The organism is Phycicoccus sp. Root101, from assembly GCF_001426245.1.
Taxonomy (GTDB): Bacteria; Actinomycetota; Actinomycetes; order Actinomycetales; family Dermatophilaceae; genus Pedococcus.
The window spans coordinates 343,012-457,107 of record NZ_LMCM01000009.1 but is presented as its reverse complement, the minus strand read 5'-3'; the positions used below and the strand labels follow the sequence as shown (position 1 = coordinate 457,107).

Annotated in this window: 106 protein-coding genes, 6 tRNA genes and 2 pseudogenes (2 of these 114 cut by a window edge); 64 read left to right on the top strand and 50 right to left on the bottom strand. The window is 71.2% G+C overall.

Annotated elements, in window-relative coordinates; genetic code table 11:
* The 7 genes from nirB to ASC58_RS16795 all read right to left on the bottom strand — a co-directional run.
* Window positions 1-2,142, bottom strand: the 5' portion of a protein-coding gene (gene nirB / locus ASC58_RS16825) for a nitrite reductase large subunit NirB (protein ID WP_056920098.1). The gene continues 438 nt to the left of window position 1, outside the view; only the first 2,142 of its 2,580 coding nucleotides appear in the window; its start codon is at window positions 2,140-2,142; the stop codon falls past the left edge of the window.
* Between the two features lie 10 nt (window positions 2,143-2,152).
* The gene (locus tag ASC58_RS16820) at window positions 2,153-3,736 is read right to left on the bottom strand and encodes an FAD-dependent oxidoreductase (RefSeq protein WP_056920097.1); all 1,584 of its coding nucleotides are present in this window, start codon (window positions 3,734-3,736) and stop codon (window positions 2,153-2,155) included.
* Window positions 3,733-6,039, bottom strand: a complete 2,307-nt coding sequence (locus ASC58_RS16815) for a molybdopterin oxidoreductase family protein (protein ID WP_082553395.1) — start codon at window positions 6,037-6,039, stop codon at window positions 3,733-3,735. The genes ASC58_RS16820 and ASC58_RS16815 overlap by 4 nt, the downstream gene beginning before the upstream one ends.
* Window positions 5,990-7,384, bottom strand: coding sequence for an MFS transporter (locus ASC58_RS16810; RefSeq protein WP_056920096.1), 1,395 nt, complete (start codon window positions 7,382-7,384; stop codon window positions 5,990-5,992). Before ASC58_RS16810 ends, ASC58_RS16815 begins: the two co-directional genes overlap by 50 nt.
* Window positions 7,385-7,537: 153 nt before the next feature.
* Complete coding sequence (locus tag ASC58_RS16805; protein ID WP_056920095.1) at window positions 7,538-8,128, bottom strand: isochorismatase family protein; 591 nt, start codon at window positions 8,126-8,128, stop codon at window positions 7,538-7,540.
* Window positions 8,129-8,137: 9 nt separating this feature from the next.
* Window positions 8,138-9,385, bottom strand: a complete 1,248-nt coding sequence (locus ASC58_RS16800) for a kynureninase (protein ID WP_056920094.1) — start codon at window positions 9,383-9,385, stop codon at window positions 8,138-8,140.
* 33 nt (window positions 9,386-9,418) lie between these two features.
* A complete protein-coding gene (locus tag ASC58_RS16795; RefSeq protein WP_235529297.1) occupies window positions 9,419-10,693 on the bottom strand; it encodes a nicotinate phosphoribosyltransferase in 1,275 nt (424 codons plus the stop codon).
* Between the two features lie 76 nt (window positions 10,694-10,769).
* Between ASC58_RS16795 and clpS the strand changes: the two genes are divergently transcribed.
* From clpS to ASC58_RS16770, 6 genes and pseudogenes are all read left to right on the top strand, one after another.
* The gene (gene clpS / locus ASC58_RS16790; RefSeq protein WP_056917840.1) at window positions 10,770-11,060 is read left to right on the top strand and encodes an ATP-dependent Clp protease adapter ClpS; all 291 of its coding nucleotides are present in this window, start codon (window positions 10,770-10,772) and stop codon (window positions 11,058-11,060) included.
* On the top strand, window positions 11,061-11,687 hold the full coding sequence (locus tag ASC58_RS16785) for a DUF2017 domain-containing protein (protein WP_056920092.1): 627 nt from the start codon (window positions 11,061-11,063) through the stop codon (window positions 11,685-11,687). It abuts the gene before it with no gap.
* A 109-nt stretch (window positions 11,688-11,796) separates the two neighbouring features.
* Window positions 11,797-12,657: a glutamate racemase gene (gene murI / locus ASC58_RS16780; protein WP_056917838.1), complete on the top strand. Its 861-nt coding sequence runs from the start codon at window positions 11,797-11,799 to the stop codon at window positions 12,655-12,657.
* A pseudogene (locus tag ASC58_RS21445) lies at window positions 12,654-13,418 on the top strand (MBL fold metallo-hydrolase); the annotation flags it as partial. The gene murI and the pseudogene ASC58_RS21445, both read left to right, overlap by 4 nt.
* Before the next feature lie 108 nt (window positions 13,419-13,526).
* The gene (locus ASC58_RS21440) at window positions 13,527-13,979 is read left to right on the top strand and encodes an ASCH domain-containing protein (protein WP_200947857.1); all 453 of its coding nucleotides are present in this window, start codon (window positions 13,527-13,529) and stop codon (window positions 13,977-13,979) included.
* A gap of 18 nt (window positions 13,980-13,997) precedes the next feature.
* Complete coding sequence (locus tag ASC58_RS16770) at window positions 13,998-14,714, top strand: MBL fold metallo-hydrolase (protein WP_056920091.1); 717 nt, start codon at window positions 13,998-14,000, stop codon at window positions 14,712-14,714.
* A gap of 9 nt (window positions 14,715-14,723) precedes the next feature.
* On the opposite strand, the gene ASC58_RS16765 is transcribed toward ASC58_RS16770, so the two are convergent.
* Window positions 14,724-15,524, bottom strand: coding sequence for a deoxyribonuclease IV (locus tag ASC58_RS16765; RefSeq protein WP_056920090.1), 801 nt, complete (start codon window positions 15,522-15,524; stop codon window positions 14,724-14,726).
* A 46-nt stretch (window positions 15,525-15,570) separates the two neighbouring features.
* Here ASC58_RS16765 and rph point away from each other — a divergent pair, with 46 nt between their 5' ends.
* The 5 genes from rph to ASC58_RS16740 all read left to right on the top strand — a co-directional run bounded on the left by rph (window position 15,571) and on the right by ASC58_RS16740 (window position 18,096).
* The gene (rph, locus tag ASC58_RS16760) at window positions 15,571-16,344 is read left to right on the top strand and encodes a ribonuclease PH (RefSeq protein WP_056920089.1); all 774 of its coding nucleotides are present in this window, start codon (window positions 15,571-15,573) and stop codon (window positions 16,342-16,344) included.
* The gene (gene rdgB, locus ASC58_RS16755) at window positions 16,341-16,949 is read left to right on the top strand and encodes an RdgB/HAM1 family non-canonical purine NTP pyrophosphatase (protein WP_056917834.1); all 609 of its coding nucleotides are present in this window, start codon (window positions 16,341-16,343) and stop codon (window positions 16,947-16,949) included. The genes rph and rdgB overlap by 4 nt, the downstream gene beginning before the upstream one ends.
* Before the next feature lie 19 nt (window positions 16,950-16,968).
* Window positions 16,969-17,053: transfer RNA gene (locus tag ASC58_RS16750), tRNA-Leu, on the top strand.
* Window positions 17,054-17,182: 129 nt separating this feature from the next.
* Complete coding sequence (locus ASC58_RS16745; protein ID WP_235529287.1) at window positions 17,183-17,815, top strand: DUF1684 domain-containing protein; 633 nt, start codon at window positions 17,183-17,185, stop codon at window positions 17,813-17,815.
* Window positions 17,812-18,096, top strand: coding sequence for an Ada metal-binding domain-containing protein (locus tag ASC58_RS16740; protein ID WP_056920088.1), 285 nt, complete (start codon window positions 17,812-17,814; stop codon window positions 18,094-18,096). Before ASC58_RS16745 ends, ASC58_RS16740 begins: the two co-directional genes overlap by 4 nt.
* Before the next feature lie 106 nt (window positions 18,097-18,202).
* On the opposite strand, the gene ASC58_RS16735 is transcribed toward ASC58_RS16740, so the two are convergent.
* Window positions 18,203-19,756 carry a S53 family peptidase gene (locus tag ASC58_RS16735; RefSeq protein WP_157581649.1) on the bottom strand — a complete coding sequence of 518 codons (1,554 nt, stop codon included), beginning with the start codon at window positions 19,754-19,756 and terminating at the stop codon, window positions 18,203-18,205.
* 142 nt (window positions 19,757-19,898) lie between these two features.
* On the opposite strand from ASC58_RS16735, the gene ASC58_RS16730 reads away from it, so the two are divergent.
* Window positions 19,899-21,248 carry a CoA transferase gene (locus ASC58_RS16730; protein ID WP_157598558.1) on the top strand — a complete coding sequence of 450 codons (1,350 nt, stop codon included), beginning with the start codon at window positions 19,899-19,901 and terminating at the stop codon, window positions 21,246-21,248.
* Here ASC58_RS16730 and ASC58_RS16725 read toward each other — a convergent pair.
* From ASC58_RS16725 to ASC58_RS16710, 4 genes are read right to left on the bottom strand one after another with little or no spacing between them, the layout of a single operon-like run.
* Entirely contained in the window at window positions 21,245-21,994 is a 750-nt protein-coding gene (locus ASC58_RS16725) for an energy-coupling factor ABC transporter ATP-binding protein (protein ID WP_056920087.1), read from the bottom strand. The genes ASC58_RS16730 and ASC58_RS16725 overlap by 4 nt on opposite strands.
* Window positions 21,991-22,752, bottom strand: a complete 762-nt coding sequence (gene cbiQ / locus ASC58_RS16720; RefSeq protein WP_056920086.1) for a cobalt ECF transporter T component CbiQ — start codon at window positions 22,750-22,752, stop codon at window positions 21,991-21,993. Before cbiQ ends, ASC58_RS16725 begins: the two co-directional genes overlap by 4 nt.
* Window position 22,753: 1 nt before the next feature.
* The gene (locus ASC58_RS21435) at window positions 22,754-23,092 is read right to left on the bottom strand and encodes a PDGLE domain-containing protein (protein WP_056920085.1); all 339 of its coding nucleotides are present in this window, start codon (window positions 23,090-23,092) and stop codon (window positions 22,754-22,756) included.
* A complete protein-coding gene (locus tag ASC58_RS16710) occupies window positions 23,089-23,778 on the bottom strand; it encodes an energy-coupling factor ABC transporter permease (protein WP_056920084.1) in 690 nt (229 codons plus the stop codon). Before ASC58_RS16710 ends, ASC58_RS21435 begins: the two co-directional genes overlap by 4 nt.
* A 163-nt stretch (window positions 23,779-23,941) precedes the next feature.
* On the opposite strand from ASC58_RS16710, the gene bcp reads away from it, so the two are divergent.
* From bcp to ASC58_RS16695, 3 genes are all read left to right on the top strand, one after another.
* Window positions 23,942-24,412 carry a thioredoxin-dependent thiol peroxidase gene (bcp, locus tag ASC58_RS16705; RefSeq protein WP_056920083.1) on the top strand — a complete coding sequence of 157 codons (471 nt, stop codon included), beginning with the start codon at window positions 23,942-23,944 and terminating at the stop codon, window positions 24,410-24,412.
* An 84-nt stretch (window positions 24,413-24,496) separates the two neighbouring features.
* Window positions 24,497-24,766 carry a DUF3618 domain-containing protein gene (locus tag ASC58_RS16700; protein ID WP_056920082.1) on the top strand — a complete coding sequence of 90 codons (270 nt, stop codon included), beginning with the start codon at window positions 24,497-24,499 and terminating at the stop codon, window positions 24,764-24,766.
* Window positions 24,767-24,830: 64 nt separating this feature from the next.
* Window positions 24,831-25,130 (top strand): co-chaperone GroES, encoded by a 300-nt coding sequence (locus ASC58_RS16695; RefSeq protein WP_200947851.1) that lies wholly within the window; start codon window positions 24,831-24,833, stop codon window positions 25,128-25,130.
* Here the strand turns inward: ASC58_RS16695 and ASC58_RS16690 are convergent.
* From ASC58_RS16690 to ASC58_RS22000, 3 genes are all read right to left on the bottom strand, one after another.
* On the bottom strand, window positions 25,121-25,621 hold the full coding sequence (locus ASC58_RS16690; RefSeq protein ID WP_235529286.1) for a rhodanese-like domain-containing protein: 501 nt from the start codon (window positions 25,619-25,621) through the stop codon (window positions 25,121-25,123). The genes ASC58_RS16695 and ASC58_RS16690 overlap by 10 nt on opposite strands.
* Window positions 25,618-26,103, bottom strand: coding sequence for a hypothetical protein (locus ASC58_RS16685; RefSeq protein WP_056917825.1), 486 nt, complete (start codon window positions 26,101-26,103; stop codon window positions 25,618-25,620). The genes ASC58_RS16690 and ASC58_RS16685 overlap by 4 nt, the downstream gene beginning before the upstream one ends.
* A gap of 454 nt (window positions 26,104-26,557) precedes the next feature.
* Window positions 26,558-26,731 (bottom strand): TraR/DksA family transcriptional regulator, encoded by a 174-nt coding sequence (locus ASC58_RS22000; protein WP_369796252.1) that lies wholly within the window; start codon window positions 26,729-26,731, stop codon window positions 26,558-26,560.
* Between the two features lie 377 nt (window positions 26,732-27,108).
* On the opposite strand from ASC58_RS22000, the gene ASC58_RS16680 reads away from it, so the two are divergent.
* The 20 genes and pseudogenes from ASC58_RS16680 (at window position 27,109) to ASC58_RS21290 (ending at window position 47,437) form a co-directional block, all read left to right on the top strand.
* Window positions 27,109-28,140 (top strand): AraC family transcriptional regulator, encoded by a 1,032-nt coding sequence (locus ASC58_RS16680; protein ID WP_162246870.1) that lies wholly within the window; start codon window positions 27,109-27,111, stop codon window positions 28,138-28,140.
* Between the two features lie 351 nt (window positions 28,141-28,491).
* Window positions 28,492-29,490 carry a sensor histidine kinase gene (locus ASC58_RS16675; protein ID WP_162246869.1) on the top strand — a complete coding sequence of 333 codons (999 nt, stop codon included), beginning with the start codon at window positions 28,492-28,494 and terminating at the stop codon, window positions 29,488-29,490.
* A gap of 585 nt (window positions 29,491-30,075) precedes the next feature.
* Window positions 30,076-30,609: a hypothetical protein gene (locus tag ASC58_RS16670; protein WP_157598557.1), complete on the top strand. Its 534-nt coding sequence runs from the start codon at window positions 30,076-30,078 to the stop codon at window positions 30,607-30,609.
* Window positions 30,610-30,727: 118 nt separating this feature from the next.
* Window positions 30,728-31,747: a helix-turn-helix domain-containing protein gene (locus ASC58_RS16665; protein ID WP_056920079.1), complete on the top strand. Its 1,020-nt coding sequence runs from the start codon at window positions 30,728-30,730 to the stop codon at window positions 31,745-31,747.
* Between the two features lie 183 nt (window positions 31,748-31,930).
* Entirely contained in the window at window positions 31,931-32,509 is a 579-nt protein-coding gene (locus ASC58_RS16660; RefSeq protein WP_056920078.1) for an alternate-type signal peptide domain-containing protein, read from the top strand.
* Between the two features lie 18 nt (window positions 32,510-32,527).
* Window positions 32,528-33,049: pseudogene (locus tag ASC58_RS21995) on the top strand (signal peptidase I); the annotation flags it as partial.
* A gap of 390 nt (window positions 33,050-33,439) precedes the next feature.
* A complete protein-coding gene (locus ASC58_RS21730; protein ID WP_235529285.1) occupies window positions 33,440-34,156 on the top strand; it encodes a hypothetical protein in 717 nt (238 codons plus the stop codon).
* 224 nt (window positions 34,157-34,380) lie between these two features.
* The gene (locus tag ASC58_RS21295; RefSeq protein WP_162246867.1) at window positions 34,381-35,235 is read left to right on the top strand and encodes an MEDS domain-containing protein; all 855 of its coding nucleotides are present in this window, start codon (window positions 34,381-34,383) and stop codon (window positions 35,233-35,235) included.
* A 97-nt stretch (window positions 35,236-35,332) separates the two neighbouring features.
* Window positions 35,333-37,231, top strand: coding sequence for a molecular chaperone DnaK (gene dnaK / locus ASC58_RS16645; protein ID WP_056920076.1), 1,899 nt, complete (start codon window positions 35,333-35,335; stop codon window positions 37,229-37,231).
* An 11-nt stretch (window positions 37,232-37,242) separates the two neighbouring features.
* Window positions 37,243-37,746 carry a nucleotide exchange factor GrpE gene (locus tag ASC58_RS16640; RefSeq protein WP_200947849.1) on the top strand — a complete coding sequence of 168 codons (504 nt, stop codon included), beginning with the start codon at window positions 37,243-37,245 and terminating at the stop codon, window positions 37,744-37,746.
* 16 nt (window positions 37,747-37,762) lie between these two features.
* A complete protein-coding gene (locus ASC58_RS16635; RefSeq protein WP_056920075.1) occupies window positions 37,763-38,722 on the top strand; it encodes a DnaJ C-terminal domain-containing protein in 960 nt (319 codons plus the stop codon).
* Complete coding sequence (locus ASC58_RS16630) at window positions 38,719-39,060, top strand: chaperone modulator CbpM (protein ID WP_056920074.1); 342 nt, start codon at window positions 38,719-38,721, stop codon at window positions 39,058-39,060. The genes ASC58_RS16635 and ASC58_RS16630 overlap by 4 nt, the downstream gene beginning before the upstream one ends.
* Window positions 39,051-41,687 (top strand): ATP-dependent chaperone ClpB, encoded by a 2,637-nt coding sequence (clpB, locus tag ASC58_RS16625; protein WP_056920073.1) that lies wholly within the window; start codon window positions 39,051-39,053, stop codon window positions 41,685-41,687. Before ASC58_RS16630 ends, clpB begins: the two co-directional genes overlap by 10 nt.
* Window positions 41,688-41,809: 122 nt before the next feature.
* A complete protein-coding gene (gene trxA / locus ASC58_RS16620; RefSeq protein ID WP_369796251.1) occupies window positions 41,810-42,184 on the top strand; it encodes a thioredoxin in 375 nt (124 codons plus the stop codon).
* Window positions 42,181-42,459 (top strand): UBP-type zinc finger domain-containing protein, encoded by a 279-nt coding sequence (locus tag ASC58_RS16615; RefSeq protein WP_056920071.1) that lies wholly within the window; start codon window positions 42,181-42,183, stop codon window positions 42,457-42,459. Before trxA ends, ASC58_RS16615 begins: the two co-directional genes overlap by 4 nt.
* Window positions 42,437-44,104, top strand: coding sequence for an FAD-dependent oxidoreductase (locus tag ASC58_RS16610; protein ID WP_056920070.1), 1,668 nt, complete (start codon window positions 42,437-42,439; stop codon window positions 44,102-44,104). The genes ASC58_RS16615 and ASC58_RS16610 overlap by 23 nt, the downstream gene beginning before the upstream one ends.
* An 89-nt stretch (window positions 44,105-44,193) precedes the next feature.
* The gene (locus ASC58_RS16605) at window positions 44,194-44,763 is read left to right on the top strand and encodes an NADPH-dependent FMN reductase (RefSeq protein WP_056920069.1); all 570 of its coding nucleotides are present in this window, start codon (window positions 44,194-44,196) and stop codon (window positions 44,761-44,763) included.
* Window positions 44,764-44,930: 167 nt separating this feature from the next.
* Window positions 44,931-45,230 carry a putative quinol monooxygenase gene (locus ASC58_RS16600; protein WP_056920068.1) on the top strand — a complete coding sequence of 100 codons (300 nt, stop codon included), beginning with the start codon at window positions 44,931-44,933 and terminating at the stop codon, window positions 45,228-45,230.
* A gap of 188 nt (window positions 45,231-45,418) precedes the next feature.
* The gene (locus ASC58_RS16595) at window positions 45,419-46,393 is read left to right on the top strand and encodes a hypothetical protein (RefSeq protein ID WP_235529284.1); all 975 of its coding nucleotides are present in this window, start codon (window positions 45,419-45,421) and stop codon (window positions 46,391-46,393) included.
* A 174-nt stretch (window positions 46,394-46,567) separates the two neighbouring features.
* Window positions 46,568-47,437, top strand: coding sequence for an MEDS domain-containing protein (locus tag ASC58_RS21290; protein WP_162246866.1), 870 nt, complete (start codon window positions 46,568-46,570; stop codon window positions 47,435-47,437).
* 392 nt (window positions 47,438-47,829) lie between these two features.
* Here the strand turns inward: ASC58_RS21290 and ASC58_RS16585 are convergent.
* The 9 genes from ASC58_RS16585 to orn all read right to left on the bottom strand — a co-directional run bounded on the left by ASC58_RS16585 (window position 47,830) and on the right by orn (window position 56,686).
* Window positions 47,830-47,905, bottom strand: a tRNA-Lys gene (locus ASC58_RS16585).
* A 57-nt stretch (window positions 47,906-47,962) separates the two neighbouring features.
* Window positions 47,963-48,601: a copper resistance CopC family protein gene (locus tag ASC58_RS16580; RefSeq protein WP_056920066.1), complete on the bottom strand. Its 639-nt coding sequence runs from the start codon at window positions 48,599-48,601 to the stop codon at window positions 47,963-47,965.
* A gap of 126 nt (window positions 48,602-48,727) precedes the next feature.
* On the bottom strand, window positions 48,728-50,827 hold the full coding sequence (locus ASC58_RS16575) for a hypothetical protein (RefSeq protein WP_157598556.1): 2,100 nt from the start codon (window positions 50,825-50,827) through the stop codon (window positions 48,728-48,730).
* A 52-nt stretch (window positions 50,828-50,879) separates the two neighbouring features.
* Complete coding sequence (lepB, locus tag ASC58_RS16570) at window positions 50,880-51,452, bottom strand: signal peptidase I (protein ID WP_056920064.1); 573 nt, start codon at window positions 51,450-51,452, stop codon at window positions 50,880-50,882.
* On the bottom strand, window positions 51,452-52,051 hold the full coding sequence (locus ASC58_RS16565) for a hypothetical protein (RefSeq protein ID WP_056920063.1): 600 nt from the start codon (window positions 52,049-52,051) through the stop codon (window positions 51,452-51,454). The genes lepB and ASC58_RS16565 overlap by 1 nt, the downstream gene beginning before the upstream one ends.
* Window positions 52,051-53,658: a multicopper oxidase family protein gene (locus tag ASC58_RS16560; protein WP_056920062.1), complete on the bottom strand. Its 1,608-nt coding sequence runs from the start codon at window positions 53,656-53,658 to the stop codon at window positions 52,051-52,053. The genes ASC58_RS16565 and ASC58_RS16560 overlap by 1 nt, the downstream gene beginning before the upstream one ends.
* Before the next feature lie 177 nt (window positions 53,659-53,835).
* Window positions 53,836-55,635, bottom strand: a complete 1,800-nt coding sequence (locus tag ASC58_RS16555; RefSeq protein WP_056920061.1) for an alpha/beta hydrolase — start codon at window positions 55,633-55,635, stop codon at window positions 53,836-53,838.
* Window positions 55,636-55,811: 176 nt separating this feature from the next.
* Window positions 55,812-55,887, bottom strand: a tRNA-His gene (locus ASC58_RS16550).
* Between the two features lie 133 nt (window positions 55,888-56,020).
* Complete coding sequence (orn, locus tag ASC58_RS16545; RefSeq protein ID WP_255353308.1) at window positions 56,021-56,686, bottom strand: oligoribonuclease; 666 nt, start codon at window positions 56,684-56,686, stop codon at window positions 56,021-56,023.
* Between the two features lie 70 nt (window positions 56,687-56,756).
* On the opposite strand from orn, the gene ASC58_RS16540 reads away from it, so the two are divergent.
* The 3 genes from ASC58_RS16540 (at window position 56,757) to ASC58_RS16530 (ending at window position 59,340) form a co-directional block, all read left to right on the top strand.
* Entirely contained in the window at window positions 56,757-57,932 is a 1,176-nt protein-coding gene (locus ASC58_RS16540) for a PrsW family intramembrane metalloprotease (RefSeq protein WP_056917808.1), read from the top strand.
* A gap of 10 nt (window positions 57,933-57,942) precedes the next feature.
* Window positions 57,943-59,187, top strand: a complete 1,245-nt coding sequence (locus ASC58_RS16535) for a M20 family metallopeptidase (protein ID WP_056920132.1) — start codon at window positions 57,943-57,945, stop codon at window positions 59,185-59,187.
* 77 nt (window positions 59,188-59,264) lie between these two features.
* Window positions 59,265-59,340: transfer RNA gene (locus ASC58_RS16530), tRNA-Arg, on the top strand.
* Between the two features lie 54 nt (window positions 59,341-59,394).
* Here ASC58_RS16530 and ASC58_RS16525 read toward each other — a convergent pair.
* Complete coding sequence (locus ASC58_RS16525; RefSeq protein WP_082553388.1) at window positions 59,395-60,282, bottom strand: DNA-3-methyladenine glycosylase; 888 nt, start codon at window positions 60,280-60,282, stop codon at window positions 59,395-59,397.
* On the bottom strand, window positions 60,279-60,851 hold the full coding sequence (thpR, locus tag ASC58_RS16520; protein ID WP_056917807.1) for an RNA 2',3'-cyclic phosphodiesterase: 573 nt from the start codon (window positions 60,849-60,851) through the stop codon (window positions 60,279-60,281). Before thpR ends, ASC58_RS16525 begins: the two co-directional genes overlap by 4 nt.
* Window positions 60,852-60,910: 59 nt before the next feature.
* Between thpR and ASC58_RS16515 the strand changes: the two genes are divergently transcribed.
* The 7 genes from ASC58_RS16515 to ASC58_RS16485 all read left to right on the top strand — a co-directional run bounded on the left by ASC58_RS16515 (window position 60,911) and on the right by ASC58_RS16485 (window position 69,541).
* Window positions 60,911-61,801, top strand: a complete 891-nt coding sequence (locus ASC58_RS16515) for a hypothetical protein (protein WP_157598555.1) — start codon at window positions 60,911-60,913, stop codon at window positions 61,799-61,801.
* 207 nt (window positions 61,802-62,008) lie between these two features.
* Window positions 62,009-63,679, top strand: coding sequence for a dynamin family protein (locus ASC58_RS16510; RefSeq protein WP_369796250.1), 1,671 nt, complete (start codon window positions 62,009-62,011; stop codon window positions 63,677-63,679).
* Window positions 63,676-65,388: a GTPase gene (locus ASC58_RS16505; RefSeq protein WP_056920058.1), complete on the top strand. Its 1,713-nt coding sequence runs from the start codon at window positions 63,676-63,678 to the stop codon at window positions 65,386-65,388. Before ASC58_RS16510 ends, ASC58_RS16505 begins: the two co-directional genes overlap by 4 nt.
* Before the next feature lie 150 nt (window positions 65,389-65,538).
* Complete coding sequence (locus ASC58_RS16500) at window positions 65,539-66,099, top strand: single-stranded DNA-binding protein (protein WP_162246865.1); 561 nt, start codon at window positions 65,539-65,541, stop codon at window positions 66,097-66,099.
* A gap of 53 nt (window positions 66,100-66,152) precedes the next feature.
* Window positions 66,153-67,835 carry an energy-dependent translational throttle protein EttA gene (gene ettA / locus ASC58_RS16495; RefSeq protein ID WP_056920056.1) on the top strand — a complete coding sequence of 561 codons (1,683 nt, stop codon included), beginning with the start codon at window positions 66,153-66,155 and terminating at the stop codon, window positions 67,833-67,835.
* A gap of 148 nt (window positions 67,836-67,983) precedes the next feature.
* On the top strand, window positions 67,984-68,904 hold the full coding sequence (locus ASC58_RS16490; RefSeq protein WP_056920055.1) for an LLM class F420-dependent oxidoreductase: 921 nt from the start codon (window positions 67,984-67,986) through the stop codon (window positions 68,902-68,904).
* 70 nt (window positions 68,905-68,974) lie between these two features.
* Window positions 68,975-69,541 (top strand): GNAT family N-acetyltransferase, encoded by a 567-nt coding sequence (locus ASC58_RS16485; RefSeq protein WP_056917800.1) that lies wholly within the window; start codon window positions 68,975-68,977, stop codon window positions 69,539-69,541.
* A 48-nt stretch (window positions 69,542-69,589) separates the two neighbouring features.
* Here ASC58_RS16485 and ASC58_RS16480 read toward each other — a convergent pair whose 3' ends face one another.
* Together ASC58_RS16480 and ASC58_RS16475 are read right to left on the bottom strand one after the other, a co-directional pair.
* On the bottom strand, window positions 69,590-70,264 hold the full coding sequence (locus ASC58_RS16480) for a response regulator transcription factor (protein ID WP_056920054.1): 675 nt from the start codon (window positions 70,262-70,264) through the stop codon (window positions 69,590-69,592).
* A complete protein-coding gene (locus tag ASC58_RS16475; protein WP_235529283.1) occupies window positions 70,261-71,457 on the bottom strand; it encodes a sensor histidine kinase in 1,197 nt (398 codons plus the stop codon). The genes ASC58_RS16480 and ASC58_RS16475 overlap by 4 nt, the downstream gene beginning before the upstream one ends.
* 128 nt (window positions 71,458-71,585) lie before the next feature.
* Between ASC58_RS16475 and ASC58_RS16470 the strand changes: the two genes are divergently transcribed.
* Window positions 71,586-72,485, top strand: a complete 900-nt coding sequence (locus tag ASC58_RS16470) for an ABC transporter ATP-binding protein (RefSeq protein WP_082553413.1) — start codon at window positions 71,586-71,588, stop codon at window positions 72,483-72,485.
* Complete coding sequence (locus tag ASC58_RS16465) at window positions 72,482-73,348, top strand: ABC transporter permease (protein WP_056920051.1); 867 nt, start codon at window positions 72,482-72,484, stop codon at window positions 73,346-73,348. The genes ASC58_RS16470 and ASC58_RS16465 overlap by 4 nt, the downstream gene beginning before the upstream one ends.
* 69 nt (window positions 73,349-73,417) lie before the next feature.
* Here the strand turns inward: ASC58_RS16465 and ASC58_RS16460 are convergent, their stop codons facing one another.
* Window positions 73,418-74,026 carry a TetR/AcrR family transcriptional regulator gene (locus ASC58_RS16460; RefSeq protein WP_235529282.1) on the bottom strand — a complete coding sequence of 203 codons (609 nt, stop codon included), beginning with the start codon at window positions 74,024-74,026 and terminating at the stop codon, window positions 73,418-73,420.
* Window positions 74,027-74,088: 62 nt separating this feature from the next.
* Between ASC58_RS16460 and ASC58_RS16455 the strand changes: the two genes are divergently transcribed.
* The 4 genes from ASC58_RS16455 to ASC58_RS16440 are packed head-to-tail and all read left to right on the top strand — an operon-like array spanning window position 74,089 to window position 77,842.
* Window positions 74,089-75,234: an acyl-CoA dehydrogenase family protein gene (locus tag ASC58_RS16455; protein ID WP_056917794.1), complete on the top strand. Its 1,146-nt coding sequence runs from the start codon at window positions 74,089-74,091 to the stop codon at window positions 75,232-75,234.
* A gap of 5 nt (window positions 75,235-75,239) precedes the next feature.
* On the top strand, window positions 75,240-76,007 hold the full coding sequence (locus tag ASC58_RS16450; RefSeq protein WP_056920049.1) for an SDR family oxidoreductase: 768 nt from the start codon (window positions 75,240-75,242) through the stop codon (window positions 76,005-76,007).
* Window positions 76,004-76,801 (top strand): SDR family oxidoreductase, encoded by a 798-nt coding sequence (locus ASC58_RS16445; protein ID WP_056917792.1) that lies wholly within the window; start codon window positions 76,004-76,006, stop codon window positions 76,799-76,801. Before ASC58_RS16450 ends, ASC58_RS16445 begins: the two co-directional genes overlap by 4 nt.
* Window positions 76,802-76,837: 36 nt before the next feature.
* Window positions 76,838-77,842: an NADPH:quinone oxidoreductase family protein gene (locus ASC58_RS16440; RefSeq protein ID WP_056917791.1), complete on the top strand. Its 1,005-nt coding sequence runs from the start codon at window positions 76,838-76,840 to the stop codon at window positions 77,840-77,842.
* A 30-nt stretch (window positions 77,843-77,872) separates the two neighbouring features.
* On the opposite strand, the gene ASC58_RS16435 is transcribed toward ASC58_RS16440, so the two are convergent.
* The 4 genes from ASC58_RS16435 to fabG all read right to left on the bottom strand — a co-directional run bounded on the left by ASC58_RS16435 (window position 77,873) and on the right by fabG (window position 81,237).
* A complete protein-coding gene (locus tag ASC58_RS16435; RefSeq protein ID WP_056920048.1) occupies window positions 77,873-78,199 on the bottom strand; it encodes a cell wall-binding repeat-containing protein in 327 nt (108 codons plus the stop codon).
* Window positions 78,200-78,290: 91 nt separating this feature from the next.
* Entirely contained in the window at window positions 78,291-79,325 is a 1,035-nt protein-coding gene (locus ASC58_RS16430) for a hypothetical protein (protein ID WP_157598554.1), read from the bottom strand.
* Between the two features lie 173 nt (window positions 79,326-79,498).
* On the bottom strand, window positions 79,499-80,482 hold the full coding sequence (locus ASC58_RS16425) for a hypothetical protein (protein ID WP_056917788.1): 984 nt from the start codon (window positions 80,480-80,482) through the stop codon (window positions 79,499-79,501).
* On the bottom strand, window positions 80,482-81,237 hold the full coding sequence (gene fabG, locus ASC58_RS16420; protein WP_056917787.1) for a 3-oxoacyl-ACP reductase FabG: 756 nt from the start codon (window positions 81,235-81,237) through the stop codon (window positions 80,482-80,484). The genes ASC58_RS16425 and fabG overlap by 1 nt, the downstream gene beginning before the upstream one ends.
* Before the next feature lie 274 nt (window positions 81,238-81,511).
* Here fabG and glgX point away from each other — a divergent pair, with 274 nt between their 5' ends.
* From glgX to treZ, 3 genes are all read left to right on the top strand, one after another.
* Entirely contained in the window at window positions 81,512-83,677 is a 2,166-nt protein-coding gene (gene glgX / locus ASC58_RS16415) for a glycogen debranching protein GlgX (RefSeq protein ID WP_056917786.1), read from the top strand.
* 120 nt (window positions 83,678-83,797) lie between these two features.
* Window positions 83,798-86,248: a malto-oligosyltrehalose synthase gene (gene treY / locus ASC58_RS16410; protein ID WP_235529281.1), complete on the top strand. Its 2,451-nt coding sequence runs from the start codon at window positions 83,798-83,800 to the stop codon at window positions 86,246-86,248.
* Between the two features lie 21 nt (window positions 86,249-86,269).
* A complete protein-coding gene (treZ, locus tag ASC58_RS16405; RefSeq protein WP_056920046.1) occupies window positions 86,270-88,144 on the top strand; it encodes a malto-oligosyltrehalose trehalohydrolase in 1,875 nt (624 codons plus the stop codon).
* A 21-nt stretch (window positions 88,145-88,165) separates the two neighbouring features.
* On the opposite strand, the gene ASC58_RS16400 is transcribed toward treZ, so the two are convergent.
* From ASC58_RS16400 to ASC58_RS16390, 3 genes are all read right to left on the bottom strand, one after another.
* On the bottom strand, window positions 88,166-88,633 hold the full coding sequence (locus ASC58_RS16400) for a GNAT family N-acetyltransferase (protein WP_082553385.1): 468 nt from the start codon (window positions 88,631-88,633) through the stop codon (window positions 88,166-88,168).
* A complete protein-coding gene (locus tag ASC58_RS16395) occupies window positions 88,633-89,586 on the bottom strand; it encodes an acyl-CoA thioesterase II (RefSeq protein ID WP_056917784.1) in 954 nt (317 codons plus the stop codon). Before ASC58_RS16395 ends, ASC58_RS16400 begins: the two co-directional genes overlap by 1 nt.
* Before the next feature lie 62 nt (window positions 89,587-89,648).
* Window positions 89,649-91,100 carry a PLP-dependent aminotransferase family protein gene (locus ASC58_RS16390; protein ID WP_056917898.1) on the bottom strand — a complete coding sequence of 484 codons (1,452 nt, stop codon included), beginning with the start codon at window positions 91,098-91,100 and terminating at the stop codon, window positions 89,649-89,651.
* Between the two features lie 62 nt (window positions 91,101-91,162).
* Between ASC58_RS16390 and ASC58_RS16385 the strand changes: the two genes are divergently transcribed.
* The gene (locus ASC58_RS16385) at window positions 91,163-91,891 is read left to right on the top strand and encodes a hypothetical protein (RefSeq protein ID WP_235529280.1); all 729 of its coding nucleotides are present in this window, start codon (window positions 91,163-91,165) and stop codon (window positions 91,889-91,891) included.
* Here the strand turns inward: ASC58_RS16385 and ASC58_RS16380 are convergent.
* Window positions 91,880-94,000 (bottom strand): ATP-dependent DNA helicase RecQ, encoded by a 2,121-nt coding sequence (locus ASC58_RS16380; RefSeq protein WP_056920045.1) that lies wholly within the window; start codon window positions 93,998-94,000, stop codon window positions 91,880-91,882. The genes ASC58_RS16385 and ASC58_RS16380 overlap by 12 nt on opposite strands.
* A 48-nt stretch (window positions 94,001-94,048) precedes the next feature.
* Between ASC58_RS16380 and ASC58_RS16375 the strand changes: the two genes are divergently transcribed.
* Window positions 94,049-94,540, top strand: coding sequence for a thioesterase family protein (locus ASC58_RS16375; RefSeq protein ID WP_082553384.1), 492 nt, complete (start codon window positions 94,049-94,051; stop codon window positions 94,538-94,540).
* On the top strand, window positions 94,540-95,178 hold the full coding sequence (locus ASC58_RS16370; RefSeq protein WP_056920044.1) for a hypothetical protein: 639 nt from the start codon (window positions 94,540-94,542) through the stop codon (window positions 95,176-95,178). Before ASC58_RS16375 ends, ASC58_RS16370 begins: the two co-directional genes overlap by 1 nt.
* 24 nt (window positions 95,179-95,202) lie before the next feature.
* Here ASC58_RS16370 and ASC58_RS16365 read toward each other — a convergent pair whose 3' ends face one another.
* The 7 genes from ASC58_RS16365 to pepN form a co-directional block, all read right to left on the bottom strand.
* Window positions 95,203-95,481, bottom strand: coding sequence for a hypothetical protein (locus tag ASC58_RS16365; protein ID WP_157598552.1), 279 nt, complete (start codon window positions 95,479-95,481; stop codon window positions 95,203-95,205).
* A gap of 117 nt (window positions 95,482-95,598) precedes the next feature.
* The gene (locus ASC58_RS16360) at window positions 95,599-97,041 is read right to left on the bottom strand and encodes an MFS transporter (protein ID WP_082553383.1); all 1,443 of its coding nucleotides are present in this window, start codon (window positions 97,039-97,041) and stop codon (window positions 95,599-95,601) included.
* Window positions 97,038-97,832: a glycerophosphodiester phosphodiesterase family protein gene (locus tag ASC58_RS16355; RefSeq protein ID WP_056920042.1), complete on the bottom strand. Its 795-nt coding sequence runs from the start codon at window positions 97,830-97,832 to the stop codon at window positions 97,038-97,040. The genes ASC58_RS16360 and ASC58_RS16355 overlap by 4 nt, the downstream gene beginning before the upstream one ends.
* 33 nt (window positions 97,833-97,865) lie before the next feature.
* Window positions 97,866-99,605 (bottom strand): glycoside hydrolase family 13 protein, encoded by a 1,740-nt coding sequence (locus ASC58_RS16350; RefSeq protein WP_056920041.1) that lies wholly within the window; start codon window positions 99,603-99,605, stop codon window positions 97,866-97,868.
* A 119-nt stretch (window positions 99,606-99,724) separates the two neighbouring features.
* Window positions 99,725-100,123 (bottom strand): globin, encoded by a 399-nt coding sequence (locus tag ASC58_RS16345; RefSeq protein ID WP_056917778.1) that lies wholly within the window; start codon window positions 100,121-100,123, stop codon window positions 99,725-99,727.
* On the bottom strand, window positions 100,120-101,058 hold the full coding sequence (locus ASC58_RS16340) for a mechanosensitive ion channel family protein (protein ID WP_056917777.1): 939 nt from the start codon (window positions 101,056-101,058) through the stop codon (window positions 100,120-100,122). The genes ASC58_RS16345 and ASC58_RS16340 overlap by 4 nt, the downstream gene beginning before the upstream one ends.
* Window positions 101,051-103,612 carry an aminopeptidase N gene (gene pepN, locus ASC58_RS16335; protein ID WP_056920040.1) on the bottom strand — a complete coding sequence of 854 codons (2,562 nt, stop codon included), beginning with the start codon at window positions 103,610-103,612 and terminating at the stop codon, window positions 101,051-101,053. Before pepN ends, ASC58_RS16340 begins: the two co-directional genes overlap by 8 nt.
* Window positions 103,613-103,823: 211 nt before the next feature.
* On the opposite strand from pepN, the gene ASC58_RS16330 reads away from it, so the two are divergent.
* From ASC58_RS16330 to ASC58_RS16320, 3 genes are all read left to right on the top strand, one after another.
* Window positions 103,824-104,450 carry a DsbA family protein gene (locus ASC58_RS16330; RefSeq protein ID WP_056917775.1) on the top strand — a complete coding sequence of 209 codons (627 nt, stop codon included), beginning with the start codon at window positions 103,824-103,826 and terminating at the stop codon, window positions 104,448-104,450.
* Window positions 104,451-104,460: 10 nt separating this feature from the next.
* A complete protein-coding gene (locus tag ASC58_RS16325; RefSeq protein ID WP_056920039.1) occupies window positions 104,461-104,928 on the top strand; it encodes a ribose-5-phosphate isomerase in 468 nt (155 codons plus the stop codon).
* Window positions 104,929-105,061: 133 nt separating this feature from the next.
* Complete coding sequence (locus ASC58_RS16320) at window positions 105,062-106,156, top strand: PP2C family protein-serine/threonine phosphatase (RefSeq protein WP_157598551.1); 1,095 nt, start codon at window positions 105,062-105,064, stop codon at window positions 106,154-106,156.
* Window positions 106,157-106,187: 31 nt separating this feature from the next.
* Here the strand turns inward: ASC58_RS16320 and ASC58_RS16315 are convergent, their stop codons facing one another.
* Window positions 106,188-106,691: a DUF4395 domain-containing protein gene (locus ASC58_RS16315; protein WP_056920038.1), complete on the bottom strand. Its 504-nt coding sequence runs from the start codon at window positions 106,689-106,691 to the stop codon at window positions 106,188-106,190.
* A gap of 102 nt (window positions 106,692-106,793) precedes the next feature.
* Between ASC58_RS16315 and ASC58_RS16310 the strand changes: the two genes are divergently transcribed.
* Window positions 106,794-107,462, top strand: coding sequence for a tRNA (guanosine(46)-N(7))-methyltransferase TrmB (locus ASC58_RS16310; RefSeq protein ID WP_056920037.1), 669 nt, complete (start codon window positions 106,794-106,796; stop codon window positions 107,460-107,462).
* 192 nt (window positions 107,463-107,654) lie between these two features.
* Here the strand turns inward: ASC58_RS16310 and ASC58_RS16305 are convergent.
* A tRNA-Pro gene (locus tag ASC58_RS16305) sits at window positions 107,655-107,728 on the bottom strand.
* Window positions 107,729-107,819: 91 nt separating this feature from the next.
* Here ASC58_RS16305 and ASC58_RS16300 point away from each other — a divergent pair.
* A tRNA-Gly gene (locus ASC58_RS16300) sits at window positions 107,820-107,890 on the top strand.
* 54 nt (window positions 107,891-107,944) lie between these two features.
* Here ASC58_RS16300 and ASC58_RS16295 read toward each other — a convergent pair.
* The 3 genes from ASC58_RS16295 to ASC58_RS16285 form a co-directional block, all read right to left on the bottom strand.
* The gene (locus ASC58_RS16295; RefSeq protein WP_056920036.1) at window positions 107,945-108,898 is read right to left on the bottom strand and encodes a zinc metalloprotease; all 954 of its coding nucleotides are present in this window, start codon (window positions 108,896-108,898) and stop codon (window positions 107,945-107,947) included.
* Between the two features lie 164 nt (window positions 108,899-109,062).
* Window positions 109,063-110,484 (bottom strand): NAD(P)/FAD-dependent oxidoreductase, encoded by a 1,422-nt coding sequence (locus ASC58_RS16290; RefSeq protein WP_056920035.1) that lies wholly within the window; start codon window positions 110,482-110,484, stop codon window positions 109,063-109,065.
* 95 nt (window positions 110,485-110,579) lie between these two features.
* Window positions 110,580-111,776 (bottom strand): S53 family peptidase, encoded by a 1,197-nt coding sequence (locus ASC58_RS16285; protein WP_056917770.1) that lies wholly within the window; start codon window positions 111,774-111,776, stop codon window positions 110,580-110,582.
* A 393-nt stretch (window positions 111,777-112,169) separates the two neighbouring features.
* On the opposite strand from ASC58_RS16285, the gene tig reads away from it, so the two are divergent.
* Entirely contained in the window at window positions 112,170-113,531 is a 1,362-nt protein-coding gene (gene tig, locus ASC58_RS16280; protein WP_056917769.1) for a trigger factor, read from the top strand.
* 120 nt (window positions 113,532-113,651) lie between these two features.
* Window positions 113,652-114,096, top strand: the 5' portion of a protein-coding gene (locus tag ASC58_RS16275) for a hypothetical protein (protein WP_056920034.1). 14 nt of this gene lie beyond the right edge of the window; the window shows 445 of its 459 coding nt (coding positions 1-445); its start codon is at window positions 113,652-113,654; its stop codon lies beyond the right edge, outside the window.

The window sequence follows — 114,096 nt, the reverse complement described above, 5'->3', positions numbered from 1 at the left end:
GTTGCCTCCGACGTAGACGTTCCAACCGTTGTCGGTGGCGATGACACCGACGTCCTTGCCGCGTGCCTCGGCGCACTCGCGCGCGCACCCTGACACGCCCAGCTTGATCTTGTGCGGCGACCGCAACCCCCGGTACCGCAGCTCCAGCGCGATGGCCAGGCCGACCGAGTCCTGCACGCCGTAGCGGCACCAGGTCGAGCCGACGCAGGACTTCACCGTGCGCAGCGACTTGCCGTACGCGTGCCCGGACTCGAAGCCGGCGTCGACGAGCCGCTTCCAGATCCTGGGGAGCTGCTCGATCCGCGCGCCGAACAGGTCGATGCGCTGGCCGCCCGTGATCTTCGTGTAGAGCCCGAAGTCCTTGGCTACCTCGCCGATGACGATGAGCCCCTCGGGGGTGATCTCACCGCCCGGGATGCGGGGGACGACGGAGTAGGAGCCGTCCTTCTGGAGGTTCGCCATGACGTGGTCGTTGGTGTCCTGCAACGTCGCCCGCTCACCCTCGAGGATGTGGCCGGTGCCGAGCGAGGCGAGGACGGACCCGATGACGGGCTTGCAGATGTCGCAGCCGCGGCCGAGTCCGTGGCGGGCGATGATCTCGCTGAACGTCGTGAGTCCCTGCACCCGCACCACGTCGAACAACTGGGCCCGCGAGAGCTCGAAGTGCTCGCACAAGGCGTTGCTCACCGTGACGCCGGACTTCTCCAGCTCGGTGGTGACCAGGCGCTTGACGAGGGGCAGGCAGGAGCCGCAGCTGGTGCCTGCCCTGGTGCAGGCCTTGACCCCGGTGAGGTCCGTGCACCCACGGTCGGTGACCGAGCAGCGGATCGCGCCGGCCGTGACGTTGTTGCACGAGCACACGGTGGCGTCCTCGGGCAGGTCAGCAGTGGGGGCGGGCGCAGCCCCCTCGGGCAGGAGGTATGCCGCCGGGTCGCCACCCAGCTCGCGGCCCACCATCGGTCGCAACGCGGCATACGCACTCGCGTCCCCGACGAGGATGCCACCGCGCAGAGTCCGGGCGTCATCGGACATGACGAGCTTCTTGTAGACCCCGGCGACCGGGTCGGAGATGACCACCTCGAGGCTGCCCGGCTCGGTGGCGAACGCGTCGCCGAAGGACGCGACGTCGACACCGAGGAGCTTGAGCTTGGTCGACAGGTCGGCGCCGGGGAACGTGCCCTCGCCACCCAGGAGCCGGTCGGCGACGATCTCGGCCATGGTGTAGCCGGGCGCAACCAGCCCAAGCGTCCGACCGCCGATGCAGGCGACCTCGCCGACGGCCCACACGGCCGGGTCGGCGGTCGCGCACGTGTCGTCGACCACGACCCCGCCACGTTCCCCGACAGCCAGGCCCGACTCGCGGGCGAGCTCGTCTCGGGGCCGGACGCCGACCGCGAAGACGACCACGTCGACGTCCAGCCGGTCGCCGTCGGCGAACTCCATCGACGACACCCGGCCGAGTCGGCCGGCGATCTTCGAGGTCGCCGTACCGGTGCGCACGGTGACCCCGAGGGCCTCGATGAGGCGTCGGAGCGCCTCGCCGCCGCCGTCGTCGACCTGCAGCGGCATGAGCCGGGAGGCGAACTCGACGACGGTCGTCCCGACCTCGAGCGCGGTCAGGGCGCCGGCCGCCTCGAGGCCGAGCAGGCCGCCGCCGACGACAGCACCCCGCAGGGGGCGGCCGAGCTCGGTGCGCAGCTGCTCGACGTAGGTGCGCAGGTCCGCGACGTCGTCGATGGTGCGGTAGACGAAGGCGCCGCGGAGCTCCTTGCCCGGGACGGGAAGCACCGCGGCATACGACCCGGTGGCCAGGACCAGGGAGTCGTAGGGGAGCGTCCGTCCGTCGGAGGTGGTGACGGTCTGCTCCGTGCGGTCGACGGCGGTGGCGGCGACCCCGCGACGCAGGGTGACCAGCGGGTCGTCCCACAGCTCCTGGCCGCCCAGGGCCAGGTCCTCCGGGTCGCGACCGGTGAAGTAGGAGGTGAGGGCCACGCGGTCGTACGGAGCCCGCGGCTCCTCGCACAGCAGCGTCACCGCCCACCGGCCGTCGGTGTCGCGGGACCGCAGCGCATCGACGAGGCGTCGCGCGACCATGCCGCCGCCCACGACGACGAGCTGTCGCGGGGTCGGGTCCGTGGCCATGGCGCCCACGTTAGGAGCCTGCCGTTTCAGCGCTGTGGATCATGTGTTTCCCCTTCGTTACGTCGTCCTCACGCGGACGGCTGGTGGTGGGAGAGTCGGTGGGTTCGCCGGGGGCGGGCGTCGAGACAGCGGCCAGGAGGGCGCAAACGTCGTCGACGCAGCCCCCGCACCCCGTCGTGGCACGGGTGCCGGCGGCCACCTGGTCGACCGTCGCGGCCCCGTCGTGGACGCAGGACACGATGGCGGCCTTGCTCACGCCGTTGCAGCGGCAGACGGTGGCGTCATCGGGGAGGTCGGCGACGGAACCTGTGGCTCCGCGTGGCTGCGGGGTGAGGGCCGAGATGAGCAGGTGTGCCGGGTCGGACGGGACCGGGGTGCGCCGGGTGTACGTCGTGACCAGCTCGGCAGCCACCGGCCCCGCCCCCACACAGGTGGCGCCGACGAGCAGGCCGCCGGAGACGACCACCTCGACGTGCCGACCGAGGTCCGGGTCGCTGAGGTGCAGCGTGCGCTGGGCCGGGTCGTCGGTGCGCTGCGACCCGCAGACACCCATGGTGACGACGTCGAGCCCGTGCGCCTTGAGCCGCACGACGTCGCTGACGTTCGACGTCGGGTCGCGGTCGGGCACGGCCTTCGCGGACCCGGACGCGAACGTCGCGGACAGCGCCGGGGAGCAGAGCCGCGCAGCGAGCCGGCGGGACTGTTCCCAGCCCTGGGCCACGAGACCGCTGCCACCCTCCGGCGGCTGCGCGCAGTCGCCGAGGGCTGCCACCCGGTGGTCGGTGGGGGAGGAGAGGTCGTCCCCGACGACGACCCCGCGGTCGACCGCGAGCCCGGCGTCCGCGGCCAGCGCGGTGCTGGGCACCGTGCCGGTCGCGAGCACGAGCAGCTCGGCAGGGACGACCTCCCCGTCGTCGAGGAGCAGGCCGGTCAGTCGTCCGTGAGCGACGAGGGCCTCGACGGCTCCGCGACCGACACGCTGGTCGATGCCGAGACCGGTCATGGCCGACTCGACGACCCGGCTGGCGTCCTCGTCGAGCTGGCGCTCCATGAGGGCCGCGGCCGGGTGGACGACCGTGACCGCGACCCCGCGCCGCGCGAGACCGCAGGCCGCCTCCATGCCGAGCACCCCGGCGCCGAGCACCACGGCGCGTCGGGCGTTCAGGGTTGCCGCCACGATCTCGCGGGCGTCGTCGATGGTCCGCAGGGCGTGCACCCCCGAGGTCAGTCCCTCACGGTTGCGCAGGCCCGTCAGTCCGGGGACCCGGGCATCGGAGCCGGTCGCGAGCACCAGCCGGTCGTAGCGCACCCGGGCGCCGTCGGCGGTCTCGACGTGGCGGTCCTCCCGATCGAGGCGCACTGCGTGCGTGCCACGCAGCACGGTGAGTCGTGGGCTGTCGGGGGTGGGCAGGGTGAGCGCCGAGAAGTCGTGCTTCCCCGCCACCACCTCGCTGAGCAGCACCCGGTTGTACGGCTCGCAACCCTCTGACCCGATGACGGTGACGTCGTAGCGGCCAGCCGTGTCCGCGGAGAGGACGTCCTCGACGAAGCGCGCACCGACCATGCCGTTGCCGATGACCACGAGCCGCGTCATGCCTTGACCTCCAACGGGTTTCGAGGCGCGGACGAGCCGTCGGGTCGGCTCCCGACCAGGTGGGGCGCGGGGGAGTGGCGGCTGGCTGCGGTCACGTCGACCGCACAGACCTTGAACTCGGGCATGCCCGACAACGGGTCGGTGGCGTCGGTGGTGAGGCGGTTGATGCTGTCCGTGCCACCCCAGTGGAACGGGACGAACACCGTGTCGGGTCGGATGGTGTCGGTGACCCGGGCGGGCACCGACACCGCCCCGCGGGAGGTGGCAAGTCGCACGCGCTGTCCTTCGACGACCCCCAGGCGGGCGGCGAGGAGGGGGTGCAGCTCCGCGTACGGGCCGCGGAAGGCCGAGGCGAGGGGGTCGACGCGGCGGGTCTGCGCCCCGGACTGGTAGTGCTGCAGCACCCGGCCGGTGACGAGGTAGAGCGGCGCCTCGGGACGCAGGTCGTCGGCGGGGCCGAGGTGGTCGGTCGCCACCATGCGCGCGCGACCGCTGGGCGTGGGGAACCGGTCGAGGAACAGCCGTGGCGTGCCCGGGTGCTCGGACTCGCCGGGCGCAGGTGCCGGACAGGGCCACCAGACGGCTGCGCTGTCGTCCTCGCGGTCGAGACGGGCGTGGCTGACCCCGCTGTAGTCCGCCCGACCACCCCGGCTGGCGCGGGCGAGCTCGTCGAAGACGAGGCCGGGGTCGGTGTCCCACACCCCCTGGGCGCCGAGGCGGGCCGCGAGCTGCGCCCACACCCACAGCTCGCTGCGCACGCCTGCAGGTGGGTCGATCGCCTTGCGGCGGCGCAGGATCCGTCCTTCCAGCGAGGTCATCGTGCCCTCCTCCTCGGCCCACTGCGTGACCGGCAGGACGACGTCCGCGAGCAGGGCCGTCTCCGACGGCACGAAGTCGCAGACGACGAGGAGGTCCAACGCGTCCAGCCGAGCGGCGACGTGGTGGCCGTTTGGGGCGCTGACCCGCAGGTTGGAGCCGTGCACGAACAGGGCCCGGGGACCGCCCTCGGTGCCGAGCGAGTCCAGCAGCTCGACGGCGGGCCGACCCCTGCCCGGCAGCGACGCCGGGTCGACGCCCCACACCCCAGCAACGTGCTCGCGGGCGGCCGGGTCGTCGATCATGCGGTACCCCGGCAATTGGTCGGACTTCTGGCCGTGCTCTCGCCCGCCCTGGCCGTTGCCCTGCCCGGTGATGGCGCCGTAGCCGCTGCCGACCCGACCCGGCAGCCCGAGGACCAGCGCCAGGTTGATGGCGGCCGACACGGTGGCCGTGCCCTGTCGCGACTGCTCGACTCCCCGGCCGGTGAGGACGAACGCACCACGTCCGCCGCGGGACGGGCTCGCCGCGGCGAGGAGCCGGGCGGCAGCCCGCAGGTCGTCGGCGGGGACGCCGCACACCTGCTCGGCCCGCTCGGGCCACCACAGGGCGCACCGGCGGCGCACCTCCTCCAGTCCCTCGGTCCGCTCGTCGAGGTATGCCGCGTCGACGAGGTGCTCGGTGAGCAGGACGTGGACGAGGGCCAGGAGGACGACCAGGTCGGTGCCGGGCACGGGCTGGAGGTGCAGCCCTCGTCCGTCCTCCGTCAGGTCTGCGGTCGCGCTGCGACGGGGATCCACGACGACGAGCCCACCGCGCTCCCGGACCCCGGACAGGTGGGCGACGGATGGCGGCATGGTCTCGGCGAGGTTGCTGCCGAGGAGGAGGACGGCGTCGGCCGCCGCCAGATCGGTGAGGGGGAAGGGCAGGCCCCGATCGACGCCGAGGGACCGGTTGGCGGCAGCGGCGGCGCTGCTCATGCAGAACCGTCCGTTGTAGTCGATGTTGGCCGTGCCGAGCGCCACGCGGGCGAACTTGCCCAGCTGGTAGGCCTTTTCGTTCGTCAGTCCACCGCCGCCGAAGACTGCCACGGCGTCGGGGCCGTCCTCGGCGCGGATGCGCAGGAGCTGTCCCGCGACGAGGTCGAGTGCCGCGTCCCAGCTCGTCTCGACCAGCCGCCCCCCGGGATCCCGGACCAACGGCGTCGTGAGCCGTTCGGGGGACTCGAGCACCGCGGCGCTCGTCCACCCCTTCTGGCAGAGGCCTCCCCGGTTGGTGGGGAAGTCACGGCCGTGGACCTCGACCGTGGTCGGACCGGTGCCGTTGTCGGCGGCCACACCGGCGGGGCGCAGGGACTGGGCGCACTGCAGGGCGCAGTACGGACAGTGGGTCGGGACGCTGGTCGCGCCGACGGGACGGGTCACGGGTGCTCCGACCTCAGATCGTCTCGGCGGCGAGGGACGAACCACGCCGCGCGTACACGGCATACGTGGTCGCGGCCATGAGGACGTAGGCGGCGACGAACACCCAGAGGGCGGGCACGAGCGTCCCGTAGTGCGCCTTGGCCATGGCGAAGCCGCGGGGGATGAAGAAGCCGCCGTAGGCACCGACCGCGCCCGCGATCCCGATGCAGCCGGCCGCGGTCTTCCTGGCGACGGGCAGCCGGTCGGCGCTGACGCCGGCGCGGAAGACAGCGGGGATCATGCGGTACGTGGCGCCGTTGCCGATGCCCGCGCCGAGGAAGAGCACGAGGAAGGAGCAGAAGAAGACGGCGAAGCTGTGCGACTTCAGGCCCTCGATGGCGCCGACGGCGCCCAGGGTCAGGGTGGCGAAGGCGCCGATGGTGACCCTGGCCCCGCCGAAGCGGTCGGCGACCATGCCACCGAGCGGTCGCGAGAGCGCGCCGATCAGGGCGCCGAGGAAGGCGATCGTCGTCGGCGTCTCGGGGAACTGCGTCTTGAGCAGCGTCGGGAACGCCCCCGAGTACCCGATGAAGGACCCGAAGGTGCCGATGTAGAGGAAGGAGATGATCCAGGTGTGGCGGTTGCGGGTGGCCCGGGCGAAGCTGCCGTAGTCGGACCGCACACCGGACAGGTTGTCCATCCCGCGCCACGCGAACACGGCGGCTAGCAGGGCCAGCGGGATGAACATCAGGCCGGCTCGCTCGAGGTGTGTCCCAGCGCCCACGACGATGACGGCCGGGACGACCAGCTGGACGATCCCGGTGCCGAGGTTGCCACCAGCGGCATTGAGCCCCAACGCCTTTCCCTTCTCGGCCTCGGGGAAGAAGAACGAGATGTTCGTCATCGACGAGGCGAAGTTGCCGCCGCCGAACCCGGCCAGGGCGGCGCAGGCGAGGAGCAGGCCGAACGACGACGAGGGCTGCGTGACCACCCAGGCCAGGGCCGACGCCGGGACGAGCAGGAGCAGCGCCGAGATGATCGTCCAGTTGCGCCCACCGAAGAGCGGCACGGCGAAGGTGTAGGGGATGCGCACCGTGGCGCCGACGAGGCTCGGCAGCGCGATCAGCCAGAACTGCTGGTCGAGGGTCAGGCTGAACCCGGCGGCGGGCAGCAGCGGGACGACGACGCTCCACAGCGCCCAGACGCAGAACCCCAGGAACTCGGCGTAGACGGAGAAGGTGAGGTTGCGCCGGGCGATGGCTCGGCCACCGCCGCGCCAGAACGTGCTGTCCTCGGGGTCCCAGTGGTCGATCCAGCGGCCGGAGCGACGAACCGGGGTGGCCGGGACGGGGGAGGTGCGGGTCGAGTCCTGGGAGGTGGTGAGGGGTGCTGCGGGGGCCGGAGCCGGCTCGCGGGCGGGAGCGGACATGGGCGGTGCTCCTTCTCGGGGTCGGAGCAGGTCCGGGTGGACTGCCCTCTCCCGAGGAGGGTGGCAAGAGTGTGTTTCACGACCGACCGATGCCCGTTAAGCATCCGTAACACTTGCCGCACACGGCGGCGGAGGTGGCTGTGAGAAGTCCGGTCAGCCGACCACGGGGGTGCCGCGCAGGTCCACCTCGGCGGCGCGCAGCTCCGCGACGGCCCGGTCGGTGGTCTCGCGCGAGACCCCGGCCGTGAGGTCGAGCAGCACGGTCGTCTCGAACCCCTCCTCCGCAGCATCGAGGGCCGTCGCCCGGACGCAGTGGTCCGTGGCGATGCCGACCACGTCGACCTGCTCGATGGCGCGGTCCCGGAGCCAGTCGGCGAGCGTCGCCCGGTGGTCGGCCTCGACGGTGAACCCCTCGAACCCGCTGTAGGCAGCGCTGTGGTGGCCCTTGCGGAAGATCGCCTCGACGTGCTCGAAGGCCTGCTCCGCGGCCGGGTGGAACAGGGCGCCGTCGCTGCCGATCCGGCAGTGCGCCGGCCAGGTGTCGACGAAGTCGGGTGCGTCGCTGAAGTGTGCGCCCGGGTCGTCGTGCCAGTCGGCGGTGGCGACGATCGCCGCGTAGTCGTCGTGGTGCGCCGCGACGTACGCGCTGATCCGTCCGGCGACGTCCGCACCGCCGGCGACCGCCAGCGAACCGCCCTCGCAGAAGTCGTTCTGGACGTCGACGAGGATCAGCGCGCGGCTCATCCCTCCACGCTATCCCTCGGCGTCGAGCGCCACGATCGCGTCGCGCAGGGCGAGCATGCCGACGACCACCTCGTCGAAGCTCGTGGAGAGCGGCGCGACGCCGATCCGGATCCCGTCGGGGTCGCGGTAGTCGGGGATGACCCCCTGGGTCCACAGGGTCGCCGTCACCTCACGGAAACCGTTGCGCCGCAACGTGACGTGTCCACCGCGGACGGCCGGGTCACGGGGGCTGGCGACCTCGACGCCGAGCGGGACGAGCAGGTCGTCGGCGATCCGGATGACGAACTCGGTCAGGGCCACCGACTTCGCCCGGATGGCGTCGATGCCGGCTTCCTCGATGACGTCGAGGGACGCCTGCAGCGGGACCATCGCGAGGATCGGCGGCGTGCCCGAGATGAACGAGCGCAGCCCGTCGGCGGGGTCGTACCCCGGTCCCATCTCGAACGCGTCCCGGCGTCCGATCCAGCCCCAGATCGGCTGGCGGAGGGAGCCGTGGTGGCGCTCGGCGACATACGCCCACGCGGGCGCGCCCGGGCCGCCGTTGAGGTACTTGTAGGTGCAGCCGACCGCGAGGTCGACGCCCCACTCGTCGAACTGGACCGGCACCGAGCCGCCCGTGTGGCTGAGGTCCCACAGGACCAGGCCGCCGGCGTCGTGCACGGCCGCGGTGATCCCGGGACCGTCGGCGATGAACCCCGAGCGGTAGGCGACGTGGCTGAACACCGCGAGCGCGGTCTTCGGCCCGACGGCCGCCTCGACCTGCTCGACGGTGACGCCGGACCGCTCGTCGGCCTCGATCCACCGCAGGGTGAGGCCGCGCTCGGCGGCGATGCCCTCCAGGACGTAGCGGTCGGTGGGGAAGTTGTCGGTGTCGAGCACGATCTCGTCGCGCCCCTTGGCGACCTGGGCGTCGACGGCGGCGCGCGACAGCTTGTAGAGGAGCACGGTCGTGGAGTCGCCGACGAAGGTCTGGCCGGGACCGGCGCCGAGGACGAGCTCGCCGATGCGGTCGCCGATGCGCGTGGGCCAGTCGAGCCACTGCTCGTCCCAGGAGCGGATCAGGCGGTCGCCCCAGGGGCCGTGCACGAACGACGTGAGCAGGTTCGCCGCGGCTGCCACGGGACGGCCGAGGGAGTTGCCGTCGAAGTAGGCGACCAGGTCGGTGCCCTCCGGGGTGAGGTAGCGGTCGCGGAGGGCGCGGAGCGGGTCGGCGGCATCGAGGTCAGCCGCCTCGGCGCGGTAGTCGTGGTCAGCCATGACCGCATCCTGCCGCACGACGCAGGGGCTTCGTCAGGCCTGTCCGGGATCGGGTTCCTCGACGTAGACCGTCGCGATGGCGGGCTCGCCCCGCTGGAGCCGACGGGCCGCAGCGGGCAGCTCGGCACGGGACGCGGTGTGACGGGCCCGTGCCGCCTCCAGGGTGTGGGTGTCACGGTCGACGCGCTCGCCGCCTCGGACCAGTGGCACGAGGAGCCTGCGGTCGTCGCCGTCGTCCACCGGCGGCTCACCGATCCCGACGACCTCCGCCTCGGCGACGCCGCGGGTGTTGCGTCGGCGCAGCGCGAACTTGCGACCCGCCACCGACTGCTTGTCCTTGCTCTTCTTGGCGACGCCGACCATCGTGCCCGTGGAGTCCTCGCGGGACACGAGCTTGTAGACCATGCCTGCCGTCGGGGCACCGGATCCCGTGACGAGGGAGGTCCCCACGCCGTAGAGGTCCACCGGCCCGGCGGCCAGGCCCGCGATGGCGAACTCGTCGAGGTCGGACGTCACGACGATGCGGGTGCCGGTGTTGCCGAGCCGGTCGAGCTGGTCGCGCACCTCACGGGCCTGCACGAGCAGGTCGCCGGAGTCCAGGCGCACCGCGCCGAGCTCGGGGCCGGCCAGCTCGACGGCCGTCGCGACGGCCGTGGGGACGTCGTAGGTGTCGACGAGCAGGGTCGTGCCCTTGCCCAGCGAGGCGATCTGCGCGGTGAACGCCTCCCGCTCGTCGTCGTGCAGCAGCGTGAAGGCGTGGGCGGCGGTTCCCGCGGTGGGGACGCCGTACCTGCGCCCGGCCTCCAGGTTGGAGGTGGTGGCGAACCCGGCGACGTAGGCGGCGCGAGCCGCAGCGACCGCAGCCTCCTCGTGCGTACGGCGCGACCCCATCTCGATGCAGGGCCGGGAGCCGGCGGCGGAGGTCATCCGCGAGGCTGCGGAGGCGACGGCGCTGTCGTGGTTGAGGATGCTCAGCACGAGCGTCTCGAGCAGCACCCCGTGGGCGAAGTCCGACTCGACCACGAGCACGGGTGAGCCGGGGAAGTAGCACTCGCCCTCGGCATACCCCCAGACGTCGCCGGTGAAGCGGAAGTCGGCGAGGAAGTCGATCGTCGCGGCATCCACGACCGCGCTGGAGCGAAGCCGCGCGAGCTCCTCGTCGCCGAACCGGAACGCCTCCAGGGCGTCGAGCAGGCGACCGGTGCCGGCGACGACGCCGTACCGGCGACCCTCGGGGAGGCGACGGGCGAACACCTCGAACACGCACCTGCGGGAGGCTGCGCCGCTGCGCAGGGCAGCCTCCACCATGGTGAGCTCGTAGTGGTCGGTGAGCAGTGCGGTGGACTCCACCGGGGCAGCCTAAGGTGGTCCCGTGCAAGTTGCCGTGTCCATCGCCCCCGTGGAGCAGAAGAGCGTCTCCGCCGACGAGGCCACCGAGGTCGAGCACCCTTGGATCACGCTCGTCTGGAACGACCCCGTCAACCTCATGTCCTACGTGACCTTCGTCTTCCAGACGTACTTCGGGTACCCGAAGGCCAAGGCGGAGCGGCTCATGATGGACGTCCACGTCAAGGGCCGGGCCGTCGTGTCGACGGGTTCACGCGAGCGCATGGAGACCGACACCGAGGCGCTGCAGGGCTACGGCCTGTGGGCCACCTTCCAGAAGGACGACTGAGTGGCGCGCGGGTTCAAGAAGCGGCACGGCGCGTATGTCGCGAAGCTCGACGCCGTCGAACGTGGCCTCGTCGTCGGGTTGATGGAGCAGGTCCGCGAGCTGGTCGAGCCCGCGCCCGTGGCCGAGTCGCCCGAGGGCGGCGGTGACGAGTTCGACCGCATCGTCGCCGGGCTCGGTGGCATCGGCATGGGCATCTCGCTCGCCGCCGACGACCAGGTGCAGCTGGCTGGGGGAGTCCCGGCACCGCGCGACCCGGCGCTCGACCGCATCTTCCCGACGGCCAACCGCCAGGACGACCAGATCGCGGCCGAGTTCCGCCAGCTCACCGAGCAGGGGCTGCGGGCCCGCAAGACGGAGAACCTCGACACCGCCATCGCCGCGCTCGCCCACCTCGACGACCAGAAGGTGAGCCTCGACCAGGCCCAGGCGGTGGCCCTCGTCGTCGCGCTGACGGACGTCCGGCTGGTGCTGGGGGAGCGACTCGGCCTCAAGCAGGACGACGACCTCGAGCTCATCGAGGAGCAGGTCTCCAGCCTCCAGGAGGACGACCCGGCGGTGTACGCGCTCGCGGTCTACGACTTCCTGACCTGGCTGCAGGAGACGCTCGCGCACGCGCTGGCTCCCTGACGCCTCCTCGCGCCCGGCCGTGGTGGACGAGGACGCGCAGGGACGGTGTGACCGAGCCGACGGCCCGGCGGTGGCCTCGGCCCGGTCCGGCCCGTCTAGCCTTGACCCCGTGGCTGACGCACCCATCGGGATCTTCGACTCGGGATACGGCGGGCTGACCGTCGCCCGGGCGGTGCTCGACCAGCTGCCGCACGAGTCGATCGCCTACTTCGGTGACACGGCCCGCGCCCCGTACGGCCCGCGACCGATCGCCCAGACCCGCGAGTTCGCCCTCGAGTGCCTGGACCGCCTCGTCGACCACGGCGTGAAGGTCCTCGTCATCGCCTGCAACACGGCCAGTGCCGCCGTGCTGCACGACGCGCGGGAGAGGTATGACGTGCCGGTCGTCGAGGTGATCCGCCCCGCGGTGCGCCGGGCCGCCGCAGCCACGCGCAACCACCGCGTCGGTGTCATCTCCACGCGGGGGACCCACCAGTCGGGCGCCTACGTCGACGCCTTCGCCGCCGCCCCGCACCTGTCGGTGTCGAGCGTGCCGTGCCCGCGGTTCGTCGAGTTCGTCGAGTCCGGGGTGACCAGCGGCTCCGAGGTGATCGCCACGGCGCGTGAGTACCTCGCCCCCCTGGTCGAAGGCGAGGTCGACACCCTCGTCCTCGGCTGCACCCACTACCCGCTGCTCACGGGGGCGATCTCCTACGTGATGGGGGAGTCGGTGACCCTGGTGTCGTCCGCCGACGAGACCGCGAAGGACGTCTACCGCGTGCTCGCCGACACCGACGCGCTGCGACCGCCCGACCTGCCACCCCCGAGCCACGGGTTCACGACGACGGGTGACGCGGCCGAGTTCACCCGCCTGGCGCGCCGGTTCCTCGGGCCCGAGGTGGGCGCGGACGGCGACGGGGTGTTCGGCGATGCCGTCGTGCGCACCGTGGTTGCCGCTGCTGGTGCCGGACCTCGGGGCGGTGCCCGGTGAGGCTGACCGTCGTCGGGTGCTCGGGGTCGTTCGCGGGCCCGGACTCGCCGGCGTCGTCCTACCTGGTGCAGGCCGAGCACGGGGGTCGCACCTGGAGCATGGTGCTCGACCTCGGCAACGGAGCCCTCGGGCCGTTGCAGCGCCACGTCGACCTGGCCGACCTCGACGCCGTCTTCATCAGCCACCTGCACCCCGACCACTGCGTCGACATCTGCGGTCTGTACGTCACCCGCAAGTACCGGCCCGGTGGTGCGGTGCCCGGACAGCTCGACGTGCACGCCCCCACGGGGGCAGCCGACCGGTTCGCGCTGATGTACCACGGCCTCGAGCACGCCGGCATGTCGGCGGAGTTCGCCGTGCACGAGCTGGGCGACGCACGCGTGAGGACCGTGGGGCCGTTCACCGTGACCTCCTACCGCGTCAACCACCCGGTCGAGGCCTACGGCTTCCGCGTGGAGGCCGACGGTGCGGTCCTGGCCTACACCGGCGACACCGACGCGACCGCGGCTCTCGGCCCGCTGCTCGCCGGTGCCGACCTCGCACTCATGGACAGCGCCTTCGTCGACGGGCGTGACGACGTCGAGGGGATCCACCTCTCGGGGCGTCGCGCGGCCGAGGCTGCGGTCGCCGCCGGCGGGGTGGAGCGGCTCGTGCTGACCCACATCCCACCGTGGAACGACCCGCAGGTGTGCCGGGCGCAGGCCGCCGAGGTGTGGGACGGACCGCTGGAGCTCGCCGCGCCGGGCTCGACGTGGACCGTGGGCGGGACGACCGACCGGACGACCGACCGGACGGCCGACCGGACCGCCGACGGGACCGGCGGCCACGGTCAGCGGCCGGTCCAGATCGACCGCGCTGCCGGGCTGGCCATGTGGGACGACTACCGGGCGTCCCGCCCGGGCCTGCCCGACGAGGGCGAACCCCCGGTCGAGTGCTTCGGCGACACCTCCGCGCTCGCCGACGAGCTCATCGCCTTCGTGACCGAGGGCCCCAAGCGTGCGACTGCCGGCCTCGTCGCCGCGTATGCCGCCGACGGCGACCCGCTCCCGCGCATCGGCGCGCACTGGGTCGCCTGCGGCGGCGATGGACGCCCCCGCGTCGTGCTGCGGACCCGCGAGCTCCGGGTGGGGCCGCTGCACACCGTCGATGCCCAGTTCGCGTGGGACGAGGGCGAGTACGACCGCAGCCTCGAGTCCTGGCTCGACGGCCACAACCGGTTCTTCCGCCGGGAGTGCGACCGCATCGGGATCGAGTTCTCCGACGAGCTCGAGGTCGTGTTCGAGCGGTTCGACATCGCCTGGCCCCCGGACCTCGCGGACTGACCGGCGTACGCTCCGGGCATGGCCAAGAACCCGGCAGTCGTCCTGGCGCCCAACGTGTGGCGCATCCCGCTGGTCGGTGACTTCGTCAACGGGTTCATGCTGCGTGACGACGACGGCCAGGTGACGCTCATCGACATGGGCGTCAAGCAGTCCGGTGCCAAGGTGATGGCGGCGCTCGCCGCGATCGGGTCGGGCCCCAGCGACGTCACCCGGCTGATGCTCACGCACGCCCACCCCGACCATGCCGGTGGTGCGGCCCACGTCGCCGAGCAGACCGGGCGCGACTTCGGGATCCACGAGGCCGACGCAGGGTTCGCGTCGGCCGGGGCGTCGCCTCCTCGGGACCACACCCTGCGGCTCGGACGCCTGATGGATCGGATGGGAGGCGGTGGGTTCGCACCGCTGACGGTGGGGGAGACCTTCACCGACGGGCAGGTCGTGCCGTTCGCCGGCGGCATCGAGGTCGTGCACACGCCGGGGCACTCACCCGGCCACGCGGCATACCTGCACCGCGCGTCGGGGGTGCTCATCACCGGCGACTCGATCTTCAACGTCCGCGGGCTGCGCTGGCCGATCAAGGCGTTCTGCACGAACTTCGCGATGACGACGCGGACGGCGCACCGGCTCAGCGAGCTGGAGTACACCACCGCCGCATTCACGCACGGGCCGCACCTGAGCGAGCAGCCACGCGAGCAGATCCGCCGGTTCCTCGCGAGCCACCCGACGGTCGACTGACCCTGCCGGCTAGAGGCGGGCGCGCAGCCAGTCGAGGTCGGCCCGCTGGCCGTCGAGGCCGCCACGCGTCTCGATGACGACGGGTGCCGCGGCGGCCTTCACGGCCGCGGCCAGCTCGCCGGGGTCGATGAGACCTTCGCCGAGGTTGGTGTGGCGGTCGGCACCGGAGTCGAACTCGTCACGGCTGTCGTTGCAGTGGACGAGGTCGATCCGACCGGTGATCGACCGGACCTGGTCGACCGCGGTGGCGAGCGGGATGCCTCCGGCGTGGGCGTGGCAGGTGTCGAGGCAGAACCCGACGTTGTCGGACCCCTCGGCCTGCCCGATGGCGTCCCACGTCCGGGCGATGCGCTCCAGGGTGCGGGCCATCGCGTTGTCACCACCGGCAGTGTTCTCCAGCAGGAGCGGGATCTTGAGGTCGGTCGCCTCGATGGCCTTGCGCCAGTTGTCGAACCCCTTCTCGACCTCCTCCGCCTTGTCGACGTGGCCGCCGTGGACGATGAGTCCCTTGGCGCCGATCGAGGCGCCGGCGTCGATGAACTGCTGGAGCAGCTTGCGGCTCGGGATGCGGATCCGGTTGTTCGTCGTGGCGACGTTGATCAGGTATGGCGCGTGGACGTAGAGGTCGACCCCTGCCGCCTCGGCGGCGGCCCTGAGGGCCTCGGCGCCACCGGCGTACTCGAACTCCGGCCCCTTGTAGCTCTGCGGGTTGCCGAGGAAGAACTGCGAGAGCCCGGCTCCGCGCTCCTGGGCGGCGGACACCGGGTCCGCCGAGTCGACGTGGGCACCGAGCGGGAACGTTGCAGCCATGGGTCCACCCTAGGACGGCCCACCGACGACGGTTAGCCTTGCGGGCGTGACTGACTCCACCGCCTCGACCCCGCGGGCCCGCCACGACGGCCGCACCCCCGACCAGACCCGCGAGGTGCGCATCACCCGCAACTGGCTGGACCACGCCGAGGGCAGCGTGCTCGTCGAGTTCGGCCGCACCCGCGTCCTGTGCGCCGCGTCGTTCACCGAGGGCGTCCCGCGCTGGCTCAAGGGCAAGGGCAGCGGCTGGGTCACCGCGGAGTACGAGATGCTGCCGCGCTCGACCAACACCCGCTCGGACCGCGAGTCCCGCAAGGGCAAGGTGGGTGGCCGCACCCACGAGATCAGCCGCCTCATCGGCCGCAGCCTGCGCGCCGTCATCGACACCAAGGCCCTCGGCGAGAACACCATCGTCCTGGACTGCGACGTGCTGCAGGCCGACGGTGGGACCCGCACGGCTGCGATCACCGGTGCGTACGTCGCGCTCGTCGACGCCATCGAGGACGCGCGGGCCAAGGGCCTCATCGCCAAGAACGCGCAGCCGCTCACCGGTTCGCTCGCCGCCGTCTCGGTCGGCATCGTCAAGGGCCAGGCCGTCATCGACCTCGACTACCCCGAGGACTCGACCGCCGAGACCGACATGAACGTCGTCATGACCGGCGACGGACGGTTCATCGAGGTGCAGGGCACCGCGGAGGCCGAGCCGTTCGACCGCGACATGCTCAACGCGTTGCTGGACAAGGCCACCCAGGGCTGTGCCGACCTGACCGTCAAGCAGCAGGAGGCGCTCGCCGCCACCCCGCGGGAGCGTCAGCAGTGACCCGCGTCGTCCTCGCCACCCGCAACGACCACAAGGTCGTCGAGCTCCGCGCCATCCTCGCCGACGTCGTCGACGAGCTCGGCCTCGAAATCGTCGGTGCCGGCGACTTCCCCGGGGCCCCCGACGTCGTCGAGGACGAGGTGACGTTCGAGGGGAACGCACGACTCAAGGCGCAGGCGCTCGCCGACTTCACCGGGCTGCCGTCGCTCGCCGACGACTCCGGCCTGGCCGTGGAGGTCCTCGGCGGGGCCCCCGGCATCTTCTCCGCGCGCTGGGCCGGCCGGCACGGCGACGACGTCGCCAACCTCGAGCTGCTGCTGGCCCAGGTGTCCGACGTCAAGGACGAGCACCGCGCGGCGGCGTTCGTGTGCGCTGCGGTGCTGGCCCTGCCGGACGGGACGCTGCGCTCGACCGAGGGCCGGATGGCCGGCTCGTTGGCGCGGGAGCCCAAGGGGGACAACGGTTTCGGGTACGACCCCGTGCTGGTCGTCGAGGGCGACACCCGGCACGCGGCAGAGCTCTCGCCCGAGGAGAAGAACGCGATCTCCCACCGTGGCAAGGCCTTCCGTGCCATGGTCCCGCACCTGCGTGACCTGCTCGGCTGACGACGTAGACTTCCGGCGCGCGCAAGTGGCGGAATCGGCAGACGCGCCAGCCTTAGGAGCTGGTGCCTTCGGGCGTGCGGGTTCAAGTCCCGCCTTGCGCACCACGAGGTAGCCCGCGGAGGATCCGACCGGCGCGTGCCCCCCCCACCCGCGCATTGGGTGCCCAGACGGTCGGAGTTCCGACCGTCTGGGCACCCAATGCCAAGCCGGGCGGCGGTCCCTAGGCTGGGTGGGTGGACGACATCGAGGACGCGCAGGACCTGCCCAGCAAGAACGCGCTCGACACGGCGTCCTGGCGGCGAGAGGTGCACGCCCTCTACCTCGCGATCCGTGCAGAACCCGACCCGGCGACGGCCCACGCGCTCTGGGTCGGGACGAGGTCGCGGCTGTTCCTCGAGCACCCCGCGTCACCCCGGCGTGAGGGGCAGAGCCTGCGCCACGCGCCCTACGACCCGGCGTTCCGGTTCGTCGTGCCGGTGGAGCCGGCGGAGCAGGAGCCGTGGTGGTTCCGGTCCGCGACCGACGGGGTGGTGCCGTTCCGCGGCGCCGGCCGGGTGGCGCTGGACGGGTTGGGCACCCTCGACCTGTGGTGGCTGGACTCCTACGGCGGTGGGCTGTTCCTCCCGGTGCGCGACGGCTCGGCGGGGCAGGAGACGTATGGCGCCGGCCGGTACCTCCTCGACACCGTCAAGGGCACCGACCTGGGCCGCGACGGCGAGGACCGCTGGGTGGTCGACCTCAACTTCGCCTACAACCCGTCCTGCGTCTACGACTACCGCTGGGTCTGTCCCCTCGCCCCCGCCGCCAACCGGTTCGAGGCCCGTGCGGCCGTGGGGGAGCTGCTCCCCGAGGGGTACGACGCATGACCTGGTGGCTGACCGGTCCCGACGGCCAGCCGCACGAGAGCGACGTCCCGGGGACGATGGGTGGCAACCGCCGCGCCCGGATCTACGGCGGGCTCGACTGCCCGTCCGCGCTGCGGGCGATCAGTCAGGGGGGATACGTCGCCCACCGGGTCTTCTTCGCCGACGCCGCCGCTGCCGTGGCGGCCGGTTACCGCCCCTGCGGCACCTGCCTCCGCGCCGAGTACAAGGCCTGGAAGCTGACCAAGGCGGCCGTGCCCCGACGCGGAGTGGCACGCCCGTGAGACCCGAAGGACCCCGGGACCTGGTGGTCCCGGGGTCTCGGTGCGGGGGTCTGTCAGAACGTCCCGCCGTCTGGGGCCGGCTGCGGCCTGAGCCGCTGTCCGGTGGTCAGGGTGTCGCGGTGAGCGCGGCCACGTAGCCCGCGGCCTTGGGGCTGCCCCACCCGGTGGTGAGGTCGTAGCCCGCCGTCGTCGGCAGGCCGGCCACGGGTCCGGGGGAGACGAAGCCGTCGGGACCGGTCTCCCACATCCGGTTGTCCTTGAGCACGCCACTGGGGGCGGTGCCGTAGGTGTGCACGACGATGTCGCTGAACGCGCTCGCCCTCGGGAACCCCGCCGCGTAGATGGCTTCGTTGAGGTTGCCGATGCCACCCTTGCCCGCCGCCTTGCGTGAGGCGTTGGCGATGGCGGTGAGAGCTGCGACCTGCGGCGACGACGACGAGGTGCCGCCGAAGACACCCCATGCCGGCGGACCCTCGATGCTCGGGAAGTAGGTGTGGTAGACGAGCACGCCTCCGTTGACGGCTGCGTTCCAGGCCACGTCCGGGACACCGCGGCGGTTGCCGACGACTCCTGCCACGGTCGACTGGTAGCTCGGCCGCGGGTAGGCGCTGGAGAGGCCACCACCAGTGCCGATGGAGGCCCAGCTCTCGTTCCAGACTGCTTCGCTGCTGCCGCCCACGGTCCAGGCCCAGTAGAGCGGGTTGCGGCTGCCGTCGTCATTGAACGGCTTGTCCTGCGTCGGGTTCCACGTCCAGCCGGACTGGACCTGGGTGCCGCCGACCGAGGTGACGTACGGCGAGGAGTTCGGGTAGCTGACCGAGGGGTGGTCGACCGTCGCGGTCGCCTTGTGTGCCCGGCTGACCCCCAGCGAGCCGTCATCCCCGGAGGAGGCGAAGAACGTGTCGTGCTTGGCGAGCCCGCGCTTGAACGTCGCGTCGAACTTGGCGAACTGCGCACTTGCCGAGGCGCCGCCGAAGGCTTCCTCGCTGGTGCCGAAGGACATCGAGAACACGGTGCCTGACGGATACCTCGCGATGGCCCAGTCGATCGCCTTCATGAAGTTCGGCATGCCCTGTACGCCCTGGGTCTCGGCAACGGGGGTGCCGATGAGCACGATGTGCGCCTTGGGGGCGATGGCGTAGGCCCACTGGACGTCGAGGTTCGCCTCGCCCGCCCAGCCGTCGGCGGAGGTCGGTCCAGCCGTGCCGGAGCCGTTCCCGGTGGCGCTCTTGTAGTCGACCTTGCCGATGGGGAAGACGGCCTCGAAGTCGGGGGTGGGCCCGTGGAAGGTGCTGGCGAAGAAGTTGACGTCGTTGGCGGCGGTCGGACTCCCGTACGAGTCCACCAGCACGATGGTCTGTCCGGCGCCGTCCGTGGTCGATGCCGTGAGGGGCGCGAGTCCGTAGAAGGCGCGGATCTGGTCGGGCGTGTAGCAGTGGATCGTCGTCGAGACCCGGCCGTCCGGTGCAGGGCGGGTGCAGGATGCGGGATCAGCGGCCGCCGAGGCTGCGGAGGCCGCGTGGAAGGCGCTCTCCGGGGCTCGGGCGGACAGCCCGGTGCCGGGAGAGGTCGGGGTGGTGGTGCTCGCCAGTGCGGGTACGCCGGCTGCCAAGCCCAGGCATCCGGCCACAGCCGCCGCCAGACCTAGTCGAAGGGTCATCGTGTGCTCCCATGCTTGATCAACAGGACGGGTGGTCCCGCGGGTCACGATGGGGCCCACGGGTCGGTAGCGGGACCGCTCAAAGGACGGTCTGCACCCATGACATCTGTCATGGGTGGTGCCCGGCCCTACGCTCGAGGATGTGAATCCGTTGCTGCGGCAGGTCCTTCCCGTCCTCGGACTCGATGAGGGGTATGCCGCCGAGCACCTCGACCTCCGAGCCGGCAACGCGTTGCCCTCGGCACTCCCGGTCAACACCCTGGCCTGTGGCTCGGTCGCTGCGGCCGGGATCGCGGGGCTGGCCCTGCGTGGTGAGGGGCCAGGTGACCGGGTGTCCGTCGACCCCCTCCAGGTGTCGGTGGCGTTCCGGGGAGACCAGCTGGGCGCGGCAGACGGGTCCGTGGTGAGCGGTTTCGCGCCCCTGTCCGGGTTCTTCCGGGCCCGTGACGCGTGGGTGCGGACCCACGCCAACTACCCGCACCACCGGGCGCGCCTGCTCCGGGCGCTCGCCCTCCCCGAGTCGGCCGGTCGGGACGAGGCAGCTGCGGCGATCGCGGAACGGTCCGCGCAGGAGGTCGAGGACACCGTCACGGCCGACCACGGGATCGCGGTGCGGGTGCGTCCCCTCACCGAGTGGATGGCGTCCGAGCAGGCCGTCGCGGTGGCGAGGCACGACGTCCTCGCCGTCGTCCGCACGGGCGAGGCCGGCGCCATACCGGTGCCGGACCGTCCCCGCGTCCTCGACCTGACGCGTGTCATCGCGGGTCCGGTCGCCACGCGCACCCTGGGGTTCCTGGGGTGCGACGTGCTGCGCGTCGACAGCCCGCACCTGCCGGAGCTCGAGGCCCAGCACCTCGAGACGGGGGCAGGGAAGCGGTCGACGCTCGTGGACCTGCACGACACCCGTGCCCGTCAACGGTTCCACGAGCTGCTCGACGGCGCGGACGTGCTCGTCACGGGCTACCGGCCGGGTGCCCTGGAGGTGTTCGGGCTGCACCCCGACGAGCTGGCGCGCTCCCACCCGGCGCTCGTCATCGCCTCCCTGTCGGCGTGGACGCCGGACGGACCGTGGGGCGGGCGCCGAGGGTTCGACAGCATCGTGCAGGCGGCCACCGGTGTGGGGCTCATCGAGTCGGTGGACGGCGAGACCCCCGGTGCCCTTCCGGCCCAGGCGCTGGACCACGCGACGGGGTACCTGCTCGCGGCGGGAGTCCTCGCCGCCCTGAGGAGCCGCGCCGAGGTGGGCGGCACGTGGCGCGTGTCGGCGCACCTGGCGCGAACGGCGCACTGGCTCCTGCAGACCGACGCGCTCGACGGCCCCGCGGCCGGGATCGGGGACCTGTCGCCGTGGACCGTGGCGACCTCGACCCCCGACGGGACCGTGCTGCAGCCGAGGCCGGCGTTCCGGCTCGGTGATGGACCGACCGAGTTCACGTACCCCGCGCACCGGTGGGGGACCGACGACGCCACCTGGTTGGACGGCAGCGCCTAGGGGGCAGGGATCGTCCGGGGGTCGAACCCGAACGGCAGCTCGAGCCGGTGCGCTGCCATGAGCGCGTCGTCGGTGAGCACCTCGCGGGTCGCGTCGTCGGCGACGATGACTCCGTCCGACAGGACGACGGACCGCGGGCAGAGCTCGTAGGCGTACGGGAGGTCGTGCGTGACCATCAGCACCGTCACGTCGAGGGTCCGGATGATGTCGGCGAGCTCGCGGCGGGAGGCCGGGTCGAGGTTCGACGACGGCTCGTCCAGGACGAGCACCTCGGGCTCCATCGCGAGGACCGTGGCGACGGCGACGCGTCTGCGCTGGCCGAACGACAGGTGGTGCGGTGGCCGGTCGATGAAGTCGACCATGCCGACGCGGTCGAGGGCGTCGAGCACCCGGCGCTCCAACGCCTGCCCGCGCAGGCCGAGGTTCGCCGGGCCGAACTCCACGTCAGCCCGCACCGTCGGCATGAAGAGCTGGTCGTCGGGGTCCTGGAACACCACCCCGACGCGCCTGCGGATCTCCATGAGGTTGTCACGCGTGACCGGGAGCCCTGACACGGCGACCGATCCCGCTCCGGCGGTGAGGATCCCGTTCAGGTGCAGGACCAGCGTCGTCTTGCCCGCGCCGTTGGGGCCGAGGAGCGCGACCCGCTCCCCGCGGTGGACGTGCAGGTCCACACCGAACAACGCCTGGTGCCCGTCGGGGTAGGCGAACGCCAGCCCCTTGACGTCGAGAACGGGTGTGCTCACAGCGCCACCGCCGCGAGGAGGGTGAGGACCGCGATGCCCGGTATGGCGCCTGCGACCCGCCACTGCGCGGGCGTCGCCGTCAGGGGGTGCGTGACGGGGAGCTGCCCCTGGTAGCCGCGGGCCAGCATGGCCAGGTGCACGCGTTCGCCTCTCTCGTAGGACCGGATGAACAACGCGCCGGCAGTCGAGGCCAGGGAGGGCCAGGCACGGAAGGACCGGGCCCGGAATCCCCGGGACTCGCGCGCGATCCGCATGCGGGCGAGCTCGCCGGTGACGACCTCGAGGTAGCGGACCATGAAACCCATGATCTGCACGAGCAGGTTGGGCAGCCGCAGCTTCTCCAGCCCTGCGACGACGTGGCGGGGCTCGGTGGTCGTCGCGACCACGAGGGACGCCATCACCCCGAGGGTGCCCTTCGCGAGCAGGGCCCACGCTGACTCCAGCCCGGGCCGCGACAGGTCGAGCGGCCCGACCGAGACCGTCGGGCCGGTGGCCACGAACGGCACGAGCAGGGCGAACACCACGAACGGCGTCTCGACCACCATCCGCTTGGCGAAGTAGCCGAAGGGCACCCTGCTCGCGCGCTGGGCGACGAGCACGAGCAGGAGGTGGACGCCATACGCCCAGTAGGCGGTGCGCGGGGTGAGGACCACCGCCACGACGAAGGTGAGCAGCGTGACGAGCTTAACGTGCGCGGGGAGGTGGTGGACGCGGGAGTGCCCGTGGAAGTGCAGGTGGTGACCGTGGCCGGCGCCCACCTCAGTCGCCGTGCTGGTCGTGCCCGCGGCGGCGGAGCACCGTGAACAGTCCGAAGGCGAGGGCGCCCACGACGGCGACCCCGACGACACCGGCGATGCCGCCCGAGAGGCGGGCGTTACCGATCCCGTGGGTGGCGTACCCCGCGAACGGCGAGCCGCTGGTCGCGTGGCCCTTCTCGCTGGCCAGGAACCCCTTCTCGCCCGCGACGAACATGAGTCCGTCGGGGTGGCTGGAGGCGTAGTAGGAGACCACGCCGGCCAGGAACAGCGAGACCAGGACGCCGACCACGACGAGCGTGCGGGTGGAGAGGCGGCGGTGGGACGAGCGGGGCGACGTCATGCCGACACCGCCGTCCGGATGGTCAGCTCGCGTTGTGCGAGAAGGGGTTTCGCGCCGTGGACCAGGTCGGGGCGCGTGAGGACGATGCTCGCGACGGCCAGGGCCGTGATGAGGGCCTCCCCGATGCCGATGACGACGTGCACGCCGACCATCGCGGTGGCGACCGTGGAGAAGGGCACGTCGGCGTTGCCGCCGAGGGCGAACAGGACGGAGAAGCCCAGGGCAGCGGTGGGGACGGAGACGAGCGCACCGAGGGCCGCGGCCGGCACCACCATCGCGGTGCGCTTGGGAAGCACGGCCCGGACGAGCGTGAAGACGCCCCAGCCGACCCAGACGCCGACGACGCCCATGAGCGTGATGTTGGTGCCGAGGGCCGTGATGCCGCCGTCGGCCATGAGGATCGCCTGGACGATGAGGACCACGGTGATCGCGAGGGTGGCGGTGAAGGGACCCACCAGCACCGCTGCCAGGGCCCCTCCCAGCAGGTGCCCGGAGGTGCCTGCGGCGATGGGGAAGTTGATCATCTGGGTGGCGAAGACGAACAGGGCCACGAGGCCGGCGAGGGGGGCGGTGCGGTCGTCGAGCTCCCGCCGCGCGCCGCGCAGGGCGACGCCCACGGCGGCCACCGCCACGACCGCGGTCCCGACCGAGGTCGGTGCGTCGAGGAAACCATCGGGGACGTGCACGGGTGCTCCTGCCTGCCGGGGGTGCTGCGGCCGCTGCTGGGATAGGTTTGCCGCAGACCGATCATCACTCTATTGCAAACAGTTCGCAATTACCGGATCGGTCCGGGTCGCTTCCACCCGAAGCCGACCTCGCACCACCGACCCCGTGAGGAGCACCGCGACCGTGAGCGCACGACTGAGCCCCGGCGACGCCGCCCCCGACTTCACCCTGCCCGACGACCAGGGCGGCGAGGTCTCGCTGTCCGGCCTGCGCGGACGCAAGGTCATCGTCTACTTCTACCCGGCCGCGATGACGCCCGGCTGCACGACGCAGGCCTGCGACTTCAGCGACAACATCAACACCCTCCGCGGCGAGGGCTACGAGGTGCTCGGCATCTCACCCGACAGCCCGGCCAAGCTCGCGAAGTTCCGCGAGAAGGACGGCCTGTCCATCACCCTCCTGTCCGACGCGGACCGCGCCGTCATGGACGCGTACGCCGCGTTCGGCGAGAAGAAGCTCTACGGCAAGACCGTCGAGGGCGTCATCCGGAGCACGGTCGTCGTCGACGAGGAGGGCGTCGTCTCGCACGCCTTCTACAACGTCAAGGCCACCGGCCACGTGGCCAAGCTGCGGCGCGACCTCGGGCTCGACTGAGCGCCATACCGCTGCGCATCCCCCGGGCGCCCGCCTGACCCGATCACCGTGCCTGACCCGATCACCACCCGAGGAGCCATCGCCATGAGCGACCACCACGCCAGCAAGTCCGTGGAGCAGATCGAGGCCGAGATCGCCGCGGCCCGCGACCGCCTCGCCGGCACCGTCGACGAGCTCCACACCCGTACCGCCCCGCAGGAGATCGCCCGCCGCCAGGTGGCGTCCGCCAGGGAGAAGTTCACCGAGGCCACGCGGACGTCCACCGGCGAGCTGCGCACCGAGCGGGTGGCTGCGCTCGCGGCGGCGGCCGTCGCGCTCATCGGCCTCGGGGCCGCCCGCCGTCGTCGTGGCTGAACCCAGCCCATCCGGCGGCCTGTCCGCCTCCTCCCGTGCGGCGGCCGACAGGTTGCCCATCCGCATGCTGCACGACCGCGTGCTGGTCTCCCTGGAGGGGGAGGGCGGCGAACGGCGGTCCGGCGGCGGCATCGTCATCCCCGCCACGGCGTCCGTGGGCAGGCGGCTGGCCTGGGCGACCGTCGTCGCCACCGGCCAGAACGTCCGCCAGGTCGAGGTGGGCGATCGGGTGCTGTTCGACCCCGAGGACCGGGCCGAGGTCGAGCTGCACTCCAAGGACTACGTGCTGCTCCGTGAGAAGGACCTGCACGCCGTGGCCGCGGCCCGCGTCAGCGAGGACGGCCAGACCGGCCTCTACCTCTGAGGCTCGACGGGCAGGCCGGCTTCGCGCCAGGCCCTGAACCCGCCGACCACGTCGGTGGAGCGGTGCACCCCGAGCCGCAGCAGCGCGTCCGCCGCCAGCGACGAGGTGAACCCCTCCTGGCACAGCACGAGCACCCGGGTCTCCCAGCCGGCCTGCGGCAGCCGCGCCTCGTGACGGGGGTCGAAGCGCCACTCGAGGACGTTGCGTTCGACGACCAGCGGCCCGAGGTGTGCGGCGACCTCGCCCTCGGCGGCCCGCTGCGCGGCAGGCCGGATGTCGACGAGGAGGGCCCTGCCGTGCAGGACCTCCTGGAAGGCCGCTCGGACGCTGATGCGGCGCAGCCGGCTGCGCGCGTCGGTGAGCTGGTCGTCGATCCCTGCATAGGCCGGCGCCTCCCAGCCGCGGGCGCGGGACGTGGCCGCGGGGTCGCTGAACAGGCGGGTCTCCCAGTGGACGTCGGACGTGCGGGGAGCCTCGGTCGTGATCGTCACCACTGCTCACCGGCCTTCTCGACGCCGGTGGCGTGCAGGGTGCCGTCGAGCAGCGCGTAGCGGGTCATCCCCCGCAGAGCGGGGGAGTACACGTGCACCGACAGGGCTGGCGTGTCGCCGAGGTTGTGGACGTCGTGGACGTGGTGGCTCCCGAACGAGCGGCCCTCGCCCTCGGTCAGCAGCCGTTCGTGGGCGGTGCGCTGCGACCAGGAGTGCTCGGCCAGGGTCCCCTTGACGGTCAGGAACGCGCCCTCCGAGTCGAGGTGGTCGTGCCACCCGGTGGACGTCCCGACGGGCCAGCCGATCAGCCAGATCTCGAGGTGGTCGGTGGCGTCGAGGCGCTTCCAGGTGCGCTCGGGCGCGTCGAGGTCGACCAGCCGCTCGAGGTCCGGGTCGGTGGCGAACAGGGCGGCGGTGCGGAGCAGCTGGCTACGGGTGAAGCGGTTGATGCCGGGGGTCCCGGCGGTGGTGATGGCGGTCATGGTCCTTCTCCTGCGGGTGGGTCTTCATGGTCTGGGAGGTCGCGGGGATCGCGGCGAGATGCGTGCGGTGGCAACACATTCGGGCCGTGTTCGTGCGACGACAGACCGATCCCTGGATCAGGAGCAGGTCGAGGTGGATGCGGCGGTATGCCGTGTGGCTGGCGGCCATGGAACGTCTCCGGTGGGTTCGGGCGACGCCGCGAAGAGGGCGTCGGGGCTGGTGCGGGCCGGGGTCAGGCGCAGCAGCAACACCGCATGACGCTGCAGCACATGGAGCCCATGTGCGTGCGCATCACTGCGGTGGTCGAAGACATGCCACCAGTGGAGCACGGGTCGGTGGAACCCGTCCACGGTGTTCGGGGTGTGTCTCGCGTGACGGGACGAACCACCCGTGCTGGTCGTCCCCTCACCCGACCGGCGCCAGCTGGTCACCGCCAGCCGGTCGGCGGCAGGGTCAGTGCGAGCGGCCCCGCGACGGCGGGCGCCGGAGGTTCGCACAGGCGAAGCAGGTGGTGGCGTTGGGGAGTGCCTCCAGCCGTTCCGCGCCGATGGGTTCGTTGCAGCTCTCGCAGAGCGTGGTCTGGGGCAGGTCCGGCACGTGTTCGTCTCCTTGGTGGACTCCTACCATCCCACGCGTTGGCACCGTCCCGCTGCACGGGGCCCGTGCGCTCCTCATGGCGTCGGCTTCGCGGACCGGCAGCCACGCCTCGATTTCTGATTGAAACAGAGATCCCTTATAGTTAGTGCACGAACTAATCGAGGGGAACGAGCTGACGGACTGATGCGAACGCGAGCCCTTGCTGGGCGCGCATCAGGTAGGTGGGCACGCACAGGGACGACCTCCACCCGCGATCCGTCGGCGACAGCTCCAGCAGACCGCGGACCCGATGGCGTCCTTCCGTGCTCCTGCTCGCACGACCGGCCCTGCAGGGGGCGCCAGGTCACTGGTGTTGGTCGTCACGTCACGCGACGAGCGCGTGCCGTCTGAAGAGGGGAGCGCACGAGGTGTCCAGTGCAGCACGCGATAACCACCTGGCTTGGGCGCAGGGTGAAGAGAACGCCACACCCGAGCCCGTGGGGGTGACGGTTCTGAGGGCGGTCTCGTCCGATGAGGCGGAGGACGTCGTGAGCAGGATCTTCCTGCCCAACCAGGTGCGCGCCCTCGAGCCGGGCCCGGTGAACATGAGCCTGGTCGCGATGCGTGTGGGTGCGACGACGGTTGGCCAGCTTGCCTACGGGCGCCACCTTCGTCTGCTCACGGACGAGGCCACGCACCTCCACGTCAACACACCTGTGAGCGGTTCCGTCGTCTCCCGCGCTGGTGGCTCCGAGCCCCTGACCACGACGAACAGGTCGGCGGCGGTCTTCGCCCCCGGTGCGCCAGCCGAGATCGAGTGGAGCGCGGATGCCGCGCAGCTGTGCGTCATGGTGCCCCATTCGACCCTCCAGGACGAACTCGAGGCGCTCGTGGACCGGGAGGTCAAGGAGCCGTTCAGGCTGCCGTTCCACATGAGCCTCGACACGTCCCAGGGCCGCGTGTGGCGCAGCATGGTGAACCTGCTCTCAGAAGAGCTTTCAACACGGGGACGGATGTTGTCCCACCCTGCCGCCGAACGCCAGGTGGAGAGGACGTTGATCGACGCCTTGCTGCTGGGACACGTGCAGAGCCACACCGAAGCGCTCGACCGCTCTGCCAGCCCCGTTCTCCCGTCCACCATCGCTCGTGCGGTCGAACTCCTCAACGATCACCCGGAAGAGGCATGGTCGACGACGACCCTGGCTCGGGCAGTCCACGTGAGCCTGCGTTCCCTGCAGAACGGCTTCATCCGCCACCTCGGCAAGCCACCGATGACGTACCTGCGCGAGCTGAGGCTCACCCGGATCCGGCAGGACCTGGAGGAGGCGAGCGTCATGACCACGACCGTGGAGAGCGTGGCCTACGCATGGGGGATGGTGCACATGGGCCGGTTTGCCGCCGCGTACCGACAGGCGTTCGGTGAGCTGCCATCGCAGACCTTGAAGCGACTGCCGGCCTAGGAACGCTCCGGCGAGGACGCCGGCGACAACTCGGCGTGATCTGGCCACCGTCCTGCGCACTGCGGCTAGTCGAGCAGAGGTGGAGGCGATTACATGGTGACGGGTGTTCGGACGGAGCCCTGGTTCCAGCGGTTCGCGCGAGATGCGGACGGAGCGTGCTGCAAGGCAGTGGTCCGGACATCCGAGGTCGTGGCCGAGGGAGAACGGACTCGAACGAAGCCACCACAGGGTTGTCTGGCCCCCTGAACCACCACCCAGACAGCTCGGTGAGCGGTCCCGGGACACCACCAGCCCCCGGGACCGCTCCCCCTCCAGATCGTGCCGCCCCGACGAACGAGGATACGGATGTTCGTGAACCGTCCGGACCAAGGCGTCTCGCCCTCGTGGGCTGGTGGCGAGGCTCTCGAGGGCGGCCATCGTCGTCCCCGGACGCATGACGGCTTTCGCCATGAGGCGTTCTTCTGCAAGGACGACGACCAGTTCCTTGCCGGGACACTCCCGTTCATCACGAACGGGACTGCCGCTGGGCAACCCGTACTGGTCGCGGTCGGCCCAGCCCGCGCAGAGCTGCTGCGCCGTGGTCTGGGGTCGACCGCGACCAAGGTTGAGTTCGTCGATCCGGCTGAGCTGACTGCCAACCCGGCCAGGATGATCCCGCGATGGCGCGCCTTCACCGATCTGCACCCCGGACAGGCCGTGCGTGGGATCGGTGAACCGATCTGGGCCGGCCGCCGACGCGATGAAGTCGCCGAATGCCAGATGCACGAAGCCTTGCTCAACATGGCGATCCACTCAGACACCCGTCTGTGGTTGATGTGCCCGTACGACACGGGGACGTTGTCCTCGGAGGTGCTGGCCGAGGCACAGCGATCGCATCCGGTCGTCATCGATGTCGAGCAGCACCGTGAGAGCACGGCCTTCGGCGGTGCCCACCACGTCGAGGCGCTCTTCGGCCGCGACCTGCCACTCGCGGCGGTGGTGGTCTCGCGACGAGCCTTCGGAGCTCAGGACTACGTCGCGATCCGTGCGGACACGAGGGCACACGCCTTGTCTGCAGGCGTGGACGACGAGCGGGCTGCCGACCTCGCTCTCGCCGTGCACGAGGTTGCCGTGAACAGTGTCACGTACGGTCGTGGAACGGGCGAGCTGCGGATCTGGACCACCCGCGATGCCCTGGTCTGCGAGCTACGCAGCACCGGCCGGATCGTCGACCCCATGGTGGGGCGCCTCCCCCCTCCGGCGGACGACGAGAACGGCCGTGGACTGTGGATGGCCCACCAGCTCTGCGACCTCGTGCAGGTCCGCTCCGGCCCGGATGGCACCGCCGTCCGCATCCACACGTGGCTCTAGCAGCAGCGCCGGGTTGCGGGTCGAATCGCACCACATCGGTCCCTCCGCGCGGGGCGAGGCCGGTGCGATGACCGTTCTGCGACTCCTTCTGTCCGATTTGCGCACACATGTTCAACGGACCCTGGTCGCCGCATGGTCGGCTGTGATGATTTTCCGTGACGGAGCGGAGCGCGACCCGAGTCTCGGTGCGCGCCGACGTGAACGCATGAGTCTGACTTCAAGGAGGAGCGCTGCGGATGGGCAGTGTGAAAGGTGCGCCCGCGGCCGGCGGGCAGCTCGGCCGGCGGGTGTGCAAGCACCAAGCAGTCTGGCGAGGGCAAGCCCCGCGCGAGTCCGAAAGGGCGGTGCGTCGTGCGGGATTCACCGGATAGGGCGCTCCGGACACCTGTCCGTCGGGAGATCACGTCGGCCCAGCTTGCGTCGCGCCTGGACAGCAGGCTCTACGACGAGCACCTCTCTGACCGCGACGTCGCAACCGGTTGTGACCGGGCCCGTCACTGGGGGCTCGCCAGCGTCATCGTCCGACCCGAAGACGTCCCGCTGGCGGCCGCCGAGCTGACCGGGTCCATGGTCGGGTGTACGACCGTGGTGGGCTGGAACGCCGACGACTCCGAGCCCATGCATCTCGAGGCGTCCCGCGACGAAGCCTGCCTGCTGGTGGCTGCGGGGGCCACTGAGGTGGGCCTGCTCGCCACCGCCCCCCGGCTCCGTGTGAACGCCGGCGCCCTGTTCAAGGAGACGCTCACAGGACTCGTCGACACCTTGACGCCCATGGGCGTTCGCGTGCGCCTCATTCTTGACACGGAATCCCTGACGTCCTCCGAAGTGCGCGATGCCTGCGACCTGGCGGCAGCCGCGGGATCGGTGTGGATGGCGCAAGGCGGGTCCTGGCGCGGCAGGCGAGCCGACCTGACCGAGGTACAGCTCATGAGGGAGGGGTTGCCGCGCAGCGTGCTGCTCAAGTGGACTGAACCGGTTCGACGATTGGAGACCCTGCTCTTGTGCATCGCCTTGGGCATCGACCGCTTCAACGGCGACGTCGAGGACCTCATGCAGACGGCGGTGCGGGCCGAATGGCTCGGACCGTTGACCATCCCGCAAGCCGGGGTGGACTTCTGAGCCCCCAGGGCAACGGTGGTCAGGCTGACCTCCGTTGTCGGAACGAAAGCGAATACGACAGGGGACGACGCGCCCGGATGGCGCAGCAGCCCAGCTCTGTGCCGCGTGGGGGAGAGCAATGAAGCCCGTTCCCGGAGCGGCTCTCGGACTCGGTCCGCCAGCCGCACCTCCGCCGCCGCACTACACACGTCACGCGACGGATGACCGCGACGAGGCCGAGCGGATCGTCGGCGATCTCTACCTGCCCAACCGGCTCGACCTCTCCGTAGGGTCCGCGCACCTGAGCATGAACGTGGTCGGCATGCGTGTTGGGGCACTGACCGTCGGCAGGCTGACCTACGGACGCCGCGTGCGCCTTCGTACGGCTGACGCCGAGAACTTCCACGTGAACGTCCCCCTTCGGGGACGGGTGGTCTCGAAGAGCGGGGCGGGTGAGTCGGTGACGACCGGCCCGGGGGATGGCCTGGTCTTCTCACCGGGCGCTCCGGCCGACATGGCTTGGTCGCCCGGCGCAGAGCAGCTCTGTCTCATGGTTCCTCGCGCCTGTTTGGAGGCCGAGCTCGAGCAGCTGCTCGGCCGGTCCCTCAGGGGTCGGCTGACCTTCGACTTCGTCGCCGACTTGCAGAGTCCGTTGGGGCGACGCCTACGGACGGTGCTGGACCTGCTCGTGGACGAGCTCGAGCACCCGACGGACCTGGGGCGCAGCACCGTCCTGGGCCGTCACGTCGAGGGTCTGGTGCTCGACGGCCTCCTGCTCGGCCAGCCGGGCAACCAGATTGACGCCGTGGACCACGGTGGGCAGGTGCGGCTGACACCTGTGATCAAGCAAGCCGTGGAGCTCCTGGAAGAGCGACCGTCGGAGCCGTGGACGACGGTGCGTCTGGCCACCGAGGTGCACCTGGGCGTCCGGGCCCTCCAGGACGGCTTCCGGCGAGACCTTGCCACCACCCCGATGGCCTACCTGCGCCGGGTCCGGCTGCACCGGGCACGAGCGGCACTCCTGGCTGCCGACCGCCAGGTGGCCACGGTGTGCGGGATCGCCACCAGCTTGGGCCTGCTGCACATGGGTCGGTTTGCTGCGGCCTACCGCGACGCCTTCGGGGAGGCCCCCTCGGACACGCTCAGCCGTCTGAGCTGACACGTGCGGTCCGACGATGGCCGTTGAGCGCAGTCCACCATCCCCGATGCGCGCCCCACTCCTGGTTCTGCCCCTTCGACGCGTGGCCGCCCGCAACCTAGCCGTAGGTCCCGGACAACGAACGTCCTCCTCATTCCGGGCCGAGGTTCTCCGCCTGGAGACCGCACACAGGAAAGGAACGCAATGCCCAGCAACAAGACCGTCCTCAAGGGGGCGCTCACGGTGGCCATCGGTACGGCACTGCTCATCGGCGGGTTCGGGTCGTTCGCCCTCTGGTCCGAACAGGATCCCCTCCCGAGCGCCCCCATCGCCGCGGGCGAGCTCTCCCTGCAGGCCCAGACGGAGTCGTGGGCGGACGAGTCCCCCGATTCGGCGACGACGGCCTGGAACCCCGCGACCGACCAGCTCGTACCGGGTGACACGGTCAAGCTCACTGTGCCACTGACCGTGACCGCGGCCGGGAAGAACCTCGCCGGCACGATCCAGCTCAACGGCGACGCACTCGACACCGCAGGCTTCGGACCACACTTCACCGTGACCTACGACGTGGCGCCGGTCCCGGAGGCCGGGGTTGTCCACGAGGGAGACGGAAGTGTGTCCTTCCTGCGCGACGCCATGGGCGACGACACCATCCAGGCAGTGGGAACGGTCACGTTCGTCCTCTCCTCGGACGCATCCCTGAATGAGGCCGAGAACGCGAACGCGGTGTTGTCCGACGTGAAGTTCGTGACCACCCAGGTTCGACCTCCGGTGCAGCCGTGACCTCAGGACCTCGGCCGCATGGACAGAACTGAGGGCAGGGGCGGCCGGCGGATCTCGGCCGCCCCTGCTCGTCGCTCGTCGCCGGCGGCGGCGCGACGTGGCAGGGTGAGCCGCCTCACGAGTACAGGGACGTTGCTGGGTGGTGCCATCTCGGTGGCTCTCCTGGGAACCGCTCTGCTGCTGTCAACCGTCTGTCTGGTGCTCCCCAAGATGCTCGGCGCCGTCCCCCTCACCATCCTGTCGGGCTCGATGGCCCCGATGATGCCACCGGGGGCCCTTGCCGTCGTCCGTCCCCTCGACGCGACCCGAGCCCGGGTCGGGGACGTCCTCAGCTACCAACCCGAGCCCGACGACCCGACACTCGTGACCCACCGTGTCGTCGCGGTCTCCAAGGACGCCCACGGCGTGGTCAGCCTCGCTCTTCAGGGTGACGCCAACAGCGCTCCGGACCCGCGCCCCGTCAGTCCCGAACAGGTCAAGGGGTCAGTGGTCTACGCCGTGCCGTACGTCGGATGGGTTGCCACGCGGCTCAATGTCGGCGCGGGCGCGAAATTCACCCGGTGGGCGGCATACGCGCTCATCGGGGTCGGGTCGCTCAGAATCCTGCTCGGACTCAGTGGACTCACGCCGAGTGGGGGAGGCCTCAAGGTTGGGGCTGGTCGGCGCAGCTCCCGGCACCCGCCGCTCATGCTCACATGGGCTCCCTCCCCGGTCCCTGCGGCACCGGGTCCAGCCCCACCGCTGAGCAGGACGTCCCGGGTCGTCGCTCCTGAGCGACCACCCACCCTCGTGCGCGACCGAGGGCCGGTCATGGGGGGCTTGGGGAAGGACGATCCGCGCCAGGACTCTCGTCGATGGGGCAACACGTGCGCTGCTCGTGACTCGACGACGCACGGTGGCGGGACGCCCCTGAGGAAACAGCGGCAGGCCATGACCGTCGGTGGGGTCGCGGCCAGGCTCGAGCAGCATCTCGCCCTCTCGGAGCCGACCCGGAAGGTGGTCCACGACGAATGCGAACTGGCCATCCGCCACGGGCTGTCCAGCGTGATTGTCCCGCCTGAGATGGTGCCCCAGGTCGGGCCTCGCCTGACCGGCACCTCAGTCGGTCTGGTGACACTCCTGGGCTGGCGCAACGGCGAGGTTGAACCGCTCGCCGCTTCAGCCCTGCGCGCGGAGGCGTGCCGGCTCGTCGCCGAAGGCGCGACCGACGTGGGAGTGCTGGCCAACGTCGAACGGCTGGCGGCGGACCGCGGACGACAGTTCGCCGTGGAGGTCACCGCACTGGTGGAGGTGATGCAGGCACGCGGAGCGCGCGTGCGAGTGGTCCTGGACACCGACGGGCAGTCGCCGGCCGCCACCACGGAGGCATGCGAGCTGTTGGGTGCCACGGGCGCGTGGCTCGTGCAAGGAGGTTCCTGGCTGGGCAGCCGCACCGGCCTGTCCCGACTTCAGCTCATGAGAGCGGCTCTCCCCGACGAGGTCAGGCTGAAATGGACATGCCCCATCAGAACGCTCGACTCGATGATGATCGGCATCGCCGAGGGCGTGGACCTGTACAACGGCGACCCGAAGTCACTGCTGGAAGACGCGGCACGCCGCGTCTCGGTGCGTCCACTGCTGGTGCCCGTGCGCGGAGTCGACTACTGACTCGGTCTGCGCAGCCTGCGTTGGACGACGGGGCCGACAGATCTCGGTACGGGCTCCGACGGTGCCAGGCGCTGTCCGCGCCCGGTGTGGGGCCAAGCCCACCCAGCGCCTGAAGTTGGGCGGAGGGGCAGTTCGGGACGGCACGTGCGCAGGGGCCTGCTCTCCCCACGCGGCGTTGCCGTGGGCGTAGCATCGGGGCCTGGTCTCGCGCAGTCGGAGGTCCTGTGAACCAGCTGAGGTTGGGAATCGCCGGGGTGGGGGAGATCCTGCCGGGAGCTCACATCTGCGCGCTCTGCTCGGGACCGGACGAGAGAGACCGGCTCGTGGCCGCCTTCATGCAGGAGGGGCTGCGCCACGGCGACCGGTGCGTCTCCCTGATCGACGACCTGGAGCCTGTGGAAGAGGGCCAGCGCACCTGTCGGGCGGCCACCCCCGCCGACCCGCGTCGGTGGCACCTCGGCGCGTACCCCTCGCCCGACGCGTACCTCGGGGTCGGCGAGTCCTCCGTCGAGCAGATGATCTCGCTCCGCGTCACGTGCCCGACCCCAGCAGAGAGCGGAGGCGCCCTGCTGCGTGCGGCCGGAGAGATGTCCTCGGACTCGCATGAGCCAGCTGTCAGGAGGATGTCCCTTTACGAGATCGCCGTCATCCGGGTCCTTGCCGCGTTGCCCGCCCTGTTCCTGTGCATGTACGACCTGCAGTCCGTCGAGACGGGGATGCTCGTCGAGGTCCTGCAGATCCACTCCACCGTGCTGCTCGGCGGGACCGTGCTCCACAACCAGCTCTGGAGGGCACCGACCACCTGTCCGGAGTCCACGCCCGATCTTGTTCGGCAGTATCCCCTGGCGAGGGTTCGGACCGGCCACCATGACACAGAGGACCAATGGTTGTCCCTCACGGGCGCCGAGGTCCGGGTCGCCGAGCTCGTGGCGTGCGGGTTGTCGAACCGCGCGACGGCCCAGGAGCTGGTCGTGTCACCCCACACCGTGGACGCACACCTCAAGCACATGTACGTCAAGCTCGGTATCCACTCGCGGGTCGAGCTCACCGTCCTCGCGCTCCAGCACAGCCGTCCATGACCTGACCCGGGACTCAGGTGTACCTGTTCAAGGGATGCCGCTCGTCTGCCACCTCGACAGCATGGCGTGATCCGGCATCGAGCGAACGGAGCACGTCATGGGTAGGTCTGTGGGTATCGATCTGGGAACGACGAACTCGGTGATTGCGGCGATGGAGGGTAGCCAGCCCCAGGTCATCCCCAATGCCGAGGGAAACCGCACCACTCCCTCCGTCGTCGCGTTCCTCGAGAGCACTGAACGACTCGTGGGCCAGATGGCCCGACGGCAGGCGATCCTGAACCCGAAGGGGACGATCTACTCGGCGAAGCGCTTCGTTGGCCGCAAGTATGACGAGGTGCAGAGCGAGATCCACACGGTCTCCTACGACGTCGTGTCCGGACCGGACGGCGCCGCGCGCTTCTCGGTGCACGGCAAGCTCTACGCGCCGGAAGAGATCTCTGCGCAGATCCTGCGAAAGCTGGTGGATGACGCCGGGAAGGCCCTCGGGGAGCGAGTCACCGAAGCGGTCATCACCGTGCCAGCCCACTTCAACGACGCACAGCGGCAGGCCACCAAGGACGCGGGAAAGATCGCGGGGCTGGAGGTGCTCCGGATCATCAACGAGCCCACTGCGGCGGCCCTCGCGTATGGGATGGACAAGCTCGAGAACGAGACCATCCTGGTGTTCGACCTCGGCGGCGGAACGTTCGATGTCAGCGTCCTGACCGTCGGTGACGGGGTGGTCGAGGTGCGGTCCACAGCAGGCGACACGCACCTCGGGGGAGACGACTTCGACCGGCTCGTCGTCGACTACCTCGCGGAGGAGTTCAAGAAGGAGAACGGAGTCGACCTGCGGCAGGACCCGCAAGCGCTGCAGCGCCTGTTCGAGGCGGCGGAGAAGGCCAAGGTGGAGCTGTCGTCCGTCACCCAGACGGCGGTGAACCTCCCGTTCGTGACCGCGGACGCTTCCGGCCCCAAGCACCTGAACGTCAACCTGATGCGTTCAAGGTTCGAGCAGCTCACGGCGGACCTGGTCGAACGATGCATGGGCCCGGTCAAGCAGGCCATGGGGGACGCCAAGGTCACCGCGGACGACATCGACGAAGTCATCCTCGTCGGCGGTTCCACGCGAATTCCGGCCGTGCAGAACCTGGTTCGCCGGATGACCGGTGGCAAGGAACCGAACATGACCGTCAACCCCGACGAGGTCGTCGCACTCGGCGCGGCGGTGCAGGCGGCGATCATCAAGGGTGACGTGAAGGATGTACTGCTCCTGGACGTCACGCCTCTCTCGCTGGGGTTGGAGACGCAGGGCGGGGTGATGACCAAGGTGATCGAGCGCAACACCACGATCCCGGCCCGTCGCACCGAGGTCTTCAGTACCGCCGAGGACAACCAGCAGGCGGTGGACGTGGTGGTCCTCCAGGGCGAGCGCGAACGTGCCAGCGACAATCGGGCGCTGGCGCGGTTCCGGCTGGAGAACATCCGGCCGGCGCCTCGAGGGCTACCCCAGGTCGAGGTCACCTTCGACATCGACGCCAACGGCATCCTGCATGTCTCCGCGAAGGACAAGGACACGGGCGCCGAGCAGGACGTCACCATCAGCGAGACATCGACCCTGAGCGCGGAGGAGGTCGACCGCATGGTCTCGGACGCCGAGGCACACCGCAGCGAGGACGCCCAGCTGCGTCAGCTCGTCGACGCCCGTAACGAGCTGGACTCCGTGACCTACCAGGTGCAGCGCAAGCTCGAGGAGCTGGGGGATGCGGTCCCCGAGCACGACCGCGCCCGGGCCGAGATGTTGGTCAGCGACGCGCGAGTGGCCCTGGACGAGCAAGCATCGATCGACCGCCTGCGGTCGCTCACCGGTGAGCTGCACCAGATGGCCCAGGCCCTGAGCGCATCTGCCCAGGTTCGGTCCGGCGCAGGCGCCGACGGTCAGTCGGCCGGCTCGGGCCGGACTGGACCGGCCGAGGACGCGGACGACGTCATCGACGCCGAGTTCACGACGCGCTGAACGCCTTCACCATGACCGAACACGAAGCTCCCGAACCGGGCCCAGCCGACGAGCGCGTGGTCGACAGCACCCCTGCGACCGACAAGCAGATCGCCGACCTCGAGGACTCCTGGCGGCGGACCGCTGCGGAGCTGGACAACCTGCGCAAGCGGTACGCCAAGGACGTGGTCCGCGCCCGCGACCAGGAGCGGGCCTCCGTGGCCACTCGATGGCTGCCCGTCCTCGACAACCTCGAGCGCGCCCTCGAGCACGCCTCGCCGCCAACGGACCCGATCGTCGAGGGCGTTCGCGCCGTGCACCAGCAGGCACTCTCGATCCTCGCCGACCTGGGCTACCCCCGGCGCGACGACGAGACCGGCAAGCCGTTCGACCCGGCCCATCACGAAGCCGTCAGCACCGCGGCCGACGAGAACTTCGTTCCCGGCACCGTCGTCCACGTCGTCAGACCCGGTTACGGACCCGACGACGCAGTTCTTCGGCCGGCATCGGTCGTCGTGGCGACCCGGAGCGCGTGATGGTCGGGAGCGCGTGATGGCCCGGGACTTCTACGAGGTCCTCGGGCTCTCGCGCGATGCCGACGGGTCGCAGATCCAGCGCGCCTACCGCAAGCTTGCCCGCGCGCTCCACCCCGACGTCAACAAGGATCCCGGCGCGGAGGAACGATTCAAGGAGCTCTCAGAGGCCTATGACGTGCTCTCCGATCCCGACCAGCGCAAACGCTATGACGCGTTCGGTGAGGACTTTCGGCGGGTCGGACCCGACCTCGACCCGGACGTCTACCGCCGGTCGCGCGGCTATGCCGGCGCGGGCGCGCGGACGGGTGGCTGGGGTGGCGGTGATCCTTCGGGAGGAGGATTCCGGTACTCGGGCTCAGGCGGCGACGTGGACCTCGAGGACCTGCTCGGCGGCATCTTCGGTGGCCGCGCCAACGGCCGGGGCGGACGGGGACCGGTGGCCGGATCCGACCACGAGATCGAGGTGGAGGTGACCGTCGAGGACGCCTACAACGGGTCTGAGCGCACCCTGTCGATCAGTGGTCCCGACGGTCCTCGCACCATCGACGTGAACATCCCCGCAGGCGTCGTGGACGGCCAGCGGATCCGGCTGCGCGGCCAGGGTGGCCAGGGGTCCAGCGGGGGTGCTGCTGGCGACCTCTACCTCATCGTCCGCATCGCCGCCCATCCTCGCTACCGGCTCGAGGGGCGAGACCTGCACGTGTTGCTGCCCCTGGCTTCCTGGGAGGCGGCGCTCGGTTCGTCAGTCGGGATCGACACGCCAGGCGGCCCCGCCACGGTCAAGGTCCCTGCTGGCACCTCCAGCCACCGCCGGTTGCGGCTGAAGGGGCGCGGACTGCCGAACAAACGGGGCAAGCCGGGGGACCTGTATGCCGAGGCGCAGATCAAGGTGGCCACGTCGCCGTCGGCCGAGGAACGCGAGCTGTTCGAGCAGCTCGGCAAGGTCTCGGCCTTCGACCCGAGGAGCTCACGATGAACGAGCCGGTCGCCGGGATCCCCACCGGGACGAGATGGCCACTGGCCCGTCCCTACCGCCTCAGTCTGGACAGCTATGCCCGGGTCACCGGCGTCCACCCCGAGCTGATCCGCCGGCTCGTGACGCTCGGGCTGCTCGACATCACCAGGGATGTCGAGGGCAACCTCTGGTTCGACCCGTCCCAGGTCCGGGAGATGGCCACCGTCCAGCGGCTGCACCTGCGGCTGAACCTCACCTACTCGTCGCTCGGCCTGGTGATGGACCTGCTCGACCGGATCTCTGCCCTCGAAGAGTCACATCGGCGTTCGCTTTCAGACAGGGGAGCCCCATGGACCTGAACCGACTCACGCAGAAGTCGCAGGAAGCACTGCACGACGCCCAGACCAAGGCGCTCCGGTTCGGCCACCAGGAAGTGGACGGTGAGCACCTGTTGCTGGCGCTGCTGGAGCAGGGTGAAGGGTTGACTTCACCGCTGCTGGCCCGGGCAGGAGCTGACGTCGACCGGCTGCGCGAGGACGTGGAGGCCGAGCTCGAGAGGCGTCCGCGGGTCACCGGGTCCGGGGCCGAGCTCGGGAAGGTCTACGTCACCCCACGGCTGAACCGCGTCCTCGAGGCCGCCGAGAAGGAGGCGCGCAGGCTCAAGGACGAGTACGTCTCCGTCGAGCACCTGCTGGTCGCGCTCCTGGACGAGGGACCGGGCTCGGCAGCGGGTCGGATCCTTGCGCACCATGGCATCACCCGCGACTCGTTCCTGCAGACCCTGACCGCGGTGCGGGGTTCCCAGCGGGTCACCTCCGCCACCCCCGAGGGGACCTACGAGGCCTTGGGCAAGTACGGGCGTGACCTCGTCGCGGACGCGGCCGCCGGACGTCTCGAGCCGGTGATCGGCCGGGACGCGGAGATCCGCCGGACCGTCCAGATCCTGTCCCGCAAGAGCAAGAACAACCCGGTGCTGATCGGTGAGCCCGGAGTCGGCAAGACCGCCATCGTGGAGGGCCTGGCGCAGCGGATCCACCACGGGGACGTGCCCGAGGGCTTGCGCGACAAGACCGTCTTCGCCCTGGACATGGGATCCCTCGTCGCCGGCGCGAAGTACCGCGGCGAGTTCGAGGAACGACTCAAGGCGGTCCTCAACGAGGTGCTGGCTGCCGACGGGAAGATCCTGCTGTTCGTCGACGAGCTCCACACCGTCGTGGGAGCCGGCGCCTCCGAAGGTGCCATGGACGCGGGTCAGATGCTGAAGCCCATGCTGGCCCGCGGCGAGCTGCACATGATCGGCGCCACGACGCTCGACGAGTACCGGACCCACATCGAGAAGGATGCGGCCCTCGAGCGCCGGTTCCAGCCGGTGGTGGTCGACGAGCCGAACGTCGAGGATGCCCTGTCGATCCTGCGGGGACTTCGCGAGCGCTTCGAGGTCTTCCACGGCGTCAAGATCCACGACGGCGCCCTGGTCGCCGCGGTCACCCTGAGCCACCGCTACATCTCCGAGCGCTTCCTGCCCGACAAGGCCATCGACCTGGTCGATGAGGCCTGCGCGATGCTGCGCACCGAGATCGACTCGATGCCCATGGAGCTCGACGAGCTCACCCGCCGAGTCACCCGCCTGGAGATCGAGGACGCCGCACTGGCACAAGAGACTGATCCGGCCAGCGGGCGCCGCCTCCAGGAGCTGCGCAAGGAGCTGGCCGACCTCAAGGCCGAGGCCGACGCCATGCGCGCCCAGTGGGAAGCGGAGCGACAGGCGCTCCACGAGGTCCAGGCGTTGCGCCAGGAGATCGAACGGGTGCGGCTGGACAGCGAACAGGCCGAGCGGGAGTACGACCTGAACCGGGCCGCAAGCCTGCGCCACGGGAAGCTGCCCGACCTCGAGCGACGGCTCACGGCGGCGGAGGAGCGGCTGGCGGCCAAGCAGGCCGGCCGGCGGCTTCTCCGCGAGGTCGTCACGGCCGACGAGATCGCCGCCATCGTGGCCCGGTGGACAGGCATTCCGTTGGACCGCCTCCAGGAGGGTGAACGGCAGAAGATCCTGCGCCTCGACGAGGTGCTCCACGAGCGGGTGATCGGCCAGGACGAGGCGGTGCAGCTGGTGACCGATGCCGTGGTGAGGGCACGCTCCGGTATCAAGAACCCGACCCGCCCGATCGGCTCCTTCGTCTTCCTCGGCCCGACCGGCGTGGGCAAGACCGAACTCGCCAAGGCCCTGGCGCAAGCGCTCTTCGACAGCGAGGAGAACATCATCCGCATCGACATGAGCGAGTACCAGGAGCGTCACACCGTGAGCCGGTTGGTGGGTGCCCCACCCGGCTACGTCGGATTCGAGGAAGGCGGCCAGCTGACCGAAGCAGTCCGGCGCAAGCACTACTCGGTGATCCTGCTCGACGAGATCGAGAAGGCCCACGTGGACGTCTTCAACACCCTGCTCCAGGTGCTCGACGACGGGCGGCTCACCGACTCGCACGGTCGCACGGTCGACTTCCGCAACACCGTGATCATCATGACCTCCAACATCGGGTCGGAGCACCTCCTCGAGGGCGTGACGCCGGACGGCGAGATCAGGTCGGAGGCGCGCACCATGGTGATGAGCTCCCTGCGGTCACACTTCCGGCCGGAGTTCCTCAACAGGGTCGACGAGATCGTGCTCTTCAAGCCGCTGACGTTCGCGCAGATCGAGCGGATCGCCGACCTGCAGCTGGGCGAGCTCCGGGAGCGCCTGGCGGAACACCGGATCACCCTCGAGACCACCGCGCGAGCCCGGCGGTTCATGGCGGAGCAGGGCTTCGACCCGGCATACGGCGCCCGCCCGCTGCGGCGTTTCATCTCCCGTGAGGTGGAGACCCGCGTGGCGCGCGCGCTCCTGCGCGGCGACCTGCCCGAGGACTCGACCATCGTGGTCGACGTCGCCAATGGGGAGCTGACCGCAGTCCCGAAACACCCCGACAACGACGAGGAGGCGGTGGCATGAGCGCGACGGTGAAGACCCCGTCCAGGGTCGTGATGTGCCCGAGCTGCAGCACGAAGAACCGAGTGCCAGCCGTCGCGGCGGGTGTCCCCCGGTGTGGAAACTGCCAGAACCCACTTCCATGGGTGGTCGACACCTCGGACGCGGACTTCGCCGCAGTGGCGGACAAGTCGACCATCCCGGTGCTCGTCGACGTGTGGGCGCCCTGGTGCGGCCCCTGCCGCATGGTGAGCCCGGCGCTGGAGCAGCTGGCGACCGAGCTGGCAGGGAAGCTGAAGCTGGTCAAGGTCAACGCGGACGAGGCGCCGGCGGTGAGTCGCCGTTTCGAGGTTCAGGCGATCCCGACACTGGTTCTCCTGAACCACGGCCAGACGATCGTCAAGCAGGTCGGGGCCGCGCCCATCCCGGCTCTTCGTTCCTGGCTCACGGACCACCTGCCACCGCATGAGGCGGAATCCGCCCAGGAGGACGACTCGTCCACTCGGAGCGTGGGGCCATGAGCACGCCCTTCGAGCGGCTGTCGCCCGAGCCGCACCTGGCGCTGGTCCGGCCGGTGGGGCCGCCCAGAACGCCGGGCTGCGAGGAGTGCCTGCGCCTCGGGACGCCCTGGGTGCACCTGCGGCAATGCCTCACCTGCGGCGAGGTCGGCTGCTGCGACTCCTCCCCGATGCGCCACGCACGCGCCCACGCCGCCACGACGAGCCACGTGATCGTCCGGTCGATCGAGCCGGGGGAGAACTGGAGGTGGTGCTATGCCGACGAGCAGTTCGTCTGAGCTCGAGCTCCCTGACCTGCCCGAGACCCCGGACACCTCTGGCGTCTACCCACGGCTCACCGCAGAGCAGATCATGCTGCTGTCGCGATATGGGGAGCGGAAGCAGCTGACCAAGGCGTCCAAGCTGTTCTGCGAGGGGGACCGCGACTGCGGGGTGTTCGTCGTGCTGGACGGCCGGGCAGCGGTGGTCCAGGAGAGCAGCCCCGTGGGAGAGCCGCGGGTGATCGCGGTCCACGGGCCGGGTCGCTTCGTGGGTGACCTGTCGATGCTGACAGGCCAAGCGGTCTACGTCACGGCCGTCGCCGTGACCGACGTGGAGGTCCTCGAAGTCCCCTTCGAACGGCTCAAGGAGGCCGTGACCCAGGACCAGGTGCTCGGGGACCTGATCTTGCGGGCCTTCATCGTGCGACGCAGCATCCATGCCAACGTCGGCGCCGGCCTACGGATCATCGGGTCCCGCTACTCAGGCGACACGCGCCGGCTGAGGGACTTCGTGAGCCGTAACCGCATCCCGTACCGCTGGGAGGACCTGGAGGAGGATCCCGAAGCAGAGGTAGCCCTACGGGCGTTCGCCGTTCCACCCGACCAGATCCCCGTCGTGATCTGGAAGGGGCAGACGGTGCTGCGAAACCCCAGCAACACCGAGCTGGCCGAGCTACTCGGCCTGCGAGAGGATGCGCCGCGTCGAGATGCGTACGACGTGCTGGTGGTCGGAGCCGGCCCGGCTGGGCTCGCCGCTGCGGTGGCTGCAGCCTCCGAAGGGCTCTCCACCGTCGTGCTGGACTCGATCGCGACGGGAGGTCAGGCGGCGACCTCGTCCCAGATCGAGAACTACCTCGGCTTCCCGGCAGGTATCTCGGGCGCCGAGCTTGCCGACCGCGCAGTGGTCCAGGCTCGGAAGTTCGGTGCCGCCTTCGTGGTGCCGGGCGAGGCCCGGTCGCTCGACACGATCGAGGACCACATCGTGGTGCGACTGGGCGACGGAGCCCAGGTGGAGGCCCACACGGTGGTGCTCGCGACTGGCGTCCGCTATCGCCGACTCGACGTCCCCGGCATGGACCGCCTCGAGGGTCCCAGCGTCTACTACGCCGCCACCGAGTTCGAGGCGCGGCTGTGCCGCGGCGACCCGGTGACCGTGGTCGGCGGCGGCAACTCCGCCGGGCAGGCGGCGCTGTTCTTGGCCCGGAACACCACTGAGGTCAACCTGGTGATCCGCCACGACGACCTGAACCGCGACATGTCCCGCTACCTCGCGGAACGGGTGGTCTCGGCTCCCCGTGTGCACGTCTGGCGCAACAGCGAGGTCTGCGAGCTGGAAGGCGACCTCAGCCTCGAGAAGGTCGTCGTGCACGACCTGAGGACCGACGAGCGCCGGACTCTCAGTGCAACGGCTCTGTTCGTGCTGATCGGGGCGGAGCCACACACCCGCTGGCTCGATGGCGCGATCCCGCTCGACGACAGGGGCTTCGTGCTGACCGGCGCCGACGTCGGAGGTGCTGACATGTTCGCGACCGCGAGAGCGGGCGTCTTCGCCGTCGGGGACGTGCGCAGCGGGTCGGTGAAACGCGTGGCGTCCGCAGTCGGCGAGGGCGCGGTCGCCGTGCGCTTGGTCTACGAGCACCTCGTCAGGGCCGGTCGGCGGTGACGGCGCCGCTGTCAGATCGAGCAGTTGGCAATCCCCCACCAGACGATGCTGGACAAGTCAGCGACGTCGAAGAACGGAAAGGACACGTCATGGGCTCCTACCAGGTCGGCTATTTCGTCGGAAGCCTCTCATCCACCTCCATCAACCGGACCCTCAGCAAGGCACTCATCAACCTGGCGCCCTCGGACCTGCAGTTCACCGAGATCCCGATCGGCAACCTCCCCCTGTACAGCCCCGACTACGACAGCAACTACCCACCTGAAGCCGTCGCGCTCAAGGAAGCCATTGCAGCCTCCGACGCGGTCCTGTTCGTGACCCCCGAGTACAACCGCTCCATCCCCGGCGCCCTCAAGAACGCCATCGACTGGGCCTCTCGCCCCTGGGGCCAGAACTCCTTCGACCACATGCCGGCCGCGGTCTGCGGCGCCTCCATCGGGCAGATCGGGACCGCGGTCGCGCAACAGAGCCTGCGAGGAGTGCTGAGCTTCTGCAACGCCCGCCAGATGACCGCACCCGAGTGCTACGTGCAGTTCACGCCGGAGGTCTTCCCGGAGTCCGGGGAGGTGACCGACGAGTCGACTCGCGCCTTCCTCACCGAGTTCATCAACGAGTTCCGCATCCACACCGAACGGGTGCTCACCGTGATCCCGCGGACCTGACGTCCCGGTGGCCCGTGGCTCCCGCGGCGCCGTCTCCGTCGCGCCTGACCGGCAGTGGATCCGGGGGTTCCCCGAAGGGATGCGGCGGCCTACCCAAGGCCCCGGGTCCAAACGTTGCGACCGCACGGCCGCAGCCATTCGAACCACCAGTGAAAGGAATCGGACTCATGCTGACCAAAGCTCTCCTCGTACGTCTCGAGGCCCTGCCGGGCAAGGAGACGGAACTCTCGGACTTCCTGACCAAGGCGCGGTCGATCGTGATGGAGGAGCCGGGAACCATCGCCTGGTTCGCCATCCAGTTCGGCCCGTCGACGTTCGGCGTGTACGACGTCTTCCCCGACGACGAAGCCCGAGATGCCCACCTCGCGGGCGGTGTGGGCCAGGCACTCGGACCGAACACCGGCGTCCTCTTTCACGAACCGCAGATCGAGAAGATCGACATCATCGCCGACAAAGTCCCCGAGTAGTCAGCAGATCGGCCTGCCACCCGGGCACAGGTGGAACCCGAGGTCCGTTGACGGCGGCGCTGGGCACTGGGACCGAGCGACCGCCCGGGCCCGCGCCTGCCGCAGCGCTGCCTTGTGGGTCATCGTGGGGCCCGTTGAGGCCGGTCTGCGACTACGTTGTGGAGATGCAACGAGTTCGCGTCGGTCTTGTGGCTGACCCGGCCAAACCCAGCGAGATCGCGCGTCGGATTCGGGATCTCAGACCACAGGACGGCGATCCTGGGCACGCGTGGGACATCGAGGTCGTCAGCGAGCCGTTCACGGTCGCCACCGAGGACGTGGGAACTGCGCTCGCCCGTCTGACGGACCAGGCCCAGGATCACCACTGGGACCTCGTCATCGGCATCACCGAGCTGCCCCTTCGCGGCGGCGACGGCCGCTACCTGCTCGTCGAGACCGACCCAGGGCAACGCACGGCGGTGCTGTCCCTGCCGGCTCTCGGCGGGACTCACGTGCACCAACGCAGTCGGCACGCCGTGCGGCAGCTCCTCAGCACCATGGCGGACTCCCCCGGAGAGGGAAGCTGTCGGGTGCTGCTGCCGCGCCGGGGCGGCCGCTGGCGGCTGCTCCGGGGCATGGTGGTCGCCAACCGGCCCTGGATGCTCGTGCCCGGGCTCAAGTCGGCACTCGTCGCGGCACTCACGACCGGCGTCATCGCCACCATCAACTCCACGGTGTGGCTGTTGGCCGGGTCGATGTCCTGGTGGCGCCTGGTGGTTGCCATGGTCGTCTCCATCGCACTCGTCGTCGGTTGGCTCGTGATCGACGGTGAGCTCTGGGACCGTGCGGACAGCGACTCCCCCCGGGCTCGGGAGAGGTCGAAGCTGTACAACACCTCGACGCTGATGACGCTGACCGCAGGCGTGCTGATCTGCTACGCCGCCCTCTACATCCTGAACCTGGCGTGGGCGCTGTTCGTCCTCGATCTCGGTGTGATGGGCGGAGACACGCGCAGGTCCTTCACCTACGGCGACCTGTTCGTGCTGACCTGGTTCGTCGCGTCGGCTGCGACCGTCGGCGGTGCGCTCGGGAGCAGCCTGGAGTCAGACGAAGCGATCACCGCGGCTGCGTACTCCAAGCGCGAGGAGGAACGCCGTAACCGGCTCGCTGGGGAGCGGACCTAGCGCAGGACGCCTGCCGGCTGGAGTCGCCAGGCCGAGCGCCCGCGCGGCGAGCGATCTCAGTCGACCAGCAGTGTCGTAGTCCGAGCCAGCGCGGACGCGTGGCCACATCGGACCCCTGACTCGCTGTGCTCCGCCGACCAACGCGCGTACGCTCGCGGTGACCAGAGGGGCAACATGACTGTCGTTGACAGCGGGATCCCGGGCGTGGACCAGATCCCGCCAGGAACACACCTCTGCGCTCTCTACTCCGGCTCGGGTGAGCGAGACGACCTCCTGTTCCCTTTCCTCAGCAAGGGTCTCCGTGACGGCGACACCTGCGTGTGCTACATCGACGGCCTCGACCACGGCGCCGTGCGTGCGCGGACGGTCGGCGAGGCGGGCGTCGCGGACCCACAGACGGATCGGTTCGACGTGCGCCCGGCGTCGGAGGTCTACCTGCAGTCCGGAAGGTTCTCGGTCGAGCACATGACGTCGGTGCTGTCGGACAACCTCGACCAGGTGGTCTCTGAGGGCTCAGGCCTGCTGAGGGCGACCGGAGAGATGCCGTGGCCGGGTGTGCTGCTGCAGCCTCATGGTGCCGATGACTTCTTCGAGTACGAGGCGGCCCTCAACGACGTCGTGGACCGAAAACCAGCGATCTTCATGTGCATGTACGACCTTCAGCGCTTCGGGCTCGAGATGCTCGTCGCCGTGCTCAAGACCCACCCGGTCGTACTCCTGGACCGAGCCGTCCTCGACAACCCCCACTTCCTGACCCGGGCTGAGTACGACGCTGAGGTGGCTGACCCGACGCACAGGCGTTCCCTCGGCGCTGCACCAGCAGCCGGTCGCGTCCAGGACCCGTGGCCCTCCCTGACCCCGAGCGAGCTGCGGATCGCGGGATTCGTCGCCAGGGGTCTGAAGAACAAGGACATCGCCCACCAGCTCTTCGTGTCATCGCACACAGTCGATGCTCACCTGAAGCACATGTTCAGCAAGCTCGGCATCCACTCCCGGGTCGAGCTGACGGTGCTCACCATGCAGCACCGGACACCACCCGACTGACCGACGCTCTCGTGACAAGTGGTTGTTGGCGGTCTCGCCAGGTTCGATGAAGCGCTCTGGAGAAAGGAGTTCGGTCCCGCTCTGAGGGCGGCCCTCAGACCGTCGGCGTCCAGGCAAGGAGGTCGGCCAGTCTGCCGCAGGGGGTGCGGGACGACGACGATCCTCGACGACGGCGGCACGTCCACCCAGCAGGTCGCCGGGCGGCTCGGCCGCGCCGGAGCGTGGATGACCGAGGACGTCCCCGTGGCCCGGCGCGCCGAGAACACCGACGCCGTGGCCGCATCCGGGGTGACCATCGGGACCCCATCGAGAAGAACTCCGACGGACGAGGTGGACCCTTCCCGGACAAGAGTCGAGGCCAGGCAGATCCGTGATCCGCCTGGCCTCGTAGATGGTGCGCCATCAGGGACTCGAACCCCGAACCCGCTGATTAAGAGTCAGCTGCTCTGCCAATTGAGCTAATGGCGCGCGAGGAGAGACATTAGCAGGACGATGCCGGGGACGTGAAATCGGCTCCGCGGCGCATCAGGCCGACCCGCGTCGACGCGCTGCGGCGACCAACGCGGTACCTGCCGCGACGGCCAGCGCGCCGACGCCGACCGCGAGTCCGATGCGCACCGTCCGGCCGTCACCCTCTGCGGAAGGCGTTGCGGTGGTGGGGCTTTCGTCGGTGCTGGTGGAGCTGGTCGTGGACGTCGGGGTGTCGCCGCCGGGGGTCATGGTCGGTTCGGGCGAGGTGCTGGTCGACGAGGTGGCGGACGCGCCCTTGACGGTGAACCTGGTGGTGTCCGAGACGGGGTGACCGTCCTCGCTGACGACGCGGAACGCCACCGTGTACTTCCCGGCCGGGAGTCCGTCCGTGAGCGCCTGGGTGACGGTCGTGCCGTCCACCCTGGGGCGGCCGCTGCTCGCGGCGCCCGACGGGCCGGTGACCGTCACGGTGGCGAAGCTGGTGCTGATCGGCTCGTTGAACTCCAGGACGACCTGGCTCGGGGCCGTGGCCACCTGGGCGCCGTCGGCCGGGGCGACCGACTTCAGCGCCGCGTGGGCGTCCGCGGCGACGGCGGTGATGATCGAGGAGAGCACCCCGAGGAGCAGCCCCAGCACGGCCACCCACACGGTGATCTTGACGGTCCTGCGCTTGCGGTCTGATTCGAGGAACACGTCACCCATCCTGCCCGAGGCGCATGGAAGGGGTGACCGCGCGTCGGGCCTGCGAGCCGTGCGGAGGTGCAGCGCCCGCCCGCGGGGAGCCTGTGACTGCTCCCCGCGGGCGGGCCGCGCGATCGGTCAGCTGGTGACGGAGACCGGTATCGCGAGTCGGGTGAAGCCCAGCGTCGACTCCACCGAGACCGTGGGAGTGGGTGCCGTGTTCTGCGCGGGGACGTCCCGCTTGAACGACCACGTCCCGTCGGCGGTGCTGACGACCGCCGTCCCGAGGACCGGGCTGGCGAGGGTCGGCCCGGCGTGGATGGTGATGGTCTGCCCTGCCGCGAACGGCGAGGCGGTGCCGGTGATGATCCACTGGCCGCGGGTGCGGAAGCGGGTCGTCACCGAGGTGGTGTCGAGCACCGGCGTGACCTGGACGCTGGACGTCGCCGTACCGGTCGGTCCCGTGACCGTCAGGGTGAACGCCAGCGGCGTGTTGGTGCTGCCGCGGGCTGCGCTGAACGTCGGGTAGGTGAAGCTCGGGGACACGACGTCGGCGAGCGGGCCGACCGGGTCACCGGCCGTCTGGGTCCAGCGGTAGGTGCTGGCGCCGGTGGCTGAGCCCGAGAGGGTCACCTTCGTGCCGCGGGCCACGGACTGGTTGGGTCCGGCGCTGGCCGTCGGCGGGTCGAGCGGCACGGGCAGCACCGTCACCGTCGACGTCGAGGTGTCGACCTGGCCCGACACACCGGTCGTCGTGACCGTGAAGTGCAGCACCGTCTCCGTCGTGGGGGCGGTGAACGAGGCACGGGCGGTGGCGGCGCCGGTCAGCTGCACGACGGGCTCGCCATCGGCCGGTGTCTGGCTCCAGGCGTAGCTCGCGATCTCCCCGCTCGTCGCACCGGCGTCGAGCGTCACCGCGGCGCCCTGCTGGACCCGCTGGTCGGCTCCTGCCGAGGCGATGACCGGCGTGGGCTCGAGCACCCCGCCGTCGGGCACCGTCGACTCGGTCGACGAGCCGCCACGGTCGGACGTGACGGTGATCGTCGGGGGCACGGCGGTGACGTCCGGGAACGTGGTCGTGCCCCCCGAGAGCACCCCGAAGCCGGGGACGGTGAGGACGGCGTCCGGGTCGGACGACCTCGCAGACACGGACAGCTTGGTGCCGTCGAAGCTGGCGTCGGTGACCGTGACGACGTCCTTGAGCGCCGCCGTCTTGGACGACACCGGGACGTCACCGGCGTTGAGCACCTTCACCGTCGCGGGCTTGTGGGCGTAGTGGATGCGGCCGAAGTAGCGGCCGTCGTCCGCGGTGAGGGTGGTGTTGACGATTCCCGCCGCCGGGTCGGTGGCGACCTGGAGGGACTGGCCCGGCTCGGAGCTGGCGAAGACCGACAGGATCCCGGCGTCGGAGCCGGGGGAGTCGGGTTCGTAGGTCGCCGAGTCGATGGTCACGCCGGAGTTCGTCGCCAGCTTGCCCGAGACGGTGAACAGGGACGTGCGGGCGACCTCGACCCCGCGGCTGTCGACCACGGACAGGTAGTTCTGCGGCTGGCCCGCCGCGTCGCGGTACGGACTCCCGGTGATCGCGTGCTCGATGGCGGGGTCGCCGAGGTACCCGGCCGGGGCGCCGGCGGTCCACCGCAGGAAGGGCGAGTGGCGACCCTTGAGGGCGCCGGTGAAGTCGCCCGGCGTGAGCCCCACGTCGTCGGTGACGAAGACGAGGTTCTTGTCGCTCGCGGTGACGCGCTCGACGCCATACGGGTGGATGACGGTGTATGTCGTGCCGGCCGGCACGTTCGTGATCTTGATGCGGACCCGGCTGAAGACCATCTGGTCGCCGTCGAGGACGGGGCCGCCGCCGAACGCGCCCTCCAGGGCGAGGTCGGCGATCACCTTGCCACCGTTGGGCATGGTGGTCGTGGCGTTGGCCCGCTGGTAGAAGAACTCCTCCGGGAAGTTGTCCGGGAAGCTGATCGGCTGGGTGTCGTCGGGGAGGTCCCCGGGAAGGAACCCGCACAGCGGGTCCTGGGCGTCCAGGCACGCGTCGAGCCGGACGCTCGGCGTGCTGCTGTCCCGGTACCAGACCGGGAAGCCGTTCTCGCTGCTGACCGGTCCCACCTGGGTGAGGTGGTCCAGGGGCACCCGGGTCGAGATGGTGTCGGCCGAAGCCAGGGTCGCGGCGAGTGGGACCGCCAGGGCCACGGCCACCAGGCCGCGCAGAAGTCTCCGCTGAGTCATGGTTGTCTCCCTCATGAGGCTATGTCCGCAGATCGGCGGACAAATGGTGACGCTAGGAACGAGCCCTTCGGAAAACCTTGGGGTCCGGTGGCCAGAGCCGCGCGACCACGACGCCTTCGAGGGCGGACAACGGCAACGGTCCGAGTCGGCGGGAGTCCACCGAGTCGGCCCGGTTGTCGCCGAGGACGAAGAGCTGTCCAGGGGGGACCGTTACCGGTCCGAACCAGGTGCCGTCCACGGAGGGCTGGTCGAGCCAGGGTTCGTCGACGAGCGCGCCGTCGACGACCAGCCGGCCGTCGGCGATGCCCACCTCGTCGCCTGCGGTCGCCGCGACCCGCTTGACGAGGTCCTCACCGTCGGGCGCACGGACGACGACGACGGTCCCGCGTCGGGGCAGCTCGGCGCCGGAGCGCCACGTCCGCAGCAGGAGGTGGTCGCCGGGGCGGTAGGTCGGTTCCATGCTGTGGGCCTGCACCCGGACCGGACGGGCCACGCACGTCAGGACGACGACCAGGGCGAGGAGGACGACCAGCGTGGTCGTGGCCCATCGACCAGGGCGCCCGGACGGTGTCCGGGAGGCGTCCGGGTCCGCGCCCAGGACCGCGGCAGGCGGGACCTGCGTCATCAGGCGCGAAGGAGCAGGGCGGCCGCCCACAGGCTCACCCCGACCCCGAGGACGAGGTTGGTCGCGACAGCGCGCTGGCGTGCGGGGAGCACGGCGAGCAGGGCCACGACGAGTGCCAGCTCGGCGCCGAGGGCCAGCAGGTCCAGGGCTCCCACGGCCTCGACCCCCACCCGGCCCTCGAGCCCCGGCATCACCGGCATGCCGGGCCCGATGGTCCCAGGGATGGGTTGGTGCACCAGGGCGGCACTGCCGTGGCCGGCGTGCCCGGAGGCGCTGCCCGCGAACGCCGGGAGCCCGATCGTGCGACTGGCGACGTAGAGCAGGACGACCCCCACGGTGCCGACCAGGCCGAGGTGCGCGAGCCGCACGGTCGGGGCGTGCAGGAGGCCCCATGCCAACCCCGCCTGGCCGAGCGCCAGCAGCACGAAGAACCCGCCGTGCAGCACGGAGTCGCGGAGGTGCTCGGGGGCGACGCCGAGGTGGACGGCAGCCGCCACCGCCGCGGCGGCCGCTGCAGCCCACGCGGCGGTGGTCCCCGTGGCGAGCCGGGTGTCGGCGCTGTCGGTGCGGACGTCGCCGACGTAGGTCTCGGCCGACATCAGCCGGCCACCGGGTCGTCGTCGGGCGGCTCCGGCAGCGACTGGCACGGGTCGCCGAGCGGATCGTCACCGGCCTCGGGGCCGAGCACCTCGAACTGGCTCATCATGTCGTGGTCCTCGTGCACGAGGTTGTGGCAGTGGATCATGTACTTGCCCCGCCCCTCGAACCGGGCGAGCACCCGGACCGTCTCGTTCTCGCCCACGTAGACCACGTCCTTGGGGCCGAGCTCGTGCGGCATCGGCGGCTTGCCGTTGCGGTCGACGACCTTGAAGTCGATGAGGTGGATGTGCGTGGGGTGGAACCAGCCGCCCGACAGGTTGCGGATCTCCCACAGCTCGACGTCGCCGTCGTGCGGGCTGGCCTCGACGAGGGAGTGGCCGCTGGCGACCACGTCGTCCCACGTGTGGCCGTTGATGGTGAACTTGCTGTTCGACCGGACGAGGTCGATGCGGCGGGTGGCCACGGCGTCCGAGACCTGCAGGGCCATGACCGGGTTGGTGGGGTTGAGCTGGTCGGGCACGGAGTTGTCGGTCGGGTCGAAGTCGTCCCCGACGACGGTGAAGGCCATCACCTTGTCGGTGTTGGTGTAGTTGATGTTGTTCTTCGGGCTCGTGTTCTTGAGCACCACCCGTCGTCCGACGGGGTACTTGCTGAAGTCGATGACGACCTCGTACCGCTCGGCCATCCCGTGCCGGAACGACTTGACCACCTGCGGTGACGGCATGAAGCCGCCATCCGTGGCGATGACGGTGAACGGCTCGCCCGAGTCCAGGGACCAGGCGTAGGACCGGGAGATCGAGGCGTTCAGCAGCCGGAAACGGTACTTGCGGCGCTTGACCTTCATGACCGGCCACGGGCGCCCGTTGACGAGGATGACGTCGCCGTACATCCCTGACTCGTCGTTGTTGTTCCACAGCAGGGAGCCGTCGTTCCGGAACATCGCGTCGCTGACGATGAGTGGCACGTCGAACTCCCCGTGCGGGATGGGCAGCGAGCGCTCGAGGGGATCGTGCAGGTGGTACTGCGCGGCGAGCCCCATGAGCACGTTCTCGGCGGTGTGGTGGACGCCGTGGTCGTGGTACCAGAGCGTCCGTGCGGCCTGGAAGTTCGGGTACTGGTAGTCCTTGTACTGACCGGGGTTGGTGACGTCGCTGGCGTAGCCGTCGTACTGCGGCTTGGAGGCCGACCCGTGCAGGTGGACGGACGTCCACGGCGCGTACTTGAGCACCGGGTGCCGCGCCGGGAGGTTGTTGACGTGGCGGACCACGGCCTGTCGCCCCTGCTCGACCGAGATGGTCGGGCCCGGGACCAGCCCGTTGTAGCCCCACAAGGGCGTCTTGAACCCGGGGAGCACGTCCGCCATCAAGGGCTTCATCTCGACGCGGTAGTGGTCGGTCGTCCCGTAGCTGCGGTAGGGCGCGAGCACGGGTGGCGTGGCGAACGGGACGGTGAACGGCACGGGCAGCTTGCTCGCGGGCATCCTCGCGTCGAGGACCGAGCCGGCGTTCACCGAGCGCTCCAACGGGAACGCGAGCGCTGCGCTACCGAGCACGCCGGCCTTGAGCAGGTCCCGACGGGACAGTGGTGCGGACTGTGGTGCGGACATGGATGTGTTCCCCCTCCTGCGATGTGCGGCGAGGCTAGGAGGGGCGCCTTGGGGAAATCTTTGGCCGCTGACGAGGTTTCGCACCGCACCGGGACGCCGACAGGGCGCCTCGTGCGAGACGCCCTGTCGGGTGGTGCGGGTGGTGCGGTGCTGCGGAGTCCTTGCGGAGTGCTCCGGTCAGAGGCGGGGGAGAGCCCCCTGGACCGGTGCCACCACCGGCGGCAGGATGCGACTCGTACCGCTCTGGCGCAGCTGCTCCTGCGGCTGCTCGATCGGGTCGGTGAACGGCTGCTGGTCACCGACGCACCGGGTGCCCACCGGCGGCACCGCGGCAGTCAGCAGGTACGTGTCCACGGCCTTGGTGACGCACTCGGACGTGCCGTATGCCGTGTGGCCCCAGCTGTTGCTGGACACCAGCCGGCTGTTCGGCAGCAGCGTGGACGCCTTGACCGCGCCGGCGTAGTTGGTGGCGGGGTCCCAGTAGTTGCCCACGACGAGCACGGGGTTGGCGGTCCGCTTGGTGAACGGCCCACGGTAGGCGTCCTCGTCGGTCGCCGTCCACGTCGAGGACGCGCACGGGGCCGACGCCCAGGACCAGAGCGGTCCGAAACCGGGGGCGTTGCGCTGCGCGGTCGCCGTGAAGTAGGGCCACAGGCGTGCTGAGCTGGGGTTGGTCCCGTCGCTGCACAGCACCGACTGGAACGCCTCGGGGGAGTTGTCGTACGGGAAGCCCCATCCGGCCCTCGCACCGGCCTTGGCGAGCTTGACCTTGGCGGCTCGGTCAGCGGCAGCCTTCGTCTCGGCACGGGCCTGGAGGGCAGCAGCGGCCCGTCGGGTGGCCGCCTTGCGAGCCATCGGGTCCTGCGTGATCGAGACGATGCTGCTGAGGTCCCAGTCGACGAACATGGAACCGTCGGGGCTGTAGAGGTCACCCAGCAGCATCGCGGTGGCGGTGGCGTAGTCGAGGGTGAAGAAGACCTCACCGGTCTCGGGGTCGGAGATGACGATCGGATTGGCCCTCAGGTCGGCCATCGCCTGGTTGAACAGCGTCCGCGGGTCACCCATGGCGGCCAGGTTGCAGAAGTCGGGCCCGGACGTCTTGCAGAGGTCGAGGATCTTCACCAGGGCGCGGTAGGCACCCTCGCCCGACTTGAGGCGCTGGGTCTGCGGCTCGGGGGTCGCACCCTGGCTGCCCGACCACGCGACGGGGTCGAGCACACCGTCGATGGCCACCGCACGGACGCGGTCCGGGAACATGTTCGCGTAGACCTGGCCGAGGTAGGTGCCGTAGGAGAACCCGAGGTAGGAGAGCTTGGTGTCGCCGAAGGTGCGCCGCAGCACGTCCATGTCGCGGGCGACCTCTGCGGTCGACATCGACGACACGAGGGGCTGCCCCGCGGTCGAGCAGGTCTTGCCGAAGGCCATGGCCGACTTGATGTAGGCCTCGCGCTGCGTCGCCGTCGTGGGGAACGGCGTGTTGAGCCCCGACAGGGCCTTCGCCTGCGCCCCGAGGTCCTTGAAGCACCGGACGTTGTCGCTGAAGTTGGTGCCGCGGGGGTCGACCCCGACGATGTCGAACTTCGCCAGGACGTCCGGCGCGAGGAAGAACGGGGCCGCGGCGGCGAACTGCACGCCCGAGCCGCCGGGTCCGCCGGGGTTGAGGAAGAGCGTCCCGATCTTCTTCTTCGGGTCGGCGACCTTGACCCGGAACAGGGCCACCTCGGTGGTGGCGCCCTTGGGCTGGTCGTAGTCGACGGGCAGGCGCACGGTGCCGCAGGCGCCGCGCGGCGTGATCACGCTGCAGTCGAACCAGGTGATCTTGGGGACCGGCAGGGAGTCGACCCGGCGGGCCTCGACCGCACTCGTGCGGTCGGGTGCCGGTGTGGCTCCGGAGGCCGCGGTGGTCGTGGCCGGCACCACCACCGCCCCGGCGACGAGGAACGCGAGCGCGCCCCCCAGCAGACGTCGAACCGACATGATCTTCCCCCTTCGTCGTGCCGTACGACCACCCGTGTGCGGTCCCCCCGGCCGCTGCACATCCTGACGCCGCGAGCGCAGCCACGGCAAGCAAATGCTCGAACTTGCGCAAAGTCGCACGGAAAACGCCGAACGGCCCCGGGTCTGCATCTCTGCAGACCCGGGGCCGTTCGGTATGGGGTGAGCGACGGGGCTTGAACCCGCGACCCCCGCGACCACAACGCGGTGCTCTACCAGCTGAGCTACGCCCACCATGCGACACGACCGGACAAAGGAGCCGGCCGCGTAAGCGTGGACCATCGTACCTGCTCCGGGGCAGTGCTCGTGACCACCCCGGGTGGGTCCCTGCGGCGCGGACCGTGGTCCGCGCCATACGTGCTCGCGATCAGCCGGGGGAGCCGCCGGCGTCCGCGACGGGCTCGGTGCCGTGGTCGACGACGTGACGGGCCGCGATGGACTTGGCGGTGACGCTGTCCGGACCGGGCTGGGCCACGAACACGGCCTCGCGGTAGTAGCGCAGCTCGGCGATGGACTCGCGGATGTCCGCGAGCGCGCGGTGGCCACCGGACTTCTTGGGGGAGCTGAAGTAGGCGCGGGGGTACCAGCGCCGCGACAGCTCCTTGATCGAGGACACGTCGATGATGCGGTAGTGCAGGTGGGCCTCGAGCTCGGCCATGTCGCGCAGGAGGAAGTTGCGGTCGGTGCCGACGGTGTTGCCGCCCAGGGGGGCCTTGCGCGGCTCTGGCACCCACTCGCGGACGTAGTCGAGCACCAGCTTCTCCGCGGCCTCCATCGTGGTGCCGCCGGCCAGCTCGTCCAGCAGGCCGGATGACGTGTGCATGTTGCGCACGAAGTCGTCCATCTGCTCGAGCGCCTCGGCGGGCGGTGCGATCACGACGTCGACACCGTCGCCGAGCTGGTTGAGCTCGAAGTCGGTCACGAGCGCCGCGACCTCGATGAGGGCGTCGTTCTCGAGGGACAGCCCGGTCATCTCGCAGTCGATCCAGACGATGCGGTCGTTGACGGAGCGGTCGGTGGGGTTCTGCGTCACCCGCACACCCTATGGCCACCCCCGGACACGTGCCCCGCGTCGCGGGGCCCGCTGCACTAGCCTGCCCGTCATGACGTGGGGACAAGAGGCGGGGCATGCCGCCGGCGCGCCCGGGGCGGCCCCCTCCGGTCCGGTGCGGCGCAGCGGTCGTGGGACGTTGCGGCGGTGGCTGCTCGCGGGCGTCATCGTCATCGGTTTCGCCCTGGCCGCGGTCGTCCTCGCCGTCTACTACGGGGCCACGCTCGGCGTCGTGACGAGCTTGCTCGCCATCCTGCTCGCAGCGATCCCGCTCGGCGTCGTCATCCCGACCTTCCTGTGGCTCGACCGGTTCGAGGCCGAGCCGACCCGGTACCTGCTCGTGGCGTTCGGGTGGGGCGCCCTCGTCGCGGCACTGCTGGCCGGGATCTTCAACACCGGCGCCAACATCGCGTTCCAGGCCGCCACCGGCGGGACCGAGACTGCAGGCCTGGCCACGGCGATCTTCTCCGCGCCGCTGGTGGAGGAGGCGGTCAAGGGGCTGCTGGTGCTCCTGGTCTGGCGCCTGCGTCGACGCGAGTTCGACGGGATCATCGACGGGATGGTCTATGCCGGGATCGTCGCCGCCGGCTTCGCCTTCACCGAGAACATCCAGTACCTCGGCCTGGCCTACGCCGACGGCGGGGACGCGGCCCTCACCGGGACGTTCATCGCCCGGTGCCTGTTCACGCCGTTCGCCCACCCGATCTTCACGGTGATGACGGGCATCGGGATCGGGATCGCGGCCACCACCCGCAGCCGGGTCCTCAAGGTCGCCGCACCGGTGGCGGGGTACGTCCTCGCCGCCCTGCTGCACGCGATCTGGAACCTGGCTGCCGTCACCGGAGGCGCCGGGCTGGTCACCGTCTACCTGTTCGTCGAGGTGCCGATCTTCGTGGCGTTCGGCGCGCTCGTGGTGTGGGCCCGTCGACGCGAGGGGCGGCTCATCGGCCGCTACCTCAGCGCGTACGCCGACGCCGGCTGGCTCTCGCCCAGCGAGGTGCAGATGCTGTCGACCATGGCGGGTCGGCGCAGCGCACGGGTGTGGGCGCGGTCGGCCGGGCGTGCGTCGCTGGCGTCGATGCGCAGCTTCCAGGACTCCGCCAGCGAGCTCGCCCTCCTCCGTGCGCGCATGCACCACAGCGCAGCCGACGACCAGGCCCTGCAGACCGAGCGCGAGCTGCTCGACGCGCTGACGGCGCGACGCCGGGAGTTCCTCGGCGCGTACTAGCGTGCAGGTCGTGCGCACCCTCGACATCGCCTCGACCATCGGCCCCGACCTCATCCGACTCCGGCGCGAGCTGCACCAGGTGCCGGAGGTCGGCATGGACCTGCCGCTCACGCAGCGGGCCGTCCTCGACGCGCTGGACGGCCTCGACCTCGAGGTCACGCTGGGTCGCGAGCTGTCGTCGGTCGTCGCGGTCCTGCGCGGCCGTGGCGGCTCGCGCACCGGGACGGACCGCCCGGTCGTCCTGCTGCGCGGCGACATGGACGCCCTGCCGGTCACCGAGGACCTCGACCTCGACCACGTCTCACGCCACGTCGGCCGGATGCACGCCTGCGGCCACGACCTCCACGTCGCGGGCCTGGTCGGTGCGGCGCGGATCCTGCACGAGCTGCGCGACGAGCTCGAGGGTGACGTCGTGCTCATGTTCCAGCCCGGGGAGGAGGGACCCGGGGGAGCGGAGCCGATGATTCGCGAGGGCCTGCTCGAGGCTGCCGGCCGTCGTGTCGACGCCGCCTACGCCCTGCACGTCTACTCGTCCGAGTACGCGAAGGGGGTCTGGTTCGGCCGTCCCGGTCCGCTCATGGCTGCGGCGGACGAGGTCAGGGTGACCATCGTCGGCGAGGGTGGACACGGGTCGCAGCCGTTCCGGGCCAAGGACCCGATCCCCGTGGCCTGCGAGATCGTCGTGGCCCTGCAGACCCTCGTCACCCGTCAGTTCGACGTGTTCGACCCGGTCGTCATCACCGTGGGGAAGTTCGTCGGCGGCACCAAGGACAACATCATCCCCGACGAGGCGGTGTTCGAGGCGACCGTGCGCAGCCTCTCGGAGGAGGCCCGAGCCGAGGTCAGCGCGAAGATCGAACGGCTCTGCACCCAGCTCGCCGCCGCCCACGGCCTCACCGCCGTCGTCGAGCACCTCCCCGGCTACCCCGTGACGGTCAACGACGAGGCCGAGTACGCCTTCGCCAAGGACACCATCGTCGACCTGTTCGGCGCCGACCGCTACAGCCACCAGCGCGATCCGGAGATGGGGTCCGAGGACTTCTCGTTCGTCGGTCAGCTCGTGCCCAGCGCGTACGTCAACCTCAGCGCCTGTCCCGCGGCCGACCACGACTCTGCACCCGACAACCACTCGCCGCGGGCTGACTTCGACGACTCGGTCGTGCCGGACGGGGCGGCCCTGCTCGCCGAGCTCGCCCTGCGCCGCACGGCCCAGCTGTCGGCCCGCGCGCCGCAGGCGGCAGCGAGCTCTGACTGAGACCTCAGATCGCGGGAAGGATGCGGAAGGCGTCCGCCAGGAGGATGTTTCGCGATCGGTTAGTCTCTGGCCCACTGGCCCCCGTAGCTCAGCGGATAGAGCGAGTCACTTCTAATGACTGGGTCGCAGGTTCGAGTCCTGCCGGGGGCGCCATCCCATGCCGATGAGCCTGGGGCGCGGACGTGCCGGCTCGCCGCTCCGGCGTGGTCAGAGGTGCTTCGCGTATGCCGCGTGGTGCCACAGGTGGATGGCCGCATAGGCCCGCCACGGGGCCCAGCCCGCTGACCGGGTGAGCACCTCGTGCTGGGTCGGGAGGTCGAGGGCCTTGCGCAGGACGAGGTCGCCGTGGGGGAACGCGTCAGCGTCCCTGAGTGCCCGCATGGCGACGTAGTCGACGGTCCACGGCCCGATGCCGGGCAGCGCGAGGAGGCGGCGCCGGACCTCGCTGTGGTCCGAGTCGGGTGCGATGACCAGCCCTTGCGCACAGGCCTGCGCCAGGGCCACGACGGTGCGAGCCCGTGCCCCGGTCACGCCGACAACCGACTGAAGCTGCGTGGCGTCGGCGACGGAAAGTGTTGCAGGGGATGGGAACTCGCGCAGCGTGGAGTCTGCATCGAGGACTCCCCAGCGCTGGACGAGTCGTGCGGCGAAGGTCTGGGCGGCCTGGAGCGAGACGTGCTGGCCGAGCACCGTCATGACGGTGGCCTCGAAACCGTCGAAGGCGCCCAGGATCCGCAGCGTCGGGTTCGCGGCGACGAGCGGCCCCAGGACGGGGTCGCCGCCCAGGTGCCTGGCAGCTGCCGCGAGGTCGGTGTCGAGGTCGAGCCACTGTCGTACCCGGTGGCCGACGGCGCCGAGCTGGTCGACGGACCCTGGCCTGATCCGGGCGCTGACGGTGACCTGGTCCCCGGCGAAGTGCGCCTGCACGAGGCGCGGTCCCGCCGGCGTCGGCACCAGCCGCTCGTACGTCCCGGTCGATGCCTCGACCCGCTCGAGCCCGGGCACCGCGTGGGCGAGGAGCGCGGCGAAGGCCTCGCGGGCGGCATACGGGTGGACGTCGACGACCGGGGCGAGGGCAGCGGCGGCTGGGCTCACTCCTCGCCACCGAGTGGCATCGTCGCGACAGGGCGGTACTGGCGCGGGCGGCCACCCGACGGCGCGTGCGAGGCGAACAGCGTCACCTCGTCGGCGTTCCACCGCGGACCGGAGTACGCGTCGAGCACCCGCAGCCAGCGGGTCGCCTCGAAGGAGTGCCGCGCCCGGGCCACGGTGAGGTGCGGCTGGAAGCCACCGCCCTCGGGTGTGGCGCCGACGTGGGCACAGGACGACCGAACGTTGCGCGCCAGCGCGGCCAGGGAGCCCCTGGCCTCGTCGTCGCCGTCGACCCCGATCCACAGGACCCTGGCGTCCGCCGCGTGCGGGAAGGCCCCACCCGAGTGCAGCCGGGAGGCGAACGGTTCGCGGTGGGCGGCGGCCTCGGCCACGGCGAGCGCGACCTCGTCGAGGCGACCCTCGGGGACGTCGGCCATGAAGGCGAGGGTGATGTGCCACAGCGAGGGATCGGTCCAGCGGAGCTCGCGGTCGGTGTCCCGTCGGGGGTCGAGGAAGTCCGCCAGGTCCTCGAGGGCGTCCTCCGGGGGCACGACCGCGGCAAAGATGCGCATCGCACCATTGTGGACGCCTCCGACCGGGATAGATTTGTCGGACCGACGAAGGGGTGGGGATGCTGCAGAAGGCGAGGGAGCTGTCTGGGGCGCAGGTGTGGTTCCTCACCGTGCGCGTGGCCGAGGTCGGGGTGGCGGCCCTTCTCGTGGGTGCGTTGATCGAGGCGCGATCCGCATGGGCCCTCGGCGCGCAGTACACCGGCCAGTCCGGCCTCGGGTCGGGGGTGCCCACGGTCTCGCTGATGCAGCGGATCATCGGCATGGCCCTCTTCGGCGGGTACCGCGCGCCCGTCAGCGTGCTGGTCGTCGCCGTGTCCCTCGCCGGCCTGCTGGTGGTCCTGCACCGGTGCCAGCCCGTCAGCCACACGCGGTACCTGCGGTGGGAGTGGCTCGTCCTGTGGGCGGTCGCGGCCCTGCTCTCCCTCGTGGCGAGCGCCATCTGCATCATCGCCCTGTTCGGCGACAACCCGTACGCCTCCACCGACCCCGGGGTCATCTCGGGCAGCATCGGCCCGGGGTACCACGAGCAGGTGATCGGCAACCTGTCCTGGCCCCTGGGTGCGCTCCTGCTGCTGGCCCCCCTCGGACTGTGGTGGGCCCGGCTGCCCGACATGGACGACCTCGAGGACTCCCTGGCCGGGCTCGTGGCCGGGGTGCCGGAGGGGAGTGCGTCGGACGTCGGCACACCCAGGACCGTGGCGGTGACCGAGCACGGTGAGGTCGGGCGACCTGCCGGTCCGGTCATCCCGACGGTCCGAACCGGTCGGTTCCCGAACCTGAAGGTTCCGCGCGCGTCTCGGTCCGCCCGCCCTGTGCGGGGCGGTGACGGGGACTCGATCTTCGTCGACGAGGTGGAGCAGATCGAGCCGGTCGAGCGCCTCCAGCCGCGCGAGAGCGACTCGGGGGACGGGTCCACGGCGAGCGGGTACGACGGGTACTTCCGGCGGTAGCCGGCCTCCCGTCACTGCCTCGGCGGCACCGGACCACCCTCGTGAACCCGCCGCGGAGGGGCCTCTGGGTCCTCCGGAGGGGGCGCACGACCCGATCGTTACCGATGAGGGGTCCGCAACGGTCTGTCGTGGCAGGTTGCATGCGGTCCGGTTCGTTAGGCTTGCGGTGTGATTTCCCGGGACGACGCCATGTCCATGTTGGGCGCCGTGACGACCCTCCGAGACCAGGTGGCAGACGCAGAGCTGCCGCTCGACATCCCCGGCGTGGCCACGGGTCGTGCGACCCGTGACTCGCTGCTCAAACAGCTCGACGACTACGTCATCCCGCGGCTGCGGTCGCTGGACGCCCCGCTGCTCGCGGTCGTAGGTGGTTCGACGGGCGCGGGCAAGTCGACGCTGGTCAACTCCATCGTCGACGCCCAGGTGAGCCGGTCGGGAGTGCTGCGGCCGACGACCACCACCCCGGTCCTCGTGCACCACCCCAAGGACGAGCGCTGGTTCCTCGACGACCGGATCCTGCCCGGTCTGAGCCGGGTCACCGGCGCCGCGACCGAGGACGACGGCGAGGCCTCGCTGCGGATGGTGGCGTCCAGCTCCCTGCCGCCGGGCATGGCCCTGCTCGACGCCCCCGACATCGACTCGGTGGTCAGTGCCAACCGTGCCCTGGCCGGGCAGCTCCTCGCGGCGGCCGACCTGTGGCTGTTCGTCACCACGGCCGCGCGCTACGCCGACGCCGTCCCGTGGGACCTGCTGCGCCAGGCCTCCGAGCGCGGCACCGCCGTGGCGATCGTCCTCGACCGGGTGCCCCCCGAGGCGATGGCCGACATCCGCAGCCACCTCGCGTCGATGCTGCGCGACCAGGGACTGTCGACCGCGCCCATCTTCGGCATCCCGGAGGCCACCCTCACCTCCGAGGGTCGCCTCCCCGAGGCCGACGTCGCCCGACTGCGGTCGTGGCTGTCGGCGCTCGCGAGCGACGCCCGGGCCCGCGCGGTGATCGTCAAGCAGACCCTCGACGGGGCGCTGGGCTCCCTCGAGGAGCGCACCGTCTCCCTCGTCGGCTCGACCCGCGACCAGGTGACGGCCGTGACCGCGCTCCACGAGGCGGCCGAGCTGTCCTACCGCGACGCCGTCCTCCACGTCGAGCAGGGCATGACCGACGGGACCCTCCTGCGTGGCGAGGTGCTCGCCCGCTGGCAGGAGTACGTCGGGACCGGCGAGTTCTTCAAGCAGGTCGAGTCGACCATCTCCAAGGTCCGCGACCGCATCACCGCCGCGATCAAGGGCACCCCACCCCCGTCCGGCGACCTCGGCGAGGCACTGCAGACCGGTGTCGCCGCCCTCATCCAGTCGCAGGGCCAGGGAGCGGCCGCCACCGTGGTCCGCCAGTGGCGTCAGCTGCCGGGCGGCGACTCCGTGCTCCAGGCGCACCCGGGCATGGCCAAGGCCTCGCCCGAGTTCACCGCCTCCGTCGAGCGCCTCGTGCGCGACTGGCAGGGCGAGCTGCTCGACATGGTGCGCAGCGAGGGCAAGGACCGGCGCACGACGGCCCGCATCGCGGCATACGGACTCAACGGGATCGGTGTGATCCTCATGCTGGTGGTGTTCGCGCACACCGGCGGGCTCCTCGCCGGCGCCGAGGTCGGCATCGCCGGCGGGACCGCGGTGCTCGCGCAGAAGGTGCTCGAGGCCATCTTCGGCGACCAGGCCGTGCGCGACATGGCCATCCGCGCCCGCAACCGCCTCCTCGAGCGGGTGCGTGAGCTGTATGCCGCGGAGCAGCTCCGCTACGACCACGCCCTCGAGGGCGTGGCCACCAGGGAAGACCGGGCCGAGCGCCTGGCAGATGCCGCAGCAGCGGTGAAGGCGGTTCGATGAGCCCGTTGATCATGGGCCGGAGCAAGGTCAAGGGGATGAGCGCCGAGGAGCTGGGCGAGCGTTCCGCCGCCCTCGGTGACGCCCTCGAGGCCGGGGGGAGCCAGCTCGACCCCGGCCGCGTCGTCGACGCCCGAGCCGTCATCGAGAAGGTCACGGCCCGCACGTCCAGGTCCGGCAACCACACCGTGGTCGCGCTCGCGGGCGCCACGGGCTCGGGGAAGTCCAGCCTGTTCAACGCGATCGTCGGTGATGGCGTGGCAACCGTGGGCGCTCGGCGCCCGACGACCTCGCGCCCCATCGCCGCGGTCTGGGGCGACGACGACGCGAGCGACCTGCTCGACTGGCTCGAGGTGGCGCAGCGGCACCACGTGCAGGCAGCTCCCACAGGTGCTCCCGCGACCGGCGGGGGGAAGCCGTCGAAGGGTGCCCCTGCGGTGACCTGGAACCTCGACGGCCTCGTGCTCCTCGACCTGCCCGACTTCGACTCCCGCGTCGAGGCCCACCGGCTCGAGTCCGAGCGCGTGCTCGAGCTCGTCGACGTGTTCGTGTGGGTGACCGACCCCCAGAAGTACGCCGACGCCCGGCTGCACGACGACTTCCTCAAGGTGCTGTCGACGCACGACGCCGTCACCGTGGTGGTCCTCAACCAGGCAGACCGCCTGTCGGCGGACGCCGTCACGCAGATCCGAGGGGATCTCGCGCGCCTCACCGCCGAGGACGGCATCGCCGGGGTGCAGGTCCTCGCGACGTCCGCGACGACCCGCACGGGTCTCGACGAGCTGGCGATGCGGCTGGGCACCGCCGTGGCCGCCCGGAACGCCGCGCAGGCCCGGCTGGCGGCCGACATCCGTGCGACGTCCGGCCGCCTCCGGGTCGACGTCGCCGACACCGAGCCCACCCTGCCCGACACCGTGGACGCCGCCCTCGTCGAGGCGTTGTCCCGTGCCGCGGGGATCCCGACGGTCGTCGCGGCCGTGGAGCGCGACTACCGCAACCAGGCCTGGAGCAGGACCGGTTGGCCGTTCACGCGCTGGGTCCGTGCGCTGCGCCCCGACCCGATGAAGCGGTTGCGGCTCAACACCCGTGACTCCGTGGAGGAGAAGCTCGCCGTCACCGCGGGGGACGTCCGCTCGGTCCTGGGCCGCTCCTCCCTTCCCCCGCCCACCCCGGCGGCCAGGGCCGCCGTCGACCTCGCGACCCGGGGTGTGGGCGACGGTGCCGCCGAGGGTTTGCCGCACCGGTGGGCGGAAGCCGTGTCCGACGCGGCGACGCCGCCCGGTCCCGAGCTCTCCGACGCCCTCGACCAGGCCGTCGTCGGCACCTCCTTGAGGATGCGGGCACCCTTGTGGTGGCGGGTGTTCGGGATCGCCCAGCTGCTGCTCTCCCTCGTGGCCGTGCTCGGCCTGGTGTGGCTGGTGGTCCTCGTCGTCCTGGGGTGGCTGGCCATCCATGACGTCAGCACGCCGAGCCTCGGGCCGGTGCCGTACCCGCTGCTGATGTTCGCCGGCGGGTTGCTGCTGGGCCTGGCGCTCGCCGCGCTGGCGCGGTGGTTGGCCCGCCTCGGTGCGCGCCGGCGAGGGCAGGTCATCCGTGGCCGCCTCACCGACGCGGTCGCAGCGGTGGCCGCGGAGCGGATCGTGGGGCCGGTGCGTGCCGTGCTGGCCAGGCACCGGGCGGCCCGCGAAGGCCTCGACCGCGCCTCTGCCTGAGGGCCCGACCCGTAGCCCGTCCACACCTCGTCGTCCTGTCACCGGCTGTCCACAGGTGCCGGCGTCCACCCTCCCGCGGCCCCTCGTCGCTCGCCACCCTTGCGTCCAACCCCGCTGATGGGGACGGACGAAGAGGATGAGGTGGACGACATGAACGAGATCTACACGACGGTCCAGGGACGACTGGTGGCCAACCCGGAGTCGCGGACGACACGCGGGGGAGTGCCCTTCACGGCGTTCCGGCTGGCGTCGACGGTGCGCCGGCCCAACCCGCAGACCCGCGAGTACGAGGACGGCCCGACCAACTTCTTCAACGTGACGGCGTTCCGGACCCTCGGGGCCAACGTCGCCAACTCGCTGAAGAAGGGCGACCCCGTGGTCGTCTACGGCCGGATGCGGGTGAACCAGTGGATGCGCAGCGACAACATCCCGGCCACCTCGGTCGAGATCGACGCCTACACGGTGGGGCACGACCTCACGTGGGGCACCACCGAGCTGGTCAGGGTGAGCCGGGCCCAGATGGACCAGACGGACCGGCTCTCCGACGAGGCGATCCAGTCCGTGCACGCCGAGCTCGAGGCCGGGAGCGGGCTCGACGCGGCGAACGACGAGTACGACGTCGTGCCCCAGCCCACGGGACTGGTGCCGCGCGAAGCCGACCGGGAGGACCCGGAGCGCGAGGACTCCGGTCGCGAGCTCACCGCCGTCTGAGACGGCGGCACGCGGATTCGGGCGTGGGGGCGGTGGCCGTTAGCCTTGCCCCCATGCCCGAGTTCATCTACGTCATGTCGAAGGCCCGCAAGGCCCATGGCGACAAGGTCATCCTCGATGACGTCACCATCTCCTTCTATCCCGGGGCCAAGATCGGCGTCGTCGGACCCAACGGCGCCGGCAAGTCCTCGGTCCTCAAGATCATGGCCGGGCTCGACCAGCCGTCCAACGGCGAGGCCCGCCTGACGCCGGGGTACTCGGTCGGCATCCTCATGCAGGAGCCCGAGCTCAACGAGTCCAAGACCGTCCTCGGAAACGTCGAGGAGGGCGCCGGCGAGATCAAGGCCAAGCTCGACCGCTACAACGCCATCTCCGCGGAGATGGCCGAGCCCGACGCCGACTTCGACGCGCTGATGGAGGAGATGGGCAAGCTCCAGGAGGCCATCGACGCCGCCGACGCCTGGGACCTCGACTCCCAGCTCGAGCAGGCCATGGACGCCCTGCGCTGCCCGCCGCCGGACGCCGACGTCACGGTCCTCTCCGGTGGTGAGCGCCGCCGCGTGGCTCTGTGCAAGCTGCTCCTGCAGAAGCCCGACCTCCTGCTGCTCGACGAGCCCACCAACCACCTCGACGCCGAGTCGGTCCTGTGGCTCGAGCAGCACCTCGCCGCCTACCACGGTGCCGTCGTCGCGGTCACCCACGACCGGTACTTCATGGACAACGTCGCGCAGTGGATCCTCGAGCTCGACCGCGGCCGCGCCTACCCCTACGAGGGCAACTACTCGACCTACCTGGAGAAGAAGCAGGCGCGTCTGGAGGTCCAGGGCAAGAAGGACGCCAAGCTGGCCAAGCGCCTCGCGACCGAGCTCGAGTGGGTCCGCTCCAACGCCAAGGCCCGCCAGGTGAAGTCCAAGGCCCGACTGGCCAGGTACGAGGAGATGGCGGCCGAGGCCGACCGCACCCGCAAGCTCGACTTCGACGAGATCGCGATCCCGCCGGGTCCGCGCCTGGGCTCGACCGTCATCGAGGTCAACAAGCTGAAGAAGGGCTTCGGCGACCGCGTCCTCATCGAGGACCTGTCGTTCACGCTCCCGCGCAACGGCATCGTCGGCGTCATCGGCCCGAACGGCGTCGGCAAGACCACGCTGTTCAAGACCATCGTCGGCCTCGAGGAGGCGGACGGCGGTTCGGTCAAGATCGGCGAGACGGTCAAGATGTCGTACGTCGACCAGAGCCGTTCGGGCCTCGACCCGAAGAAGAACCTCTGGGAGACCGTGTCGGACGGCCTCGACCACATCCAGGTGGGCCAGGTCGAGATCCCCTCGCGGGCCTACGTGTCGCAGTTCGGGTTCAAGGGCCCGGACCAGCAGAAGATGACGGGGGTGCTCTCCGGTGGCGAGCGCAACCGCCTCAACCTCGCGCTGACCCTCAAGCAGGGCGGCAACCTGCTCCTGCTCGACGAGCCGACCAACGACCTCGACGTCGAGACGCTGGGCTCCCTCGAGAACGCCCTGCTCGACTTCCCGGGCTGCGCCGTGGTCATCAGCCACGACCGGTGGTTCCTCGACCGGGTGGCGACGCACATCCTCGCCTACGAGGGCACCGAGGAGAACCCGAGCAAGTGGTACTGGTTCGAGGGCAACTTCGAGTCGTACGAGGCCAACAAGGTCGAGCGCCTCGGTGCCGACGCGGCCCGCCCGCACCGGGTGACCTACCGCAAGCTCACCCGCGACTGACCGACGCGCCAGCGCACCGACGCAGCCGCAGCCGCAACGCACCACCGCAGCCGTAGCGCACCACCGCAGCCCGCTCCACCCACCCGGTGGCGCGGGCTGCGGCACACCCGCCGTTGTGGTCGGTGCGGGGCTGTGCGCAGGATGGAGCATGCGACTCGGACACCAGGTCTCCTACTTCTCCTGGCCGGGGGCGCCGGCCACGATCGGGCCCACCTTCGGCCGGATCGCCCGCAACAGCGAGGGGGCGGGTCTGTCGAGCCTGTGGGTGATGGACCACTTCTTCCAGATCTCGATGATCGGGCCGCCGGAGCTCGACATGGTCGAGGGGTACACCGCGCTCGCATTCGCTGCTGGACAGACCAGCCGGATCGGGCTGGGCACGCTCGTCACCGGTGTCACCTACCGGCACCCCGGACTCCTGGCCAAGACCGTCACCAGTCTCGACGTCCTCTCCGGTGGGCGGGCCTGGCTGGGGATCGGTGCCGCCTGGAACGAGGAGGAGCACCGTGGCTTGGGGGTGCCCTACCCCTCCACCAAGGAGCGCTTCGAGCGGCTCGAGGAGACGCTGCAGATCTGCCGGCAGATGTGGGCCGGGGACCAGTCCCCGTATGCCGGGCGGCACTACCGGCTCGACCGGCCCCTCAACGTCCCCCAGAGCCTGAGCCGGCCCCACCCGCCGATCCTCATCGGGGGAGGCGGCGAGAAGAAGACGCTGCGACTGGTGGCCCAGTACGCCGACGCGTGCAACCTGTTCGACAACGGTCTGGGCCCGGAGGGGATCCCGCGCAAGCTCGACATCCTGCGCGCTCACTGTGACGACGTCGGGCGCGACTACGACGAGATCGACAAGACGGTCCTGGCGCGGGTGGCCGTCAGCAGCGACGGTTCGGGCAGCGGCCCCGGCGGGATGCCGTATGCCACCGTCGACGAGACGGTGGAGCGGTTCGGGAAGCTCTCCGAGGCCGGGATCGACACGGTGATCATGGGACTGGCCGACAACACCGAGGACGCGACCTACGGGCTGGTCGCCGAGCTCGTGCGGCAGGTCGAGCCGCTGAGCGCCCGCTGACCGACCTGCCGCGCGCTGGTCTGCAGGAAACTCGGTTGGCGGCGCGCACCGCCATCGGCATGCTTGCGCCATGACCGACTACGCCGAGACCGATCGCCTGCTGCTGCGCCAGTTCACCGCGCACGACGCGGACCTGCTGATCGAGCTCGACAGCGACCCGGCGGTGATGCGGTACCTCACCGGCGGCGAGCCGGACCTGACGCCGGACGCCGTGCGGGACGAGGTCATCCCGAGCCTGCTCAACGCGTACGAGCGGTGGGACAGCCGGTTCGGGCTGTTCGCCGCCCACGAGAAGGAGACCGGGGACTTCATCGGCTGGTTCCTCCTGCGCCCGCTGCGGACGGGGCCCCTGGACGAGGTCGAGGTCGGGTACCGGCTGCGACAGGACGCGTGGGGCAAGGGGTACGCCACGGAGGGTTCGCGGGCGCTGGTGGACAAGGGTTTCGCGGAGCTCGGAGTCACCATGGTCTGGGGCGAGACCATGGCGTCCAACGTCTCCTCCCAGAAGGTGATGTCGAAGCTCGGCATGTCCGTCGTCGCACAGATCCCGACGCCCGAGGACATGCAGGGCGTCGAGGGCGCGGAGCGTGGCGGCTACCGGTTCGAGATCACCAAGGAGCAGTGGGACCGACGCTGATGGCAACGGCCGGACCGAACGCCGGCCGGGTCGCCGGGGAGCGGGGCCTCAGGTGAGCCCGGCGTCGTGGACGATCAGCGCGATCTGCACGCGGTTGTCGGCGTCCAGCTTGGTGAGCAGCCGGGAGACATGGGTCTTGACGGTGGGGACACCGAGGTAGAGCTCGGCCGCGATCTCGGCGTTGGACCGTCCGCGGCCGATGGCCACGGCGACCTCGCGCTCGCGCTCGGTGAGGGTGTCCAGCAGCGACCTCGCAGACGTCGAGCGGTCGGTGTCGCCCGCCGTCACCGAGGCGATCAGCTGCGCCGTGACGGTCGGCGAGAGGGTCGGCTCACCCGCCGCCACCGACCGGATCGCGTCGACGATGCGCTGGGGAGGGGTGTCCTTGAGGAGGAAGCCGCTGGCCCCCACGCGCAGTGCCGACACCACCATGTCATCGGTGTCGAAGGTGGTGAGGACGATGACCCGGGTCGGCGTCAGGCGCGCGGACCCGGCCTGTCCCGCGACGACGAGCCGGGTGGCCTCGAGCCCGTCGCGGCGGGGCATCCGCAGGTCCATCAGCACGACGTCGGGCTGCGTGGTGCCGACCGTGGCGACCGCCTCGACCCCGTCACCGGCCTCCCCGACGACCTCGATGTCAGGCGCGCCGCCGAGGATCATGCCGAGGCCCGCGCGGACGAGCGGGTCGTCGTCCACGAGGACGACGCGGATGGTCTCGCTCATGCGCGCCACGGTAGCCGGGCGCGCACGACGAACTGGCCGCGCCGGTCGGTGCCGAAGGTCAGCTCACCACCCGAGAGCACCGCCCTCTCGGTCACTCCGGCCAGGCCCATCCCTGACTGGGGGAGGGGGTGCGCCAGCGCAGGCACCGCGACGGCGTTGCTCACCCTGATGTCCAGCCCGACCCCCGGTGCGCCGGTCACGGCGAGCGAGACCGGCGCCCCCGGCGCGTGCTTCCGTGCGTTGGTCAGGCACTCCTGGATGATGCGGAAGGCGTTGCGGGACAGAGCATTCGGGGCATCCTCGAGGTGGGAGACCTCGATCGAGGAAGCCACTTCACGACCCGCCGCGCGCTCCTCGTCGACGAGCGCCTGCACGGACTCCAGGCTCGGTTGGGGTGGTTCGACGCCGGAGGCGTCGAGGTCTCCCTTGGTCGGGTCGCGAAGCACGCCGAGGACCTCCCTCAGCTCGGTGAGGGCGAGGTGGGCGTTGTCGCGGATGACCGCTGCGGTCCTCGTCGTCTCGTCCGGTGTGAGGTCGCTGCGGTAGGCCAGGGCGCCGGAGTGCATGGCCACCAACGAGATCCGGTGCGCGAGGACGTCGTGCATCTCACGGGCGATCTGCGCGCGCTCGTTCGCCCTCGCCTCGGCGACCCGGCTGGCCTGCTCGCGCTCGGCCGTGTCGGCCCGGTCGCGCAGCGACGCCATCAGGTCGCGGCGGGCGCCGATGTAGTAGCCGATCGAGATCGTCAGCGACACGAGCAGGGCGCCGATGACGACGTTGAGGAGGCTGAACCACAGGCCGTCCCGGGTCGGACGCAGCGCCTCGTACGTGAGGCCGCCGGCGACGGACACCAGGGCGGCGAGGGCGACCGGGCGCCAGCGACGGTGGCTGGCCAGGGACACCATGGCGATGAGTCCTGCACCGACGGCCAGCGACGAGACCCCGCTGAGGGCGGCCGTGGCCAGGGCCACGGGAAGGGGGAACCGGCGGCGGAACGGCAGCAGCGCCAGCCCGACGACCCCGAACACCACCTCGAGGAACGGCAGCACCTCGGGGACCTGGGGCGCGCCGGGCTGCTCGGCGTCCGTGAGGACGATGCCGAACAGCACGAGCCCCACGGCGAGTGCGAGCAGCAGGCGCCACGTCTCGCCCCAGACGGTGCGGGGGAGCGGGGACGCGTTTCGCAGCAGCACGCGACGAGCGTATGCCGCCGAGCCGGGACCGGTCGTCATCCTCCGGGCCGCGACCCGAGACCAAAGGATGACCCCACAGGTGCCCCGGACCGATGTGGCGACCACCGCTGCGCCCGCAGGCTGGCTCCATGATCTCAGTGAACAGCCTGACCAGACGCTACGGACCCGTGGTGGCCGTCGACGACGTCACCTTCGACGCCAAGCCGGGGCTCGTCACCGGTTTCCTCGGCCCGAACGGTGCCGGGAAGTCCACCACGATGCGCATCCTGTGCGGCCTGACGCCCGCCACCTCCGGCACCGCGACCGTCCTCGGTCGCCCGTATGCCGCCCTGCCGAACCCCGGGCGCCACGTGGGCGTCCTCCTCGACGCCAGCGACCAGCACGCGGGGCGGACCGGGCGCGAGGTCCTCGCCCTCTCGGCCCTGGTCATGGGGGTCGATCGCCGCCGGGTCGACGAGGTGATCGACGTCGTCGGGCTCACCGAGCGCGAGAGCCACCGACGGGTGCGCAACTACTCCCTCGGCATGCGGCAGCGGCTCGGCCTCGCGCACGCCCTCCTGGGCGACCCGGAGGTCCTCGTGCTCGACGAGCCCGCGAACGGGCTCGACCCGGCCGGCATCCGGTGGATGCGTTCGCTGCTGCGCGGTTTCGCCGACGACGGGGGCACGGTGCTCCTCTCGTCGCACCTGTTGAACGAGATCGAGCTCGTCGCGGACGAGATCGTCGTCATCGGGAACGGCCGGATCGTCGCCTCCGGCACGAAGGCGGAGCTGCTGCGAGGGGCCGGCACGACGGTCCGGTCCACCGACGACGCAGCCCTGGAGGGGGCGCTGCGAGCGGAGGGGATCGCCAGCACCCGGGCCCCCGGTGGCGGGCTCGTCGCCGAGGCAGAACCTGCCGGTGTCGGCGCCGCGGCTGCCCGGCACGGGATCGTCCTGGTCGAGCTGCGGCAGGCGGACGGTCGCGGACTCGAGGACATGTTCCTCGAGCTCACCGCCAGCACCGCCCGTGAGGAGGTGGCGGCATGAGCGCCCCGGTCGGCACCCAGCCCACGTCGGCGACCGCGCCGGGTGCGACGGGCAACCCCGCGCACCCGGTCACGCGCCCCGGCTCCCAGGTCTCGCTGCCGCGGATCGACGGAGCGCGTCCCACGGCGGGGATCCCGTTCGGGCGGCTCGCCCTCGTGGAGCTGCGCAAGCAGCTCGACACACGCGCCGGCCGCTGGCTGCTCGTCACCATCGGCCTGGTCGTCGCGGGCATCGTCACCATCATGCTGTTCGTCGGGGGAGGTGCGCACGGCTACGAGGGGTACTTCGGGGCCACCGCGCTGCCCCTGATGCTCCTCGTGCCGATCGTCGGCATCCTCGCCGCGACCGCCGAGTGGTCCCAGCGCACGGGACTGACGACGTTCGCGCTCGAGCCGCGGCGCCACCGGGTGGTGCTGGCCAAGGTGGTCGCGTCGACGGTCGCGGCGGTGGGCTGCTTGGTCGCCGCCCTGGCCCTCGCGGCGGTGGCCAACCTCGTCGCCGTCCAGGGGCGCGGCGCGGACAGCCCGTGGACCCTCTCCGCCGGGATGCTGTGGGGCGTGGCGCTCGTGCTCGTCCTGAGCCTGGCCCAGGGTGTCGGGTTCGGACTGTCCCTGCTCAACACCCCGGCGGCCATCGTCGGCTACCTCGTCCTCCCGACGGTCTGGTCGATCGTCACCGGTCTGGTGGAGCAGATGAGGAGCGTCGGCCAATGGCTCGACATCGGCGCCGCCACCGAACCCCTGCTCGAGGGGGCAGCCATGTCGGCACGGGACTGGGCGCAGGTCGGCACGTCGAGCCTGGTGTGGGTGGTTCTCCCGCTCGCCATCGGCTTCTGGCGCGTGCGCCGGTCCGAGGTGAAGTAGTCCGACCAACGACGTATGGCGCGGGCCCCCTTCGGGGGAGCCTGCGCCATACGGGCGCGGTGGGGTCGGTCAGCGGGCGGTGACGAGGCGGATGCCGAGGTCGGCGTAGGCCTCGCCGATCGCGGCGGGGGTGCGCTTGATCTCCGGGTCGTACCAGCGCGCGACGTCGACGGCCATCGACATCAGGGCCAGTGTCGTGTCGGGGACGTCCTCGACGCTGAACTCGCCCGAGGCGACCCCCGCGGTGACGACGTCGCGGACCACGGCGTCGATCTGCTTGCGCAGTCCCAGGACGGCGTCCCGGTGGGCGGGGGTGAGGTTGCCGAACTCGTACTGGACGATGCGCGCGACGCGGAAGTGCTCGGCGTGCCAGCGCGAGAAGGTGCCCATGATGGCGCGCAACGCCTCGGTGGGGGACCCCGCCGCCTCGGACGCCTCGACGAGCATGTCGCGCGCGGCCTCGTGCCCCTCGCGGCTGAGCTGGTAGAGCAGCTCCTCCTTGGAGGCGAAGTGCACGTAGACCCCGGCGGGTGACAGGCCGGCGCGTGAGGCGATGTCGCGTGTCGTCGTCGCATGGAAGCCGCGGTCGGCGAAGGCCTCCGCGGCAGCCTCGAGGAGGCGGTGCGCGGTGTCGGTGCCGGGCTCGCTCGCGGCAGCGGCACGCACGGGGGTCGACATGGTTGACAGCATGCCGCAGCCATCGCAGACTAAGCAAGCGCTTAGTCACTTGGAGGATCGCAATGCCCCGGAACATCTACGGCCCCGACCACGAGGCCTTCCGCAGCTCCGTCCGCGAGTTCATCGACCGCAACCTCAAGCCACGGGCCGAGCAGATGCTCGAGGTGAAGTCGGTCGACCGCGACATCTGGAAGGAAGCCGGGAAGCAGGGCCTGTTCGGCCTCGACATCCCCGAGGAGTTCGGCGGCATGGGCGCCGACGACTACCGCTTCAACGCGGTGGCGGCCGAGGAGATCGCCGGCTTCAACTTCGCGGTGTCCTCGTGCTTCGGCATCCACTCCGACGTCTGCCCGCCCTACATCGTGGACCTGGGCACCGAGGAGCAGAAGCAGCGCTGGCTGCCGGGCATGGCGAGTGGCGACCTCATCGCCGCGATCGCGATGACCGAGCCCTCCGGAGGTTCGGACCTCGCAGCCCTCAAGACGACCGCGGTGCGTGACGGTGACGACTGGATCCTCAACGGTTCCAAGACCTTCATCACCAACGGCTACCAGGCCGACCTCGTGATCGTCGCGGCGCGCACCGACCCCTCCAAGGGCGCCAAGGGCATCAGCCTGCTCATGGTCGAGGCCGGCATGGAGGGCTTCAACCGCGGGCGCAAGCTCGACAAGGTGGGCCAGGAGGAGGCCGACACCTCCGAGCTGTTCTTCGAGAACGTCCGCGTCCCCGACGCGAACCGGCTCGGCGAGGAGGGCCTGGGCTTCATCTCGATGATGCAGCGCCTTCCGCAGGAGCGGATCGGCGCCGCCGTGGCCAACACCGCGCACGCGTTCCAGATCTTCCGCGAGACCGTGGAGTACACCAAGGAGCGCAAGGCGTTCGGGCAGGCCATCGGGTCCTTCCAGCACAACAAGTTCAAGATGGCCGAGCTGCAGACCAAGCTCGAGGTCACCCAGGCATACATCGACGACTGCATCGCCGCGCACGCCGACGGCACCCTCACCGCCGTCGACGCCGCCAAGGCGAAGTGGTGGTCCGCACAGGTGCAGAACGACGTCCTGGACGAGTGCGTCCAGCTCTACGGCGGCTACGGGTTCATGAACGAGTACCGCGTGGCCCGCGCCTGGCGCGACGCCCGCGTCTCGAAGATCTGGGCCGGCTCGAACGAGATCATGAAGGAGCTCATCGGCCGCGACCTCGGCCTCTGACACCCATGGCTACCCACCCGACGCACGACAACGCCGTCGCGATCGTCACGGGCGCCTCTCGCGGGATCGGCCTCGGCATCGCCGAGAAGCTGGTCGCCGAGGGTGCCCGAGTGGTCATCACGGCCCGCAAGCCCGAGGCCCTCGCCGAGGCGGTCGCCCACCTCGGCGGACCGTCCAAGGCCCTCGGCATCGCCGGGAACGCCGCCGACGAGGCGCACCAGGACGAGGTCCTCGCGGCTGCCCGCGAGACCTTCGGTGGCCTCGACTACCTCGTGAACAACACGGGCATCAACCCCGTGTACGGGCCGATGCTCGACGCCCCGCTCGACGTGGCGCGCAAGATCATGGAGGTCAACGTCCTGTCGGCGTTCTCCTGGACCCAGAAGGCCGTCGCTGCCGGACTCGGCAGCGAGGGCAACCCCGGTGCGATCGTCAACGTCGCCTCCATCGCCGGCCTCGGAGCGACCGGTTCGATCGGCTGGTACGCCGTGAGCAAGGCCGCGCTGATCCACCTCACCGTGGAGCTGGCCTACCAGCTCGGACCGGCCCTCCGCGTGAACGCCGTGGCCCCGGCCGTCGTGAAGACCAGGTTCGCCGAGGCGCTCTACGAGGGTCGTGAGGAGAAGGTCGCCTCGGCCTACCCGCTCAAGCGGCTCGGGCTGCCGGAGGACATCGCGGGAGCCGTGTCGTTCCTGCTGTCCAGGGATGCAGGCTGGGTGACGGGGCAGACGCTCGTCGTCGACGGCGGCGTCACCCTCGGCGGCAACCTGTGACGCTCGACCTGGCGGGCCGGGGCGTCGTCGTCACGGGCGCCGGTCGGGGGATCGGGGCCGCGTACGCGAAGGCGTTCGTCGCTGCCGGTGCGCGGGTCGTCGTCAATGACCTCGACGCCGGGGCCGCCACCGCCGTGGCGGAGTCGTTGGGGGACAACACCTTCGCGGTCGCCGGCGACGCCTCCAGCGAGGACGGCGTGGCGGCGCTCGTCCAGTCGGCCCGTCAGCACCTCGGCGAGATCGACGTCTACTGCGCGAACGCGGGCGTCGCCCGTGGAGGGACCGAGGCCGTGGCCCAGAAGGCGTGGGACGTCTCGTGGAACGTCAACGTGATGGCGCACGTGCGCGCCGCCAAACTGCTCGTGCCCGGGTGGCTCGAGCGGGGGAGTGGCACGTTCGTCGCGACCGTCTCGGCCGCCGGCCTGCTCTCCATCCCCGGAGCCGCGCCCTATGCCGTCACCAAGCACGCGGCATACGCGTTTGCCGAGTGGCTTTCGATGACCTACGGCGACAAGGGAATCCGCGTCCATGCAGTGTGTCCCCAGGGCGTCCGCACGGACATGCTGTGGAGCTCCGGCACCGCTGGGCGGGCCCTCATGGAGCCGGACGCCGTCGACCCGGACGACGTGGCGCGCGACCTCTTCACTGCGATGGAGGAGGAGCGCTTCCTCGTCCTGCCGCACCCCGAGGTGGCCACGATGTACGCCCGCCGCGCGAGCGATCCCGATCGCTGGCTCGCCGGTATGCGGCGGATGGCCGGTGCGCTGCCGGCCGTCACCATGGGCACCGACTGACCTTCGCTCCACCCCGTCCGACCTCAGGAGAACCGCGTGCACGCATGGCAGGTCACCGCGCTGGGCGAGCCCGCTGACGTCCTCGCCCTCGCAGAGGTGCCCAGCCCGCAGGTGCCGGCCGGGCACGTCCGGGTCAGGGTGCTGGCGACGGCGCTGAACTTCCCCGACGTGCTGATGGCGCGCGGCCACTACCAGGTCCGGCCGGAGCTGCCGTTCGTGCCAGGGGTCGAGGTCTGCGGTGAGGTGCTGGAGGTCGGGCCGGGTGACGGTGGTGTCACGACCGACCCGCACGTGTCGGTGGGCGACCGGGTCGTCGGCACGACCGCGATGCCGCACGGCGGCCTCGCGCAGGAGGCCCTCCTGCCACTCGGTGGCACCTTCGCCGCACCGTCCTCCCTCGACGACGCGGCGGCGAGCTGCCTCACCATCGGCTACCAGACGGCATACGTGGGGCTCGTCCGGCGGGCCGGCCTGCGCCGGGGCGAGACGCTGCTCGTCCATGCCGCAGCCGGAGGAGTGGGCAGCGCCGCCGTCCAGGTCGGGAAGGCCCTCGGGGCGCGCGTCGTCGCGGTCGTCGGCGGCGAGGCGAAGGCTGCGGTGGCCCGCGAGGCTGGTGCGGACGTCGTCGTCGACCGGACCGCCGGCGACCTGGTCGCGGGGCTGAAGGACGCGCTCGGTCGCTCCGGAGCGGACGTGGTGTTCGACCCCGTCGGTGGGGCGTCCTACGACGCCTCGACCAAGGTGGTCGCGTTCGAGGGACGCATCGTGGTGGTGGGTTTCACCAGTGGCACCATCCCGGCACCCGCGCTCGGCCACGCGCTGGTCAAGAACTACTCGATCCTGGGCCTGCACTGGGGGCTGTACCTCCAGCGGGACCCCGCCGTGGCGCGGGAGGCACACGCGGCGCTGACCGCGATGGCCGATGCCGGCCAGATCAGGCCGGTCGTCTCCGAGCGGGTCGCGTTCGGGGACGCACCGACCGCCCTGACCAGCCTCGGCGCCGGTCGGACCACCGGACGCCTCGTCGTCATGGCCCGCTGACGCCCCGCCGGGGGCGTCAGCCAGAGCGGTTCAGGGCAGGTCGGGCAGATCGCGGATCTCTCGCTCGATTGAGGTGCCGACGACCGAGGTGCCGCCGGCGATGGTCACCCCCGACGGGCGCAGCCGTTGCAGCTCACGCCGGGTCGGGTCCGGCAGCCGGGTGGGTCCGGTGAGGAGCAGGGGCTCGTAGCCTCGGGTCGACGGGCCGAGCGAGAGGGCGTCGGGGAAGTTCGCACCGGAGGCGAGGGCCGCACTCGCCCCGTCGGGCCACCGGCTGCGGCTCACCGTCACGGCGGTCGCGTAGCGGTCGGAGCCCGACAGCCGCTCCACCGACCCGGACGGCCCGACCAGTGCCATCCGGGGCAGGCGGGTGTCCCGGGATTCGAGGCAGCCGGCGCAGGGCTGGGCGACCAACGGACCAGCCGACCGGCCGAACCTGCGTTGCGCTTCAGGCGCCGATCGCGCGCTGCAACCGGGCCAGCTCCGCCGGGGGGAACAGGTCGCGCGGCAGGAAGATCGAGGGCTGACCCTGCTGCCGGTCGATGCGGACGACCCGCCGACCGACCACGCCCCGACGGGCAGACCTCAGCACGAAGGTGTCCTCCAGGTCGTCGCCGGTGCGCAACCGCAGGCCGCCGTCGGTGATCGCTGCCTGGATGACCAGTCCGGGCGGGTAGGTCCGCTGGACCCCTCTCAGGGTCACCACCGTGCTCAGACCGAGCATGCCGAGGATGAAGGCCGGCGCGGCGGCATAGGCAGGGTCCAGCAGGACCGCGGCAGCGAGCAGGAGGGCGGAGAGGGCGAGGAGGACCACGACGCTGGGTCGGCGCCACAGGAAGACGAGGACCGCTCGTCGGATGGCCTGCCGCACGGGGGCGGTCACGACGACCACGATGGGAAGCTCGGCTCCGTTCATGGCGGGAAGGGGGTGGTGGCCGGGGGGCGCCGGGGTGAGGAGGAACCCGAGGTCGGCGTCGGTCAGCATGGCGCCGAGCACGAAGCCCCGGCGCCGGTTGCGGCGCAGCCGCAGCTGCAGGACGGAGCCGCGTCGGCGCGCCGAGGCCAGGGATCCGGCCCGGAACTCCGTGCGCCCGTTGCCGGTCTCCATGACGAGCACCTCCGGAGCGGCATACCAGGACCGCACGGTCGTCCCGAGGGGGAGCATCTGGCGGAACGCGCGCGTGAGCCGCGCCGAGGTGGCCACGACCTGGAGGGCGTAGTACCCCGCCGTGACGACACCGAAGACCCACCACGGGATCGCGTCGAACTGGGCCAGGACGCAGGCGCTCGCGACGACGGCGACCACGACGGCCCACAGGCTGCGCGGCCCCACCACGGTGAGCACGACCGCGGAGCGCGTCGCCCGACGTACCAGGGCCTCGTCGCAGGACACCTCGACCGGGGGCCTCGGCAGAGCAGCCGTCGTGGGCAGCACGCCCGCCCAGTCGGCTGCCACGGGCTCGGTCTGTCGTTCGTCCCCCACGGCCACGGAGTGTAGGTGCGAGGACAGGAGGCCGACGGGTGGTTGGCGCGGCTCGTGGACGTTCGGACGAGTCGTGCCGCTTCGTGCACGGATCGCCCTCGATCCGGGTGGGTGGGGGCGATTCGTGCAGGAACGGGCTCAGGTCGCCCTTGAGGGGACGGGGCAGTGCGGCGTCAGCGCGCGACGAGCCCGAGCAGGCGGGCGGTGCCGTCGGCGTCCAGGGTGCCGAGCGGCAGGAGGTGGACGCGTTGGCGACGCGTGCGGATCACGACCCCGTCGTCGTCGGCGCGCACGGTGCGCAGCTCGTCGGTGCCGAGGTGGGACGGATAACCCGGGACGTGCAGCACCAGGCCGTCGTCGAGGAGCGCGGCGCCGACGACCGTTCCCTCGGAGAACAGCGCTTTCGTCCCGGTGCGGACGAGCCCGAACTCGAGGATGACCACCACGGCGAGCCCGAGGGTGGCCACGACCGCGGCGGCCAGCAGGCGGTGGTCGGAGATGGCGACGGTGAGCACGGAGGCGGCCACGGCCACCTGGAGGAACGGGTGACGGACCAGCGCGCGACGCATGAGGCGCACGGTGGCCTGCTGCACAGCCGGGGTGACCAGCAGCGGCGACGTGACCTCGGGGTGAGCGGCCCGGAAGCCTTCGACCAGGTCACCGTTCGCGGACGTCGAGGTGAGGAAGTCCGCGTCGTCGGCCGTCAGCAGCTCCGAGGCGGTGACGAACGCCGGCTGGCGGGACCGGGATCGGACCACCGTGACCTCTCCGACGCGCGTGACGGCCCTGGCCGCCCCTGCGGCGAAGTCCAGCGAACCGGTCGCCCGGTCGACGACGAACCGCCCCTGCGCGTCGTAGCCGGAGGTGAGCACCCGGCCCGCCCCCACGACCGCCCGGATCGACTGGTGCAGGCGCAGGCGGGACACGAGCAGAACCACCGTCGGCGCGAGGACGGCGATCGCGGCCGTGAGGAACGCCGAGTGCGTCGACAACCAGACCACCACGCCGAGCACGGCCGTCACGGCATACCGGAGGGCGATGTTGGCGGGCGGGAAGGTGGCCTTCCACGCCTCGGCAGCCATCGGCCGCACCAGGCTGCCGTCGCAGGTGATCGTCCGAGCGGGGCGGGGGGTGTCGACGAACTCGGTCGGCGGCATCAGTCCTGTGGTCCGCCGGCGACGTAGATGACCTGGCCGGAGACGAAGCCGGCCTCCTCGGAGGTGAGGAACGCGATGGTCGCGGCGATGTCCTCCGGCTGGCCGACGCGTGCCACGGGGATCTCCTTGGCCGAGTGGGCGATGAAGTCCTCGAAGGAGACCCCGATCCGCTCGGCGGTCATCTTGGTCATCTCGGTCTGGATGAAACCGGGCGCCACGGCGTTCGCCGTGACACCGAACTTCCCGAGCTCGATGGCCAGGGTCTTGGTGAAGCCCTGCAGGCCCGCCTTCGCCGCCGAGTAGTTGACCTGGCCACGGTTGCCCTGGGCGGACGTCGAGGAGAGGTTGACGATGCGGCCGTACTTCGCCTCGGTCATGTGCTTCTGGACGGCGCGGGTCATGAGGAACGAGCCCCGCAGGTGCACGTCCATGACCGAGTCCCAGTCCTGCTCGGTCATCTTGAACAGCAGGTTGTCGCGCGTGATCCCGGCGTTGTTGACCAGGATCGTCGGCGCGCCCAGCTCGTCGGCCACCCGCTGCACCGCTGCCTCGACCTGGTCGGCCTTCGCGACGTCGACGCCCACGGCGACGGCGCGGCCGCCGGCACCCGTGATCGCGGCGACGGTCTCGGCGCAGGACCCCTCGTCGAGGTCGAGCACCCCGACGGCGTGCCCCTCGGCCGCCAGTCGCTTGGCGGTGGCGGCACCGATGCCGCGGGCTGCTCCGGTGACGATCGCGACGCGCTGGGTGGTCATGGAGGTCCTCCAAGGGGTGGGACGGGTCGGGTGGGGTCGTGCTATGCCCTGCACTCTACTGAGCGAGCGCTTACCGTGGTCCGCGGCCGGTCGCGACGGTCCGTCCGAGGTCGGTCCGCGGCCGGTCACGGCGGCACGGCGTCGCTGCTCGTCAGCGCGTGACCCCCACCTCCGGCACAATGGGCTCCACGCGAGGCCAATGCCGCCCTCACCAGCAGATCCTGTCCCCGACCACCTCGTGGCCCGGGACACGACAAGAACACGAAGGCGATTCATGGAGATCTGGCCCGGCAAGGCCTACCCGCTCGGCGCGACCTACGACGGAACCGGTGTGAACTTCGCCCTGTTCTCCGAGGTCGCCGAGAACATCGAGCTCTGCCTCGTGGACGACCAGGGCGTCGAGACGAAGTACCCGCTGCCCGAGGTCGATGGCTTCGTGTGGCACGGCTACATCCCCGGCGTGCAGCCCGGCCAGCGCTACGGCTACCGCGTCCACGGCCCGTACGACCCGGCCCAGGGCCACCGCTGCAACCCCGCCAAGCTGCTCCTCGACCCGTACGCCAAGGCCATCGACGGCCAGCCCGACGGCGACGAGTCCCTCTTCTCGTACCGCTTCGACGACCCCAGCGACGAGCCGGACAAGATCAACACCGACGACAGCCTCGGCCACACGATGCTCTCGGTCGTCATCAACCCGTTCTTCGACTGGGGCCAGGACCGCCTGCCGCGCCACGAGTACCACAACAGCGTCATCTACGAAGCGCACGTCAAGGGCCTGACGGAGACCCACCCCGACGTCCCGGAGGAGATCCGCGGCACGTATGCCGGCATCGCCCACCCTGTGATCATCGACCACCTCAAGCAGCTGGGGATCACGGCGATCGAGCTCATGCCGGTCCACCAGTTCGTGAACGACTTCACCCTGCGTGACAAGGGCCTGTCGAACTACTGGGGCTACAACACGATCGGGTTCCTCGCCCCGCACAACGGCTACGCGGCCTACGGCACGCGTGGCGAGCAGGTGGCCGAGTTCAAGGGGATGGTCAAGGCCCTCCACGAGGCCGACATCGAGGTCATCCTCGACGTGGTCTACAACCACACCGCCGAGGGCAACCAGCTCGGCCCGACGATCTGCTTCCGAGGCATCGACAACGCGGCCTACTACCGCCTCGTCGACGAGGACAAGGCTCACTACTACGACACCACGGGCACCGGCAACAGCCTGCTGATGCGCCACCCGCACGTGCTCCAGCTCATCATGGACTCGCTGCGCTACTGGGTGACCGAGATGCACGTCGACGGGTTCCGGTTCGACCTCGCGGCCACGCTGGCGCGCCAGTTCCACGAGGTCGACAAGCTGTCGGCCTTCTTCGACCTCGTGCAGCAGGACCCGGTGGTCAGCCAGGTCAAGCTTATCGCCGAGCCCTGGGACGTCGGCGACGGCGGCTACCAGGTCGGCAACTTCCCGCCCCTGTGGACCGAGTGGAACGGCAAGTACCGCGACACCGTGCGCGACTTCTGGCGTGGCGAGAGCGCGACGCTCGGCGAGTTCGCGTCCCGGCTCACCGGCTCGAGCGACCTCTACGAGCACAGCGGCCGCAAGCCGATCGCGTCGATCAACTTCGTCACCGCGCACGACGGCTTCACGCTGCGGGACCTGGTGTCCTACAACGACAAGCACAACGACGCCAACGGCGAGGACGGCAACGACGGCGAGAGCCACAACCGCTCCTGGAACTGTGGCGTCGAGGGCCCGACCAAGGACAAGAAGGTCAACGCCCTGCGCCTGCGCCAGCAGCGCAACATGCTGGCCACCCTCCTGCTCTCCCAGGGCGTCCCGATGCTGCTGCACGGCGACGAGCTCGGCCGCAGCCAGGGTGGCAACAACAACGGCTACTGCCAGGACAACGAGATCTCGTGGATCGACTGGAGCCTCGACCAGGACCAGCTCGACCTCATCGCCTTCACCCAGAAGCTCGTCGAGCTGCGTCACGACCACCCGGTGTTCCGTCGTCGCCGCTTCTTCGCGGGTTCGGCCGACCACGGTGGCGAGAGCGCGGTGGGCGACATCGCGTGGTTCGAGCCCGGTGGCAACCACATGGACGAGGAGTCCTGGGCCAACGGCTACGCCCGCTCGATGATGGTCTTCCTCAACGGGCAGACGATCCCCGAGCCGGACACGCGCGGACAGCAGACGCTGGACGACCACTTCCTGGTGATCTTCAACGGCCACCACGACGTGCTCCCGTTCGTCCTGCCCGGCAAGGAGTACGGCGACCGCTGGGTCACCGAGCTCGACACGTCGGCCCAGGAGGTCCAGGCAAAGGAGTACAAGCCGGACGCCAAGGTCAAGGCCGAAGGGCGTAGCGTCGTGGTCCTGCGGTGTCCTCGTGCGCTTCCCTCCGGATCTCCCGCAGGAGCGGCCGTCGCCCGGCGATGATCTCCCTGTCAGGGGTGTCGAGGACCGACCGACGACGACCACAGTGACCGTTCGATGACGATGCAGGAGACGGGTATGCAGCGCGGGACGCCACCGCACCGGCCGGCGGAGGGGCGAGTGGTGCCCACCGCGACGTACCGCCTGCAGGTCCACGGCGGGTTCACCTTCGACAACGCGGCGGAGCAGGCGAGCTACCTCGACGCCCTCGGGGTGTCGCACGCCTACCTGTCGCCGGTCCTGCAGCCGGCGCCCGGTTCGACGCACGGCTACGACGTCGTCAACCACGACCTCATCAACGAGGAGGCGGGGGGCGGCACCGAGCTGGCCAGGCTGTCGCGCACCCTGTCGCTCTACGGCCTCGGCGTGATCGTCGACGTGGTCCCGAACCACATGACGACGCCCACCCCTGCGCACCTGAACCGCCAGTGGTGGTCGCTGCTGCGCGAGGGGCGCAACTCGGAGTACGCGCACTGGTTCGACGTGGACTGGGCGGCCGAGGACGACCGGGTCCTGGTGCCGGTCCTCGGTGGGCCCCTCTCCTCGGCCCTGTCGGCCGGCGAGCTGGCGGTCCACCGGGACGGCGGTCCGCGCGGCGACGAGGCGGTGCTGCGGTACTTCGACCACGAGTTCCCGGTCCGCCCGGGAACCGAGCACCTCCCGGTGGCCGAGCTCGTCGAGGCGCAGTGGTACCTGCTGTGCGACTGGCGCGAAGGCGCGCAGCGGCTCAACTACCGACGCTTCTTCGACGTGACGACCCTGGCCGCCGTGCGGGTCGAGGACCCCGAGGTCTTCGACGCCACCCACCGGCTGCTCCTGTACTTCTACCGGTCCGGGTTCGTCGACGGGTTCCGGATCGACCACCCGGACGGCCTCGCCGACCCCGGTGGCTACCTCGACCGGCTGGCCGAGGCCACGGACGACGCGTGGGTGGTGGCGGAGAAGATCCTCGAGGGGCACGAGGAGCTCCCCGACACCTGGCGCTGTGCCGGGACGACGGGGTACGACACCCTCCTCCGGGTCGGCGGCGTCTTCGTCGACCCCGCGGGCAAGGGACCGCTCACCGACCTGCTGAACCAGGTCGTCGGGCACCAGGAGGACCTCGACGCCATGGTCGTCGACGCCAAGCGGCAGGTCGTGCGTGAGGTGCAGGCCGCGGAGGTCAACCGGTTGATGCGGCTGGTCGAGCAGGTGCTGCCGTGGCACGACCAGGCCTCGCTGAAGCGCGCACTGGGTGAGCTCCTCGTCGCCATGGACCGCTACCGCGCGTACGTCGGCGGCAGCGAGGCCGACCCGAGCCAGGCCGCCGTCCTCAACGCCGCCGAGTCGCGCGCCATGGCAGTGATCGCCGGGCCCGACCAGCTCAGCCTGAGCACGATCGCCCAGCTCGCCCGCGGTGGCCGCCTCCCCGAGGCGCACGCCGACACCGAGTCGGCGCAGCGCGAGTTCGTGGTGCGCTTCCAGCAGACCTGCGGGCCGGTGATGGCCAAGGGGATCGAGGACACCACGTTCTACCGCTACTCCCGGCTCACCTCCCTCAACGAGGTCGGCGGTGACCCGGGCCTCCTCGGCATCGCCCCCGAGGAGCTGCACGAGTTCGCCTCGCGCCAGCTGGCCTCCTGGCCGACGACGATGACGACCCTGTCGACCCACGACACGAAGCGGTCCGAGGACGTCCGGGCCCGGCTGGCCGTGGTGTCCGAGCTCTCGGCCGAGTGGAAGGCGTGGGTCGGGACCGCGCGCCGACTGGCCAAGGACCACCGCGGCAAGAAGCTCGACCCGGCGACGGAGTACTTCCTCCTGCAGACCGCGGTGGGTGCCTGGCCGATCAGCGTCGAGCGCCTCCAGGCCTATGCCACCAAGGCGATTCGCGAGGCCAAGCAGCACACCACGTGGACCGACCAGGACGACGCGTACGAGGCCGACGTGCAGCGGTACGTCGCGGCCCTGCTGGGGCAACCCGCGCTCGTGTCGCACTGCCAGGCCTGGGTCGACCGCGCGGCAGCCGCGTCCCGGTCCAACATCCTCGGCCAGAAGCTCCTGCAGCTCGTCGTCCCCGGCGTCCCCGACGTCTACCAGGGGACCGAGCTGGTCGACCTGTCGCTCGTCGACCCGGACAACCGCAGACCCGTCGACTACGGGCAGCGCCGCACCCGGCTGGCCCGCCTCGACAAGGGCGGGGAACCGGCGGACCTCGACGACGAGAAGCTGCTCGTCACCTCCCGCACCCTGCGGCTGCGGCACCACCACGCGCAGTGGTTCACCGGTCACCACGCGACGTACGAGCGCGTGGCGACGACCAGCGACCACGCGCTCGCCGTCGGTCGCGGCGACGAGAGCGGCCTGCAGGTCGTCGCCGTCGTGACCCGGTTCAGCGACAAGCTCGCCGCGTCGGGTGGCTGGGGCGAGGCCCACCTCGCCCTGCCGGAGGGGGAGTGGCACGACCTGTTCACCGGCCGGGCCGTCGTCTCGCTCGAGGGCCGTCCCGGCGTCCGGCTGGCACGTCTGCTGACCGACCTCCCCGTCGCCCTGCTCGTCCGTCATGGCACGCTGGGACGCGATGAGATCGCCTGAGCCCCAACCCTTGGACCACGCATGAGCTCCGCACACACCGTCACCGTCTGGGCGCCGGTCGCCGAACGCGTCGACGTCGAGTTCACCCTCGGCGACCGCCCTGCCGCGACCGCACCACTGGTGCGGCAGGACGGGGGCTGGTGGGCCTGGGAGCTCCCCGCAGACGTGGTTCCTGCCGACGGCCCGACCACGGGTGTGGTGACCGCCGGCGGTGACCCCGGTATGGCGCCGTACCCGGCCCTGGACTATGGCTTCCGTGTGGACGGCGGTGACCTGACGCCTGACCCCCGGTCGGCGCACCAGCCGCACGGAGTCCACGGGACGAGTCGGTGGTTCGACGCCTCCCAGCACCTGTGGCACGACGCCACCTGGGCCGGTCCGCAACAAGGGCTCGGTGTCCTGGGTGCGGTCGTGTACGAGCTGCACGTGGGGACCTTCACCAAGGAGGGCACGCTCGACGCCGCCCAGGCGCGGCTGCCCCACCTGGTGGAGCTCGGCGTCGACGTCGTCGAGCTCATGCCGCTCTCGGCGTGGCCCGGCCGCTGGAACTGGGGCTACGACGGGGTGGGCCCGTGGGCCGTCGAGGACGTCTACGGCGGCCCCGCGGCGCTGCAGCGTTTCGTCGACGAGTGCCACCGGCTGGGGCTCGGCGTCTGCCTCGACGTCGTGTACAACCACCTCGGGCCGGTCGGCAACTACCTGTCCCGGTTCGGGCCCTACTTCTCCGACGCGCACCCGACGCCGTGGGGGGCCGGGTTCAACCTCGACGGTCCGGACAGCGAGGCCGTGCGCCGGTGGATGGTGGACAACGCCTTGCGGTGGTTCGCCGACTTCCACGTCGACGCGCTGCGCCTCGACGCCGTCCACGAGCTGCGCGACGACTCCCCGACCCACCTCCTGGCGCAGCTGGCCGACGAGGTGGCCGAGCTCGGTCGCACCCTCGGACGGCCCCTGCACCTGGTCGCCGAGAGCGACCTCAACAACGCGATGATGGTGACGCCGACCGGTGCCGGTGGCCGCGGCATGGACGCCCAGTGGGACGACGACGTCCACCACGCCCTCCACGTGACGCTCACGGGGGAGACCCAGGGCTACTACGCCGACTTCGCCGGGCACAGCCGCGCACTCCCGGACGGTGGGCCGCTCGCCGTCCTGGCGAAGACGCTGACTCGTGGGTTCCTCCACGACGGCACCTGGTCCAGCTTCCGCGGGCACGACTGGGGTGCCGAGGTGGATCGCGAGAAGGTCGACGGGCGGCGCTTCGTCGCCTACCTCCAGACCCATGACCAGGTGGGCAACCGCGCTGTCGGAGAACGCATCTCGGCGTTGGTCAGTCCCTCGCAGCAGGCGATCGGCGCCGCGCTCTACCTCACGTCAGCCTTCACGCCGATGGTGTTCATGGGCGAGGAGTGGGCAGCCACGACACCGTTCCAGTTCTTCACCGACTTCGAGGAGCCGGAGATGGCGCAGGCCGTCACGGAGGGGCGTCGCCGGGAGTTCGAGTCGCACGGCTGGGCGGCGCACGACGTCCCGGACCCGCAGGACGAGGCCACCTACCGCCGGTCCCAGCTGCGGTGGGACGAGGTCCGCCTCGCACCGCACGCGCGCATGCTCTCGTGGTACCGGGACCTGATCGCGTTGCGGCGCAAGGAGTTCGCGCTCAGCGACGGGCGGCTCGACCTCGTCGAGGTGGACTTCGACGAGCGCGGCCAGTGGCTCGTGATGCGCCGTGGCTCCTTGCGCACCGTGGTCAACCTGGCCGGCTCGCGCTGGACGGTGCCGCTCGACGCGGCACCCACCGGGGTCGTGCTGGCGTGGGAGCCCGGCCAGACCAAGCTCAAGGAGCAGTCGGTCCACCTGCCGCCGCGCACTGCGGCGATCGTCCGCGTCGGCTGACCTCCTGCGAGTCGTGCGCGGTCAGACGGGCAGCTCGTAGGTCACGAGGTCGGTCTGCCTGGCCAGCCGGTCGTAGGTCGACCGCGCCCGGGCGTTGCTCTCCCTGGTGATCCAGCGAACCTGGGTCCAGCCCCGGTCTCTGGAGACCTGCTGAAGGGCGGCGAGCAGCGCGTCCACGGCGCCCGAGCCGCGGGCGGCCGGGGCGACGAACAGGTCGTCGAGGAAGCAGGCCGTCGCGGCGGCGAGTGGTCGCACGAAGGGGCGGAAGTGCGCCATACCGACCGGCTGCGCGCCCGGGGCGGGGCGGACGACGACACACTCGAGCTCGTGGTCGGGGTCGGTCAACCAGGCCCAGATCGCGGGGGAGACCCGTTCGGGGTCGGTGACCTCGTAGAAGTCGAGGTACCCGCGGTGCAGCGCCGTCCACGTCTCGTGGTCCTCGGCGCGCAGCGCGTCGACCACCCACCGGGATGCCTCGCGCTCGACCATCAGGACTTCTTCACCCGGACCATGCCCTCCTGGGCGACGGTCGCGACGAGGGTGCCATCGGCACCGAACATGCGGCCGATGCCGAGGCCGCGGCCGCCGGACGCCGAGGGCGACTCCTGGGTGTAGAGGATCCAGTCGTCGACGTTCACCGGCCGGTGGAACCACATGGCGTGGTCGAGGCTGGCAGGTCGCAGCCTGCGGTCGCTCCACGCGAGACCGTGGCGGCGGATGACCGACTCGAGCAGTGTGTAGTCGGAGGCGTAGGCGAGGACGGCGGCGTGCACGAGCGGGTCGTCGGGGAGCTCGCCGATCGCCTTGAGCCACACGCTCTGGTGGGCGACGTGCTCCGGGCCGGGCGCCGCGAACACGTCACCCTCGACGTGCCGGTGCTCGACGGGACGGTTGAGCAGGTGCCGGGCCTGCGGGTGGTCGACGGCGCCGAACAGGTCCTGCAGCGACGGCAGGGTCTCGGGCCCCGGGACGTCAGGCATGGCGTCCTGGTGGTCCAGGCCGTCGGCCTGCTCCTGGAACGACGTGATCATCGACAGGATCGGCAGGCCGTCCTGGATGGCGTGGACGCGGCGGGTCGAGAACGACCGGCCGTCACGCATCCGTTCGACGGCGAACCGGATCGGCTTGGTGTCGTCGCCCGGCCGCATGAAGTAGCCGTGCAGCGAGTGGATGTGGCGCGGGCCGTCGCCGTCGTCGATGTCGGCCACGGTGCGACCGGCAGCCATGACGCACTGGGCCAGGACCTGACCGCCGAAGACCCGGCCGTGCGGGGTCTTCTGGCTGCGGCCCAGGAACACCGAGGCACCGGACTCGCCGAGGTCGATGGACTCCGCGCCGTCGACGCCCTCGACGGTGATGCGGGCGGTCCCCAGCTCCTCGAGGTCGAGGGTGGCGAGCAGGTCGGCGAGGGGCTCGGTGGGTGCGGTGCTGTCGTCGGTCACAGCGGAAGCCTAGGGGGCGTGCCGATGCCGGCTCGAGGCGAGTTCGACGGTGCGGTCGGCGCTCACGCCACCAGCGGTGGACGTCGCCGGCCGGCCGGTCGGCTCGCGACGGCGTCCTCCCAGGCCAGGGCGATCCGCTCCACGGCGTCGGTGACCACCTCTGGGGTGTGGCCGGTGAACGGGATGCGCAGGAACCGCTCCATGCCCCCGTCCACCGCGAACTGCGACCCCGGTGCAAGGACGACCCCACGCTGGTCCGCCGCGACGGTCAAAGGCGTCGAGAGTGCCTCGGGCAGCTCCGCCCAGAGGCACAACCCGCCCTGCGGCACGGTGAAGCGCCAGTCCGGCAGCCGACTGTGCAGGGCCCCGACGAGCGCGTCACGCGTCGCCACGATCGCTTCCCGCCGTACCGGCAGGATGGTGTCCCGGTGTTCGAGCAGGTCCAGCAGGACGAGCTGCTCCATCACGGGGCTGCCGAGGTCGAGCGTGAGCCGAGCCGTGACCAGCGCGGGCATGAGGTCACGCGGCGCCCGCAGCCAGCCCACCCGCAGACCACCCCAGAACGTCTTGCTCGCCCCGCCCACGGTGACGGTCCGCGCGTGGTGCGCCCCCAGCGGAGACGGCATCACCAGACCCGGGTCGTGCGCGAGCTCGACGAGCGTCTCGTCGACGATCGCCACCGTCCGGGTCTGCCCCAGGGCCCGGCCCAGCCGGGCGCGGTGCTCCTCGGGCATGAGGGCGCCCGTGGGGTTGTGGAAGTCGGGCACGAGGTAGGCCGCCCGCGGCGCCGTCTGGCGCAGCGTCGCCTCGGCGGTGTCGAGGTCCCAGCCCTCGGCCCCGATCGGCAGGGCGACCGCGCGGGCGCCGGAGCGGCTGAGGGTCTCGATGGCGTTGGGGTACGTCGGGCTCTCGAGCAGCACGCGGTCGCCCGGCGAGAGCAGGGCCCGGGCCGCGATGGCCACGCCGGCGAGCGCGCCGCCGGTCACCATGACCTGCTCGGCGTCGGTGGGCAGCCCGCGCTCCGTGAGGTCGGCGGCCAGCTGCTCGCGCAGCGCCGGCAGGCCCAGCGGGTGGTAGCCCGTGCCGGTGAGGTAGCGGGGGAGCTGTTCGAGCGCGCGTTCGTAGGCGGCGACGGTCCCGACCGGCGCACTCATGGAGGCGCAGGTCAGGTCGATGACCGGGCCGTCGAGCTGGTCGGACGTGGGCTGGAGCGGCCCGCTCTGCCGGCGGCCGGTCGCCGCACCGGGGAGCACGGCCACGCTGCCCGACCCCTGCCGCGACTCGAGGTACCCGCGGTCCCGCAGCTCGGCGTACGCGCGGCCCACGGTGGTCCGGCTGACGCCGAGGGCGGCGGTCAGGTCGCGTTCGCTGGGCAGCCGGGTGCCGGCCGGGATCCGGCCGTCGGCGACCAGCAGGCGCAGGGCGTCGGCGAGGCCCCGGTAGGCCGGGCTCGTGTCGAGGGCCGCACCGAGCAGCGGGCGGAGCCGGGCGGCGGTGAGCGCACGAGGAGACATGCAGACCACTTTGACACAATTGGCTATCGGAAAACAGACCAGCAAGGACCACCATGGGGACCATGACGCGCACCACCCTCACCCCGATGACGCCGCTGCAGCAGCTCCGCGCGGGACACACGACCCGCCGCCTGGCCCAGCTGTTCGTCGGGCTCACCCTCTACGGGGTCTCGATGGGCATGCTCATCCGGGCCGGACTCGGGCTCGACCCGTGGGACGTCTTCCACTACGGCATCGCCCGTCACCTGCCCGTGAGCTTCGGCACCGTGACCATCATCGTGGGGGTGGCGGTGCTGCTCCTGTGGATCCCGCTGCGGCAGGTGCCGGGGCTCGGGACCATCGCGAACGTCGTCGTCATCGGCCTGGTCACCGATGCGACCCTCGCGCTGCTCGACCGGCCGTCGGCGATGGTGCTCCGCGTGCTGCTGCTCGGTGGCGGCATCGTGCTCAACGGGCTGGCCGGCGCGCTCTACATCGGCAGCCAGTTCGGTCCCGGACCGCGCGACGGGCTGATGACCGGACTGGTCCGCCGGACCGGGCGCAGCATCCGCCTGGTGCGCACCACGATCGAGGTGACCGTCCTGGTCGTCGGGTTCGCCCTCGGTGGCGTCGTGGGCATCGGCACGGTCCTGTATGCCGTGCTCATCGGCCCCACCGTGCAGCTGTTCCTGCCGCTGTTCACCGTTCCGCTCGAGGCCCCGGCCGACGCCCGCACGGCACCGCACCGGTCCGCCGAGCCGGTACCCGAGGCCCCTGCCGAGGTGCCGGACGAGGCCGGCTCAGGCTTCTAGCGCGAGGACGAAGGGCAGCACGCCGGGCGCCCCGGCCCGCCGCAGCTCCTGGGCGGCGACGGTCAGCGTCCAGCGCGACGAGGCCACGTCGTCGACCAGCAGCACCGGCCCCGAGAGACGGGCGAGCGCCTCGCGCTGGGTCGCCGACGGGGCCAGGCGTCCCCAGACCCCCGCGAGGCGGAACGCGCTGTTCCCGCCGGACTCGCCGGTCGGGCCGCCCTCGACCAGGTCCATCGGTCCGAGCCACTCCAACCGACCCATCTCGGCCAGGCCCTGTGCGACCGACTCGACGAGCTGGGGGCGGCGGCGCGAGGGGACCGAGGCGATCGCCACCGGGCGCTCGGCCCAGTCCCAGTCGCGCAGGATCGGGACGCAGGCCCGCAGCAGCTCGGCGGGCGCCGGCCCGTCGTCGGCCCGCAGCAGGGTGCGCAGCTGCTGGCCCCACCCGAGGTCGGTGAGCCGGGCGACGGCCCGGCCCGGCGCCATACCCTCGTCGGGGGCGATCTTGCCCTTGAGGGGGACGCCCAGGCGGTCCATGCCGGACGGCCACTGCGCGCGGGCCTCGAGCTCGACGCCGGCCCGCTCGAGCCGGCCGCGTGCCGTGGTGACGGCGGTGTCGGGGATCTCGGTCGGGAACCACACCCCGGCGCACGAGTCGCACCGGCCGCACGGCAGGGCGGTGTCGTCGTCGAGCGACTCCTGGAGGAACGCCATGCGGCACTCGCCGGTCTGCTCGTAGGTGACCATGAGGTCCTGCTCGCGGACCCGGGCGGCGCTGACCCGCTCGTAGCGCTCGGCGTCGTAGGTCCACGGCACCCCCGTGGAGGTCCAACCCCCGGGGACCCGGCGGACCGCACCGTCCACGTCGAGCACCTTGAGCAGCAGCTCGAGGCGGGTGCGACGGATGTCGACGACCGCCTCGAGGGCTGCGGTGGAGAGGGCCTTCTGCGACTGGGCCAGGGTCGTCAGCACGGCGTCGGCCTGTTCCTGGCGCGGCATCGACGCCGACGCGAAGTAGGCCCAGATGTCCTTGTCCTCGGGGCCCGGCAGGAGCAGCACGTCGGCGCGCTCGGTGGCGCGGCCGGCACGACCGACCTGCTGGTAGTAGGCGACCGGCGACGACGGTGCCCCGAGGTGCAGCACGAACCCGAGGTCGGGCTTGTCGAACCCCATGCCCAGCGCACTCGTCGCCACCAGGGCCTTGACCTGGTTGTCGCGCAGCATCGCCTCGAGGCGTTCGCGGTCGGCCGGGTCGGTGCGCCCGGTGTAGGCACGGACCTCGTGGCCGGCCTCGCGCAGGGCCACGGCGACGTCCTCGGCGGCCGAGACGGTCAGGGCGTAGACGATGCCGCTGCCGGGCAGCGTGTCGAGGTGGGCCAGCAGCCAGGCGAGGCGCTGCTCGGGCGAGGTCAGCCTCATGACCCCGAGCCGCAACGACTCGCGAGCCAGGCCGCCACGCAGCGTCAGGACGTCGTGCCCACCGGCACCGAGCTGCTCCACGACGTCGGTGACGACCCGCGCGTTCGCGGTCGCCGTCGTCGCCAGCACGGGGGTGTCGGAGGGCAGCGTCGTGAGCAGGTCGCGGATGCGGCGGTAGTCGGGACGGAAGTCGTGGCCCCAGTCGGACACGCAGTGCGCCTCGTCGACGACCAGGAGCCCGCAGCGCCGGGCGAGGTCCGGCAGCTGCTCGTCGCGGAACCGCGGGTTGTTGAGCCGCTCGGGGCTGACCAGCAGGACGTCGACCTCGTCGGCTGCCAGCGCCGCGGAGACCCGGCCCCACTCGTCGGCGTTGGCGGAGTTCATCGTGACGGCCCTGATGCCGGCGCGCTGGGCGGCGGCGATCTGGTCGCGCATCAGCGCCAGCAGGGGGGAGACGATCACGGTGGGTCCGGCGCCCTGCTCGCGGCGCAGCGCGGTCGACACGAAGTAGACCGCGGACTTGCCCCATCCCGTGCGCTGGACGACCAGGACGCGACGCCGGTCGCCCACGAGCGCCTGCACGGCCTCGAACTGCCCGTCCCGGAAGTCGACGTCGTCGCGGCCGACGAGCCTGCGCAGCACCCCCGTGGCGAGGGTGTGCAGGTCGGTGGCCGCAGCGGTCGTCTCCATGGTGACCACCGTATGCCGCCGGCCCGACACCCCTGACAGGATGGGTCCATGGCAGACGAGCAGGCACCGGTGCAGGCGGACGCGGCCCCGCAGCTCCCCGAGCGCTACTGCGTCAACGTCCCCCTGCGGTGGAGCGATATGGACGCCTACGGCCACGTCAACAACGTGCAGTTCCTGCGGCTGCTCGAGGACGCCCGGGTGATCGGGTTCGAGGAGTGGTTCGGGCAGGACCGCTCCGTGCTCGCCGAGGGCATCCTCGTGGCCCGCCACGAGATCGAGTACCTCGCGCCGCTGCTGTTCCGGGTGCCCCCGATCGTCGTGCAGATGTGGGCGACGAAGATCGGCGGTGCCGGGTTCGACCTCGCCTACGAGGTGCGCGACGGGCTCGCCTCCGACGACACCGTCTACGCCCGGGCCGAGACCACGCTCGTGCTCTACGACTTCGCCACCTCGACGCCGCGCCGGATGGCGCCCGACCTCAAGGCCCTGCTCGAGGTGCACTCCGGTGAGCCCGTGCCGTTCCGCTGGCGGCGGCGCTGATGGACCTGCACTTCCCCGATGCGCAGGGGCTGGACGACCTGCGCACCTACGTCGCCCGCGCCAAGGCCGCCGACGACGACGGCGCGATCCGGCTCCAGGCGTCCGGCACCACCCTGGCCGCCTACGTCGGTGTCCTGCCCGGCAGCGGGCTGATGGGGGAGGGGGCGGTCATCGGTCTGCGGGCCATGCCCCTCGCCGAGGCCGTGGAGGTCGACACCACCGTGTCGCTCGCGTCCGTGGCCGACCGGCTCGCTCGCGGCGACGGCAGGACGTTGTCGCTGCCGCCGACCACGGTCAGCGTCGGATGGGCCGCCATGGCGCCTCCGCGGAGCGGCTGGGAGCGGGTGGGTTCGGTCACGGCCGACGAGGTGTATGCCGTTGCGCGAGAAGGGATTTCGCAGGTCGCCTCCGGTGCGCCTTCGGACGCCGGTGGTCAGGCGGTCGCAGCACTGCGCCGGCACGTCTGGGGCCGACTCACCACCACGTCGCCGCCAGTCCCTGCGGGCGGTGCGTTCGCGGCCTACGCCCTCGGCTTCGCCGCACCGGGGTCGGACGTGACCGTCTGGACCCACGGCCGCTGGACGCGGCTGTCGACGACGGCCGGGCACGTCCTCATCCGCGGCGGCATCCCCGCCTGACCTGCTCGGTCAGCCGGGGCCGGGCTAGCCGGCCCAGGGCGGCGGTGGCCACGCGGCCGACGGCTGACGCGCCTCACCGCTGCCGAACCTGACCCAGGACGTGCGTCGCGCGCGCAACCGCGCCACGAGCTGGCGCTGCCTCCTCAGCAGGGGCGCGACCTCGGGGTTCACCGCCGTCGTGCCGCCGAGCGTCACGAGCAACGGCGCCTGGCGCAGCTGCTCCTCCACCACGGCGAGCGCCGCCATCAGCTCGCGGACGGACATCTCGGCGCTGTCGCCCGGTCTCGTCGTCCTGTCGCCCATCGCGACCACCCCTCGGCCACCGCCCCACGGCCGGACCGCGGGGCCCACCACCCATGCTAGGACGGCATCCGCGCAGGTCAAGGGGGTCGAGGGCGACCGGCTCGAGGGCGGCGGTGGTCAGGGCTGTCGCGGCGCGATGCGCCGACCGGCGACGACGACCAGGGCGGCGACGACCGTCAGGCCCAGCCACATCGTCACGTACACCGGCACGTCCCGGCCCGCGACCGTGTGCAGGGCGGCGAACACGGCGCCGGCCGCCGCGATCCCGAGGACCGAGCCCAGGACGTCCGCGAGCTGCAGGGAGGACGAGGTGGAGCCATGGTCGGCCGGCGACGTGAGAGTGAGCGACAGCACCGACAGGCTGGCCGTGCCGAGCCCCATGCCGGTGCCGCAGGCGACCAGCGCCAGGGCGATGAGGTAGGGGTTCCACGCGAAGTGGGTGATCGCGACGACCGCCACGAGCCCCGTGGACAGGAGCGCGCCACCGACGGAGACGAGTCGCTCGCGACGGCCGGCCCAGCGGTCGCGGCCCTGGACCCACGAACCCGCCGACCAGCCGAGGGACCCGACGGCCAGGATCGTGCCGGCCGCACCGAGCGACAGGCCGCGCTCGTTGACGAGCATGAGCGGGATGTAGGTGATGGTGCCGAAGAAGGAGCAGGTCAGGAGGAACCGCGCCACCATCACCGACGGCAGCCCGCGGCGCATGACCCAGGTGCCCGGCGGCAGCAGGAGCGGCGCGCTCAGCCCCAGCCCGACCACGCCCACCAGCGCCACGAGGGTCTGCGCGGACCACCGGAGCTCCAGCGAGTGCGTGCCCCACTGCACGGCGCCCGCGGAGGCGGCGATGGCGACCCCGAGCCAGGCGGCCCGGGCGTGCTGGCGGTGGTCGCGGCCCGAGGCAGCGACCCCCTCGTCGGCGGCGGCGATCTGCCCACGCCGGGCCACCACCGCCAGCAGCGCCACCACGACGGGTGCCACGACGAGCCAGAACACCCAGCGCCACGACCACGTCGTCGTCACCCACGCGGCGACCGGTGGGCCGAGCAGGGAGGGAAGGACCCAGGCGGCCGAGATGACGCTGAACACCTTGGGGCGCAACGACTCCGGGTAGGCGCGGCCGATCACGACGTACCCGGCGACGATGATGAGCCCGGCGCCCAGACCGGCCACGCCACGGCCCGCCAGGAACAGGCCGAACGAGCCTGACGAGCCGCACACGGCGCAGCCGACCCCGAACAGCAGCTGGCCGGCATACAACGAGGGAAGGGGACCCGCCCGGTCGGCCCAGACCCCCGCAAGCACGATGCCGAGCAGCTGCGTGGTGAGCATGACCGAGAAGGCCAACCCGTAGGACCGCACGGCGTCGAGCTCACGGGCCGCCTCGGGCATCGCGGTGGACACGGCCATGCCCTCGAAGGCGATCACCGTGATGAGGGCGACGAGGGCGACGGACAGCAGGGCGTAGGCGGGCGCGAAGACGCCGGGCCGTGGCGGCGCGACCCGCGTGGGTGCGTCACCGACGTCAACCTGCTCCGGTGCAGGCCTGGGCGAGCTCACCGGCCCAACGGTACGCCGCGCTCGGCGAGCACCTCGGCGAGCGTGTCGGTGCGGTCCGTGACGATGCCGTCGACGCCGAGGTCGAACAGTCGGTGCATCTCGGTGGCGTCGTCGATGGTCCAGACGTGCAGGTGCTTGCCCATGGCGTGCACCCGCTCGACGAGGGCCGGGGTGACGAGGTCGAGACGACGGCCGCCGACGACGTGCCCGGTGGGGACCTGCAGGACGGGCGCGGGGGAGCGCAGCCAGTCGGCGACGACGGACGGCGCGAACCGCAGCACCGCCACCTCCGACGGGCCGGCGGCCGTGGCCACGGCCGCACCGAGCAGCGCCCGCACGGCCCGCAGCCGGCGGCGGGAGAACGACCCGATGCAGACCCGGTCGAACGCGTCGTGCCGCCGCACCACGTCGGCGAGCCGCTCGACGGCACCGTCGGCCTTCACATCGATGTTGACCCGGGCCTGCGGGAACTCCTCGAGCAGCTCGGACAGCAGCGGGATCGGCTCGGTGCCGTTGACGCGGGCGGTGCGCACCGCGGCATATGGGAGGTGGGCGATGGTGCCGCGCGCATCGGTGACCCGGTCCAGCACATGGTCGTGGAACGCGAGCAGCTGCCCGTCGCTCGTCGCGTGGACGTCGGTCTCGAGGTAGCGGTAGCCGAGGTCCACGGCGTGCCGGAACGCGGCGAGCGTGTTCTCGAGGTGGAGGTTGGCCGCCACCTTGGCACCGCCGCGGTGCGCCAGCCCGATGGGGGTCGGCGCATCGAGGTAGGCGAAGTCAGCGGCACGCACGGCACCAGTCTGCCGTGCGTGCCGCTGGCCGGCTCAGACGGCGGCCCAGACCGTCGTGTCGGTGGGAACCGCGCCGTCGTCGGCGAGGGGGCCCGAGGCGACGAGGACGGTCGCGCCGGCAGGCAGCCGCACGGCGTCGGCACCGAAGTTGGTGAGGACTAGGGTGTCGCCGGCGTGCTGACCAGTGTTGAGCACGGCCACGACGTCGTCGCCGAAGCCGTCCACCGACTGCAGGCCTCCGGTGCCGAGCGCGCGCTCGCGGCGGATGCGCAGCAGCGAGCGGTACAGCTCGAGGGTGGAGCCCTCGACGCCGTCCTGCTGGTCCACGGCGTACTCGCCGTAGACCTCGGGCTGGGGCAGCCACGTCTGGTCCGAGGGGCCGAACCCGAACGCCGGGGCGTCCTTCTCCCACGGGATGGGCACCCGGCAGCCGTCACGGCCGATCTCGGCGCCCTCGGTGCGGATGAACGTCGGGTCCTGGCGGAACTCGCCGGGCATGTCGGTCGAGTCCGGCAGGCCGAGCTCCTCGGCCTGGTAGAGGTACGCCCCACCCGGCAGCGAGAGCATCAGCGCCGTGGCCGCCCGCGCCCGCTTGAGGCCCAGCGCGCGGTCGGGCTGCGGGTCCGTGGCGCTGATGCCGTTCGGCTGGCGCTCGCCGACCGGCAGGCCGAGGCGCGAGGCGTGCCGGACGACGTCGTGGTTGGACAGCACCCAGGTGCTCGGGGCGCCGACCGAGTCCGCGGCCTCGAGGGACGAGGCGATGACCGAGCGGAGCTCCTCGGCCGTCCACTGCGCCTTGAGGAAGTCGAAGTTGAACGCCTGGTGCATCTCGTCGGGGCGGACGTAGCGGACCGCGCGCTCCTGTGGACGGACCCAGGCCTCGGCGCACAGGATGCGGTCGGGCGTGCCGTAGCCGTCGAGGACCTTGCGCCAGCGGCGGTAGACGTCGTGGACGGCGTCCTGGTCCCACATCGGGGGCACGGGGGAGCCGGGCTTGAGCTCGCCGTCGAGCAGGTGCTGCTCCACGTCGTAGTCGGGCAGCCCCTTCTCCTTGACCAGGCCGTGGGCGACGTCGACACGGAAGCCGTCGATGCCGCGGTCGAGCCAGAAGCGCAGGATCGACTCGAACTCGTCGCCGACCTCGGGGTTGTCCCAGTCGAAGTCGGGCTGCTTGGTGTCAAACAGGTGCAGGTACCACTGGCCGGGCGTGCCGTCGGGCTCGGTCACCCGGGTCCAGCCGTCGCCGCCGAAGACCGAGCGCCAGTCGTTCGGCGGGAGCTCACCGTGCTCGCCCTTGCCGTCACGGAAGATGTAGCGGGCACGCTCGGGGCTGCCGGGGCCGGCGGCCAGCGCCGCCTGGAACCACACGTGCTCGTCGCTGCTGTGGTTGGGCACGAGGTCGACGATGATCTTCAGGCCGAGGTCGTGCGCCCTGGCCACCAGCTCGTCGGCGTCGGCCAGGGTGCCGAACAGCGGGTCGATGTCGCGGTAGTCGGCGACGTCGTAGCCGGCGTCGGCCTGGGGCGAGGTGTAGAACGGGCTGAACCAGATCGCGTCGACACCCAAGGCCTTGAGGTAGGGCAGTCGCGCGGTCACGCCCGGCAGGTCGCCGATGCCGTCACCGTCGGCGTCCGCCCAGGAGCGAGGGTAGATCTGGTAGATCACCGCGTGGCGCCACCAGGCGGCGTCGGCCGAGTCTGCGGGGTGGAGGAGGTGGGTGGGGTGCGTCCCGCCGAGGGTGGCGTCGGACGTCGTGGAGAGGGTGTCAGTCACGGGAAACCATGGTGAGGCATCACGACCCGTGGACGAAACCGGGTTCCCGCCGTCTTGCCTTGTGGGCGGTCGGACGACCACCGCCCGGTATGGCGCGGGGTGCCGGATCGGGCGTCGGCTCAGTCCTCGTCGAGGCTGTTGACCAGGCTGAACGCGGCGCGCTCGAGGTAGTCGCGCAGCAGCAGGTCGTTCGCCGGGGGCAGGTCGAGGGTGTCGACGGCCGCCATCATGTGCAGGAGCCACCGGTCCCGCTGGGTCGGCGTGACCTTGAAGGGGTGGTGGCGCATCCGCAGCCGGGGGTGACCGCGCTGCTCGGAGTAGGTCGTCGGGCCGCCCCAGTACTGCTCGAGGAACAGGCGCAGCCGCTCCTCGGCCGGACCGAGGTCCTGCTCGGGGTAGAGGGCGCGCAGCGCGTCGTCGGTCGCGACGCCGCGGTAGAACTCGTGGACGAGCTTGCGGAAGGTCTCGTGCCCGCCGACCTCGTCGAAGAAGCTGCCGAACTGGCCGGAGGTGCTCACGGGGTGCCCCCGGCCGGGCCGAAGGGCGTCATGACGGGAGCCTTGATGCCGTGCTCGTCGAACGCCGTCTTGACGCGCTCGCGGATCTCGCGGGAGACGCCGTACTGCTGCTCCGGCGCGGTCTTGGCGATGACGCGGATCGTGACGACGTTGCCGGTGATGGACTCGACGCCGACGACGTTGGGCTCCTCGAGGAGGAGGTCGGCGAACGCCGGGTCCTCGTCCAGCTCCTTCATGACCGTGCGGATGACCGCGACGGCGCGCTCGATGTTCTCCGCGTAGGACACGGGCAGGTCGACGATGGCGGTCGACCAGCCCTGGCTCTTGTTGCCGATCCGGATGATCTCGCCGTTGCGGATGTACCAGACCACGCCGCTGCCGTCCCGGAGGCGGGTGACCCGCAGCGAGACCTCCTCGACGGTGCCGATGGCCTCACCGGTGTCGACGACGTCACCGACGCCGTACTGGTCCTCGAGGATCATGAAGATCCCGGAGAGGAAGTCCTTGACCAGGCTCTGCGCCCCGAAACCGAGCGCCACCCCGCCGACGCCGGCAGTCGCGAGCAGCGGGGCGAGGTCGAGCCCTACGGCCGACATGACGGTCAGGATCGTGACCAGCGCGATGACGAAGGTCGCGCTGCTGCGCAGCAACGAGCTCATCGTCAGGGTGCGCTGGCGGTGCCGCTCACGGTCGATGCCCGCCGCCGCGGCCAGGGCGTTGCCGGCCCTACCGACGCGCCCCGGCTCGTGCGAGCGCCGTGCGTCGGACTTGGCCAGGGTGATCCGGACGACCCGCTTGATCGAGCGCAGCGCCAGCCAACGCAGGACCACGCCCGCCAGGATCGTCACGACCACCTGGAGGGGGGCGCCACGGAACCAGTGCCACACCCCCTCGGGGGTGAGCGTGACGAGGCTGTGCAGGAACGACTCAGGCATCGGCGTCCCGGGACTGGGCCTGCAGGGCACGGGCGACACCGTCGCGGTTCTCGGCCACGAGGCGCACCAGCCCGGCGGGAGCGTCCGGGTGGCTGTCCAGCCACGCCTGCGAGGCGTCCAGCAGGCCCTGGTCGGCGAGGACCGTCGGGTAGTAGGTCACGAGGATCGACTCGGCGATCGCGTGGGTGCGCGACTCCCAGATGTCGAGCAGCGCGTCGTGGTACCGCTCGACGTACGGGCGCAGCAGCTCGGTGTCGAGTGCCTGCGTGAAGCCCAGCCCCGTGGCCTCGACCACGGAGTTGGGCAGTGACGGGTCCTCGACGCCGTCGTGCCACGCCTGCGCCTTGACCTCGGCCGTCGGGCGGGCTGCCAGGGCGCGGGCTGCGCGCTCGCGACCGGTGGAGGTGTTGTCGCGCGCCTGCTCGGCGGCGATCTCCTCCTCGGTGGCCGACCCCACCGCGGCGAGCGCGGTGAGCAGCATCCAGCGCATCTCGGTGTCGACGGCCAGGCCCTCGAGCGACCCGGTCCCGTCGAGCAGACCGCGCAGGAAGTCGGCGTCCGCGCCGCCGCGCTGCACGGCGGCGTACGCGGTCAGGAGCTGGAGCTGGGCGTCGCTGGCGGGTTCGGCGGCCTCGGTGAGGGCGCGCAGTCCGGCGGTGACGGTGGTCAGGGCCGCGTCGCGGTGGTCGGGGGCGACGTAGAGGCGCGCCGCGCTCTGGAGCTGGGCGAGCACGGTGCGCAGCATCGTCGAGTTGGTCTCGCCGGGCAGGGAGGCCAGGACGAGGTCGATGAAGGCACGCGCCGACATCTCCGCGTCGCGGGTCATGTCCCAGGCGGCACCCAGGACCAGGGCCCGGGGGAGGCTGTCCTGGAAACCGCGCGGGTGGGCCAGCGCCGTCGCGAGGGACCGCTCGTCGAGGCGGATCTTGGCGTAGGCCAGGTCCTCGTCGTTGACGAGCAGCAGGTCCGGCACGGGCTGGCCGACGAGCTCGGGGACGGCCGTGGACGCCCCGTCGACGTCGAGCTCGAGCCGGTCGGTGCGCACCAGGACGGGGCCGTCGGCCTGCTCCTGCACGGAGTACAGACCCACCGCGAGGCGGTGCGGACGCAGGGTGGCGTAGCCCTCGGCGCCGGTCTGCTCGATGGTCGCCGAGGAGATCAGGCCACGGTCGTCGACCTCGACGACGGGGCGCAGGGTGTTGACGCCCGCGGTCTCCAGCCAGAGCTTCGACCACGTGCCGAGGTCGCGGCCCGAGGTGGTCTCGAGCTCGCCGAGCAGGTCCTGCAGGGTGGTGTTGCCCCACGCGTGCTTGGCGAAGTAGGCGCGCAGGCCGGCGACGAACGGCTCGCGGCCGACGTAGGCCACGAGCTGCTTGAGGACCGAGGCGCCCTTGGCGTAGGTGATGCCGTCGAAGTTGACCTCGACGTCCTCGAGGTCACGGATCGGGGCCACGATCGGGTGGGTGGAGGACAGCTGGTCCTGGCGGTAGGCCCAGGCCTTCTCGCTGATGCCGAAGGTCGTCCACGCGGACTCCCACTCGGTGGCCTCGGCCTGGCAGGTGGTCGACGCCCACTCAGCGAAGGACTCGTTGAGCCACAGGTCGTTCCACCACTTCATGGTCACGAGGTCGCCGAACCACATGTGGGCCAGCTCGTGCAGGAGGGTGAGGGCCCGGCGCTCGACGATGGCCTCGGTGACCTTGGCGCGGAAGACGTACGTCTCGTTGACGGTCACCGCGCCGGCGTTCTCCATCGCACCCATGTTGTACTCGGGCGTGAAGAGCGTGTCGTACTTCTCGAACGGGTACTCGCAGTCGAACTCGTTCTCGAAGAACGTGAACCCGCGCTTGGTGCAGTCGAAGATGTTGTCGGCGTCGAGGTGCTCGAGCATCGACTTGCGGCAGAAGATGCCGAGGGGCACCGCACCCTTGCGGGTCTGCACCTCGTCGCGGACCACGGCGTACGGGCCGGCGACGAGCGCGGTGATGTAGCAGGACATCCGCTGCGTCGCGGCGAACTCCCAGCGGGCGACGCCGTCACGCACGGGGCTCGGCTCTGGGGTGGGGGAGTTGGACACGACCTCCCAGTGCGAGGGAGCCGTGATGGTGAAGGCGTAGGTCGCCTTGAGGTCGGGCTGCTCGAACACGGTGAACATGCGACGGCAGTCGGCCACCTCGAACTGCGAGTAGAGGTAGACCTCGTCGTCGACCGGGTCGACGAAGCGGTGCAGCCCCTCGCCGGTGTTCATGTAGGCGGCGGTCGCGTCCACCGTCAGGGTGTTGTGCTCCGCGAGCGACGGGAGCGTGATGCGGACGCCGTCGAAGTGGGTCGCCGGGTCCAGCGACTCACCGTTGAGGGTGATCGCCTCCACCGAGGGGGCGATGAGGTCCACGAACGTGGACTCCCCGACCTGGGCGCTCGTGAACGTCACCGTGGTGGTGGTCCGGAACGTCTCCTCCGACGTCGTCAGGTCGAGCGCGACGTCGTAGTGGTCGACGGCGACGACGGCCGCGCGGGCGACCGCCTCGTCGCGGGTCAGGTTTGTGCCGGGCACTGAATCTCCTGCAGGGGTTGGTCCACGTTTCGGCGCCAATCCTCGCACGCGCGGAGGGGTGTTCCCGCAACGGTGGGTATGGCGCCGCGTCGCCTCCCGGGTCCGCGTCGCGGCCCCGGTCAGGTTGCCGTGACGTCAACCAGCCCGGCCCCGGAGCGTTCCTCCGGGCCTCGGGTGCGGTCGGCGCGGGGGCAGTGGCAGGATTGGTCAGGTGACTGCTTCCGACGCTGCCCAGACCCGTACCTCCGCCGAGTTCTGGTTCGACCCGCTCTGTCCGTGGGCCTGGATGACCTCGCGCTGGATGATGGAGGTCGAGAAGGTCCGCCCGGTGGACGTGACCTGGTCGGTCATGAGCCTGGCCGTCCTCAACGAGGGACGCGACCTGCCCGAGCAGTACCGCGAGATGATGGACCGCGCCTGGGGCCCCGTCCGCGTCATCCTCGCCGCGGCGGCCGAGCACGGCGACAAGGTCATCAAGCCCCTCTACGACGCCATGGGCACCCGCATCCACCTCGGTGGGGAGAAGGACTACGCCAAGGTGATCGTGCCGGCGCTCGAGGAGGTCGGCCTGCCGGTCGAGCTCGCCGAGTTCGCCGACACGGACGCGCACGACGACCGCCTCAAGGCCAGCCACCAGCGCGGCATCGACCTCGTGGGTGACGACGTGGGCACCCCGGTCATCGCGGTCGACGGGGTCGCCTTCTTCGGCCCGGTCGTGAGCCCGGCGCCCAAGGGTGAGGCCGCTGCGAAGCTGTGGGACGGCTGCGTGCTCGTCGCCGGCACGCCCGGCTTCTTCGAGCTCAAGCGCAGCCGCACCGTCGGCCCCATCTTCGACTGAGAGGCCTGCGATGCGCGTCCACATCGGCGGCGACCACGCCGCATACGAGCTGCTGGGTGAGCTCGTCGCGTTCCTCGAGGCCGAGGGCCACGAGGTCACCAACCACGGTCCGCACACCTATGACGCGGAGGACGACTACCCGGTGTTCGTGCTGCGCGCCGCCCGGGCCGTCGCCGCCGATGCGGACTCGCTCGGTGTGGTGCTCGGTGGCTCGGGCAACGGCGAGCAGATGGCCGCCAACAAGGTCACCGGCATCCGCGCCGCGCTCTGCTACAACGAGGAGCTGGCCCAGCTCGCGCGTGAGCACAACAACGCGCAGGTCATCTCCATCGGTGGTCGGATGAACACGGTGGACGAGGCCAAGGCGATGGTGCGGACGTTCCTCGCGACGCCGTTCTCGGGCGCGGAGCGACACGCGCGTCGCATCGACATGGTCAGTGCCTACGAGCAGGACGGGACGCTGCCCGACCAGCCGTGATCTGTGGATTTCTCGGCCCCGACGAGGTCAGCCCACTAGGCTGCTGAGGCAGGGCTGGAGACGGGGCCAGTCCGCCCCCAATGACCCTTCGGGGTGCCCTGCACCCCCGACCGGCCCGAAGGAACTCGCACTGGTGGACGTTGGCAGGTCGGTCCTCGCGCGTCGTTCCCTCATGACGCGCTTCCAGCGGACCCGGAGCCGTTTCGGCCGGTGGGGGACCGGCAGCACGTTCGCGCTGCTCGTCGTCGCCGACCTCCTGCTGTTCTGGGCGATGGCCAGGATCGGGACCTCGATCCCGTTCTCTGGCTACGTCCTCGTCGCCGTTCTCGCCGGTCTCTTCCTGGCTCCCCGCGTCCTCGCGGCGGGTGATGCGCTCGTGCTCCTCACCGCTGCGCTGACGCTCGTCAGTCGGGGTGGTGGTCCGCCCTACTACGGCGCCTACACCGTCCTCGTCATCGTCATGGTGATCATGTTCTGGGTCGCTGCGTCCCGGGCCCGGCTCGGGGTCCAGGGCAACCTGGGCGAGACCATGCTGGTCGACCTGCGTGACCGGCTGAGGACCCAGGGAGAGCTGCCGCCCATGCCGCCGGGCTGGGGCGCCGAGCTGTCGGTCCTGTCGGCCTACGGCGACTCGTTCTCCGGTGACTTCCTCGTGACCAACAAGTCCGACGACATCCTCGAGCTGGCGCTCGTCGACGTCTCCGGCAAGGGCATCGCAGCCGGCACCCGGTCGCTGCTGCTGTCCGGCGCGTTCGGCGGCCTGCTCGGGTCGCTGCCCTACGACCAGTTCCTGACGGCCGCGAACTCCTACCTCCTGCGCCAGCAGTGGGACGAGGGGTTCGCGAGCGCAGCGCACGCCTGGATCAACCTCGAGACGGGGGAGTACAGCCTCGCCTCGGCGGGCCACCCCCCGGCCGTGAGGTTCTCCGCGGGTTCGGGGCGCTGGAAGGTCCTCGAGGGGGACGAGGGCCCGGTGCTCGGGGTCACGGACGCCGTCGGCTTCCCGCGCGTGCGGGGCACGCTGCGCCGCGGTGACGCCCTGCTGCTCTACACCGACGGGGTCATCGAGGTGCGCAACCGCGACCTGCGCGACGGCATCGACCGCATGCTCGGGACGGCCGAGCAGATGATCGGGCGCGGGTTCGAGGGGATGGCGGCGAAGATGTGCGCCGCGGCCCGGGCCGGCGAGACCGACGACCGGGCTGCGGTCCTGGTCTGGCGCCGCTGACCGCTCAGACCGCCCGGACCGCTCCGTCCGTTCAGGCCGGGGAGGCTGCCCGGCGCTGGGCGGCGCGCTTGCTGATGTCGGCGCACTCGACGCAGATCGACTCCGGGATGATCCCCAGCCGCATCAGCCAGCCGAAGACGATGCACCCGACGCAGACGCCGGCCAGCGACTCCAGCGCCGGGAAGACCACCATGACCACGCCGATGACGACCACAGGGACGATGGCTCCGGTGAGCCACAGGACGGTGGCTGCCACGGTGAACACGGCCCCGATCGCCGCCGCGAACCGCTTGGGCGGTCCTGCGGTCCAGCGCGGCGGCGTCGCCACCCGGGGCCGGATGACGCGGCGGACGAGCTGCGCGATCGGGCTGGCCGACGGCCCCCACCCGGTACGGAGCACGAAGTCCACGGCGAGGACGCCGTAGAGCCACCACTGCTGCGTGGCCAGGGCGACCACGGCGAGCACGAGGACGACTCCGGCGATGAGGCGCACGGCGATCTCGTCGACGATGTTGGGGAAGCGGGAGATGCGCATGGACACATTATGGATCACATAAGCAACAGTTATCGCCAGCGTCCCGTCCCTCGGTCCGTGCCCCGATCCCGGCCGCGCCGCCGGTCCTCCTAGGCTGGACCCATGGAGCCCATGCGCGACACCGGCCGGGTCCGGTCGTACGGCGCTCGCCGCGGCCGGCTGTCCGCCCTCACCCTGGACCGGCTCGAGCGGCTCGTGCCCCTCCACGGGATCCCCGAGGGCGTCCTCGACCCGGCCACCGCGTTCGGGCGCACGGCCCCCGTCGTCCTCGAGATCGGCTGCGGCCACGGCGCGGCCGCGCTGGCGTATGCCGCCGCCCACCCCGAGCACGACCTCTTGGCCGTCGACGTGTTCACCCCCGCGCTCGCCCGCATGCTGGCCGAGGCCGAACGCAGGGGCGTGGGCAACCTCTGGATGCACCGCGGCGACGCGGTCCAGCTGCTCGAGGAACGACTGCTCCCCGACACGCTCACGGCCGTGCACCTGTTCTTCCCCGACCCCTGGCCCAAGGGCAAGCACGTGAAGCGGCGCTTCCTCGCGCCATACAACCTCGACCTGGTTGCCTCCCGCCTCGTGCCCGGCGGGCACCTCCTCGTGGCCACCGACCACCCCGTGCACGCCGCCCACGCCCGCGCGGAGCTCGGCGCGGACGCGCGGTTCGAGGTGACGGAGGGCGAGCGGCCGGACTGGCGGCCCACCGACGGGTTCGAGGAGAAGGGGCACCGCGCCGGAAGGTCGACCACGGAGTTCCGGGCCGTCCTGCTCGACTGACGGCCAGCACCCTGATGACTCCGGTCGCGGGGTCAGGTGTCGAGTGGTCCTGCTGTCTCGGGTCTCGGGGTAGCCGGACGCCGCCGTCGGGTCCGGACGCCGCCGTCGCGTCCGGGCTCCTTCGTCGCCCGTGCGCTCCGGCTCCCGTCATCCGGCACCCCCGCCGACGGCCTGCGCAAGCTTGGCCGTTCGTCGGGGTAGCCGGATTCGAACCGGCGGCCTTCCGCTCCCAAAGCGGACGCGCTACCAAGCTGCGCCATACCCCGTGGACGGCGAGCCGATTTCGGCTCACACGATCGCGGGCATTAGGCTAACGCCTCGGATCTGCAGCGCCTCCGAGGGGCTGTCCCGGTCCACGCGGGCGTAGCTCAATGGTAGAGCCCTAGTCTTCCAAACTAGCTACGCGAGTTCGATTCTCGTCGCCCGCTCAGCAGAAGGGCCCCACCGGTGGTGGGGCCCTTCGTCGTGCCGGAGGGGAGAGGTCAGCTCTTGCCGCCGCCTGCGCGGAACTGCTGCCACGCATCGCTCATCCGGTCCGACTGGCCCCGGGTGAACATGTTCATGCAGGAGTCCTGCGTGTAGTCCATGAAGTTGTGGATCGGGTCGAGGCCCGGCGCGGTGCAGGTGTCCGCCCCGGTCGGGCAGTCGAACTGCGGCATCGCCTCGCGGGGGGTGTCGGCCACGTAGTCACCGCTGGCCGCGCAGCCGTGGGCGAAGGTGTGCTCGAGCATCAGCCAGTGACCGACCTCGTGGGTGAGGGTGTCGCCGAGCGCGTACTTGCCCGCGGTCCCGCCGGGCATGGACTCGTCGAGCATGACGACGCCGTCGATGAAGTCCCGGCCGTTGTTGTAGCCCTTGGGGAAGTAGGCCCACCCGAGCAGGCCGCCACCGATGTCAGCGGCGTACACGTTGAGGGTGCGTGCGTCTCCGGTGTAGAGCGACTTCTTCATGTCGCGCTCGTTCTTGCCGGGGACCACGGTGTACCACGCAGGGTTGACCGTCCAGGTGGTCTGGGTGAGGTCGAAGCGGAACGGGGTGTTCGCCGCGTCCGCGGCGGTGGCGCCGGAGTAGGAGTCGTTGAGGACCTTCATCTGAGCGGCGATGAGGGTGTTCCAGCGCTGCTTCTCGGCGGCGGTGAACGCGTCCTCGCCGATCATGTGGAAGACCGTCGGGATCCGGACGCTGCCGTTCGCGAGGCTCGGCAGGTCCTTGAGGACGCCGTAGGCGTTGGCCTCGTTCTTGGGGTAGAGCTCAGGCTCCTTGGCCGTCGCGCCCTTGATGACGCGCGCGGCGCTGGAGGCGTCGGAGGAGCAGGAGGCGGCACCGGGTGAGGTGCCGCCCGGTGAGGCGCTGACGGAGCTGGCAGATCCGGTGCCGAGCAGCAGCACGGCAGCTGCTGCCAGAACGCCGAGGCGGAGCGGGGTGCGGACTCGCATGGGGTTCCCTTCGCAGACCTTCCCCCCGTGGGGGCTCCGGCGGACGCTACCCGCGCAGGGACGTCAGTGGCTGGTACCGAAGACGCATCTTTCGGACACTTCCCCCGTCGATCCGTGCTGGGCGGACCGTGGAGCGGCGTGGGCACGCCACCGCGCGGATCCGCTCAGAGGCCGTACTCCTCGAGCAGCCGCAACCAGATCTCACTCATCGTGGGGTAGGAGGGGACCGCGTGCCAGAGCGTGGTGAGCGGCACCTTGCCGACGATGGCGACGGTCGCGGGGTGGATGAGCTCGGCGACGTCCTGGCCGACGAAGGTCGCCCCGACGAGCACCCCCGCGTCCTCGTCGACGACGATCCGCGCCTGCCCCTGGTATCCCTCGGCCTGCAGGCCCGACCCGGACGCCTTGTCCATCGGCAGGTCGACGACGCGGATGTTCAGCCCGCGCTCGCGGGCCTGCGCCTCGGTGAGGCCGGCCGCCGCGACCTCGGGGTCGGTGAAGACGACCTGGGGGGAGCCGAGGTCGTCCGCCCACGGCGTCGTCTTCCCCGCGTCGGGCTCGTGACCCGCGGCGCGGGCGCCGATGAGGTCACCACAGGCGCGGGCCTGGTACTTGCCCATGTGGGTGAGGAGGGCGATGCCGTTGACGTCACCCACGGCATACAGCCAAGGCGTCTCGTCCGAGAGCCCCTCGACCTCCATGCGCTCGGTGACCGAGACGTAGCCGGCCTCGGTGAGCTCGGCGCCGACGGAGTCCAGTCCCAGCCCGTGCGTGGCCGGGGTGCGCCCCACGGCGACGAGCAGCTCGTCGGCCACGACGGTTCCGCCTCCCTCGAGGTGGACGGTCACCTCGCCGGTGGGACCGAGCCGGGAGACCTCCTCCGCCTTGGTGCCGGTGCGCACGTCGACGCCGTCACGCCGCAGGGCCTCCTCGACCGCCGTGCCCGCGAACTCCTCGTTGCGACCCAGGAGCCCGGGCGCCTGCTCGACCACGGTCACTGCGGAGCCCAGCGCCTGGAAGACCTGGGCGAGCTCGCAGGCCACGACCCCGCCGCCGAGGACGGCGAGACGTTCGGGGATGCGCCGCGTCGTGGTCGCCTCCCGGTTGGTCCACGGCTTCGCCTCGCGCAACCCCGGGATCGGGGGCATGGCGGGCGTCGTGCCGGTCGCGAGGACGACCGCATGGCGGGCACGCACCTCCCGGCCGTCCACCTCCAGGGCCTTGCTGCCGGTGAGACGGCCCTCGCCCCGCAGGAGGGTGATGCCGACGTGGTCGAGCCAGCCGACCTGGCCGCTGTCGTCGAGGTGGTTGATCCAGGAGTCGCGGCGGTCGAGGACGCCCTGGGGGTCGAGGTGCGCGCCGTCCGACCCCTGCACGCGCTGGGAGGCCCGCGTCGCGTGGATCGGCCGAAGGAGCGCCTTGCTGGGGGAGCAGGCGTAGAAGCTGCACTCGCCACCGACCAGGTGCTTCTCGACGATCGCCACGGTCAGGCCGGCCTTGTGTGTGCGGTCGGCGACGTTCTCGCCGACCGGCCCTGCACCGATGACGACGACGTCGAACTCCAGGGGCTGCTGCTCGCTGCTCATGGTTCAAACCTAGGTGGGCCCGCGCGGTCCTGCCCGACGGACGGACGACGGTCCCCGAGGCACGTGCCTCGGGGACCGTCGGTGGTGCAGGTGGATCAGAACGCGGACGTGCCGTTCGGGGTGCCCAGGCCCGTGGGGCCGTCCCAGCCCGACTTGGCGGTGCACCACGAGGCGCAGGTGCCGTTGGAGCCCGACGTGACGTCGAACAGGCCCGCCTGGTTGGCGTACGGGAGCGTGTTGGCGTAGCCGGCCGTGTTGCCGCTGAGCGCGTAGACCGAGGCGACGATCGGCGAGGAGAGGCTGGTGCCGCCGTACTGCGCCCACGACGAGGAGCTCTGCGTGGTCGGGGCGTAGGTGGCCAGGCCCGTGTTGGGGTCGGCGACCGCGGAGACGTCGGCGATGGCGCGACCGCTGCAGGCGGTCATGGCCGAGGTCTGGCCGGCCGGGGCCGCGTTGAGGGTGGTGCAGCCCGAACCGGCGCCGCTCCACGCCGACTCGTTCCAGCCGCGGGCACTGGTGTCCTTGTACAGGGACGTGCCACCGACGGCGGTCACGTAGTGCGACGAGGCCGGGAAGCTGCCGCCCTGGTAGCCGTTGTCACCGGTCGAGGCGGTGACGGCGATGCCGGGGTGGTTGTAGGCCGCACCGTAGGAGCTGTCGGCGAGGTCGCCGCCGCCGTAGCTGTTGGAGATCGCCGCGACTCCGGCCTGCTTGGCGGCGGTGTTCACTGCGGCGCCGAGGTCGGCAAGGCTGGCGCTGTTGGCCTGGACGAGGACGATCTTGCAGGAGGGGCAGGTGGCCGAGACGGCGTCGAGGTCGAGCGCCTGCTCGCCGGCCCAGCCGGCGTTGAAGCGCGGGAGCGAGGTGCCGCCGGTCTGGTTGATGATGCGAAGGCAGCCGTTCGCGGTGGTGCAGGCGGACTGGCCCCACTGGCTGCGGTAGACGCCGAGGTCGCGCTCGGCGTTGGGGTAGCCGTAGGCGTCGACGATGGCGACGGTGCGGCCACCGGCGGACAGCCCGGTCACCTTGTAGGCGCTCTGGATGTCGGCGGGGGTCTTCCCGGAGATCGCCTGCGGCGTCACCGGCTTGCCCGAGGGGCTCACGGCAGCGCCGGAGCCGTCGACCAGCTTCTCGGCCGAGCACGCGGCGACGGTGGGGGAGGACGGGGTGGCACAGACACGGGTGGCGTGTCCGCGTGCCGACGGCGCCGCTCCGGCGGCGGTGACCGTCGTCGCGGCGAGCCCGAGCGAGGCCGAGGCCGCGAGGGCGACGGCGAGGATCTGCTTGCGCATGCGTGGGTTCTCCTGTGTGGGGGGAGAGGTCGGCGGCTGCCGTCCCTGGTCGGACTCTCGCCGGCCACCGGGGGACGAACCGTGACATTCGTCATCGTCGGAGCCACCTGACGAAGAAATGACGGCAGTGAGCCGAAGACTTTGCCGGGATTCGTGACAGATGTCGTGGGTGCCCACCCGGCCCAAACCGATAGCCGCACCGTCCGCGCGGGGTCCGGCCGGGCGCTCCGCGCGTATGGCGCGTGGCGCCTCCCGGCGGTGCCGGCGGCCTCGGTTCGGTGGCACGTCCGGCAGCGGCTACGATGGGTTTTTGGCCCGCGCGCGCCCACCGCCGGTGTGCAGGGCCCTTCCTTTGCCCCGCCCGTTCCCCACCTGAACCTGGAGTACCCCGCAGTGAAGAGTGCCGTCGAGACCCTCAACCCGACCCGGGTCAAGCTGACCGTCGAGGTGCCGTTCGAGGAGCTCAAGCCCAGCCTCGACGCGGCATACGCGACCATCGGCTCCCAGATCCAGGTCCCCGGCTTCCGCAAGGGCAAGGTCCCCAGCCGCATCATCGACCAGCGCGTCGGCCGCGGTGCCGTGCTGCAGGAGGCCGTCAACGAGGCTCTCCCGCAGTTCTACGGCCAGGCCGTCGAGGAGAACAAGGTGCGGCCGATCGGCCAGCCCGAGGTCGACGTGACCGAGGTCCCCGCCGAGGACGGCCAGGACCTCAAGTTCACCGTCGAGGTCGACGTCCGTCCCGAGGTCGAGCTCCCCGAGGACTTCAGCGCCATCACGGTCGAGGTCGACGAGGCCAAGGCGTCCGACGAGGACGTCGAGGAGCGCCTCATCGCGCTCCAGGAGCGCTTCGGCAGCCTCACCGGTGTCGACCGTGCCGTCGAGACCGGCGACTTCGTGTCCATCGACCTCGACGCCTCCATCGGCGACGAGGAGATCGACTCGGTCAAGGGCATCTCCTACGAGGTCGGTTCCGGCAACATGCTCGACGGCCTCGACGACGCCCTCGCCGGCATGACCGCGGGCGAGACCAAGAACTTCACCGCCCCGCTCGCCGGTGGCGACCACGAGGGCGAGGACGCGGCCGTCACGGTCACCGTCCAGTCCGTCAAGGTGCGCGAGCTGCCCTCGCTGGACGACGACTTCGCCCAGCTGGCCTCGGAGTTCGACACGCTGCGTGAGCTGCGCGCCGACGTGACCAAGCAGGCCGAGCAGGCCAAGAAGTTCGAGCAGGGCGTCCAGGCCCGCGACAAGGTGCTCGAGCACCTCCTCGAGACCATCGAGATCCCGGTGCCCGACGCGCTCGTCGAGGCCGAGGTCAACGCCCACCTCGAGGGCGAGAACCGCCTCGAGGACGACGAGCACCGCGCCGAGGTCGACGAGAGCACCCGCAAGGCGCTCCGGGCCCAGTTCCTGCTCGACGCCATCGCCGAGAAGACCGACGTCAAGGTCGAGCAGCCCGAGCTCATCGAGTACCTCGTCATGTCGGCCCAGCAGTACGGCATGGACCCCAACCAGTTCGCCCAGGCGATCGACCAGCAGGGCCAGGTGCCCTCCATGGTCGCCGAGGTCGCCCGTCGCAAGGCGCTGGCCAGCGTGCTCGAGCAGGCCAAGGTCGTCGACACCACCGGCGCGACGATCGACCTCAGCGAGGTCACCGCGACCGACGTCGCGTCCGAGCTCGCCGACCACGACCACGAGGGTCACGACCACGACCCCGAAGGTCACGACCACGACCACGAGGGTCACGACCACTGACGTCAACGGCGGTCAACGACCGCCAAGCGCAGGCAAACGTATGCCGTGTCCCGGAATTCGGGACACGGCATACGTCATTTGCCGGATTGCTGACAGGGGCCCGCCCCTGAGTCTTGTCCCATGGACAGGGCCTCGTTCCACAAGCTGCGGCTGGCGGTCCAGGAGAACGCCAACCCCGCGGACGACCACCACGTCGCGGCGCTGCAGGCCACCCTCCAGAAGGGCCTGGTCGGCAGCCGCCTGTTCGCCGAGGTCGAGCTCGGCCGCACGCAGGACGTGGACCGGATGATCATCGGCATCTGCCGCTGTGCCGACGACGTCGCGCCCTGGGAGGCCGGGGTCGGCGTGGAGCGACTGTGGGGTGTGGCGGCTCTGGACACCCGCTGGGAGATCCACCTCGTCTCCGCGAACGACGGCTACATGGAGTTCGAGGGCGCCGTGACCACGGACGCCCAGGGGCGGTACGTCACCGTCAACCTGGTCGCCGAGCCGGCTCGCGTCCCCGACCCGGCGCAGGCCCAGTCGGTCACCGAGGGCACCGACGGTCCGCCGCCGCGGAGCGCCA

Coding starts and splice junctions, on each gene's coding strand:
- ASC58_RS16695 (WP_200947851.1), top strand. CDS start 24,831: ATGCTGCACGACCGCGTGCTGGTCTCCCTGGAGGGGGAGGGCGGCGAA.
- ASC58_RS21440 (WP_200947857.1), top strand. CDS start 13,527: ATGTGGGACGACTACCGGGCGTCCCGCCCGGGCCTGCCCGACGAGGGC.
- ASC58_RS16490 (WP_056920055.1), top strand. CDS start 67,984: ATGCGACTCGGACACCAGGTCTCCTACTTCTCCTGGCCGGGGGCGCCG.
- ASC58_RS16485 (WP_056917800.1), top strand. CDS start 68,975: ATGACCGACTACGCCGAGACCGATCGCCTGCTGCTGCGCCAGTTCACC.
- treZ (WP_056920046.1), top strand. CDS start 86,270: ATGAGCTCCGCACACACCGTCACCGTCTGGGCGCCGGTCGCCGAACGC.
- ASC58_RS16610 (WP_056920070.1), top strand. CDS start 42,437: ATGCCGACGAGCAGTTCGTCTGAGCTCGAGCTCCCTGACCTGCCCGAG.
- ASC58_RS16500 (WP_162246865.1), top strand. CDS start 65,539: ATGAACGAGATCTACACGACGGTCCAGGGACGACTGGTGGCCAACCCG.
- ASC58_RS16800 (WP_056920094.1), bottom strand. CDS start 9,385: ATGGCTGACCACGACTACCGCGCCGAGGCGGCTGACCTCGATGCCGCC.
- ASC58_RS16555 (WP_056920061.1), bottom strand. CDS start 55,635: ATGTCGGTTCGACGTCTGCTGGGGGGCGCGCTCGCGTTCCTCGTCGCC.
- ASC58_RS16470 (WP_082553413.1), top strand. CDS start 71,586: ATGATCTCAGTGAACAGCCTGACCAGACGCTACGGACCCGTGGTGGCC.
- lepB (WP_056920064.1), bottom strand. CDS start 51,452: ATGACGCAGGTCCCGCCTGCCGCGGTCCTGGGCGCGGACCCGGACGCC.
- ASC58_RS16450 (WP_056920049.1), top strand. CDS start 75,240: ATGGCTACCCACCCGACGCACGACAACGCCGTCGCGATCGTCACGGGC.
- fabG (WP_056917787.1), bottom strand. CDS start 81,237: ATGACCACCCAGCGCGTCGCGATCGTCACCGGAGCAGCCCGCGGCATC.
- ASC58_RS16735 (WP_157581649.1), bottom strand. CDS start 19,756: ATGACCCTTCGACTAGGTCTGGCGGCGGCTGTGGCCGGATGCCTGGGC.
- ASC58_RS16765 (WP_056920090.1), bottom strand. CDS start 15,524: ATGGCTGCAACGTTCCCGCTCGGTGCCCACGTCGACTCGGCGGACCCG.
- ASC58_RS21730 (WP_235529285.1), top strand. CDS start 33,440: ATGACCGTCGGTGGGGTCGCGGCCAGGCTCGAGCAGCATCTCGCCCTC.
- ASC58_RS16295 (WP_056920036.1), bottom strand. CDS start 108,898: ATGCGAGTCCGCACCCCGCTCCGCCTCGGCGTTCTGGCAGCAGCTGCC.
- ASC58_RS16375 (WP_082553384.1), top strand. CDS start 94,049: ATGGCAGACGAGCAGGCACCGGTGCAGGCGGACGCGGCCCCGCAGCTC.
- ASC58_RS16820 (WP_056920097.1), bottom strand. CDS start 3,736: ATGACGCGGCTCGTGGTCATCGGCAACGGCATGGTCGGTGCGCGCTTC.
- ASC58_RS21435 (WP_056920085.1), bottom strand. CDS start 23,092: ATGACGTCGCCCCGCTCGTCCCACCGCCGCCTCTCCACCCGCACGCTC.
- ASC58_RS16465 (WP_056920051.1), top strand. CDS start 72,482: ATGAGCGCCCCGGTCGGCACCCAGCCCACGTCGGCGACCGCGCCGGGT.
- ASC58_RS16285 (WP_056917770.1), bottom strand. CDS start 111,776: ATGCGCAAGCAGATCCTCGCCGTCGCCCTCGCGGCCTCGGCCTCGCTC.
- ASC58_RS16815 (WP_082553395.1), bottom strand. CDS start 6,039: ATGCCGTGTACGCGCGGCGTGGTTCGTCCCTCGCCGCCGAGACGATCT.
- ASC58_RS16340 (WP_056917777.1), bottom strand. CDS start 101,058: ATGCCTGAGTCGTTCCTGCACAGCCTCGTCACGCTCACCCCCGAGGGG.
- ASC58_RS16315 (WP_056920038.1), bottom strand. CDS start 106,691: ATGCGCATCTCCCGCTTCCCCAACATCGTCGACGAGATCGCCGTGCGC.
- ASC58_RS16325 (WP_056920039.1), top strand. CDS start 104,461: ATGCGCGTCCACATCGGCGGCGACCACGCCGCATACGAGCTGCTGGGT.
- ASC58_RS16460 (WP_235529282.1), bottom strand. CDS start 74,026: ATGTCGACCCCCGTGCGTGCCGCTGCCGCGAGCGAGCCCGGCACCGAC.
- ASC58_RS16365 (WP_157598552.1), bottom strand. CDS start 95,481: ATGGGCGACAGGACGACGAGACCGGGCGACAGCGCCGAGATGTCCGTC.
- ASC58_RS16635 (WP_056920075.1), top strand. CDS start 37,763: ATGGCCCGGGACTTCTACGAGGTCCTCGGGCTCTCGCGCGATGCCGAC.
- ASC58_RS16795 (WP_235529297.1), bottom strand. CDS start 10,693: ATGGTGGAGGCTGCCCTGCGCAGCGGCGCAGCCTCCCGCAGGTGCGTG.
- ASC58_RS16385 (WP_235529280.1), top strand. CDS start 91,163: ATGACGCGCACCACCCTCACCCCGATGACGCCGCTGCAGCAGCTCCGC.
- ASC58_RS16560 (WP_056920062.1), bottom strand. CDS start 53,658: ATGTCCGCACCACAGTCCGCACCACTGTCCCGTCGGGACCTGCTCAAG.
- ASC58_RS16565 (WP_056920063.1), bottom strand. CDS start 52,051: ATGTCGGCCGAGACCTACGTCGGCGACGTCCGCACCGACAGCGCCGAC.
- glgX (WP_056917786.1), top strand. CDS start 81,512: ATGGAGATCTGGCCCGGCAAGGCCTACCCGCTCGGCGCGACCTACGAC.
- ASC58_RS16540 (WP_056917808.1), top strand. CDS start 56,757: ATGACGTGGGGACAAGAGGCGGGGCATGCCGCCGGCGCGCCCGGGGCG.
- ASC58_RS16400 (WP_082553385.1), bottom strand. CDS start 88,633: ATGGTCGAGCGCGAGGCATCCCGGTGGGTGGTCGACGCGCTGCGCGCC.
- ASC58_RS16805 (WP_056920095.1), bottom strand. CDS start 8,128: ATGAGCCGCGCGCTGATCCTCGTCGACGTCCAGAACGACTTCTGCGAG.
- ASC58_RS16370 (WP_056920044.1), top strand. CDS start 94,540: ATGGACCTGCACTTCCCCGATGCGCAGGGGCTGGACGACCTGCGCACC.
- ASC58_RS22000 (WP_369796252.1), bottom strand. CDS start 26,731: ATGGTAGGAGTCCACCAAGGAGACGAACACGTGCCGGACCTGCCCCAG.
- ASC58_RS16575 (WP_157598556.1), bottom strand. CDS start 50,827: ATGACTCAGCGGAGACTTCTGCGCGGCCTGGTGGCCGTGGCCCTGGCG.
- ASC58_RS16640 (WP_200947849.1), top strand. CDS start 37,243: ATGACCGAACACGAAGCTCCCGAACCGGGCCCAGCCGACGAGCGCGTG.
- ASC58_RS16390 (WP_056917898.1), bottom strand. CDS start 91,100: ATGTCTCCTCGTGCGCTCACCGCCGCCCGGCTCCGCCCGCTGCTCGGT.
- ASC58_RS16685 (WP_056917825.1), bottom strand. CDS start 26,103: ATGACCGCCATCACCACCGCCGGGACCCCCGGCATCAACCGCTTCACC.
- ASC58_RS16630 (WP_056920074.1), top strand. CDS start 38,719: ATGAACGAGCCGGTCGCCGGGATCCCCACCGGGACGAGATGGCCACTG.
- ASC58_RS16740 (WP_056920088.1), top strand. CDS start 17,812: ATGACCTGGTGGCTGACCGGTCCCGACGGCCAGCCGCACGAGAGCGAC.
- ASC58_RS16700 (WP_056920082.1), top strand. CDS start 24,497: ATGAGCGACCACCACGCCAGCAAGTCCGTGGAGCAGATCGAGGCCGAG.
- ASC58_RS16615 (WP_056920071.1), top strand. CDS start 42,181: ATGAGCACGCCCTTCGAGCGGCTGTCGCCCGAGCCGCACCTGGCGCTG.
- ASC58_RS16455 (WP_056917794.1), top strand. CDS start 74,089: ATGCCCCGGAACATCTACGGCCCCGACCACGAGGCCTTCCGCAGCTCC.
- ASC58_RS16605 (WP_056920069.1), top strand. CDS start 44,194: ATGGGCTCCTACCAGGTCGGCTATTTCGTCGGAAGCCTCTCATCCACC.
- thpR (WP_056917807.1), bottom strand. CDS start 60,851: ATGCGCATCTTTGCCGCGGTCGTGCCCCCGGAGGACGCCCTCGAGGAC.
- ASC58_RS16480 (WP_056920054.1), bottom strand. CDS start 70,264: ATGAGCGAGACCATCCGCGTCGTCCTCGTGGACGACGACCCGCTCGTC.
- ASC58_RS16290 (WP_056920035.1), bottom strand. CDS start 110,484: ATGAGCAGCGAGCAGCAGCCCCTGGAGTTCGACGTCGTCGTCATCGGT.
- clpB (WP_056920073.1), top strand. CDS start 39,051: ATGGACCTGAACCGACTCACGCAGAAGTCGCAGGAAGCACTGCACGAC.
- dnaK (WP_056920076.1), top strand. CDS start 35,333: ATGGGTAGGTCTGTGGGTATCGATCTGGGAACGACGAACTCGGTGATT.
- ASC58_RS16810 (WP_056920096.1), bottom strand. CDS start 7,384: ATGTCCGCTCCCGCCCGCGAGCCGGCTCCGGCCCCCGCAGCACCCCTC.
- ASC58_RS16425 (WP_056917788.1), bottom strand. CDS start 80,482: ATGCCGCCGACCGAGTTCGTCGACACCCCCCGCCCCGCTCGGACGATC.
- ASC58_RS16505 (WP_056920058.1), top strand. CDS start 63,676: ATGAGCCCGTTGATCATGGGCCGGAGCAAGGTCAAGGGGATGAGCGCC.
- ASC58_RS21290 (WP_162246866.1), top strand. CDS start 46,568: ATGACTGTCGTTGACAGCGGGATCCCGGGCGTGGACCAGATCCCGCCA.
- ASC58_RS16600 (WP_056920068.1), top strand. CDS start 44,931: ATGCTGACCAAAGCTCTCCTCGTACGTCTCGAGGCCCTGCCGGGCAAG.
- ASC58_RS16435 (WP_056920048.1), bottom strand. CDS start 78,199: ATGGCACTGGTCGGGCCGTCCGGGTCGGTGGAGCGGCTGTCGGGCTCC.
- ASC58_RS16660 (WP_056920078.1), top strand. CDS start 31,931: ATGCCCAGCAACAAGACCGTCCTCAAGGGGGCGCTCACGGTGGCCATC.
- ASC58_RS16515 (WP_157598555.1), top strand. CDS start 60,911: ATGCTGCAGAAGGCGAGGGAGCTGTCTGGGGCGCAGGTGTGGTTCCTC.
- ASC58_RS16770 (WP_056920091.1), top strand. CDS start 13,998: ATGGCCAAGAACCCGGCAGTCGTCCTGGCGCCCAACGTGTGGCGCATC.
- ASC58_RS16665 (WP_056920079.1), top strand. CDS start 30,728: ATGAAGCCCGTTCCCGGAGCGGCTCTCGGACTCGGTCCGCCAGCCGCA.
- ASC58_RS16310 (WP_056920037.1), top strand. CDS start 106,794: ATGGAGCCCATGCGCGACACCGGCCGGGTCCGGTCGTACGGCGCTCGC.
- ASC58_RS16380 (WP_056920045.1), bottom strand. CDS start 94,000: ATGGAGACGACCGCTGCGGCCACCGACCTGCACACCCTCGCCACGGGG.
- ettA (WP_056920056.1), top strand. CDS start 66,153: ATGCCCGAGTTCATCTACGTCATGTCGAAGGCCCGCAAGGCCCATGGC.